107 protein-coding genes and 4 pseudogenes (1 of these 111 running past the window's edge) are annotated in these 111,731 nt (G+C 60.9%); 56 read left to right on the top strand and 55 right to left on the bottom strand.

Features of this window, described 5'->3' with window-relative positions; all coding sequences use genetic code 11:
- Positions 1–38, top strand: the 3' portion of a protein-coding gene (locus KGB07_RS03155) for an NUDIX domain-containing protein (RefSeq protein WP_046037885.1). Its footprint begins 568 nt before the window's first position; only the last 38 of its 606 coding nucleotides appear in the window; the start codon falls outside the window, past its left edge; its stop codon occupies positions 36–38.
- Here the strand turns inward: KGB07_RS03155 and KGB07_RS03150 are convergent.
- Positions 35–550 carry a methylated-DNA--[protein]-cysteine S-methyltransferase gene (locus KGB07_RS03150; RefSeq protein WP_046037887.1) on the bottom strand — a complete coding sequence of 172 codons (516 nt, stop codon included), beginning with the start codon at positions 548–550 and terminating at the stop codon, positions 35–37. The genes KGB07_RS03155 and KGB07_RS03150 overlap by 4 nt on opposite strands.
- Positions 551–709: 159 nt before the next feature.
- Here KGB07_RS03150 and KGB07_RS03145 point away from each other — a divergent pair.
- Positions 710–988 (top strand): annotated as a pseudogene (locus tag KGB07_RS03145) (gamma-glutamyltransferase); the annotation flags it as partial.
- A gap of 69 nt (positions 989–1,057) precedes the next feature.
- The gene (locus KGB07_RS03140; RefSeq protein ID WP_223464524.1) at positions 1,058–1,591 is read left to right on the top strand and encodes a cysteine hydrolase family protein; all 534 of its coding nucleotides are present in this window, start codon (positions 1,058–1,060) and stop codon (positions 1,589–1,591) included.
- A gap of 176 nt (positions 1,592–1,767) precedes the next feature.
- Here the strand turns inward: KGB07_RS03140 and KGB07_RS03135 are convergent, their stop codons facing one another.
- Entirely contained in the window at positions 1,768–2,670 is a 903-nt protein-coding gene (locus KGB07_RS03135; RefSeq protein WP_223464520.1) for a LysR family transcriptional regulator, read from the bottom strand.
- Between the two features lie 199 nt (positions 2,671–2,869).
- Between KGB07_RS03135 and KGB07_RS03130 the strand changes: the two genes are divergently transcribed.
- The 7 genes from KGB07_RS03130 (at position 2,870) to KGB07_RS03100 (ending at position 12,357) form a co-directional block, all read left to right on the top strand.
- A complete protein-coding gene (locus tag KGB07_RS03130) occupies positions 2,870–4,369 on the top strand; it encodes a purine-cytosine permease family protein (protein WP_046037893.1) in 1,500 nt (499 codons plus the stop codon).
- Positions 4,366–5,208, top strand: a complete 843-nt coding sequence (locus tag KGB07_RS03125) for a nitrilase family protein (protein WP_223464519.1) — start codon at positions 4,366–4,368, stop codon at positions 5,206–5,208. Before KGB07_RS03130 ends, KGB07_RS03125 begins: the two co-directional genes overlap by 4 nt.
- A gap of 87 nt (positions 5,209–5,295) precedes the next feature.
- Complete coding sequence (locus KGB07_RS03120; RefSeq protein ID WP_223464569.1) at positions 5,296–6,318, top strand: helix-turn-helix transcriptional regulator; 1,023 nt, start codon at positions 5,296–5,298, stop codon at positions 6,316–6,318.
- 201 nt (positions 6,319–6,519) lie between these two features.
- Entirely contained in the window at positions 6,520–8,316 is a 1,797-nt protein-coding gene (locus KGB07_RS03115; protein WP_223464568.1) for an amidohydrolase, read from the top strand.
- Between the two features lie 18 nt (positions 8,317–8,334).
- Positions 8,335–10,074: an amidohydrolase gene (locus tag KGB07_RS03110; RefSeq protein ID WP_046037900.1), complete on the top strand. Its 1,740-nt coding sequence runs from the start codon at positions 8,335–8,337 to the stop codon at positions 10,072–10,074.
- 108 nt (positions 10,075–10,182) lie between these two features.
- Positions 10,183–10,923 carry a TorF family putative porin gene (locus KGB07_RS03105; RefSeq protein ID WP_223464518.1) on the top strand — a complete coding sequence of 247 codons (741 nt, stop codon included), beginning with the start codon at positions 10,183–10,185 and terminating at the stop codon, positions 10,921–10,923.
- A 45-nt stretch (positions 10,924–10,968) separates the two neighbouring features.
- Entirely contained in the window at positions 10,969–12,357 is a 1,389-nt protein-coding gene (locus KGB07_RS03100) for a purine-cytosine permease family protein (protein WP_046037902.1), read from the top strand.
- A gap of 137 nt (positions 12,358–12,494) precedes the next feature.
- Here the strand turns inward: KGB07_RS03100 and KGB07_RS03095 are convergent, their stop codons facing one another.
- The 7 genes from KGB07_RS03095 to KGB07_RS03065 all read right to left on the bottom strand — a co-directional run bounded on the left by KGB07_RS03095 (position 12,495) and on the right by KGB07_RS03065 (position 19,690).
- The gene (locus KGB07_RS03095) at positions 12,495–13,211 is read right to left on the bottom strand and encodes a L,D-transpeptidase (protein WP_223464513.1); all 717 of its coding nucleotides are present in this window, start codon (positions 13,209–13,211) and stop codon (positions 12,495–12,497) included.
- The gene (locus KGB07_RS03090) at positions 13,208–13,966 is read right to left on the bottom strand and encodes a M15 family metallopeptidase (RefSeq protein WP_046037906.1); all 759 of its coding nucleotides are present in this window, start codon (positions 13,964–13,966) and stop codon (positions 13,208–13,210) included. Before KGB07_RS03090 ends, KGB07_RS03095 begins: the two co-directional genes overlap by 4 nt.
- Before the next feature lie 33 nt (positions 13,967–13,999).
- Complete coding sequence (gene lipA / locus KGB07_RS03085) at positions 14,000–14,989, bottom strand: lipoyl synthase (protein ID WP_223464512.1); 990 nt, start codon at positions 14,987–14,989, stop codon at positions 14,000–14,002.
- A 141-nt stretch (positions 14,990–15,130) separates the two neighbouring features.
- Positions 15,131–16,387 carry a serine hydroxymethyltransferase gene (gene glyA / locus KGB07_RS03080; protein ID WP_223464511.1) on the bottom strand — a complete coding sequence of 419 codons (1,257 nt, stop codon included), beginning with the start codon at positions 16,385–16,387 and terminating at the stop codon, positions 15,131–15,133.
- Between the two features lie 41 nt (positions 16,388–16,428).
- The gene (gene gcvH, locus KGB07_RS03075) at positions 16,429–16,812 is read right to left on the bottom strand and encodes a glycine cleavage system protein GcvH (RefSeq protein WP_046037912.1); all 384 of its coding nucleotides are present in this window, start codon (positions 16,810–16,812) and stop codon (positions 16,429–16,431) included.
- Between the two features lie 386 nt (positions 16,813–17,198).
- Positions 17,199–18,707 carry a sigma-54-dependent transcriptional regulator gene (locus KGB07_RS03070; RefSeq protein ID WP_223464510.1) on the bottom strand — a complete coding sequence of 503 codons (1,509 nt, stop codon included), beginning with the start codon at positions 18,705–18,707 and terminating at the stop codon, positions 17,199–17,201.
- 68 nt (positions 18,708–18,775) lie between these two features.
- A complete protein-coding gene (locus tag KGB07_RS03065) occupies positions 18,776–19,690 on the bottom strand; it encodes a LysR family transcriptional regulator (RefSeq protein WP_046037916.1) in 915 nt (304 codons plus the stop codon).
- Positions 19,691–19,841: 151 nt separating this feature from the next.
- On the opposite strand from KGB07_RS03065, the gene speB reads away from it, so the two are divergent.
- The 5 genes from speB to KGB07_RS03040 all read left to right on the top strand — a co-directional run bounded on the left by speB (position 19,842) and on the right by KGB07_RS03040 (position 26,532).
- On the top strand, positions 19,842–20,843 hold the full coding sequence (gene speB / locus KGB07_RS03060) for an agmatinase (protein ID WP_046037917.1): 1,002 nt from the start codon (positions 19,842–19,844) through the stop codon (positions 20,841–20,843).
- 53 nt (positions 20,844–20,896) lie between these two features.
- Positions 20,897–22,408 carry an aldehyde dehydrogenase family protein gene (locus KGB07_RS03055; RefSeq protein ID WP_223464508.1) on the top strand — a complete coding sequence of 504 codons (1,512 nt, stop codon included), beginning with the start codon at positions 20,897–20,899 and terminating at the stop codon, positions 22,406–22,408.
- A gap of 185 nt (positions 22,409–22,593) precedes the next feature.
- Positions 22,594–24,168 (top strand): purine-cytosine permease family protein, encoded by a 1,575-nt coding sequence (locus tag KGB07_RS03050; protein ID WP_046037919.1) that lies wholly within the window; start codon positions 22,594–22,596, stop codon positions 24,166–24,168.
- A 17-nt stretch (positions 24,169–24,185) separates the two neighbouring features.
- Entirely contained in the window at positions 24,186–25,874 is a 1,689-nt protein-coding gene (gene betA, locus KGB07_RS03045; protein WP_223464567.1) for a choline dehydrogenase, read from the top strand.
- Between the two features lie 199 nt (positions 25,875–26,073).
- Complete coding sequence (locus tag KGB07_RS03040; RefSeq protein WP_046037920.1) at positions 26,074–26,532, top strand: GNAT family N-acetyltransferase; 459 nt, start codon at positions 26,074–26,076, stop codon at positions 26,530–26,532.
- A 13-nt stretch (positions 26,533–26,545) separates the two neighbouring features.
- Here the strand turns inward: KGB07_RS03040 and KGB07_RS03035 are convergent, their stop codons facing one another.
- Positions 26,546–26,851, bottom strand: a complete 306-nt coding sequence (locus KGB07_RS03035) for an NIPSNAP family protein (RefSeq protein ID WP_046037921.1) — start codon at positions 26,849–26,851, stop codon at positions 26,546–26,548.
- A gap of 230 nt (positions 26,852–27,081) precedes the next feature.
- Here KGB07_RS03035 and KGB07_RS03030 point away from each other — a divergent pair, with 230 nt between their 5' ends.
- The 4 genes from KGB07_RS03030 to KGB07_RS03015 all read left to right on the top strand — a co-directional run bounded on the left by KGB07_RS03030 (position 27,082) and on the right by KGB07_RS03015 (position 29,301).
- A complete protein-coding gene (locus KGB07_RS03030) occupies positions 27,082–27,741 on the top strand; it encodes an ATPase (protein ID WP_223464506.1) in 660 nt (219 codons plus the stop codon).
- Positions 27,742–27,808: 67 nt separating this feature from the next.
- On the top strand, positions 27,809–28,147 hold the full coding sequence (locus tag KGB07_RS03025) for a hypothetical protein (protein WP_223464504.1): 339 nt from the start codon (positions 27,809–27,811) through the stop codon (positions 28,145–28,147).
- A 273-nt stretch (positions 28,148–28,420) separates the two neighbouring features.
- The gene (locus KGB07_RS03020) at positions 28,421–28,816 is read left to right on the top strand and encodes a DUF1801 domain-containing protein (RefSeq protein WP_223464502.1); all 396 of its coding nucleotides are present in this window, start codon (positions 28,421–28,423) and stop codon (positions 28,814–28,816) included.
- A 95-nt stretch (positions 28,817–28,911) separates the two neighbouring features.
- Entirely contained in the window at positions 28,912–29,301 is a 390-nt protein-coding gene (locus KGB07_RS03015) for a c-type cytochrome (RefSeq protein WP_223464500.1), read from the top strand.
- On the opposite strand, the gene KGB07_RS03010 is transcribed toward KGB07_RS03015, so the two are convergent.
- Positions 29,302–30,177: a LysR substrate-binding domain-containing protein gene (locus KGB07_RS03010; RefSeq protein WP_223464493.1), complete on the bottom strand. Its 876-nt coding sequence runs from the start codon at positions 30,175–30,177 to the stop codon at positions 29,302–29,304.
- A 134-nt stretch (positions 30,178–30,311) separates the two neighbouring features.
- Here KGB07_RS03010 and KGB07_RS03005 point away from each other — a divergent pair, with 134 nt between their 5' ends.
- Genes KGB07_RS03005 through KGB07_RS02990 form a run of 4 tightly spaced genes read left to right on the top strand, consistent with a single transcriptional unit; the run spans position 30,312 to position 34,552 of the window.
- Entirely contained in the window at positions 30,312–31,364 is a 1,053-nt protein-coding gene (locus KGB07_RS03005; RefSeq protein WP_046037932.1) for an agmatine/peptidylarginine deiminase, read from the top strand.
- Positions 31,365–31,368: 4 nt separating this feature from the next.
- Positions 31,369–32,277 carry an N-carbamoylputrescine amidase gene (gene aguB / locus KGB07_RS03000; protein ID WP_046037935.1) on the top strand — a complete coding sequence of 303 codons (909 nt, stop codon included), beginning with the start codon at positions 31,369–31,371 and terminating at the stop codon, positions 32,275–32,277.
- Position 32,278: 1 nt separating this feature from the next.
- On the top strand, positions 32,279–33,379 hold the full coding sequence (locus tag KGB07_RS02995; RefSeq protein ID WP_046037941.1) for an extracellular solute-binding protein: 1,101 nt from the start codon (positions 32,279–32,281) through the stop codon (positions 33,377–33,379).
- A gap of 48 nt (positions 33,380–33,427) precedes the next feature.
- A complete protein-coding gene (locus KGB07_RS02990) occupies positions 33,428–34,552 on the top strand; it encodes an agmatine/peptidylarginine deiminase (RefSeq protein ID WP_223464491.1) in 1,125 nt (374 codons plus the stop codon).
- A 148-nt stretch (positions 34,553–34,700) separates the two neighbouring features.
- Here the strand turns inward: KGB07_RS02990 and KGB07_RS02985 are convergent, their stop codons facing one another.
- From KGB07_RS02985 to KGB07_RS29490, 16 genes and pseudogenes are all read right to left on the bottom strand, one after another.
- A complete protein-coding gene (locus KGB07_RS02985; RefSeq protein WP_046037947.1) occupies positions 34,701–35,129 on the bottom strand; it encodes a nuclear transport factor 2 family protein in 429 nt (142 codons plus the stop codon).
- Positions 35,130–35,131: 2 nt separating this feature from the next.
- Positions 35,132–35,866: an SGNH/GDSL hydrolase family protein gene (locus tag KGB07_RS02980; protein WP_223464489.1), complete on the bottom strand. Its 735-nt coding sequence runs from the start codon at positions 35,864–35,866 to the stop codon at positions 35,132–35,134.
- 6 nt (positions 35,867–35,872) lie between these two features.
- Positions 35,873–36,445, bottom strand: a complete 573-nt coding sequence (locus KGB07_RS02975; RefSeq protein ID WP_046037950.1) for a chorismate mutase — start codon at positions 36,443–36,445, stop codon at positions 35,873–35,875.
- An 81-nt stretch (positions 36,446–36,526) separates the two neighbouring features.
- A complete protein-coding gene (locus KGB07_RS02970) occupies positions 36,527–36,817 on the bottom strand; it encodes a hypothetical protein (RefSeq protein ID WP_223464487.1) in 291 nt (96 codons plus the stop codon).
- 250 nt (positions 36,818–37,067) lie between these two features.
- Positions 37,068–38,621, bottom strand: coding sequence for an amino acid permease (locus KGB07_RS02965; RefSeq protein WP_223464486.1), 1,554 nt, complete (start codon positions 38,619–38,621; stop codon positions 37,068–37,070).
- 134 nt (positions 38,622–38,755) lie between these two features.
- The gene (locus KGB07_RS02960; RefSeq protein ID WP_046037953.1) at positions 38,756–39,916 is read right to left on the bottom strand and encodes an iron-containing alcohol dehydrogenase; all 1,161 of its coding nucleotides are present in this window, start codon (positions 39,914–39,916) and stop codon (positions 38,756–38,758) included.
- A 3-nt stretch (positions 39,917–39,919) separates the two neighbouring features.
- On the bottom strand, positions 39,920–41,311 hold the full coding sequence (locus KGB07_RS02955) for an aldehyde dehydrogenase family protein (protein WP_223464485.1): 1,392 nt from the start codon (positions 41,309–41,311) through the stop codon (positions 39,920–39,922).
- A gap of 7 nt (positions 41,312–41,318) precedes the next feature.
- Complete coding sequence (locus KGB07_RS02950) at positions 41,319–42,692, bottom strand: glutamine synthetase family protein (RefSeq protein ID WP_046037957.1); 1,374 nt, start codon at positions 42,690–42,692, stop codon at positions 41,319–41,321.
- Positions 42,693–42,865: 173 nt separating this feature from the next.
- A pseudogene (locus KGB07_RS02945) lies at positions 42,866–43,899 on the bottom strand (winged helix-turn-helix domain-containing protein).
- Between the two features lie 78 nt (positions 43,900–43,977).
- The gene (locus tag KGB07_RS02940; RefSeq protein WP_046037958.1) at positions 43,978–44,301 is read right to left on the bottom strand and encodes a hypothetical protein; all 324 of its coding nucleotides are present in this window, start codon (positions 44,299–44,301) and stop codon (positions 43,978–43,980) included.
- A 174-nt stretch (positions 44,302–44,475) separates the two neighbouring features.
- Entirely contained in the window at positions 44,476–45,168 is a 693-nt protein-coding gene (locus KGB07_RS02935) for an RES family NAD+ phosphorylase (RefSeq protein WP_046037959.1), read from the bottom strand.
- Positions 45,162–45,566: an antitoxin Xre-like helix-turn-helix domain-containing protein gene (locus KGB07_RS02930; RefSeq protein ID WP_223464484.1), complete on the bottom strand. Its 405-nt coding sequence runs from the start codon at positions 45,564–45,566 to the stop codon at positions 45,162–45,164. The genes KGB07_RS02935 and KGB07_RS02930 overlap by 7 nt, the downstream gene beginning before the upstream one ends.
- Positions 45,567–45,713: 147 nt before the next feature.
- The gene (locus KGB07_RS02925) at positions 45,714–47,303 is read right to left on the bottom strand and encodes an ArnT family glycosyltransferase (RefSeq protein WP_046037961.1); all 1,590 of its coding nucleotides are present in this window, start codon (positions 47,301–47,303) and stop codon (positions 45,714–45,716) included.
- A 265-nt stretch (positions 47,304–47,568) separates the two neighbouring features.
- On the bottom strand, positions 47,569–47,775 hold the full coding sequence (locus KGB07_RS02920) for a co-regulatory protein PtrA N-terminal domain-containing protein (protein WP_046037962.1): 207 nt from the start codon (positions 47,773–47,775) through the stop codon (positions 47,569–47,571).
- A 578-nt stretch (positions 47,776–48,353) separates the two neighbouring features.
- On the bottom strand, positions 48,354–49,850 hold the full coding sequence (locus KGB07_RS29555; protein WP_223464483.1) for a methyl-accepting chemotaxis protein: 1,497 nt from the start codon (positions 49,848–49,850) through the stop codon (positions 48,354–48,356).
- 384 nt (positions 49,851–50,234) lie between these two features.
- Positions 50,235–50,369 carry a hypothetical protein gene (locus tag KGB07_RS29490; RefSeq protein WP_008017234.1) on the bottom strand — a complete coding sequence of 45 codons (135 nt, stop codon included), beginning with the start codon at positions 50,367–50,369 and terminating at the stop codon, positions 50,235–50,237.
- A 474-nt stretch (positions 50,370–50,843) separates the two neighbouring features.
- Between KGB07_RS29490 and KGB07_RS02910 the strand changes: the two genes are divergently transcribed.
- Genes KGB07_RS02910 through KGB07_RS02895 form a run of 4 tightly spaced genes read left to right on the top strand, consistent with a single transcriptional unit; the run spans position 50,844 to position 53,898 of the window.
- Complete coding sequence (locus KGB07_RS02910; protein WP_223464482.1) at positions 50,844–51,626, top strand: transporter substrate-binding domain-containing protein; 783 nt, start codon at positions 50,844–50,846, stop codon at positions 51,624–51,626.
- 55 nt (positions 51,627–51,681) lie between these two features.
- Positions 51,682–52,410, top strand: a complete 729-nt coding sequence (locus KGB07_RS02905) for an ABC transporter permease (protein WP_046037968.1) — start codon at positions 51,682–51,684, stop codon at positions 52,408–52,410.
- On the top strand, positions 52,407–53,117 hold the full coding sequence (locus KGB07_RS02900; protein WP_223464481.1) for an ABC transporter permease: 711 nt from the start codon (positions 52,407–52,409) through the stop codon (positions 53,115–53,117). Before KGB07_RS02905 ends, KGB07_RS02900 begins: the two co-directional genes overlap by 4 nt.
- Positions 53,118–53,133: 16 nt before the next feature.
- Positions 53,134–53,898, top strand: a complete 765-nt coding sequence (locus tag KGB07_RS02895) for an ABC transporter ATP-binding protein (protein WP_046048975.1) — start codon at positions 53,134–53,136, stop codon at positions 53,896–53,898.
- Between the two features lie 60 nt (positions 53,899–53,958).
- Here the strand turns inward: KGB07_RS02895 and KGB07_RS02890 are convergent.
- Positions 53,959–54,108, bottom strand: a pseudogene (locus tag KGB07_RS02890) (efflux RND transporter periplasmic adaptor subunit); the annotation flags it as partial.
- A 42-nt stretch (positions 54,109–54,150) separates the two neighbouring features.
- On the bottom strand, positions 54,151–55,020 hold the full coding sequence (locus tag KGB07_RS02885) for a GyrI-like domain-containing protein (protein ID WP_223464480.1): 870 nt from the start codon (positions 55,018–55,020) through the stop codon (positions 54,151–54,153).
- 881 nt (positions 55,021–55,901) lie between these two features.
- Here KGB07_RS02885 and KGB07_RS02880 point away from each other — a divergent pair.
- Entirely contained in the window at positions 55,902–57,671 is a 1,770-nt protein-coding gene (locus tag KGB07_RS02880) for an S-type pyocin domain-containing protein (RefSeq protein ID WP_223464479.1), read from the top strand.
- Positions 57,671–57,943, top strand: coding sequence for a hypothetical protein (locus tag KGB07_RS02875; RefSeq protein ID WP_046037973.1), 273 nt, complete (start codon positions 57,671–57,673; stop codon positions 57,941–57,943). The genes KGB07_RS02880 and KGB07_RS02875 overlap by 1 nt, the downstream gene beginning before the upstream one ends.
- A gap of 565 nt (positions 57,944–58,508) precedes the next feature.
- Here KGB07_RS02875 and KGB07_RS02870 read toward each other — a convergent pair.
- Positions 58,509–61,829, bottom strand: a complete 3,321-nt coding sequence (locus tag KGB07_RS02870; protein WP_223464478.1) for an Ig-like domain-containing protein — start codon at positions 61,827–61,829, stop codon at positions 58,509–58,511.
- A gap of 569 nt (positions 61,830–62,398) precedes the next feature.
- Between KGB07_RS02870 and KGB07_RS02865 the strand changes: the two genes are divergently transcribed.
- A complete protein-coding gene (locus KGB07_RS02865) occupies positions 62,399–62,611 on the top strand; it encodes a DUF1059 domain-containing protein (protein WP_008001113.1) in 213 nt (70 codons plus the stop codon).
- Positions 62,612–62,882: 271 nt separating this feature from the next.
- Here KGB07_RS02865 and msrA read toward each other — a convergent pair whose 3' ends face one another.
- From msrA to KGB07_RS02850, 3 genes are all read right to left on the bottom strand, one after another.
- On the bottom strand, positions 62,883–63,389 hold the full coding sequence (gene msrA, locus KGB07_RS02860) for a peptide-methionine (S)-S-oxide reductase MsrA (protein WP_223464476.1): 507 nt from the start codon (positions 63,387–63,389) through the stop codon (positions 62,883–62,885).
- A 349-nt stretch (positions 63,390–63,738) separates the two neighbouring features.
- The gene (locus tag KGB07_RS02855; protein WP_223464474.1) at positions 63,739–64,074 is read right to left on the bottom strand and encodes a hypothetical protein; all 336 of its coding nucleotides are present in this window, start codon (positions 64,072–64,074) and stop codon (positions 63,739–63,741) included.
- 185 nt (positions 64,075–64,259) lie between these two features.
- Positions 64,260–64,532, bottom strand: a complete 273-nt coding sequence (locus KGB07_RS02850) for a hypothetical protein (protein ID WP_046044012.1) — start codon at positions 64,530–64,532, stop codon at positions 64,260–64,262.
- 440 nt (positions 64,533–64,972) lie between these two features.
- On the opposite strand from KGB07_RS02850, the gene KGB07_RS02845 reads away from it, so the two are divergent.
- The 3 genes from KGB07_RS02845 to KGB07_RS02835 all read left to right on the top strand — a co-directional run bounded on the left by KGB07_RS02845 (position 64,973) and on the right by KGB07_RS02835 (position 67,795).
- Positions 64,973–66,331, top strand: a complete 1,359-nt coding sequence (locus tag KGB07_RS02845; protein ID WP_046044010.1) for an MATE family efflux transporter — start codon at positions 64,973–64,975, stop codon at positions 66,329–66,331.
- Between the two features lie 85 nt (positions 66,332–66,416).
- The gene (locus tag KGB07_RS02840) at positions 66,417–67,088 is read left to right on the top strand and encodes a phosphoribosyltransferase (RefSeq protein ID WP_223464472.1); all 672 of its coding nucleotides are present in this window, start codon (positions 66,417–66,419) and stop codon (positions 67,086–67,088) included.
- Between the two features lie 137 nt (positions 67,089–67,225).
- The gene (locus tag KGB07_RS02835) at positions 67,226–67,795 is read left to right on the top strand and encodes a YceI family protein (protein ID WP_046044008.1); all 570 of its coding nucleotides are present in this window, start codon (positions 67,226–67,228) and stop codon (positions 67,793–67,795) included.
- Between the two features lie 121 nt (positions 67,796–67,916).
- Here the strand turns inward: KGB07_RS02835 and KGB07_RS02830 are convergent, their stop codons facing one another.
- The gene (locus KGB07_RS02830; protein WP_223464471.1) at positions 67,917–71,309 is read right to left on the bottom strand and encodes an Ig-like domain-containing protein; all 3,393 of its coding nucleotides are present in this window, start codon (positions 71,307–71,309) and stop codon (positions 67,917–67,919) included.
- A 266-nt stretch (positions 71,310–71,575) separates the two neighbouring features.
- Here KGB07_RS02830 and KGB07_RS02825 point away from each other — a divergent pair, with 266 nt between their 5' ends.
- Positions 71,576–72,298 (top strand): GNAT family N-acetyltransferase, encoded by a 723-nt coding sequence (locus KGB07_RS02825; protein ID WP_223464470.1) that lies wholly within the window; start codon positions 71,576–71,578, stop codon positions 72,296–72,298.
- A gap of 240 nt (positions 72,299–72,538) precedes the next feature.
- Here the strand turns inward: KGB07_RS02825 and KGB07_RS02820 are convergent, their stop codons facing one another.
- Both KGB07_RS02820 and KGB07_RS02815 read right to left on the bottom strand, forming a co-directional pair.
- Positions 72,539–73,669: a P1 family peptidase gene (locus KGB07_RS02820; protein WP_223464469.1), complete on the bottom strand. Its 1,131-nt coding sequence runs from the start codon at positions 73,667–73,669 to the stop codon at positions 72,539–72,541.
- Positions 73,670–73,847: 178 nt separating this feature from the next.
- Positions 73,848–74,951: an extracellular solute-binding protein gene (locus tag KGB07_RS02815; RefSeq protein ID WP_046043962.1), complete on the bottom strand. Its 1,104-nt coding sequence runs from the start codon at positions 74,949–74,951 to the stop codon at positions 73,848–73,850.
- A 110-nt stretch (positions 74,952–75,061) separates the two neighbouring features.
- Here KGB07_RS02815 and KGB07_RS02810 point away from each other — a divergent pair, with 110 nt between their 5' ends.
- Entirely contained in the window at positions 75,062–75,835 is a 774-nt protein-coding gene (locus KGB07_RS02810) for a helix-turn-helix transcriptional regulator (protein ID WP_223464468.1), read from the top strand.
- Positions 75,836–75,919: 84 nt separating this feature from the next.
- Here KGB07_RS02810 and KGB07_RS02805 read toward each other — a convergent pair whose 3' ends face one another.
- Entirely contained in the window at positions 75,920–76,861 is a 942-nt protein-coding gene (locus KGB07_RS02805; RefSeq protein ID WP_223464467.1) for a class I SAM-dependent methyltransferase, read from the bottom strand.
- A gap of 279 nt (positions 76,862–77,140) precedes the next feature.
- Between KGB07_RS02805 and KGB07_RS02800 the strand changes: the two genes are divergently transcribed.
- The 5 genes from KGB07_RS02800 to KGB07_RS02780 all read left to right on the top strand — a co-directional run bounded on the left by KGB07_RS02800 (position 77,141) and on the right by KGB07_RS02780 (position 80,272).
- Positions 77,141–77,758, top strand: coding sequence for a cytochrome b/b6 domain-containing protein (locus KGB07_RS02800; RefSeq protein ID WP_046043958.1), 618 nt, complete (start codon positions 77,141–77,143; stop codon positions 77,756–77,758).
- Positions 77,755–78,540: a molybdopterin-dependent oxidoreductase gene (locus tag KGB07_RS02795; protein WP_046043956.1), complete on the top strand. Its 786-nt coding sequence runs from the start codon at positions 77,755–77,757 to the stop codon at positions 78,538–78,540. Before KGB07_RS02800 ends, KGB07_RS02795 begins: the two co-directional genes overlap by 4 nt.
- 53 nt (positions 78,541–78,593) lie before the next feature.
- The gene (locus tag KGB07_RS02790; protein ID WP_223464466.1) at positions 78,594–78,878 is read left to right on the top strand and encodes a pentapeptide MXKDX repeat protein; all 285 of its coding nucleotides are present in this window, start codon (positions 78,594–78,596) and stop codon (positions 78,876–78,878) included.
- Positions 78,879–79,141: 263 nt separating this feature from the next.
- Positions 79,142–79,549 (top strand): response regulator, encoded by a 408-nt coding sequence (locus tag KGB07_RS02785; protein ID WP_046043612.1) that lies wholly within the window; start codon positions 79,142–79,144, stop codon positions 79,547–79,549.
- Positions 79,550–79,609: 60 nt separating this feature from the next.
- Positions 79,610–80,272 (top strand): HAD-IA family hydrolase, encoded by a 663-nt coding sequence (locus KGB07_RS02780; protein WP_080925404.1) that lies wholly within the window; start codon positions 79,610–79,612, stop codon positions 80,270–80,272.
- A gap of 19 nt (positions 80,273–80,291) precedes the next feature.
- Here the strand turns inward: KGB07_RS02780 and KGB07_RS02775 are convergent, their stop codons facing one another.
- Both KGB07_RS02775 and KGB07_RS02770 read right to left on the bottom strand, forming a co-directional pair.
- On the bottom strand, positions 80,292–80,951 hold the full coding sequence (locus KGB07_RS02775; protein WP_223464465.1) for a methyltransferase family protein: 660 nt from the start codon (positions 80,949–80,951) through the stop codon (positions 80,292–80,294).
- A gap of 72 nt (positions 80,952–81,023) precedes the next feature.
- Positions 81,024–81,968, bottom strand: coding sequence for a GlxA family transcriptional regulator (locus KGB07_RS02770; protein WP_223464464.1), 945 nt, complete (start codon positions 81,966–81,968; stop codon positions 81,024–81,026).
- A gap of 124 nt (positions 81,969–82,092) precedes the next feature.
- Between KGB07_RS02770 and KGB07_RS02765 the strand changes: the two genes are divergently transcribed.
- A complete protein-coding gene (locus tag KGB07_RS02765; RefSeq protein WP_223464462.1) occupies positions 82,093–82,884 on the top strand; it encodes an SDR family NAD(P)-dependent oxidoreductase in 792 nt (263 codons plus the stop codon).
- 104 nt (positions 82,885–82,988) lie between these two features.
- A complete protein-coding gene (locus tag KGB07_RS02760; protein WP_223464461.1) occupies positions 82,989–83,921 on the top strand; it encodes a pyridoxal-phosphate dependent enzyme in 933 nt (310 codons plus the stop codon).
- Positions 83,922–83,974: 53 nt separating this feature from the next.
- Here the strand turns inward: KGB07_RS02760 and KGB07_RS02755 are convergent, their stop codons facing one another.
- Entirely contained in the window at positions 83,975–84,295 is a 321-nt protein-coding gene (locus tag KGB07_RS02755; protein WP_046043617.1) for a DUF2388 domain-containing protein, read from the bottom strand.
- Positions 84,296–84,413: 118 nt separating this feature from the next.
- Here KGB07_RS02755 and KGB07_RS02750 point away from each other — a divergent pair.
- The 4 genes and pseudogenes from KGB07_RS02750 (at position 84,414) to KGB07_RS02735 (ending at position 87,724) form a co-directional block, all read left to right on the top strand.
- Positions 84,414–85,523, top strand: a pseudogene (locus KGB07_RS02750) (NAD(P)/FAD-dependent oxidoreductase).
- 72 nt (positions 85,524–85,595) lie between these two features.
- Positions 85,596–86,192: a DinB family protein gene (locus tag KGB07_RS02745; RefSeq protein WP_223464460.1), complete on the top strand. Its 597-nt coding sequence runs from the start codon at positions 85,596–85,598 to the stop codon at positions 86,190–86,192.
- Between the two features lie 294 nt (positions 86,193–86,486).
- A complete protein-coding gene (locus tag KGB07_RS02740; protein WP_046043620.1) occupies positions 86,487–87,284 on the top strand; it encodes an SDR family NAD(P)-dependent oxidoreductase in 798 nt (265 codons plus the stop codon).
- A 29-nt stretch (positions 87,285–87,313) separates the two neighbouring features.
- Complete coding sequence (locus KGB07_RS02735; RefSeq protein WP_223464459.1) at positions 87,314–87,724, top strand: SRPBCC family protein; 411 nt, start codon at positions 87,314–87,316, stop codon at positions 87,722–87,724.
- A gap of 124 nt (positions 87,725–87,848) precedes the next feature.
- Here the strand turns inward: KGB07_RS02735 and KGB07_RS02730 are convergent, their stop codons facing one another.
- Both KGB07_RS02730 and KGB07_RS02725 read right to left on the bottom strand, forming a co-directional pair.
- Positions 87,849–89,252 (bottom strand): sensor histidine kinase, encoded by a 1,404-nt coding sequence (locus KGB07_RS02730; protein ID WP_223464457.1) that lies wholly within the window; start codon positions 89,250–89,252, stop codon positions 87,849–87,851.
- Positions 89,230–89,913 carry a response regulator transcription factor gene (locus KGB07_RS02725; RefSeq protein ID WP_046043625.1) on the bottom strand — a complete coding sequence of 228 codons (684 nt, stop codon included), beginning with the start codon at positions 89,911–89,913 and terminating at the stop codon, positions 89,230–89,232. Before KGB07_RS02725 ends, KGB07_RS02730 begins: the two co-directional genes overlap by 23 nt.
- Positions 89,914–90,088: 175 nt before the next feature.
- Between KGB07_RS02725 and KGB07_RS02720 the strand changes: the two genes are divergently transcribed.
- Complete coding sequence (locus KGB07_RS02720) at positions 90,089–90,397, top strand: hypothetical protein (RefSeq protein ID WP_080925405.1); 309 nt, start codon at positions 90,089–90,091, stop codon at positions 90,395–90,397.
- A gap of 28 nt (positions 90,398–90,425) precedes the next feature.
- Here KGB07_RS02720 and KGB07_RS02715 read toward each other — a convergent pair whose 3' ends face one another.
- The gene (locus KGB07_RS02715; RefSeq protein ID WP_223464455.1) at positions 90,426–91,031 is read right to left on the bottom strand and encodes a glutathione S-transferase; all 606 of its coding nucleotides are present in this window, start codon (positions 91,029–91,031) and stop codon (positions 90,426–90,428) included.
- 370 nt (positions 91,032–91,401) lie between these two features.
- Between KGB07_RS02715 and KGB07_RS02710 the strand changes: the two genes are divergently transcribed.
- The 3 genes from KGB07_RS02710 (at position 91,402) to KGB07_RS02700 (ending at position 93,982) form a co-directional block, all read left to right on the top strand.
- Entirely contained in the window at positions 91,402–91,806 is a 405-nt protein-coding gene (locus KGB07_RS02710; RefSeq protein WP_007907888.1) for a TraR/DksA family transcriptional regulator, read from the top strand.
- A 235-nt stretch (positions 91,807–92,041) separates the two neighbouring features.
- A complete protein-coding gene (locus KGB07_RS02705; RefSeq protein WP_411741523.1) occupies positions 92,042–93,649 on the top strand; it encodes a methyl-accepting chemotaxis protein in 1,608 nt (535 codons plus the stop codon).
- A gap of 129 nt (positions 93,650–93,778) precedes the next feature.
- A complete protein-coding gene (locus KGB07_RS02700) occupies positions 93,779–93,982 on the top strand; it encodes a hypothetical protein (RefSeq protein ID WP_223464453.1) in 204 nt (67 codons plus the stop codon).
- Positions 93,983–93,987: 5 nt separating this feature from the next.
- Here the strand turns inward: KGB07_RS02700 and KGB07_RS02695 are convergent, their stop codons facing one another.
- The 3 genes from KGB07_RS02695 to KGB07_RS02685 form a co-directional block, all read right to left on the bottom strand.
- On the bottom strand, positions 93,988–94,224 hold the full coding sequence (locus KGB07_RS02695; RefSeq protein ID WP_015094504.1) for a DUF2789 domain-containing protein: 237 nt from the start codon (positions 94,222–94,224) through the stop codon (positions 93,988–93,990).
- A gap of 129 nt (positions 94,225–94,353) precedes the next feature.
- A complete protein-coding gene (locus KGB07_RS02690) occupies positions 94,354–94,584 on the bottom strand; it encodes a hypothetical protein (protein WP_008052572.1) in 231 nt (76 codons plus the stop codon).
- Between the two features lie 158 nt (positions 94,585–94,742).
- A complete protein-coding gene (locus KGB07_RS02685) occupies positions 94,743–94,991 on the bottom strand; it encodes a hypothetical protein (protein ID WP_080925406.1) in 249 nt (82 codons plus the stop codon).
- Between the two features lie 413 nt (positions 94,992–95,404).
- On the opposite strand from KGB07_RS02685, the gene KGB07_RS02680 reads away from it, so the two are divergent.
- The 4 genes from KGB07_RS02680 (at position 95,405) to KGB07_RS02665 (ending at position 97,749) form a co-directional block, all read left to right on the top strand.
- Positions 95,405–95,875 carry a hypothetical protein gene (locus KGB07_RS02680; RefSeq protein WP_007986246.1) on the top strand — a complete coding sequence of 157 codons (471 nt, stop codon included), beginning with the start codon at positions 95,405–95,407 and terminating at the stop codon, positions 95,873–95,875.
- Positions 95,875–96,078, top strand: coding sequence for a hypothetical protein (locus KGB07_RS02675; protein WP_223464451.1), 204 nt, complete (start codon positions 95,875–95,877; stop codon positions 96,076–96,078). The genes KGB07_RS02680 and KGB07_RS02675 overlap by 1 nt, the downstream gene beginning before the upstream one ends.
- A 118-nt stretch (positions 96,079–96,196) precedes the next feature.
- Positions 96,197–97,210, top strand: a complete 1,014-nt coding sequence (locus KGB07_RS02670) for an ABC transporter substrate-binding protein (protein ID WP_046043629.1) — start codon at positions 96,197–96,199, stop codon at positions 97,208–97,210.
- A 101-nt stretch (positions 97,211–97,311) separates the two neighbouring features.
- Positions 97,312–97,749: a DUF3995 domain-containing protein gene (locus tag KGB07_RS02665; protein ID WP_046043631.1), complete on the top strand. Its 438-nt coding sequence runs from the start codon at positions 97,312–97,314 to the stop codon at positions 97,747–97,749.
- Positions 97,750–97,782: 33 nt separating this feature from the next.
- On the opposite strand, the gene KGB07_RS02660 is transcribed toward KGB07_RS02665, so the two are convergent.
- The 7 genes from KGB07_RS02660 to KGB07_RS02630 all read right to left on the bottom strand — a co-directional run bounded on the left by KGB07_RS02660 (position 97,783) and on the right by KGB07_RS02630 (position 105,057).
- On the bottom strand, positions 97,783–98,145 hold the full coding sequence (locus KGB07_RS02660) for a Na+/H+ antiporter subunit G (RefSeq protein ID WP_046043633.1): 363 nt from the start codon (positions 98,143–98,145) through the stop codon (positions 97,783–97,785).
- Positions 98,142–98,420 carry a K+/H+ antiporter subunit F gene (locus KGB07_RS02655; RefSeq protein WP_007986253.1) on the bottom strand — a complete coding sequence of 93 codons (279 nt, stop codon included), beginning with the start codon at positions 98,418–98,420 and terminating at the stop codon, positions 98,142–98,144. The genes KGB07_RS02660 and KGB07_RS02655 overlap by 4 nt, the downstream gene beginning before the upstream one ends.
- On the bottom strand, positions 98,417–98,905 hold the full coding sequence (locus KGB07_RS02650) for a Na+/H+ antiporter subunit E (protein WP_046043634.1): 489 nt from the start codon (positions 98,903–98,905) through the stop codon (positions 98,417–98,419). Before KGB07_RS02650 ends, KGB07_RS02655 begins: the two co-directional genes overlap by 4 nt.
- The gene (locus KGB07_RS02645; RefSeq protein ID WP_223464449.1) at positions 98,902–100,587 is read right to left on the bottom strand and encodes a monovalent cation/H+ antiporter subunit D; all 1,686 of its coding nucleotides are present in this window, start codon (positions 100,585–100,587) and stop codon (positions 98,902–98,904) included. Before KGB07_RS02645 ends, KGB07_RS02650 begins: the two co-directional genes overlap by 4 nt.
- Positions 100,584–100,928: a Na+/H+ antiporter subunit C gene (locus KGB07_RS02640; protein WP_007986256.1), complete on the bottom strand. Its 345-nt coding sequence runs from the start codon at positions 100,926–100,928 to the stop codon at positions 100,584–100,586. The genes KGB07_RS02645 and KGB07_RS02640 overlap by 4 nt, the downstream gene beginning before the upstream one ends.
- Complete coding sequence (locus KGB07_RS02635) at positions 100,928–103,846, bottom strand: monovalent cation/H+ antiporter subunit A (RefSeq protein WP_223464448.1); 2,919 nt, start codon at positions 103,844–103,846, stop codon at positions 100,928–100,930. The genes KGB07_RS02640 and KGB07_RS02635 overlap by 1 nt, the downstream gene beginning before the upstream one ends.
- 272 nt (positions 103,847–104,118) lie before the next feature.
- Positions 104,119–105,057, bottom strand: coding sequence for a DMT family transporter (locus tag KGB07_RS02630; protein WP_223464447.1), 939 nt, complete (start codon positions 105,055–105,057; stop codon positions 104,119–104,121).
- A gap of 84 nt (positions 105,058–105,141) precedes the next feature.
- Here KGB07_RS02630 and KGB07_RS02625 point away from each other — a divergent pair, with 84 nt between their 5' ends.
- Both KGB07_RS02625 and KGB07_RS02620 read left to right on the top strand, forming a co-directional pair.
- Complete coding sequence (locus KGB07_RS02625; protein WP_046043640.1) at positions 105,142–105,705, top strand: helix-turn-helix domain-containing protein; 564 nt, start codon at positions 105,142–105,144, stop codon at positions 105,703–105,705.
- Positions 105,706–105,719: 14 nt separating this feature from the next.
- A complete protein-coding gene (locus tag KGB07_RS02620) occupies positions 105,720–107,126 on the top strand; it encodes an FAD/NAD(P)-binding protein (protein ID WP_223464446.1) in 1,407 nt (468 codons plus the stop codon).
- A gap of 777 nt (positions 107,127–107,903) precedes the next feature.
- Here KGB07_RS02620 and KGB07_RS02615 read toward each other — a convergent pair.
- Both KGB07_RS02615 and KGB07_RS02610 read right to left on the bottom strand, forming a co-directional pair.
- Entirely contained in the window at positions 107,904–110,153 is a 2,250-nt protein-coding gene (locus tag KGB07_RS02615) for an Ig-like domain-containing protein (RefSeq protein ID WP_223464445.1), read from the bottom strand.
- Positions 110,154–110,188: 35 nt separating this feature from the next.
- Complete coding sequence (locus KGB07_RS02610; RefSeq protein ID WP_046043645.1) at positions 110,189–111,535, bottom strand: hypothetical protein; 1,347 nt, start codon at positions 111,533–111,535, stop codon at positions 110,189–110,191.
- Between the last annotated feature and the right edge of the window lie 196 nt (positions 111,536–111,731).

Genomic DNA, 111,731 nt, shown 5'->3' with positions numbered 1-111,731 from the left:
TGAAAAACCTCTTCGCCACAAAAGCTGTGTTCCGTTAAAACAGGTTATCCATACGGCTCGCCCCTGACCACTCACCACCTTCAAGTGTGAGCAACAATTCCTTCGCCTCAAGCCCCCCGGCAAACCCGGTGAGCTTGCCCGACGCGCCAATCACCCGATGACACGGCGCCACGATCGAAATCGGGTTCTTGCCATTCGCCGCACCCACCGCCCTGACCGCCGCCGGGTTGCCGATCTGTTCGGCGATCTGGCTGTAGCTGCGGGTCTCGCCGAACGGGATGGTCAGCAGCGCCGCCCAGACCTTCCTCTGGAATTGCGTGCCGGCAAAATCCAGTTCCAGTTCGAAGCGATCGCGGGTGCCGGAAAAATACTCGCGCAACTGCGCAGCCGTGCGCACCAGAATCGGGTTGTCCGGCGCTTCGCTCATCGGCCCCAGGCGCACCCGGCCGGGTTTGTCGTTTTCCCAGAGGATGGCCGCCAGTCGTGAACCGTTCGCGACCAGCTTCAACTGGCCCACGGGTGAAGCCACGGTGGTGCAGGTATAGGTCATGCCAGGGCTCGCACAAAATTGCTGAACGGGCGTTAAGGATACTGCCTCGACGGGGAGGCGCAATACGTAATCCCGACCATACTTGGCTATGGCTTTTGAAGCGTTTTCCTACGAAATAACAAGAGGAGACTGACTCATGAAGTACGAACCTTTTGCCAAATCGACTACGGCATGAACATCCAGGAAACGGTGGATGCACCGCGTTTCCACCAGCAGTGGCTGCCGGAGGAAACCAACCTGGAAGCCTTCACCACCAGTCCGGACACGGTGAAAATCCTCGAAAGCTGGGGCCACACGTTCGCCGGTCCCCAGGATGCCAACCATCTGGCAGCGATCCTGGTCGGCGCGCCATCCCTGGGTGGCAAACCGGTAGGCAAGAACCGTTACTACGGGGCGAACGACCCACGGCGTAACACCGGGTTGTCGCTGGGTTATTGAGGGTTGTGTCCGGAGGGGGACGGGCTTATGTTCGTCCCCTGATCCCTCGACAATTCAAGGAAGGAAATCATGACCACTGCGTTGCTAATCATCGATGTCCAGCAGGCTTTGTGTTCCGGTGAGTACGAGTGCTTCGAGATTGGACGGGTCATCAACACCATCAATGACCTGTCTGCCCGGGCGCGCAAGGCGGGAGTGCCCGTGGTGCTGATCCAGCATGAAGAAGCGGGCAGCCCGCTGGCGCATGACGCTGCCGGCTGGCAACTGGCCGAAGGGCTGGAAACTTCGCCCAAGGACCACCGCGTGCGCAAGACCACCCCGGATTCGTTCTACCAGACCAATCTGCAAAAACTGTTGCCGAAGGAGGACTTCGAGCGGCTGGTCATCTGCGGCCTGCAGACCGACTATTGCGTCAACGCCACCGTGCGCCAGGCCCTGAAACTGGGCTACGACGTGGTGCTGGCAGGCGACGCGCATTCCACCGTCGACAACGGCAACCTGACCGCCGAAGACATCATCGCCGAGCACAACAAGGACCTGGCGCACCTGACCGGTTCCGTGGCGCGGATCGATGTGATACCGGCCAAGGACATCCACTTCTAATACCACCACATCCCCCCTGTAGGAGTGAGCCTGCTCGCGATGACGTCGTTACAGCCAACATTGATGTTGACTGACCCACCGCTATCGCGAGCAGGCTCACTCCCACAGTAATCCGGTTGCTGGCAGATTTTGCGTACACCCCCAACCTTGGGGGACCGAGCCTGCTCCCACAGAACCTACACCGCTCCGAAAATCTCGATCAGCTCATTGAGGAACGCACTCACCAGATCCCGCTGCCGCGCCGAATGCCGCACCGCCGCGTGAAAGCTGACCTCATAGCGCAACAGCTCCGGGTTCAGCGGGTGTAACTGCCCCAGCTGTTCATGGCGGGTCGCGTAGTGCTGTGGCAGAAACCCCAGGTGCTGGCCGGACAGGATCAGCAGGGCTGCGCCGTCCATGCTGTCGGTGAGCACGGTCAGGCGTTCGATGGACGTGGGGGCCGGCATTTCCGGCAGGGGATGGCTCGGCCAGACCCAGTCGAACCCGCTGACATCTTCCCGGGTCAGCGCGCCGACCTTGCCGAACAGCGGGTGCGAAGGCGCGCAGTAGGCAATCTGGGTTTCCGGGAACAACGGGAAATAATCGATGCTGGGCAAGCGATGCCAGAAGTAACCGATGGCCAGGTCGATATGGCCGTTGATGATTTTTTCTTCCAGCAGCGACGACGACAGTTCGGTGAAGTGGAAGTACAACCCCTCATGCCGCGCCCGCAATCGGGCAATGGCCTGGCCGATTTTCTTGTTCGCCACGGGATCGATTTGCCCCAGCAGGCCGATGTTGATGCTGCCCGAGACTTTGCGGTTGATGTGCTGCACCTCGACCCGAAAACCTTCGGCTGCAGCCAGCAAACGTCGGGCCGCATCGATGAACTGAGTGCCTTTGGGCGTTACCGAAAACCCGCCGCGTCCGCGTTCGCACAAGCGGAAACCGACCCGCGCTTCCAGCGTCGCCAACTGCGCGCTGATAGTGGGTTGCGTGGTGTTGAGGGCGGTTTGCGCCGCCGAGATGCCGCCCGCTTCGACGACGGTCAGAAATACCCGGATCAGGCGCAGATCCAGCTCCGTTACAGTTCCCAGCATGGGGGCTCCCGATTCTCGCTTACATAGATACTGATCTATGTGAACAGTGTGCCTGCGATATTTTATTGCCCGAACTCACGCCCTACATTGCCGTGAAACCAGCGTCATCGTCAGCTTTTTCTGGAGTTTCACCTGAACTGGACGTCGTAGCGAGCGCTGTACCCACAAAAACAACAAACAACAGCATAGGAACAATCGTATGTCAGGTTCCCCAGTGTCTGCGCACGCCGCCGAGGCGAGCGGCGGGTTGGCCATCGAAGGTCACTCCATCGACTACATCCCGGAAAACGAACGCCACGCCAAACTCAGCAGTCAGGGGCCATTCTGGTTCCTCGGCAATTTCCACTTCTTCACCATTTCCATCGGTTTTGTCGGCCCGAGCCTCGGCTTGTCGGCGCTGTGGACCATGCTGGCCGGTGCCCTGGGCATTATGTTCGGCACCATTTTCATGGCGTTCCACGGCTCCCAGGGCCCGGAAATGGGCCTGCCGCAGATGATCCAGTCCCGCGCCCAGTTCGGCTATCGCGGGGTGATCCTGGCGTTGATGGCGACGATGTTTGTATTCGTCGGTTTCAACGTGGTGAACATCTCGCTGATCATGAATGGCCTGGAGCATGTGTTCGGCATTAACCCGACCCTCGTCGCCGTGGCCGTGGTGCTGATTGGCGCGCTGTTGTCGATCTACGGCCACGACCTGATGCACAAGGCCTTCAAGTGGGCCTTGCTGGCGACCTTGCCGCTGTACGCACTGGTGACCATCGCCCTGATGTTTGGTGCGGGTCAGGAAGGCGTCACGCCGGCGACCGACCTGGGCTTCAACTGGGTGGCCTTCGCCACGCTGTTCGCCATCGGCGCGAGCTACAACATCTCCTATGCACCCTACGTGTCTGACTATTCCCGTTACCTGCCGAAAAACACCAGCCGGGCGAAACTGATCGCGGCGGTGTTCATCGGCGCCTCGTTGTCCGGCAGCTGGATGATCGGCCTCGGCGCCTGGCTGGCGCAGGAGCTGAAAGCGGCGGATGCGCTGGTGGCGTTGAATCAGGTCGGCTCCTCGATGGTGCCGGGGCTGGGCAATCTGCTGGTGATCGTCTCGGTGGCGGGCTTCCTACCGATCATCGCCCTCAACACGTACAGCGCCATGCTGACGCTGCTGACCGGCGTCGACTCGATCAGGAAAATCACCCCGACACCCCGTGCCCGAGTACTGTCGATCAGTGTGATCAGCGTCATTCTGTTGACCTGCGTGCTGTCGATCAAAGGTGACGGCATCGCGCTGCTGAACACCTTCCTGGTGTTGTTGCTGTACTTCCTCGTGCCGTGGACCGCCGTCAACCTGGTGGACTACTTCTTTGTGCGCAAGGGCCGCTACGCGATCCCGCATTTCTTCACGCCAAACGGCATCTACGGCGCCTGGCAATTTCGCGGCATCGTCTCGTACCTGATCGGCTTCGCCGCCATGGTGCCGTTCTTCTACATCTACGATGCCGCCGCCGGCAAAGAGGTCTTCGTCGGCCCGCTGGCGCGAGTGCTGGAAGGCGTGGACATCGCCTGGCTGGTGGGGCTGGTGGTGTCGGGCCTGACCTACTACCTGCTCAGCCGCTCGATTGATCTGGCCGCCGAACGCCGGGTGATCGACGCGCTGAGCGAGAGCGACATCGTCGCCATGACCCATTCATCTGCGGAGGCAGGGCGTTGAGCAGCGTAAAAAATACCGTGGTCGCCTGTTGCCAACTGGCACCGAAAATCGGCGATCTGGCGCACAACCGCACGCTCACCGAACGCGCGATTCGCCAGGCAGCCTTTCAAGGCGCGCAGGTCGTGGTGTTGCCGGAACTGGTGCAGAGCGGCTATCTGTTTGCCGACCGCTTTGAGGCGCTGTCGCTGGCGGAAACCGTTGACGGTCCGACCTTGCAACTGTGGCAGGCCCTGGCCCGTGAGCTGAATCTGGTGATCGTCGGCGGATTCTGCGAGCGCCTGCCCGGTGATGAACTGGCCAACAGCGCGGCGATGATCGACGCCAATGGCCTGCGCGCGGTGTACCGCAAGGCGCATCTGTGGGATGCCGAGAAGGACATCTTCACAGCCGGCGATGCGCCACCGCCGGTGGTCGAAACGGTGCATGGGCGGCTCGGCATGCTGATCTGCTACGACCTGGAATTCCCCGAGTGGGTGCGTCTTCCGGCGCTGGCCGGGGCCGATCTGCTGTGTGCACCGGTCAACTGGCCCGACGGCCCGCGGCCGCAAACCGAGCGCCCGGCTGAAGTGCTGCGGGTGCAGGCCAATGCCTCGGTTAATCGCATGTTCATTGCCGCCTGTGATCGCTATGGCCATGAGCGTGGGGTCGGCTGGGTCCAGGGTTCGGTCATAGTCGATGCCGATGGTTACCCGTTGGCCGGGCCGGCGGAGCAGGGCGGCGAGCAGATGTTGCTGGCCACCCTGAACCTCGCCGAGGCGCGCAACAAGCGCATCAGTGCGCGCAACGACCTGCATCAGGACCGCAGGCCGCAGTTGTACGGGCTGCACAGCACTTTGTAACCGTTGATGTCATTGCGTGCTGGACGCCCGTCACGGGCCTATGGCATCGTCGAAACCAAAGGCCATGCAGTGAACGGGATTGTAATGATGGGGGAGGGAAATAGAGTCGACGGTGACGCAGCGAAGGTCACGCTCAAGGCGTTCAATCATTGCGTATTGCACCTTGGCCGGCTGGCGCGGGAGAGCGGGGCGTCGCGATTCATCGCCGATGGCCTGCAGGCATTCGGTCAACTGGTGCCCTTCGCGTCTGCCTGGTGGGGCGAGATGTCGACACCAGGCCCTGATGTTCCCCCCCAGAGCTGGATGCACGGCAGCATCAATCTCCCCGAATCCTTTGCCGCCGAATGGCATCCGGTGGCGGCCAACGATCAGTTCTCCCACGCCACGCTCAATCGTCCCGGTGAGGTGGTGCGCGACAACGGTTTCAACGACCCGTGCGAGGCGGTCAACGATTTTGCCCGGCGCTACGATCTCTACCACTTGATGAGCATCACCTATGAGCTGCCCGAAAGCGGCTTGATGTTTTTCGTCTGCCTCTACCGTGGCCTGGATGAACAGGCGTTCGAGGAGAACGAAGCCGAGCTGTTTTCGGCATTCTGCGATCACCTGTTCCAGCTATGGCGGTTCCAGGTGCAGGACATGATTCGCTTCGATAGCGAAAACGGCGCGAGTGATTTTGGCGTCGCGCGCTTGGACGGCAGCCTGCTGTATGTGGGCGCCAGGTTGTGCGCCGCCATTCAACGGGAATTACCTGGCTGGAGCGGTTCAATGCTGCCGGGCGAGGTGATCGCGCAACTGTCGAAGGCACCCTGCGTGATCCGCCTGGGCCGTTGCGCCCTGACCCTGAGCCCCAACGCCGGACACGTCATCCTGTCCCTCGAAGCACCGTCGGGCGGGGACGGCCTGGCGCCACGGGAGCGCACGGCAGCGATGCTGTTCGCCGCCGGCCACTCCTACAAGGAAATCGCCAAGATGCTCGCCCTGAGCCCCGCGACCGTGCGTACCTACCTGCGCAATTGCTACTTGCAGCTGGGTGTGAAAAGCAAGGTGGAACTGGGTTCGGCCCTGCGTTCGCCGGGTGCGCTGGCGGAGTCCGTGCGCCGGGATTAATCCCAGCCGTTTCAATTATTTGCCTTACCCCTCCTCATTTGCAGAGGTCCATTCGAACGCTGTGCCCTATAGGGTAGGCCCTGTCTATCAGGGGCTGGCGCAGTCGCTTCGGGCCGCTTCAAAACAATAAGAACAGGGGTGAGGCATTTGAGACTTTCCAGGCTTTTTGTCGCCGTCGCGGCGACGACGGCATTTTCCGGCATGGCATTGGCGGCGACACCCGCCGACACGGTCATGCGCAATGGCTACGTCTACACCGTCGATGGCAAGAATTCCGTGCAGCAGGCCATTGCCATTTCGGGCGGCAAGATCGTCTATGTCGGCAGCGATGCCGGGGTCGACGGCTACATCGGCAAGCAAACACAACTGATCGACCTGGCCGGGCGCATGCTGATGCCGGGCTTCGTCGATGCGCACATGCACCCGGGGGATGGCGGTCGCGCCATGACCTTGTGCGACCTGAAATACCAGACCATGACCCGCGCGCAGTTTCAGGCGAGCATCCAGGCCTGCCTCGATGCCGACAAGGACAAGGGTCCGGACGTGTGGCTGGAAGTCGGTAGCTGGGACCGCATGGGCATGACCGGGCTCGACGGCGACGCCGACAAATCGACCCTGGACGCGCTCAAGACCAAGCGTCCGATCCAGGTGCGCTCCACCGACTTCCACACCGTGCTGACCAACTCTCGCGGCCTGGAACTGGCCGGCATCAACAAGAAAACCGCCGACCCTGAAGATGGCAAATACCGACGCGACAGCGCCGGCAACCCGAACGGCATCTGTGAAGACGGCGCCGCCGAATCGTTGGCCGCCGTGGTGCCGCCTGCCACCGACGCGGAAAAACTCAATCAGGTCCGTGCAGCCCTCGACGCCATGCGCCAGCAAGGCATCACCAGTTTCTTCGATGCGCTGTCCGGCCCGGAAAACGGCAAAGCCTTCACCAGCCTGCAGAAGTCCGGCGAACTGACCGCCCGGGCCTTGCTGGCGATCAAGCTGGACCCGGCCGCCGCTGCCGCCGACCCGGTGAAAACCATCGCCGAGGCCAAGGCCCTGGCCAGTACCTACGACCAGGGCGAAGTGCATGCCGCGCCGGGCGTGAACATGCGCCACGTCAAACTGTTCATGGACGGCATCATCAATGCCCCGGCGGACACCGGCGCCATGTTGACCCCGTACCTGCACAACAGCGGCACCGACAAGGCGCCGAAGTGGACGCCGGGCAAGAACCTGGGCGAACTGTACTTCCCGTCGCAAGTGCTCAATCCGTTGTTGCTGCAAGCGGTCAAGGCCGGTCTCGATCCGCACCTGCACGCCACCGGCGAGCGCGCGGTGCGCGATGCACTGGACAGCGTCGCCTACGTGCGCAAGGAACTGCCCGGTCAAGACTTCCGCCCGGCCATCGCGCACGCCGAGTCAGTCGACCCTGCCGACTATTCGCGCTTCAAGGCACTGGACGTCACGGCCACCATGTCGTTCCAGTGGGCGCAGCAGGCACCGTCCACGGTCGACGGCACCAGTGATCACCTTGGCGCCGCGCGATTTGCGCGCATGGAACCCTCGGGCAGCATCGCCCATGCCGGCGGTCGAGTGGCGTTTGGCAGCGATTGGCCGGTCGATCCGCTGGATGAGTTCCTCGCGCTGAAAGTCGGTGTCACCCGTTCCGGCGACCCCACCAATCCGCACAGCTATGGGCCGAAGTATGCCGGGCGACTCAATGCCGATCCGGCGCTGTCGCGAGCCGAAGTGCTGCGCAGCATCACCCTCAGTTCCGCCGAACAGCTGAAGCTGGACGCGGTGCTGGGCTCGGTCGAAGTCGGCAAGTTCGCTGACCTGATCGTGCTCGACAAGAACTTCATGCAGGTGCCCGAGGAGGAACTGGGCCGCAATGACGTGCTGCTGACGCTGGTCGGCGGCAAGGTCGTGTGGGCCAAGGCGCCGTTCCTCGGGCTTGCGCCACACGTGGTTTCCCAAGCGGTTACTTCCCGATCCGCCCCATAAAAACTAGAGAGCGTTCCGATGCGATTGATTCCAAACCTGTTGGCCGCCGCGCTGGCCTTGTCGTCGGTGCAGGCCATGGCCGCCGCCGACCTGGTGTTGTTCAACGGCAAGGTCTTTACCGCCGAACCCGGCCAGGCACTGGTGCAGGCTGTTGCGGTGCAAGACGGCAAGATTCTGAAAGTGGGCAGCGATGCCGAAATCAACGCTCTGGCCGATGCCAAGACCCAGCGCATCGACCTGGCGGGCAAAGTGTTGATGCCGGGCATGATCGACACCCACAGCCACCCGGTCACGGGCGCTTTCGACAGCATGAAGGCCAACCTGCTGGACGAGGTCAAACCCTTGCCGGAACTGGAGCAATGGTTGATCGAAGAAGACAAGGCCGGACGTGCCCGCTCCGGCGACGTGATCAGCGTGGCCGGGGTCAGTTCGGCCTACTGGGAGAAAAGCCGTGAACTGGGCAAGGTGTTCAATCAGGGACGCTGGGCGGATCAACCGATTGTCTTCAGCGGCATCGACGGCCACACCGGTTGGGCCAACAACGCGATGCTCAAGCGCTTGAACATCGACGCGGCACTGGTCAAAAGCCTGCCGGAAAAAGAGCGCGGCTACATCGGCCATGAAGCGGACTTCACGCCGAACGGCTACTTCGCCGAATCCCGCTGGGACGTGGTGCGCAACGGTATTCCGGCGCCCACCCCGGAGGCCATGCTCAAGGCCGCTCGCGAGGCGGTGAAGATCAACAATCAGTTCGGCGTCACCGCCTGGATGGACGCGGCGGCGAACGGCGGCAGTGAAGATTCGCTGTTCGATTTCCATGCCACCGCGGAAAGTGTCGGCGTGCTGCCGCTGTACAAGGAGCTGGCGCAGAACGGCGAGCTCAGTGCCCACGTCGCCGCGTTGATGGTCACCAATCCGAAGAGCAAACCCGCCGACCTGGAAGTGATCGCCACGGTGATGAAGCAGTTCGAGGGCGTGCCTAACCTGACGTTCCCCGGCATCAAGGTGTTTGTCGACGGCATTCTCGAATTCCCGGGGCAAACCGCAGCGGTCATCGTGCCGTTCAAGAACAGCCATAAAAATGGTCAGTTGCTGACCGACCCGGCGCACTTCGGCGAACTGGTGGTGGCGGCGGAAAAACGCGGCTGGATCGTGCACATGCACGCCGTCGGCGACCGCGCGGTGCGTGAAGCGCTCAATGGCGTGGCGTATGCGCGCAAGCTCAGCCCGACGCCGGTGCCCCACAGCATCGCGCACCTGCAACTGGTCAACCCCAAGGAGTTTCCACGCTTCAAAGAACTGGGCGTGATCGCTTCGATGCAACTGCTGTGGGCCACCGGCGAGTCCTACACCGTCGAACTGGTCAAGCCTTACATCAGCGCCTTTGCCTACGGTTACCAGTATCCCGCGCGGTCCCTGCATAACGCCGGCGCGACGATTGCCGGTGGCAGCGACTGGCCGGTGTCGAGCGCCAACCCGTTCAACGCCATTGCCCAGGCCAGCACGCGCAAAGGTCCGTTGGGCGTGCTCAATGCCAAGGAAAGCATCGACCGCCAGACCATGTTCTACGCCTACACCATCAACGCGGCGAAAACCCTGCGCCTGGAGCAGCAGATCGGTTCGCTGGCACCGGGCAAGCAGGCCGACCTGATCATCCTCGACCGTGATGTGTTCAAGGTCAGCGATGACGACCTGTTCGAAACCAAAGTCCTGAACACCTTCTTCGCCGGCAAGCAGGTCTACGCCCCCGCGTCCTGACCTGCGAACACCCAGCACCCGCAAAAAACTGCCAGCCCCTCGTAGCGCGAGGGGCCTGGCATCGCCATGCCTGAAATTCCCCGTACGCCATAACAACAAGAGAACTGTATGAACGCACTTTCAGCATTGACCCTCGCAGCACTCGCACTGGCCCCCCTGACCAGCCAGGCCCTGGCCCTCAACGATGATTTCAGCCTGGATATGACCCTGGGCGTCGTCAGCGACTACCGTTCCCGGGGCATCTCGCAAACCCTGGGCGATCCGGCGGTACAGGGCGGCGCAACGCTGCTGCACAGCAGCGGCCTGTACATCGGCGCCTGGACCTCCAACGTGGATTTCGGCGGCGGCTTCGACACCCGGCAGGAGCGTGAGTACTACGCCGGTTACTACTGGCAGGCGACGGACGCGATCAGCCTGGATCTGGGCTACATCAAGTACGACTACCCGAAAAATTCCGAATTCAACCTGAGCGAAATCTACGCCGTCCTCGACCTGTACGGCGTGAAGCTGGGTGCCAATTACTCCAAGGACACGCCGAACGTTTTCGGCGAAGACCAGGACACGCTCTACACTTACGTCGGCTACAAGTTCACGCTGCCGGCCGAAGTCGGCCTGGAGTTGCGCGTGGGACGCAACGACGTGAAAGACCCGGCTTTCTGGTCCTCCAACGGCGACAACCGCGAGGCCTACTACGAGTGGGAGGCCAAGTTGACCCGTGATTTTGTTGGCGTGACCTGGGGCCTGAGCTATGTCGACACCGACCTGACGAAGAGTGAATGCAGTGGCTGGTATGGCTATGACGACCTGTGCTCGGCCACGGTCGTTGCAAGTGCCACCAAGACCTTCTAGGTTCAACCTCGACGATAAAAACAGCTCCTCAAAGGAAACACCGTCATGAGTGCGCAACGCAGTCCCCTGGTCGAGACCCGCTCGATCGATTTCATTCCCGAGGCTGAGCGACATGGCAGTCTCTACAGCCAGTTCACCCTGTGGCTCGGCGCCAACCTGCAAATCACCGCCATCGTCACCGGCGCCCTGGCCGTGGTGCTGGGCGGCGATGTGTTCTGGTCGCTGATCGGCTTGCTGATCGGGCAAGTGCTCGGCGGTGCCGTGGTGGCGCTGCACGCGGCGCAAGGGCCGAAGCTCGGCTTGCCGCAGATGATCTCCAGTCGCGTGCAGTTCGGGGTGTATGGCGCGGCGATCCCGATTGTTTTGGTGTGCCTGATGTATCTGGGTTTCAGCGCCACCGGCGCGGTGCTGTCGGGGCAGGCGATCGCGCAGTTGATCAGTGTCAGCGACAGCACCGGCATCCTGATTTTCGCGGCGTGCATCGCGTTCCTGACGATCTTCGGGTATCGGGTGATTCACCTGGTCGGGCGGGTGGCCAGCGTGCTGGGCATCATCGCCTTCGCCTACCTGTTCACCCGGTTGATGACCCTCAACGACATCGGCCTGCTGCTCGACAATCGTCATTTTGCCTGGGGTACTTTCCTGCTGGCGGTTTCGCTCTCGGCATCCTGGCAGATCGCCTTCGGCCCCTACGTGGCGGACTACTCACGCTACCTGCCGAGCAAGACTTCATCGTGGAAAACCTTCACCGCCGTGGGCCTCGGCACAGTGCTGGGGGCTCAGACTTCGATGGTGCTGGGGGTGTTCGCCGCCGCACTGGCCGGGGCCAATTTCCGTGGGCACGAAGTGGCGACGATTGTCGGCCTGGGCAGTAGCGGTGTGATCGCGTCCTTGCTGTACCTGAGCATTGTGTTCGGCAAGGTCACGGTGTCCACCCTCAACGCCTACGGCAGTTTCATGTGCATCGCCACCATCATCAGTGGTTTTCGTCGTCGCCTGGAAATCACCGCCCGCCAGCGCATGCTGTTTGTGCTGCTGATCGTCGCGGCGTCCACCGCGCTGGCATTGCTGGGGCAGTACTCGTTCCTCAACTCGTTCAAGTACTTCATCCTGTTTTTGCTGACGTTCTTCACCCCGTGGAGCGCGATCAACCTGGTGGATTACTACTTCATCAACAAGGAGCGTTACGACATTCCTGCGTTGTCCGACCCGAACGGGCGCTATGGTCGCTGGAACGTGCTGGGAATCAGCGTCTATGTGATCGGCGTGTTGATCCAGTTGCCTTTTGTCGACACCCATTTCTACTCCGGGCCGATGGTTGCGCTACTGGGTGGCGTGGATATTTCCTGGATCGTCGGGCTGCTGGTGCCGGGTGTGATCTATTACGCGCTGGCCAAGCCGTCGATGAGTGGAGTGGTGGTTGAGCGGGGTTAATACCCGCACTTATGGCGAGGGAGCTTTTGTGGCGAGGGAGCTTGCTCCCGCTGGACTGCGCAGCAGGCCCATCTTTTAGGGCCGCTTCGCGCCCCAACGGGAGCAAGCTCCCTCGCCACAGGTTCAGCGTTTACCAGTTAGCGCTTCGGCAGTTTCCAACGCTCACGCAACCGTTCGTACTGCGCTTCAGGCAATTGCACCAGCACCGGGGATTTGCCCGGGTCCAGCCAATCGAACAACCGCGCGATATCCCCCGGGTCCATGGCCGTACAGCCACGGGTAGGTGCACTGGGGCCACGCCAGATGTGGAAGAAAATGCATGAACCGGCAGCAGGAGAGGCCGGAATGTTGTGCTGGATGACGATGCCTTGGCGGTACAGCTCATCCGAGCGGCGCATCCGTTCGGAGCTGTTCCAGTCCTTTTCGACGACCGCTCCGTCGACCAGTTCGTTGTAGCGAGTCGATTGGCTGTCATCCACGCATTCGATGGTCGGCGTCAACGGTAGATAAGGCAGGCGGGTTTCGGCCGCAGGCGCGTAGCCAAACGCCGTGCCCAGCTTGAACATTCCTGCCGGTGCCTTGCCATCGCCTTCCTGTTTGACCAGTCCTTCAGGTTGCCCGATATCGAGCAGCCCCTTGCCCCAACCCATGCCGTTCTTGCCGAGCACCACAGCAAAGGGCGCTTCGAATTTTTGGAAGGCCTGCCCGTGACGCTCATAACGCTGTGCAGTACCCTGAATGTCATCCCAGCTTTTACTGGTGACCACGATCAGTTGGTCGCTGCCGTCGAGTCCCTGGGCCATTGCGGCCAGCGGAAACAACGCCACCAACAGGGCCTTGAGCAGAATGTTCATGGTGCAAGCGGCGTGATGGGGAAGTCCATGACGTCCGGCTTCGGCGGATTCCCGCTGTACGTGAAGTGCCACCACTCAGCCGAATAACCCACAAAGCCTTCCTTGGCCATGGCACTGGTCAGGCGCTGGCGATTGGCTTTGGCCGTGGCGTTGATCAGCGTCGAGTCGGTGTGCGCCCGCTCATCGAAGCAGTCAAAGCCGGTACCCATGTCGAGGGCGCCGTCGTGCCAGCGCTTGCCATAAGGTGCCGTGCAATCCACTGGCGTGGCAGAAGGCGTCCAGGTGTCGGCAGGCAGGGCGTCGGGACCGGTCATCGTCAGGTCGACTGTGTTGCCCCGGGAATGATTGGACACCCGGGCCACATAACCCAGGCGCCAGAAGTCCTGCTTGTCGACCCGTGGATAGAACTCGGTCTTCAGCGGGTCGCCAGGTTCGGTGGCGAAGCGGCCCATGTCCGCCACCGCACGCTTGGGTCGATAGCAGTCGAATACTTTCAAGCCGTAGCCTTCGGCTTTCAGTGAGCGTTGCACTCGGGCTAACGCCTTCGCAGCGTCCTCCGACAGTAGACATTCCGCCGCCTGGTAGCCGTCGAGCGGGTGCCCGGTGAAGTTGTGCGCGCTGGCGTAGCGGATGTCCTGCTCTATGCCCGGGTCGACGCTGCGCACATACACCATGTGCCCGGGTTTCGACTCGTCGGCCATGCACGGCGTGGCAAGGCTCAGGCACAGCAACAACAGACAGGGTGAACGCGACATCGGAAAAGGCTCCATGCATGACCAGTCATTCCATCATGGCTTGAAACCGTCCGTACCTCCATGAAGTTGTTGATCGGCGTGATAGGACGAACGCACCAGCGGCCCGGACGCCACGTTCTTGAAGCCCATGCGCGTGCCTTCCTCGGCGAACCAGGCAAAGGTGTCCGGGTGCACGAAGCGCTGCACCGGCAAGTGACTGCGCGAGGGTTGCAGGTATTGGCCGAGGGTCAGCATGTCGATGTCGTGCTCGCGCATGCGCTGCATGACCTCGATGACTTCCTCGTCGGTTTCGCCAAGGCCCAGCATCAGGCCGGATTTGGTCGGCACATGGGGCACCGCTTGCTTGAACTTTTGCAGCAGGTCCAGCGACCACTCGAAGTCCGAACCCGGCCGTGCAGCCTTGTACAGGCGCGGCACGGTTTCCAGGTTGTGGTTGAACACATCCGGCGGCTCATTGGCGGTGATTGCCAGGGCCACGTCCATGCGTCCGCGATAATCCGGCACCAGGGTTTCCAGTTGAATGCCGGGGGACAGCTTGCGGATTTCCCGCAGGCAATCGACAAAGTGTTGGGCGCCGCCGTCGCGCAAATCGTCGCGGTCCACCGAGGTGATCACCACGTACTTCAAGCGCAGCTCGGCGATGGCCACGGCGAGGTTCATCGGCTCGTTGGCGTCCAGCGGTTTGGGCCGGCCATGGCCGACATCGCAGAACGGACAGCGACGGGTGCAGATGTCGCCCATGATCATGAAAGTCGCCGTGCCACCGGAAAAACACTCGCCGAGGTTCGGGCACGAAGCTTCTTCGCAGACGCTGTGCAGTTTGTGCTTGCGCAGCAGCTGCTTGATCCGGTCGACCTCGGGAGAGATCGGCATGCGCACGCGAATCCAGTCCGGTTTGCGCGGGAATTCATCCGTGGGAATGATCTTCACCGGAATCCGCGCGACCTTTTCCGCTCCGCGCAGTTTGGTGCCGATTTCTACTTTGGCCGGGCTCTTGCCGGTCGATTCGACAATGGCATTCATGATGCTTTCCTTGTGCAACAGGGCGCAGAACCTGTAGGAGTGAGCCTGCTCGCGATAGCGTCGTATCAGTCAATATGAATAGCGACTGATCCACCGCTATCGCGAGCAGGCTCGCTCCTACAGGGGTTTTGTGTTGTGTGCTCAGTCGCGGTAGACCGGGAAGTCGGCGCACAGGGCGGCCGCCTGCCGGGCGACATTGGCCTCGATATCGGCATCGCCCAAGTGATCGAGGATGTCGCAGATCCAGCCGGCCAGGGCAATGCTTTGCGCTTCCTTGAAGCCACGGCTGGTGATCGCCGGCGTACCGATGCGCAGGCCGGAGGTCACGAACGGCGATTGCGGATCGTTGGGCACGGCGTTCTTGTTCACGGTGATGCCGGCACGGCCGAGGGCGGCGTCAGCGTCTTTGCCGGTCAGGCCCTGGCGGATCAGGCTGACCAGGAACAAGTGGTTGTCGGTACCGCCGGACACCACGTCGTAACCGCGCTCGATAAACACTTGCGCCATGGCCTGGGCGTTGCGGATCACTTGTGCCTGATAAGTCTTGAAGCCTGGTTCCAGCGCTTCCTTGAAGCACACGGCCTTGGCGGCGATCACGTGCATCAGCGGGCCACCCTGACCGCCGGGGAATACCGCGGCGTTTAGCTTCTTCTCCAGCTCCGGGTTGGCCTTGGCCAGAATCAGACCGCCACGGGGGCCGCGCAGGGTCTTGTGGGTGGTGGTGGTGACCACGTCGGCGTAGGGCAGGGGATTGGGGTACAGACCGGTCGCCACCAAGCCGGCGACGTGGGCCATGTCGACGAAGAAATACGCGCCGACCTTGTCCGCGATCTGACGGAAGCGCGGGAAGTCCAGGGTCTTCGAATAGGCCGAGAACCCGGCGATGATCATCTTCGGCTTGTGCTCGACCGCCAGGCGCTCGACTTCGTCGTAGTCGATCAGGCCCGTGGTGGTGTCGATGCCGTACTGCACGGCGTTGTACAGCTTGCCGGAAAAACTCACCTTGGCCCCGTGGGTCAGGTGACCGCCGTGGGCCAGGCTCATGCCCAGCACGGTGTCGCCGGCTTGCAGCAGGGCCAGATAAACCGCGGCGTTGGCCTGGCTGCCGGAGTGCGGCTGGACGTTGGCGTAATCGGCGCCGAACAGCTGTTTGGCGCGATCGATGGCCAGTTGCTCGACCACATCGACGTGCTCGCAGCCGCCGTAGTAACGCTTGCCCGGATAGCCTTCGGCGTACTTGTTGGTCAGGCCGCTGCCTTGTGCCTCCATCACCCGCTGGCTGGTGTAGTTTTCCGAGGCAATCAGTTCGATATGGTGCTCCTGCCGCGCATCCTCGGCGTTCATCGCCGCCAGCAGTTCGTCGTCATAGCCTTTGATCTGGTCGTGCTTGCTGAACATGGTGTGGTCCTTTTGCGGATTCGGGAAATGCCCAGGGGGCTTCAAGCGTCGGCGTGTTCTGCGGTCAGGCGTTCATAGGCGTCTTGATCCAGTAGATCGCTCAACGCCAGGGCATCGACCGGTTTGAAGCGAAAGAACCAGCCTTCACCCAATGGGTCTTCGTTGACCAGTTCCGGGGTGCTCTCCAGCGTCGTGTTGATCTCGACCACTTCACCGTCCAGCGGCATGCCGATACTGCTGGCGGCCTTCACCGATTCCAGCACCGACACTTCAGCGCCTGCATCGAAGGCGCCCAGTTCAGGCACTTGAACGAACACCACATCCCCCAACGCCTGCTGGGCAAACGCGGTGATGCCGACGGTGACCAGGCCATTGCTCTCAAGGCGCAACCATTCGTGATCGACGGTAAAACGCAATTGGCTCATATCAACTCCTTATTGTTTTAAGGCTCGTGGCGGGACGACGAGCGGGGTTGCAGGAGTGATAGCAAGGGCGGTGCCAATGTTTTTTATTTGTTTTAAATCAATGGCTTGAAGTGATTTTATTAAGTGCGAAAGATTCCATTCGTATTGAAATCAATACAGACAAGCAGGGCAGTGGGCGCAGACGCCGTAATTGCGGGTGGGAAAGGTTTTGTCTTGATTTCGCTACGCTGTATCGATTTGCAGACGAAAAGTGCAGATGCAACACAGTCCACTGTAGGAGTGAGCCTGCTCGCGATGAGGGCGTGTCAGTCGAAATGTATGTTGACTGTCAGGCCGCTATCGCGAGCAGGCTCGCTCCTACAGGGGAATGTGTTCCGACAGATCACTCAGGGCTTGGCGGGAATCCCATACTTGCGCAATCGAATCGCGATGGCGCTATGGGACGTCTGCAACCGCGCCGCCAGCAACCGGCTGGACGGATAGCTGCGATAAAGCTGTTCCAGCAGGTTCTTCTCAAAGTCGCCAACCGCCTCTTCCAGGCTGCCGACTTCGCCGTCGTTCTGCCGCTCAACGGCGGTGCGGGCGATGTCCAGGTCGTCGATGTCCACCAGCGGGTTTTCGCAAATCGCCGCTGCGCGAAAGATCACGTTTTGCAGTTGCCGCACGTTGCCCGGCCAGCGGTTGCCGAGCAGGGCGCTGAAGGTGCTCGGTGCCAAACGACACGGCGGTCGCTGGATCTGCGCGCAGGCCTGTTGCATGAAGTGATTGGCCATCAGCAGGATGTCATGACCACGCTCGCGCAGCGGCGGCACTTGCAGGTTGAGCACGTTGAGACGGTAGAACAGGTCTTCGCGAAAACGCCCTTCGGCGACCATTTTTTCCAGGTCGCGGTGGGTCGCGCTGAGCACCCGCACATTGACCCGAACCTCTTTGTCGCCACCGACCCGACGGAAGCAGCCATCGCTCAAGAAACGCAACAACTTGGCCTGCAGATAGGGCGACATTTCCCCCACTTCATCGAGGAACACCGTGCCCTGGTCGGCCAGTTCCAGCAGGCCGAGCTTGCCGCCCCGTTGCGCGCCGGTGAAGGCACCGGGGGCGTAGCCGAACAGTTCGCTTTCGGCCAGGCTCTCCGGCAGCGCCGCGCAGTTCAGGGCCAGAAACGGCGCATCGTGCCGTGGGCTGATGGCATGGCAGGCGCGGGCCACCAGCTCCTTGCCGGTGCCGGTTTCACCCTGGATCAGCAACGGCGCATCGAGGGCCGCCACCCGTTGGGCGCGGGCCTTGAGCGCACGGATCGGCGGCGATTCGCCGAGCAGCGCATCGAAGCCTTCGGCATGGTCATGGTGCAGCGCCGACAGGCGTTCGCCAATGCGACTGGGTTGATACAGGGTGAGCAGCGCGCCGGCGTCGGTGATCGGCATCGCGTCGAGCAGCAGCGTCTGGCCGCCGAGACTGACCTCGTGCATCGGCAGGCGGAAATGCTGAGCGATCAAGGTGCGCTGCAAATCGGCATCGTCGAACAGCGCGGTCAGCGATTCACCAGCCGGTTCGCGGCCGCAGAGGGCGATCAGCGCCGGGTTGGCCAGCAGCACATGACCGCGGTCATCCACCGCCAGCACCGGGTCGGAACTGGCTGCCAGCAACGCGTCCAGTTGCAGGCGCCGGCGTTGCCCCGGAAGGATGTCGACCATGGTCACCGCTTGCACGCCGCGCACGTCGAAAAGTGCCTCGCGCAACTCTTCCAGCACCTCGGCGCCGAGGGTCGGCGCATCGATGTAGACGTTCGGCGGCACCATCTCCACGGCGTCCAGGTTGAAACTGCGACCACCGAGCAGGGCCAGCACTTCCTGGGTGATGCCGACGCGGTCGATGAAGGTGACGTGGATGCGCATGACGGGCCTGCAAGGTTGGCGAACCGAATCAGTATGCCCGGCAAAATTTGAATTTGGCGAGTGTCACATCACGGCTTGCCGGTTTTACGGGCGCTGGCGGCCAAGTCCTCGAGGAACGCCTGGAGGATCGGTGGCGGTGCCGCGCCGCGTCGGGTGATCACGTCGAATGGCGATTTCAAACGCAGACTCCCTGGGGCCAACTGGTGCATCTCGCCGCTCTTGACCCACTGGGCGGCGAAGTGCTCAGGCAGAAAACCCAGGTAGGCGCCGGAAATGATCAGGATCGCGGTGGCTTCGATGTTGTCCACGGTGGCGGCCGCCTTGCTCACGCCCAGGTGTTCGAGGTCGTATTGCTGCATGTAGCCGCGCACGACGATGCGCCCGGCAGCGACTTCTTCGAGCAGTTCCTCACCTTCGGCGTGGCTGCCGAACAAGGGGTGACGCCGGCCGCAATACAAACCCAGGGCTTCCTGGTACAGCGGTGATTGCAGCAACCCCGGCACATGGATCGGAAAGTGCCCGATGGCCAGGTGCAGGCGACCGTCGAGCACCCGTTCTTCGAGTTCCGCCGGGGTGCCGACGTACACGTTCAGATGCACGTCATGGCCCCGTGAAACGAAGCGCTGGGTGGTGCGCGGAATCGGTGAGTCGGGGTCGGTGATCGTGGTGTCGATGATCCCCAGGTTGAGCTTGCCGCTGATGTGCTGCTTGAGCACGTCGGCGTCCATGCAGAAGTTTTCCACCGCCGACAGCAGGCGCTGGGTGGCTTCATGAATGGCCACCCCTTGTTCGGTCAGGCGAAAGCCGCTGCGCCCGCGCTGGCAGAGTTTGACCCCGAGACGGGTTTCCAGGTGGGTCATCTGTTCGCTGATGGTCGACTGCCCGGCATTGAGCGCCGCCTGCGCAGCGGAAAAGCCGCCGCAGCGGACAATCGTGGCAAACACCCTGAGCAGTTTCAGGTCGACATCGTGCAGCTGGATCATCTTTGACCTCCGGCCTGTGGATGCATCGGCAATACCGATATGAGTATCTGATGTTTAGCATTTTTTCCACGAAAACCTGCGCCCATAGTCTTTCCAACGGCGGTCGCCTTGCAGTCCGCCAAGCCGATAACAAGAAGTGGAGAGGCTAGAAATGTCGAACAACGGTTATGAATCCGGTCGCCTGAACCTGCCATTCGTAGGTCATTGCACCTTTGGCAAATCCCCGGTGTGCACCGATTGGGATGCACTGGATGCCGACGTCGCGGTGCTCGGCGTGCCCAACGATATGGGCACCCAGTGGCGCTCCGGCGCACGCTTCGGACCACGCGGGATTCGCGAAGCATCGACGCTGTTTTCCTTCGGCCACGCTGGCGCCTACGATCACGAAGATGACGTGATGTACCTCACCGCATCGGACGTGCGCATGGTCGACGTCGGTGATGCCGACATCGTCCACACCGACATGGTCACCAGCAACAAGAACACCGAATACGCCGTGCGCAAGATCCTCGACGCCGGCGTGATGCCGGTGGTGCTCGGCGGCGACCACTCAGTGCACGCGCCAGTGATCAAGGCCTTCGAAGGCCGCGGCCCGATCCACATCATTCACTTCGATGCGCACCTGGATTTCGTCGACGAACGCCACGGTGTTCGCTACGGCCACGGCAACCCGCTGCGCCGCGCCTCGGAAATGAACCACATTGTCGGCATGACCCAGATGGGCATCCGCAACGTGTCGTCGTCCAACCGCGACGACTATGAAGCGGCCCATGAAGCCGGCTCGAAAATCCTCTCAGTGCGTGACGTGCGTCGCCTTGGCGTCGAGGGTGTGCTGGCGCTGATCCCGCAGGACATCAACTACTACATCACCATCGACATCGACGGTTTCGACCCGTCCATCGCCCCCGGCACCGGCACCCCGAGCCACGGCGGCTTCCTCTACTACGAAGTGCTGGAAATCATCCAGGCCCTGGCCAAGCGCAGCAAAGGCAACATCGTCGGCATGGACCTGGTGGAAGTGGCACCGGTCTACGACCCGACCGGCATGACCTCGATCCTGGCCGCGCAACTGTTGCTCAACAGCATCGGTTTCATCTTCCACGAGCGTGGCAAGGTGCGGGCAGCCGCCGAGAGCGAAGCCGCATCAGCCTGATCATCGAAACCAGTGACCCGGCAGGCTCTGACTGCCGGGCAGAGAGAACAAAAATGGACACGATCGTCAAAAGTTACCTGCAAAAATTCGGCGTCAGCGAAGCCACCCAGACCTTCCTCAGCAAGGTCCAGAAAATGTTCATCGGCGGCGCCTGGGTCGAAGCCAGCGACGGCCAGACTTCCGATGTGATCGAACCTTCGACCGAAGGCCTGATCACCCGCATTCCCATGGGCACCACCGATGACCTGGACCGCGCCGTGCAAGCCGCCCGCGCGCAGTTCGACGGCGGCGCCTGGCGCCAGGCCAAACCGGCCGAACGCGAGCGCATGATGCAGCGCCTGGCCGACCTGATCGAGCAGAACGCTGCTGAACTGGCGGAAATCGAATCCATCGACATGGGCAAATCGGTTGCCTTCGCCAAGGACGTGGACATCCAGGGCACCGTGGATACCCTGCGTTACTTCGCCGGCTGGGCTACCAAACTGCACGGGCGTACCGTCGAACCTTCGCTGCCGGGCAACTACCTGGCCTATACCCGCAAGGAAGCGGTGGGCGTAGTTGGCGCCATCGTGCCGTGGAACTTCCCGCTGCAAACCATGGCCTGGAAGCTCGGCGCGGCGCTGGCGACCGGTTGCACCGTGGTGGTCAAGCCTGCCGAACTGACTTCGTTGTCGGCCCTGCGTTTTGCTGAACTGGTGCAGGAAGCAGGTATTCCCGACGGCGTGATCAACATCGTCACCGGGCGCGGCAGCGTGGTCGGTGCGGCCATGGCCACCCACCCGGGCATCGACAAACTGACCTTCACCGGTTCGACCCCGGTCGGCCAGACTGTCGGCCGCGCAGCGCTGAATGACATGAAGCGCCTGACCCTGGAACTCGGTGGCAAATCACCGGTCATCGTCTGCGCCGACGCCGACATCCCGGCCGCCGCCCAAGCGGTCGCCAACGGCGTGTTTTTCAACTCCGGGCAGGTATGCGACGCCGGTACACGGGCCTATATTCATAGGAGTGTCTACGACGAGTTCCTGCGCGAACTGATTGCCTACACACGCACCCTGAAAATCGCCCCGGGCCTGGATCCTGATTGCTTCATCGGCCCGCTGGTTTCGGCCCTGCAAAAGCAGCGCGTGACCGAGTACATCGAAACCGGCAAGGCCGAAGGCGCCGAACTGGTCTACGGCGGCCAACCGGTCGATGGCCCAGGCTTCTTCGTCGAGCCGACCATCTTCGCCAATTGCCGCAACGACATGCGCATTGTCCAGGAAGAGATCTTCGGCCCGGTGCTGGTCACCGCACCGTTCGACGACGAGGAAGAAGCGCTGGCCCTGGCCAACGATTCGCCCTTCGGCCTGGCGGCGGCACTGTATTCCAACGACCTGGGCAAGGTGCACAGCCTGATTCCACGCTTGAAAGCAGGCTCGGTCTACGTCAACGCCCACGGCACCCTCGATCCGTCGATGCCGTTCGGTGGCTACAAGCAGTCCGGATTCGGCAAGGACCTGGGCGCCGAGCAGCTCGACTACCTGCTCGAAACCAAGGCGGTGTGGATCACGCTGCCGGGCTGACGCGCCCCCACAATCAAAAGGCATCTGCAACAACGCCAGGTAGGCACGGGCAACACTGAACCTGTGGCGAGGGAGCTTGCTCCCGCTGGACTGCGCAGCAGTCCCATTTTCAGGGCCACAGGGGAGTCGTTCACCCGAAAGAACGCGGTTATCTCGTCATGATCTTCCAACAATAAGAGTCCATCATGAACACTAACGCCAAGTCCGCCCCGAGCGTGTCCAGCCTCGACGAAAAATCCGTCGTCGAGGGGCATTCGATTGACTTCATCCCCGAGAACGAGCGCACTGACAAGCTGGCCAGTCAGGGCCCGTTCTGGTTCCTCGGCAATTTCACCTTCTTCACCATGACCATCGGCTTCGTTGGCCCAAGCGTCGGCCTGACCGCGCTCTGGACCACGCTGGCCGGCACGCTGGGCATCATGTTCGGCACACTGTTCATGGCGTTTCACGGCTCCCAGGGCCCGCACCTTGGCCTGCCGCAGATGATCCAGTCCCGTGCGCAGTTCGGTTATCGCGGGGTAATCCTGGTGTTGCTGGCGACGCTGTTCGTGTTCGCCGGCTTCAACATCGTCAACCTGGTACTGATGATGCAGGGGCTGCACACGCTGTTCGGGTTCAACCCCGCAGTGATCGCAGTGGCGGTGACCATACCGGCGGCGGTGCTGGCGATTCTCGGCCATGACTGGATGCACCGCAGCTTCAAATGGGCGCTGTACCTGTCGTTGCCGCTGTATGGCCTGGTGACCTTGGCGGTGGTGATGGGCTGGGTGCCGGATGCGGTGCTGCCGGCACTCGCGGAAGGCGAAGTGGCCCGTGAGCCGCTGGGTTTCAACTGGACCGGTTTCATCGCGCAGTTTGCGGCGGCGGCCAGTTACAACATCGCCTACGCCCCTTACGTGTCGGACTACTCGCGCTACCTGCCGAAAAATACCTCCAGCGGCAAGCTGATCGCCGTGGTGTTCCTCGGGGCTTCGTTGTCCGGTGCGTGGATGATTTCCGTGGGTGGCTGGCTGGCCGATCACCTGCACTCCACTGACGTGCTGGTGGCCCTCGGGCAAGTCGGCAACACCGTGTCGCCGCTGGTGGGCACGGCGGTGGTGGTGGTCACCATCCTGGCGTTCCTGCCGGTGATCGCGATGAACATCTACAGTGCCAAGCTGACCACGCTGACCTGCGTCGATTCGATCAAGCACATCGAACCAACCCGCAGGGCACGCATCCTGGCCATCGGCTTCGTGATCCTGCTGCAACTGGGCGTAGCCCTGAGCATCCAGAGTTCCGGCAAAGGCCTGTCGGTGCTGGGGATCTACCTGGTGGTGATGCTGTACTTCCTGGTGCCCTGGACCTCGGTCAACCTCACCGACTACTTCTTTGTGCGCAAGGGCCGCTACGCCATCCCGCACTTCTTCATGCCCCACGGCAACATCTACGGCAGCTGGGGCCTGCGCGGCATCGCCGCCTATGCCATCGGCTTTATCTCGATGATCCCGTTCTTCTACATCTACGACGGCGTTGAACAGCGCGAAGTGTATGTCGGCCCGCTCGCCAAGGCGCTGGGCAGCATCGACATCGCCTGGCTGGTCGGGCTGATCGTATCGGGCCTGGCGTACTACTGGCTGAGCCGCTCGATCGATCTGAAACGCGAGGAAGCAGTGATCCAGCAGATCGAGAAAAACTCCCCGCAATACACCACCGGCGACACGCTGACCCACAAACAGCAGCCACTGCCGGTTTTCACTGAATCGACGGTCGGGAGATAGTCATGACCACGCAAAAAATGGCTACACAAAAATACGACTACATCATCATTGGCGCAGGCTCGGCGGGTTGTGTGTTGGCCAACCGCCTGAGCGAAGACCCGGCCACCTCGGTGCTGGTCCTGGAATTCGGCGGCAGTGACAAGAGCGTAGTGATCCAGATGCCGAGCGCATTCTCGATCCCGATGAACACCAAGAAGTACAACTGGCGCTACGAGACCGAGCCGGAGACCCACCTCAACGGCCGACGCATTCACTGCCCACGGGGCAAGGTGCTGGGCGGCTCGTCGTCGATCAACGGCCTGGTGTACATCCGTGGCCACGCGCTGGACTTTGACGAGTGGGAATCCCTGGGTGCCGAAGGCTGGGGCTATCGCAACTGCCTGCCGTACTTCAAGCGCGCCGAGAGCTACGAGTCGGGCGGCGACGCCTATCGTGGGCAAACCGGGCCGCTGCACACCACCAACGGCAACCACATGAAAAACCCGCTGTACGGTGCGTGGGTCGAAGCCGGCGCGGAGGCGGGCTACATCAAGACCGAAGACTGCAACGGCTACATGCAGGAAGGTTTCGGTGCCATGCACATGACCGTGAAGAACGGCGTGCGCTGCTCCACCGCCAACGCCTATCTGCGCCCGGCCATGGGCCGTCCGAACCTGACGGTGGTCACCCATGCGATGACCCGTCAGATCATTCTCGAAGGCAAGCGTGCGGTGGGGGTCATGTATGACCACGGTGGTCAGACCCACCAGGTGTTTTGCAACCGCGAAGTGCTGATCTCGTCCGGGCCGATCGGCTCGCCGCACCTGTTGCAACGCTCGGGCATTGGCCCGGCGGACGTCCTGCGCAAGGCCGGGATCGGCGTACGCCACGACCTGCCGGGAGTAGGGGAGAACCTGCAGGATCACGCCGAGGTATACATCCAGTTCGGTTGCAAGGAACCGGTGACCCTCAACAACAAGATGGACCCGCTGAGCAAGCTGATGATCGGTCTGCGCTGGCTGCTGTTCAAGGACGGCCTGGGCGCCACCAACCACTTCGAGGCCGGTGGTTTCATCCGCTCCGAGAAGGGCCTGCGCTGGCCGGACATCCAGTTCCACTTCCTGCCGGCGGCGATGCGCTACGACGGCAACAAGCCGATCAAGGGCCACGGCTTCATGGTGCTGACCGGGCCGAACAAACCGAAAAGCCGCGGCTATGTGCGGGTTCGCTCGGCCGATCCGTACGAGCATCCGGAAATTCGCTTCAACTACCTGGAGCGGGAAGAGGACCGCGAAGGTTTCCGCCGCTGCATTCGCCTGACCCGCGAGATCATCGGCCAGAAAGCCATGGACCGCTTCCGTGACGGCGAAATCGCCCCGGGCGCGCAGGTGACCAGCGATGAAGACCTTGACGCCTTCGTGCGCGACAACCTGGAAAGCACCTACCATCCGTGCGGCTCGTGCCGCATGGGCGAGGACGACATGGCGGTGGTCGATTCCGAGTTGCGCGTGCGTGGCATCGCCGGTCTGCGGGTGATCGATTCGTCGGTGTTCCCGACCGAGCCGAACGGCAACCTCAATGCGCCGACCATCATGCTCGCCGAGCGCGCCTCCGATCTGGTGCGTGGCGCACAGATGTTGCCGTCAGCGGATGTGCCGGTTGGGTTGGTCGAAGGCTGGGAGAGCAGCCAGCGTACTTCGCTGCCGGGGCGTAACGTGCGCGTTTGACCGCAACCCGCGATCCAATGTAGGAGCGAGCCTGCTCGCGATAGCGGTCTGTCAGTCAACTTCACTGTTGAATCTGATGGCCTCATCGCGAGCAGGCTCGCTCCTACAGGGGACGGCGGTGCTTTCAGGAAAATAGTGCGTCGCTGTTCCGTGGCCATTGCTAGTCTGTAATTCCTTGAGACCGCAATGGAGCACCCTCATGGCTATTCAGGCCCTGCGCGCCGACGCATCGCACATCGACCAGATCGCCCCCTTGTTTGACGCCTACCGGATGTTCTACAAGCAGACGTCGAATCTTGCGCAATCGCGCGCCTTCATCGCCGAGCGACTCGCCCGGGGTGAATCGGTGATATTTCTTGCCCAGGACACCGACGGCGAAAACCTCGGCTTCGTCCAGCTGTTCCCGACCTTTTCCTCGATCGATGCCCATCGCACCTGGCTGCTCGGTGATCTGTTCACCACGCCTGCCGCCCGGGGCAAAGGCGTCGGCACACTGCTGATGAACACCGCCCGGGATTTTGCGAAGCTGGCCGGCGGCAAAGGCATGACCCTGGAAACCGCCACCGACAACCTCACCGCCCAACGCCTGTATGAATCCCTGGGCTGGGTGCGCGACCCCGGTTACTTCACCTATTGCCTGGATCTGAAAAAAGACTGACTCAGCGATCCAGTCAGCCAAGCACCGGCCGCATGAACGAACGCTCGTAGCTGAGGATGAATTTCTTCTCCTCGGCGTACTTGAACGCGGCGATGCACTCTGGATCGTTCATCGACTGCTGCCGGTAATGTTCGTACTCCGCCAGGCTGGGGAAGGTGAACAGCGCCAGAGCGATGTTGTTGGCGCCCTCCGATGGCAAAAAGTAGCCGTGGTGCTGGCCGCCGAATTTTTCCACCAGGGGAATCCACAACTTGCCGTAGTGCTCGAAAGCGTCGAGCTGATAGGGATCGAGCACGTATTTCAGGTAGCAGGTCACCATTGTTTCGTTCCTTGATCAGGTTTTGAGGGCAGTCGCCACTGTAATCAACCGTGGGCGCCCGGCACAGCCGCTTGTTCGACTTTGATCGGTAAGTTTGCGCCAGAGGCAGGCGCTGGCGCCGCCACACTATTGGTTCAGTCAATAGTCACCATCAAGAATCGCAAGTTCTGTTTTTTGCGCAAAGGCGGAAAATTGCCTGCATTGAACACGCTGCTCAAGGAACCTGCGCGATGAAAATCTTGACCCGACTGGCTGCGATTGCCCTGTTGCTGGGCAGCGTTGCATCCACCGCTCCGGCCTTTGCCGAAGATGCACGCTGCCATCTGCCGCCCATCACCGCTGGCCAGGTCGGGTTGCAATACGGGCAGACGCTCGGGGTGCTGTACAGCGAAAACACCGTGGAAAACCTGCAATACCTCAAGCAATACCACTCGGTGGCCGTCAACGGTGCGAAGAACGCACTGGATGCGCGGATTCGCCAGGCGTTCGTCAACAGCTCCGATCCGGACCTGGCCATCGACTGGCTGATGAGCTCGCTGCACCACACCTTTCTGTCGGTGACGGTCTACGACAACCTCGATGCGCTGGTACAGGCCCACCCGGACGTGGTGGTGATGCTCGATACCCACAACCAGTTGCTGACCCAGCGTAACGACCGGGTCGAGGCGCGATTCGCCGCGCGGTTCTACGACGCCAACCTGCAGTACATCGGCAAGGCCGAAGGCGCGGTGGAAAAACAACTGCCGTCGGTGTGGGTGCATGACAAGGCCGCACCCGAGATCGCCGCGCAAATCGAACAGCAACGCGACCTGCAACTGACCGCGCTGAAACAGTTCGATGCGTCGCTGAAGGCGCTGGTAACCGCCGGATTGACCGCAACAACAAATTAATCAGCCCAACGCCCATTGAGCGGCGGGCAAGCCGATCCATCGTAGATTTCTTTTCAGGACCTGATTCATGCGCACTGTTTTTGCCCCAAGCCTGGCCTTCGCCTCGCTGCTGCTGGCCGGTTGTGCCACGCCGAACAATCCGACCATGACCTTGCACACCAGCAAGTCGCCGGAGGAGTACACCCATTGCGTGGTGCCGAAGTTGCAGCACGATGCGCTCAACCCAACGGTGTCGCAGACCCAGCGCAGCTACCGCATCGTCATCCCGAGCAAAGTGTCGGCGGACAATGTGCTGGAAACCTATAAAGCCTCGAACGGCGGCAAGGTGTTCCTGTACGAGCGCAAACTGCTGGCGTCGACCTTCGTGCCATCGACGTTCGAGCGTGCGGCGCAGGAGTGTTTGTAAGGGTAATTCCAGGCAAAAAAAAGCTGCCGGGAGGGGCAGCAGAAAGTTAAAGCACGCATTGGATGGCCTGAGTATGACTCCCGGTTCATGACGATTCGATGACAACTTGATGGACATTCATCAGGATGCCAAAAATCCTGCTGCGAGTGATTAACTGTGGCGCGGGAGCAAGCGCCCTGTGCCCCAGGCGCCGTCAGTCAGCGATTCCTGAAAACCTTCGAACACCGTCTACCCTCATCGGTCACAACCATCATGATGAGGGTCGAAACGGTGATGAAAACGGACAAGGTTGAAACAAACGAAGCCTCGGCGCTGATCGACGAACGAATCCGGGAACTGGCCGACTGGCGCGGCGAAACCCTGGCCCACGTCCGCAAGGTCATCCACCAGGCCAACCCCGAAGTGATCGAAGAGTGGAAGTGGCGGGGCGTGCCGGTGTGGTCCCATTCCGGCATCATTTGCACCGGCGAGACCTACAAGCAAGTGGTGAAGTTGACCTTCGCCAAGGGCGCTTCGCTGGACGATCCGTCGAAGCTGTTCAACGCAAGCCTTGAAGGCAATACCCGGCGTGCCATCGATCTCCGCGAGGGTGAGCAGATCGATGAAGCGGCGCTGACGGCGTTGATTCAGGCGGCCATTGAGCTCAATACCTCGCGCAGCAAGAAGTAAGCTCGCTACCGCAGGGGACGGTGCCCACCTGACCGTTTTGGATATCCTCAGCCGTCATGTTCCAATAGCGAGCACTCGCAGACAGGAAACGGAACATGAAAAAAATCGCCGCACTGACCTTCGCTTCGCTACTCACCGCAGGCCTGTTCAGCGCGCCTGCCTTTGCGGCGGGCGATGTCCAGGCCGGGGAGAAAGTGTACAAGCGCCTCTGCAGCGGCTGCCATCAGATCGGCGAGTCGGCCCGCGCATCCTTCGGCCCGCAACTCAATGGCGTGATCGGTCGCCACTCCGCCGTCACCACGGACTACGTGTATTCCGAAGCGATGAAATCCGCCAACCTGGTCTGGGACCGCGAAACCCTGATCGCCTACCTCGAAGCGCCGAAGAAAGTCGTCCCCGGCACCCGCATGATTTTCTGGGGCCTCAGTGATCCGGAAAAAATCGAAGACCTGCTGGCCTACCTGCAAACCTTTCCGGCGCAATGATCAGGCCGTGGGCTGCTGCTCGGCCGCCAGATTGTCGACCAGCCACTGGGTGAAGGCCCGCGCCATCGCAATGTTCTCGCTGTCACGGTGGGTCAGCAGCGCCCAGTTCGGGCCGCGGATGGTTTGCTCCACCATTGGCTGCAACAGCCCGGTGGCCCGCGCCTGCCGACTCAGCAACTGGCTCACCAGCGCAATGCCCAGCCCGGTGCAGGCCGCGTCCAGCAGCAAACCCGGATCGGAAAAATTCAGCCCCTGATCCATCTGCCCCACATCAATGCCCGATTCCACCGCCCAGTGGCTCCAGTCCATTTCCCGTTCGCCATGCAGGGTGGTGCGCTGCTCCACCGGCACGGCCAGCAGGCTCGGGTGGCAGGCCGGGTAGAGGCGGTCGGCGTGCAGTACCTTGAAACTGCATTCTGCCTGGGAAGCGATGTCGTCGCGCACCGCCAGGTCGATGGTCTGGCTGGTCATGTCCGGCACTTCATCGGTGCTGAAAATCCACAGGTCGACCTGCGGATGCTGGCGACGGAAATCCCCCAGGCGCGGCAACAACCAGTGCCGGGCAAACGCCGGGGTGGTGTTGAGCACCAGTTGATTGGGTTTCTGATATTGCCCCAACCGGCGAATGCCCACCGCCAATTGCTGTAACAACGCCTGGGTGGTGCTCAGCAGATCGTGCCCGGCATCGGTCAGGCTGACGCTGCGCCCGCTGCGATGGAACAGCGGTTGTTCCAGGTAGGCCTCAAGGCTGCGGATCTGCTGGCTGATCGCCGATTGGGTGAGGTGCAACTCATCGGCGGCCTTGTGAAAACTGCCCAGCCGGGCGGCGGCTTCAAAGCCGCGCAGGGTGCTCAGGGGCGGCCAGTGTTTGAGCATATCGATAAGTTCCTCTAATCAGTTGTCGGCAAAATCCATCGTTTGTTTGCCCGTTTTACCAGCCGTAGCATGCATGCAAAGACCGCCAAGGCCGTTTTCATTGAACACAATGACTTAACTCAGAGGTGCTTGTCATGCAGCAGAACGTAATTCAAAACAGCGGATGGACGATGCCGGCCGAGTGGGTCAACCACGCCGCCACCTGGATGGTCTGGCCGCACAACAAGACCCTGTGGGAGTCAGGCTGGCGGGTGACACTGCCACAGGTTCAAGAAGACTTCGCCCGGGTGGCCAACGCCATCGCCCGCTTCGAGCCGGTGAAACTGGTGGTCGATCCTTCCGCCGTCGCCAGCGCCAAGGCCTTGTGCGGGCCGAACATCGAGTTGATCGAACTGGCGGTCAACGACAGCTGGTGCCGCGACTCCGGTCCGAGCTTCGTCTGCCACCCGCAGCAAGGTCTGGCCGGTGTTAGCTGGCGCTTCAATGCGTGGGGCGGCAAGTCGGCCCACGATCTGGACGAAAGCCTGGCCCGCCGTGCGCTCAACCATCTGGGGCTGGAGTGTTTCGGCACGGCACTGAGCAACGAGGGCGGCGCGATTCACGTGGACGGCGAGGGCACGCTGATCACCACTGAATCGGTATTGCTCAACCCCAACCGCAACCCGGGCGTGAGCAAGGCCGAGATCGAAGAGATTTTCACCCGCCTTCTGGGCGTGAAGAAAACCATCTGGCTGCCGGGCGATCCGGACTACGTGACCGGCGATATGACCGACGGCCACGTCGACGGCGTGTGCGCCTTTGCCCGTCCCGGCGTGTTGCTGGTGGACGCCACCCATGACCAAAGCTCTGTGTACGCCGCAGTCGCACGGGAAAACCGTCGCGCTCTCGAACTGGCCACCGATGTCCAGGGCCGCAAGTTCGAACTGATCGAACTCTATGAAGCTTCCGATGCAGTGGACACCGAGGCCGAAGTGTTTTGCGCCTCCTACACCAACTTCTACATCGCCAACGGCGCGATCATCATGCCGGCCTACGGCATCGATGCCGACAAGGTCGCTGCCCAAGTGCTGGCGCAGGCATTCCCCGGACGCGAAGTGGTGCCGGTGCGGATCAACCATCTGGCCCATGGCGGCGGCGGTGTGCATTGCATCACCCAGCAACAGCCGGCCTGGCCGGTGCGGGGTTGATGCCATGACACTGCTGACCATCGCTACCACCCAGATGCCCTGCACCTGGGACCTGAAACACAACCTAGACCAGGCCGAGCAACTGGTTCGCGAAGCTGCGGCCAAGGGCGCGCAAGTGATCCTGTTGCAGGAGCTGTTCGCCACGCCGTACTTCTGCATCGAGCAACACCACAAACACCTGGCGCTGGCCGAGGAGTATCGCGACAGCCACGTGCTCCAGCGCTTCGCCGCATTGGCGAAAGAGTTGGGCGTGGTGCTGCCGCTGAGCTGGTACGAGAAGGCCGGCAACGCCTACTTCAATTCACTGAGCGTGGCCGACGCCGACGGGCGCCTGCTGGGGGTGTACCGCAAGACCCACATCCCCAACGCCATCGGCTATCAGGAGAAGGAATACTTCAGCCCCGGCGACAGTGGGTTCCGGGTCTGGGACACCGCGTTCGGGCGCATCGGCCTGGGCATTTGCTGGGACCAGTGGTTCCCGGAAACCGCCCGCTGCCTGGCCTTGATGGGCGCCGAAGTGCTGCTGTTCCCGACCGCCATCGGCTCCGAACCGGGCTGCGCCACTCTCGATTCCCGGGATCACTGGCAGATGACCATGCGCGGTCACGCTGCCGCCAACCTGCTGCCGGTGGTGGCGGCCAACCGTGTCGGCCGGGAAGCGGCGACCACCGACCCGACCCTGCAAATGAACTTCTACGGCTCGTCGTTCATCTGCAACCACAAGGGCAAATTGTTCGCCGAAGCCGACCGTGACACTACCGGCGTGCTGGTCCACAGCCTGGACCTGGCGGCCATGCGCGAAGACCGCCTGACTTGGGGCATCTACCGCGATCGCCGTCCGGACATGTACGGCGCCTTGTTGACCCAGGACGGTCGTCAGATTCACTCACGCTGGGCAACCCAAGGGGTGTGACATGAACACGATCAACAAGCTGTGCCTGGCCATGGGGCTGGCGCTGGGCTGTGCGGTGCCTGCGCTGCACGCCGAGGAGAAAACCCTGCGGCTGTACAACTGGGCCGATTATTTCGCCGAGGACACCCTGAGCAAGTTCACCGCCGAAACCGGGATCAAGGTGATCTACGACGTCATGGACGGCAGTGAAACCCTGGAGGCGAAAATGCTCGCCGGTGGCAGCGGCTACGACCTGATCTTCCCCGGCGACACCGTGGCCGAACGCCTGATGCGCGCCGGCAGCCTGCAACCGCTGGATCAGTCCAGAATCACCGCCCTGAGCGACGTCGAGCCGGGGTTGCAGAAATTGCGCTCGCACTATGAGCATTCGAGCCAGGCCACGGTCCCGTACACCTGGGGCACCATCGGCCTGACCTACAACGCCGAGCAGATCGCCCAGCGTGCGCCGGACGCGCCGGTCAATAGCCTGGACATGCTGTTCAAGCCGGAACTGGCGGCGAAGTTCGCCGACTGCGGCATCTCGATGATCGACTCGCCGGACGAAGTGCTGGCGGTGGTGCTCAACTACCTCGGCCGCGACCCGCGCAGCGCCAAACCGGCGGACCTGGCGGCGGCCAGTGACTTGCTGATGAAGCTGCGGCCGTACATTCGCAAGTTCCAGTCGCAACCGGTGACCGACCTGGTCAACGGCAACCTGTGCGTGTCCCTGGGCTACAGCGGCGACATGACCCAGGCGCAGCGCGCGTCGGACAGCGCCGGCAAGAAAACCACCTTCCACTACCGCATTCCCCTCGAAGGCACCACGGTGTGGATGGACACCATGGCCATTCCCGTCGACGCCCGGCACCCGGAGTACGCCTACGCATTCATCAATTTCGTGATGCGCCCGCAGAACATGGCGGCCATCAGCAACTTCACCGGCTACCCGACCTCCAACGCCAAGGCTCGCCCGGATGTCGATGCCGCGATGCGCAACAATCCGGACATCTATCTTGATGAAGCCACCTACGCACGGCTGATTCCCGGCAAGGACATTCCCCAGGCCGACATGCGGGCACGCATGCGCACCTGGACCAAGTTCAAGACCGCTACAGTCAAATGATTACCGGCCGGCCCGAGGGCCGGCCAAACCTCGATTTCAGGAAAACACATGCCGACACGTCGAACATTCATCAAGCAGGTATCGGTCGCCGCCGGGCTGGGCGCGGTGGTGTCCATGGGATTGGGCTTTGCCGGCCTGCCGGTGCGAGCGGCCGGCAAGGGCAAGTGGTACATGCCCGATGAAGGAGACAAACACCAACGGGCTTTCATCGCCTTCGGCGCACAGGCCGCGATCTGGGAGGACTTCACGCCCCACGTGCAAGACGCCCTTGGCCGGATCGCCCGCAGCATTGCCGAATTCGAGCCGGTCACCGTGTTCTGTCGCCAGAGCGAACGGCGCCTGGCCGAAGTCAAATGCGGCAGCCACAACACCACCTTCGTGATCACCGAACTGGACGACATCTGGATGCGCGACATCGGCGCCAATTTTGTCGTCGACGGCAATGGCAACCTCGGCGCCGTGGACTTCAACTTCAACGGCTGGGGCAACAAACAGCAGCATGAGGACGATGCGCAACTGGCCGCCCTGGTCGCCGAAAACGCCAAGGCCGATTACCTGCGCAGCGAGCTGGTGGGCGAGGGCGGTGGCATCGAAGTGGATGGCCACGGCACCGGGATCATGACCGAAAGCAGCTGGATCAACCGCAATCGCAATCCCGACTGGAGCAAGGCCGACGTCGAGGCAGAACTGAAAGAACGCCTGGGTCTGCGCAAAATCATCTGGCTGCCGGGCATCAAGGGCAAGGACATCACCGACGCCCACGTCGACTTCTATGCGCGCTTCGTCAAGCCCAGCGTGGTCATCGCCAACCTCGACAACGACCCCGAGTCCTATGACTACAAGGTCACTCGCGCCCACCTGGACATCCTGGAAAACGCCACGGATGCCGATGGCCGCAAGTTGCAGGTGCATACCGTGTCGCCGCCGCTCAACCCGCGCAGCAGCCAGTTCAGCAAAGACAATCAGGACTTCGCCGCCGGCTACATCAACTACTTCGTGATCAATGGCGCGATCATCGCTGCGCAATTCGGCGACGAAGAAGCCGATGCCAAAGCCTTCGACCTGCTGTCCGAGCTCTACCCGCAGCGCAAGGTGGTGCAACTCGACATCGACGCGATCTCCGCTGGTGGTGGAGGGATTCACTGCGTGACCAGTCACCAGCCGATGGTCTAACGTTTTACCCCTGATTTCAGGCTAAACACAAAACCTGTAGGAGCGAGCCTGCTCGCGATGGCGGTATGTCAGTGAACAACATATTGACTGACACTCCGCCATCGCGAGCAAGCTCGCTCCCACAGGGATTTTTGGTGAGTCGGATAAGTCAGGCCTTGCTGGCCTTCAGATAAGCCCCCAACCGCCGCCCCATTTCCTCACCCAACGCCTGCAAGCCACTCAGCGGCCGCACCATCACTTCAAACTCGACAATCTTGCCCTGTTCATTGAAGCGGATCATGTCGATGCCCTTCAGCTCTTTCCCGCCGACCCTGGCGCTGAATTCGAGAATCACGTTCAAGCCATCCGCCGTCGCCAACTCGCGGTGATAGGCCAAATCCTCGAACACGTTCATGACCGTGTTGAGGATCATCGACACCACCGGCGCCCCCGGATACGGCGTGTGCGCCATCGGCGAACGGAACACCGCCTGCGGATCGAGCAGTTCGGGCAAGCCGCTCAAGTCGCGGTTGCCGATCATCCCGTGCCACTGCTTCAGGGCCGCTGCGACGTTGTGGTTCAGGTTCAGCTCGGACATCTTCAACTCCTGTTTTTTATTGTTGTGGTGCGACAGCGTTGGTCGATAACCCTGGCGGCATCGTCGGCCCACTGGCGGTAGAGCATCGGCCCCGGATGAAAACCATCGCTGGCCATCAAGCCCGGTTCGGGCGCCAGTGGGGTAGTCAGCATCGTACATTGATCCAGGCGTGCGGCCAGATCCGCCAGATGTGCGTTGAAACGCCGCGCCCTGAAACCCAGGAACCAGCGCAAGGGTTGCGGCAGCGCGGGGAACAAATGCATCGGCGGAAGCGGCGACACCACGATCTGTCTCACCGCAAACTTGTCGCACAACAGCGCCATCAAACGCTGTTGCCGAGCGAGCCACTGATCCAGGGTGAGTGAACTGGTGACATCGTTGACGCCAATCGACAACAGCGCCACATCGAACGGCTCGGGGGCGTGCTGTTCGAGCAGCTCCAGCAACCCTTGGGAATCCAGACCCGTGCGCGCCCAGAGTTTCCACGACACCTGGTAATCATCGGCCAAGCGCTCCACCAGCCGACCGCTGAGGGCTTCACCTTGAGTCGCCGCACCCACGCCTGCAGCGGCGCTGTCGCCGACAATCAACAAGCGCAGAACGTCGCCGCTGCCGGCATCGCCCTGACGTTCGCCTTCGGCCTCCGGCAACTTGGGCGTCAAGCGCCGTGTGTACAGTCCCTGTGCCAGCAACACCGGGCCGAGCAGGATTTTGGCGAGGGTTTCAGTGTGGCTCATTTGACGTTATCGCCCCGCAATACACAGCTCCCCGGTTGCACGAATCATCGCCTGGCCATGCAGGTAATCCTTGATCAGCGCGGAGCGTTCGGTGGCCAGCCATTGCGGGCAGTTCGGGTCATTACGGTAGGGCAGGAACGCGGCGTACTGCGTGAGCAGCTGGTTTTGCAGGGTGTCGAGCTTGGGCCGGATGTCTTTGTTGAGGTCTGGCCGTGGCGTGTCCGGTGCCTTGTGCGCCGCTTGCCATTGTGCGATTCGGCCGTATTGCACCAGTTTACTGGCTTCGATCTGGGCGGCGATCAGGTCGGCGACATCGTCGGGGTCTATCTGGTGCTGGGCCGCCTGCTTCCTCGCGTTGGCGATGACTTGCGCTTCCCGGGCGTTGTCCTGGACCGGTTTGCCGCTGTCCCATTTGGTCAGCGCCACCAGCTCGCTGATGTACAACCGCTCATTCATCGTCGCCAGCAAGGGTTGCAAGGCATCGGGCGCTGGGGGCGACGTGTCCGCTTGCACGCCGCCAGCGAACAAGCCGAGCAGGGTGCAGGCCAACCAGTGCGGCAGGCGAGGGGAACGGGGCATGGGCGGAACCTCCTTGGGCGCAGAAATCACTCCGGCTTGTGTATCACAAGTGCAGCCAGGGAACGACAGGTTGCGAAGGATTCAGGCCAGCAATCGTTCAACCTGCGCCAGCTCCCAGGTGCTGAGTAGACTCACCGGGTCGGTGCCGAAGCGTTGCCCGTTGTCGAACAGATATTCACGGCCATCGGGGCTTTGGCCGTGCAGGCAGTGGCGCAAGTGGCCGGCATCGACTTCCAGCATCAGTCGCCAGCCGTCGATGTCGACCCGTACATGGCCAGACTCGCAGGCGTCGTCGACTCGCTGGAAAGTGCAAATGCCCTGGGCGGCATCGCGCAACGGCTGGTAAACCTCGCGGGCGGTGAGGGCGGGCACAGGTGTCTCCGGGGTGAAATCGGAGGCACAGGATAAATCATCACCATAAAAAAAAGCCCGGCGAACCGAGCCCCATTTTGTTCCCTTGGCACTGCACGGTACTTGTGGCGAGGGAGCTTGCTCCCGCTGGGCTGCGTAGCGGCCCCAAAAATGTCCGCAACAACGCCGATTTTTGTGAGTGCTGCGCACTCAAGCGGGACGGTGCGGCGATCCGACAAGCTCCCTCGCCACAGGTTACTCATTGCTCGCTCTATTTGCGGTTCAACGCCTCCTCCGCCGCAGCAATTTCAGCCTGGCGCTTGACGATCATGTCGCCCACCGGCGGCCCTTGGAAGCGCCGGGCTTCAAAGCCGAACCAGACGATGGCCGTCAGCACCAGGAAGCCGATGGTGATGTACAGCGCCCAATCGTTCGGTGGCTGGATGCCGATGACGAAAATGATGATCATCGACAGGACCGAGAGAATGGCGAACACCGAGTACCAGAAGCGGCCCATGTTCCACGGCCCCATGGTCGGCCACTTCGACGTCCCGAAGGTAAACAGGCCGAGCACGATGGGAATGGCGAAGGAGAAAAACAGGAAGATCACCGTGCAGGACACCACGATCGTATAGACCGGCGTTGCCCCGATCGAGATCACCGACGATCCCCAGTCGAACAACACCGCGAGGGTGGCACCGGTCCAGATCGCCGCGACCGGGCTGCGATGGGTCGATGAGACCGAGGACAACGCTTTTGAGCAAGGCAGGCCACCGTCCCGGGAGAAGGCGAAGATCATCCGTGAAACCGAGGTGACGGTGGCCAGTCCGCAGAGTATCTGCGAGATGAAAATCGCCACGTAGAGCACCAGCTTCAAGGTCGGGTTGACCTGGGTGTTCATGGCCCAGAAAAACACGTTCCAGCCTTGCTTGGCCGCCTCGTCCATGTTCGGCAGCATCAGCACGAACGCGCTGAGCATCAGCCAGCCGAACAGCAACGACCAGACCACCGACATGACCATGCCGCGCGGCACCGAGATGGCCGCATTGCGGGTTTCCTCGGAGGTATGCGCAGAGGCGTCATAGCCGGTGATGGTGTAGATCGGCAACAGCAGGCCGAGCATGAACACCCAGCCGTTGGAGACCTGTGGCCAGACGCTGCCGCCCACCTCGCCGGAATAGTTGCTGAAGGTCCACAGCCGCGCGAATTCGTAGCTGGGTGCCGACATCAGGCAGACGATGGTCAGTGCCAGCGCCGTGGCGAAGATCAGGTAGCCGGAGAAGTCAGTGAGCTTGGCGGTCAGGCCGATGCCCAAGTGGTTACACAAGGCCTGCAGGCCGGTGAGGATCGCCAGGAAAATCACCCGGACCGTGGTCGTGTCCTCCATGCCCAGCGCCGGTCCGAAGGCACCGAAAAAGAAGTAATAGGTGCCGACGTTGATCGCGCCCAGCACCGTGACCAGCCCCAGCAGGTTGAACCACGCGGTCAGCCAGCCAGTGAAGCGGTTACCGAGGATCGAGCCCCAGTGATACAGGCCGCCGGCGGTGGGGTAGGCCGAGGAAATCTGCGCCATGGCCATGGCGAATACCCCGGAGATCAGGCAGCCGATCGGCCAGCCGATGCCGATGGATATCCCACCCGCACCCGAGGTGCCCTGGGCCAGGGAGTTGATGCCACCCGAGAGGATGCAGATGATCGAAAAGGAAATGGCGAAGTTGGAGAAAACCCCCATTCGTCGTGAGAGTTGCTGGGCATAGCCCATGCTGTGCAGCACCTTGACGTCATCGTCGTGCGTTTCGGTGCCCGGCTGGCTTGCTGGGTTCATGATGTGTGCCCCTTCAGGTGTTCATACGCAACCATCCGGCTGGCCGGATGGGCTGGCTTTCAACCCCTTGTCGTACTGCTCCTGTCGCTATCGGATCACACCTGTCCATGCGCAGTGCCGGCCAGGCGACTGCTCTACAGACGGCCGTGAAACGCCGCGTCGAAAATCTTTGCCACGCCGTCCCGGGTCAATGGCAGCGGGTTGCCGCCGGCAGAGGGGTCGACAATCGCCATGTCGGCGATCAGGTCGGCCTGCCGGTCATCCACGCCCAGTTCAAACAGGGTATGGGGCACACCGATGTCCTTGCGTAGCTTGAGGACGAAGGCCAGGAAACTGTCGAACCCCGGGGAGGGCAGGCGCAGGTACGCCGCCAGGCGGGTGATGCGCTCCTCGATGGCCGAGCGATTGAACTGCAGGACATAGGGCATGAAGGTGGCATTGGTCATGCCGTGATGGGTGTCGTACAGCGCACCCACCGGATGGGAGAGCGCATGCATCCCGCCCAGGCCTTTCTGGAATGCCGTGGCGCCCATCGCCGCTGCCGCGAGCATTTGCGCGCGGGCCTCGAGGTCCGATGGCGTGTGTACCGCCTTCACCAGTGAGTTGGCCACCAGGCGCATGCCTTCCACGGCAATGCCATCGGCCAGGGGGTGGAAACCGGGGGCGCAGTACGCTTCCAGGCAATGGGACAACGCGTCCATGCCGGTGCCGGCGGTGATTTTCGCCGGCATGCCGACGGTGAGGGCCGGGTCGCTGATCACCACGCGCGGCATCATTTTCGGGTGGAAAATGATGCGTTTGGTGTGGGTGCGCTCGTCGATGATCACCGCCGCACGGCCGACTTCGGAACCGGTTCCCGCCGTGGTCGGCACGGCAATGACCGGGGCGATGCGGCTTTCGTCTGCGCGGGTCCAGTAGTCGCCGATGTCTTCGAAGTCCCAGACCGGGCGGGTCTGGCCGCTCATGAAGGCAATCAGCTTGCCCATGTCCAGGCCACTGCCGCCGCCGAAAGCGATCACGCCATCGTGCTGGCCGGCACGCCAGGCGTCGAGCCCGCCGGCCAGGTTGGCCTCCACCGGATTGGGCTTGAGGTCACAAAACAGCGCCACGCCAAGACCGGCGGCGCGCAATGCGTCGAGTGCCGCCGTGGTGATCGGCGCGCGCGCCAGGCCGCTGTCGGTCACCAGCAAGGGTCGCTGGATACCCTGGCTGCGACAGACCTCGGCCAGTTCGGCGATGCGCCCGACACCGAAACGAACGCTCGTGGGGTAGTTCCAGTTTCCTGTCAGGTTCATGGTCTACACCTTGTGACGCAGATGAAAGGATTTGGCCCGGGTCAGGTGCTCGTAGCCCAGTGGCGACAGGGTGATGCCGCGCCCGCTGTTCTTCACGCCGGTCCAGGCCAGTGCCGGGTCCAGGTAATCGCAGCGGTTCATGAACACGGTGCCGGTGGCGATCTCGTTGCCCAGGCGTTCGGCCGCTGCGAGGTCCTGGGTCCAGATGGACGCGCTGAGCCCGAACTCACTGTCGTTCATCAAGGCGATGGCTTCTTCATCGCTGGTCACCGGCATGATGCCGACCACCGGGCCAAAGCTTTCGTCGCGCATGACCGACATTTGATGGGTCACGTCCACCAGCACCTGCGGCGCGAGGTAGGCACTGCCCGGCACGTCGGCGGGAAATGCCTGCGGATCGATCAGCGCCGTCGCACCCTGGGCCAACGCTTCGGCGATCTGGCCACGAACGAAGAATGCGGCGCCCGGTGTCACCAGCGGACCGAGGGTGGTGGCTTCGTCCAGCGGGTTGCCCAGCACATACTGGCGGGTCAGTTCGGCGAAGCGCTCGACAAACACCGGGTAGATTTTCTGGTCGACGTAGATGCGTTCCACGGCGCAGCAACTCTGCCCGGAATTGAAGAAACTGCCGTCCACCAGATTTTCCACCGCGTGTTCAAGGTTGGCGTCTGCCCGGACATAGGCCGGGTCTTTTCCGCCGAGCTCCAGGCCCATGCCGAGAAATTGTCCGCTGGCGGCGTTTTCCATGACTTTGCCAGCCTCCACGGAACCGGTGAAGTTCACCTGCTGCACGCGCCCGCAAGCAATGATCGCCCCAGTCGACACATGGTTGAGCAGCAGATTCTGGAACAGCCCCTCGGGCAGTTTTGCACGACGCATGGCCTCGGCAAAACGCTCGCCCACCAGCAGGGTTTGCGACGCGTGCTTGAGGATCACGCTGTTGCCGGCCATCAGCGCCGGGATGATCGTGTTCACCGCCGTCAGATAGGGGTAATTCCACGGAGCGACCACCAGCACCGTGCCCAGCGGCTCGCGTTTGATAAAACGCCGAAAACCCGCCTTGGGCTCCGGCTCTATAGCGGCCAGGGCCTGCGGTGCGATAGCGATCATGTGCCGGGCGCGTTCGGCAAAGCCGCGCAGTTCGCCGGCGCCGTAACGCACCGGGCGGCCCATCTGCCAGGCCAGTTCCGGCACGATGTCGGCCTGCATCGACAGCATCGCGTCCACTGCGGCGCTGCAATAAGCCGCGCGTTCGCTCAGTGATCGGCGTTGCCATGACGCCTGTGCGCTGGCAGCCGCCGTCAGCGCCTGCTCGACCTGCGCCGCATCGGCAAGATCGCGTTCGACGTACACCCGGCCATCGACCGGGGAGATCAGTTGCACCTTCTCAGTCATGATGTTCTCAGTAGCGCTCGAAGCCGCGCTGCAATTCCCAGTCGGTGATTCGCCGGTCGTACTCTTTCTGCTCCCACTCGGCGGTGTGCACGTAATGGTCGACAACCTCGTCGCCAAAAGCCTCGCGCAACATGCTTGAGCTCTTGAGAGCGGCGCTTGCCTCGCGCAGAGTCTTGGACACTTCCGGCAAATGCTCATCGAGGTAGGCGTCGCCTTCGAACGGCGGCGCAAGAACGAGCTTCTCGTCGATACCCTTCAATCCTGCTGCGATCAGCGCGGCGAAGGCCAGATAGGGGTTGAGATCGGCACCGCCGATGCGGCATTCGATGCGGATGGCCTTGCTGCCTTCGGCACACAGGCGAAAGCCGGCGGTGCGATTGTCGCGGCTCCAGACCGCCCGCGTCGGCGCAAAAGTGCCAGCCTGGAAACGCTTGTAGGAGTTGATGTAGGGCGCGAGAAAACAGGTGATGTCGTTGGCGTACTTGAGCTGCCCGGCGACCCAGGCGCGCATCAGTTTCGACATGCCGAACTCGGCTTTCGCGTCGAAGAACAGCGGCTTCTTGGCGTTCTTGTCCCACAGCGAATTATGGATGTGACTGCTGGAACCGGCGGCGTCGTAGCGCCACTTGGCCATGAAGGTGATCGCCTTGCCCTGCAACTGCGCGATCTCTTTGCAGGCATGCTTGATGATGACGTGGTGGTCGGCCATGGTCATGGCGTCGGCGTAGCGGATGTTGATCTCTTCCTGCCCTGGGCCCCATTCACCCTTGGAGTTTTCCACTGGAATGCCCGAGGCCTGCAAGTGCTTGCGGATCGCCCGCAGCACCGGCTCTTCGCGGGTGGTCTGGAGGATGTTGTAGTCCTCGATGTAATGGCCGGCGGTTTTCGGTTTGTGATAGTTGCGCTTGTGGATCGCCTCGTAGCTCTCATCGAACAGATAGAACTCGAGTTCCGAGGCAAACATGCCGGTATAGCCGCGCTCACGCAGGCGTTCGACCTGTTTTTTCAGAATCGCCCGTGGGCTGTGGGGCAGGTCCTGGCGATGGTGATGATCGAGCACGTCGCACAGCACCAGCGCCGTACATTCAAGCCAGGGCACGCGCCGCAGGGTGGACATGTCGGGCTTGAGCACGAAATCGCCATAACCCTTGCTCCAACTGGCCGCGGCGTAACCCGGCACTGGCTCCATGTCGATGTCATCGGCCAGCAGGTAGTTGCAGCAGTGGGTTTCTTCATGGCCGCTGTCGATGAAAAACTCGACCTGGAAGCGCTTGCCGACCAGGCGTCCCTGCATGTCGACCATGCAGACCAGAACGGTATCGATTTCGCCGGCAGACGCGGCGTGCTTGAGTGCATCAAAGCTGAGGAGGGGCTCTGTCATCACGGCAATCCTGCGTGAAAGGTTTGGGCCAGTCTGGGATAGCTGTTGCAGACGCTCTCCAGAAAAACCCAAAACCTGCAGAACCGAGCATCGTGAGCAACGAGTTGATCAAAGCTTAGCCTACCCTTGCAAAGTGCAAGTTTTGCCAGGTGAAAGTCGTGTTCAGCGCCCCATCACTCCGGCAACCCCGCCAACCGCAGTCCATCGACGAACCGCGCGAAATCCTCAGGCCGTTGAATGGGCAGCCAGTCCTTGAGGGTGCACAGGCGCAAAGAGGGATCCAGCTCTCGCAGGCGTTGCATCGCCAAATCCGCTTTATCCACTCGACCGCCGAGCGCATGACTGGCCGCCACCAGCGCCGCCGCGATCAGCAGACTGGGCAGGTTTCCCAGTGCCTTTTCCGCCCAGCCCGCAGCGGCATCGAAGTGCCCGGCGAAGAAATGCGCGAGCGCCATCCCGACCTGCATCCTGAACATTTCCGGATCCAGCGGACTCAAGCGAACGGCATGGTTCAAATTCTCGATGGCGGCGTCTGTTTCGCCGTGCAGCGCCCTCAGGATACCGCCCAGATGTGCGTCCCGCTCGTCGCATCGATCAGTTGCCCGGTAATGCGTAGCCTGTTCCCGCACTTGCGCACGCTGCCTTCGAGCACGTAGCGCACGCCCAGCGCCTGGCCGACGCCTTGGGCGTCCACGGCCTGGCCCTTGTAGGTGAAGCTCGAGTTGCGCGCGATGACGAACAGCCAGCGGATACGCGACAGGGCGGCGATGATGTCCTCCACCACGCCATCGGCGAAATACTCCTGCTCCGGATCGCCGCTCAGGTTCTGGAAGGGCAGGACGGTGATCGAGGGTTTTTCCGGCAGGACGAGCGCAGGGGAGGGGATTGGTATCGGGGCAGCGCTCGGGCGTTCATCGCTATCGGGCTGTCGCGCTTCCTCGGCCATGTTGCCGTTGATCCGGCCAACGAAGCGGTAGCCTTTGCGGGCGACGGTGCGTACGAGGCGCTGCTCCTCACCGGTATCGCCGATGGCCTTGCGCACGGCATTGATGTGGCTGGTGATCGTCGATTCCGAAACGATCCGGTCGCCCCACACCGCCTTGAGCAATTCGTCCTTGCTGACGACGCGATCGGGATTGTTGACGAACAGCAGCAACATGTCGAAGACCTGCGGTCCGACGGACACGACTTGTCCGCGCAGGGTCAGTTATCAAACCGTGAACCACGAAAAAGCCCGGCTGTTGAGGCCGGGCTTTTCGTTGAGTCCTGCGGTCAAGCACTGCATTCAGACAGCGCGGCTTTCGATCAGACGGTCGGAGCCACCTTCGGCGACGCGGTTTTGCAGCAGTTTGTCGGAACCGCCTTCGGCGACGCGATTTTCCAGGAGCTTGTCCGAACCGCCTTCGGCAACACGTTTTTCCAGCAGGCGATCCGAGCCGCCTTCGGCCACGCGATTCTCGATCAGGCGATCGGAGCCACCCTCGGCCACACGGCTTTCAATCAGACGATCCGAGCCGCCTTCAGCGACCACAGGTTGAGCAGACGTTGCGGCGAAAGCGTTAACTGCGAAAACCGAGAAAGCGATGCTGAGGAGGGTCTGGCGTTTCATGATGGTGTGCTCCGGGGTGCTTATGGGTTGGTATGGAGCAGATGTTACGCCGGGGATTTTTTAAGAGAACTTCATTGAAATGATGGTGACTATCGATGCGGTCAATGGATCGAACACCACACGTGCAAACACCGCTTTTTGTGGCGAGGGGTTTCATTCGCCGATCAATGAGGTTCAGGCTTCGCTGATCTGGCTGACACTGGTGATCTGCCCATTCCAGACCATCTCGTAATGCGCCGTCTGCACAATCGACGAAACCGGCCTCGGCGTCATCAGCGCCCAGCAATGACTGCCCGGCATCCGCACCGAGTGATAACGCAAACCGGGACAACCGGCGTCCCGCACCGCCCGTCCCAGCACTCGGGAATGGCTGTAGTCGTCCGGCGCATACACCGGATCGCTCATCGGCAGGGCGGTGGCGTCCTTCATCCCGGCATCGCCAAAAGCACAAGCCAACCCCCGGAACACAAAGCGCTCATAGTTCAGGCTCGGCACCCTCGACCAATACAGCGCCTGGTGATGGCGCACCTCGGCCAGCGCCGCTTCCATCGAATCCGCCAGGTACAACACGCCAAAACGGCCGTCGCTGAAACGCGAACCCGCCGGATTAACGTGGGTAAAGGGCGCAATGGCGTAGGAGCAACCCGCAATGCCAAACGGGATCTCGCTGCGCGCAATCAACTCCAGCTGACCCACCTCATTCTTCAACCGAGGATTGGTCAGCGCCTGAATCTCGAACAACACCTCGAACTCATCTGCGTCCGCCACATCATCAAACAACGCAATGGGCGGAAACTTCGAATTGACCAGGCGATAAGCCTGCAACGACTGACCGGCAAACACCGCCAGCTCGCTCGCCATCACCATTGCGCACCCCGCAGCATGTCGATGCGGCGGAAGGTTTCATACAGCGAAATCATGTCGCCCTGGGCCATGATCTCCAGCGGCGAACGCCCGTTGAAGAACTCGTTGTCGTTGGCCATCGAAGCAAAGCCGTACACGTTGTTCGGGTTATCGAACACCAGTCGCAACGTCGCGTGAATGTTCAGCACGAAGCTGATGCGCTGCATCTGGTCCGCATCCAGCGCCACCGCCCAATCCGGGTCACGCTGCCGGGCGCGGGTGTAGGTGCTGCGGGAAATACGCAGGATGCGACAGGCCTGGTCGCTGGTGGCTTTCCACTTTTCCAGAATGCTCACGGCGGCGCGCAGGCCGGTGACGCATTGGTTTTTTGTGAAGGATTGGGCTTGGATGGGGACGGCCATTTTCGTGTGCTCTATCTGAGTCTGTAGATTCAAATGTAGTTTTATTGAATCTATAGAGCAATATTGCCGCGACCAGTGGGCTTGCGCATATAAACAAAACGGGCGCCCCGCAGACGCCCGTTTTTATTGATAGCTCACTTCAATACATCATTGATCCAAAGCCTGCGTTACCGCTTGCCTGGTCACCGCCGTTTTCCCATCGGGAACAAACGCCGCACTGCCATTCTCATGCGCATGAAACAGCCGTGCGCCGTTGTTGGGCTTGGTGGTGATCAATTGATGGTCGGCCGACAGATAATCCAGCGGCAGTCGTTTGATGTCCTTGTACTGCTCCACGATGATCGTGCGCTGTGGATTCCAGGTCTCGCCACTTTGCTTTTCCAGCCATGCCATCAATGCGGCGCTGTCGCCGGTTTGTGGAATGTCCGAATCCGGGAGCACGTAGTAGAACGGGGCGCCCTGGTTTTGCAGGTACATCGGCAGCTTGTTGTCGACATCCACCAGCACCATGCGCCATTCGCTCCACGGTGCCGTCTTGATGGCTTCGGCGCGCACCTCCTGGGTGAACTGCATGACGCCGCCCGCACCGCCGTTGGTCCAGGGATAGACAACACCAAGGACCAAGAACAGGAACCCGGCCGCCCCGGCAATACCCTTGGTCCAACCGGGCCCGCCGGATTTACCGGCAGCCTGACGCGCCGCCATGCGCCGGGTGACCCACCAGGCCGCCAGCAATTGCGCGAACGGCACCAGCGGCAAGACGTAGTAGCTGCGCCGGCTGCCACTGGCGGTGAAGAACAGGAACAGCAACCCCAGGCCCAAAATCAGCCAGCGAACGTTGGGTTCGGTGTGCTTCCAGCCGCGCACGGCCACCCACAGGCCGAGCATCCAGCAGGGTGCCCAGGGCAGGGTGTAGAGCGGCAGATACAGCAGGTAGGTATAGATCGGGCCGATGTTGTCGAACGGCTTGAAAAACCGAACCACGTTCTCCTGAAACACCAGGCCCAGCCCGCTCGGCCCAAAAGTCGGCGTGCCATAACGGTGCGACAACATGAACGGCAGCATGTAGACCACGCCACCCACCAGCATCGCCAGAAACAGGCGTGGATTGAGATGGTTTTTCCAGCGTCCTTCACTGAGCAGATGCGGCAACAGCATCAGCCCCGGCAGGATGAACCCAATCAAGCCCTTGAGCAGTGAGGTCAGCGCCAGCATCAGGAAAAACACGCAGTACCGACTCAGGCGCGTGTCGTCCGGGCCGCGCCAATACCACCAGACTGCCGCCAACACACCGCAAACCGTCAGCACGTCCGCCGTGGCGACCCGGGCCCAGAACACGAAAAAGAACGTCGTCGCCAGAAACCACCCGGCAATCAGGCCGGTGCCTTTGCTATAGAGCCGTTCACCGATCAGATAGACCAGCCAGACACTCAGCCAGGCCGCCAGAACCGAAGGCAAGCGCAGCGACCAGTGCCCGAGACCGCCCATCAAATGGGCAGTGGCCGTGATCAGCCAATAGGACGGCAGCGGCTTGTCGTAATAGGGCATGCCCTTGAGGTAAGGGTCGAAATAATCGCCGGTTTGCAGCATCTGCAACGCAATGTTCGCCCAGCGCGTTTCCGCGCCCCAAAGCTCCCTTGCGCCCAACCCGAACAGCAATAGAAACGCCGATACGCCAAGCAGAAGGATCAGCGCACCCTGGTCACTTTTCAGAAAACGAACTAAAGAATTTTTCATCACTGTTTCGCATGTTGCGCTCGCCGTGGCGACGCTGGAGTAGCAAGGCTATCGGGCGAAATGTGATGGGATTGTCAGTAGATTGCGAATAAACCGTTGCTTCGGATTGAAGCGTGGTTGCTGCATCAAGTGAAGTAAGGCCGTGATCTGCATGATGAAAAATTGTTCATGCAAACCACGGCCCCATTATCGATCAAACGTACGCCCCAACCCATCCAGTTGCGTGGCAACAGGCGCTGGTCGACGACTGCTCAATACCAGTTGATCAGCCTTTGACGCGATCGGCGGCCTTGGCTTTGCTTTCAGCTACAGCGGGTTCAGCCTGCTGTTTTTGTGCAACCTGGAAGGCTTCCATCGAGACTTTCCGGGCCGACTCCATGCGTGCGAAGGTCTTATCACCGCCACCTGTGGCCATCGCCAGAGAAGAGGCGGTCAGAGCGGCAACTACGAAGAGAACTTTCATGGATTTCATTTGGGTATCCTCAAGTGATATTTAATTAAAAGCTGACAGTGGAATCTATTTGCTAAAGCCGATATTCCGCGGCTGACTAAGAAGGCACACCAGGTTTCACGGTGCTTCTTTGTTCAAAGAGTCAATCAACATGACGCCCAGTGCGACTTGATTGAAGTTTGCTGTTGCTGGCTGTCATCAAGGTCCAGCCATTTACATTAATTAACCCGCGGCATTACACAGCCAGGATAAAAGCAAGCTAATCGAATGAACTTCCAATCATTCGATTAGCTAAATTTGCAGGTAACAAAAAACCTCATTCGCACTGAGTGCCTATGAGGTTTAGCTTCCACTTCTGGGGGCAGGTGGGGAACAGAGCCCGCGTCACCTGTTGCGTATTCTGAACGGGGAAACCCGTTTTCGTTCATTTTTTGATCAAATTCGCTGACCAACGGCAGTCTCTTGGCCAGTCATTTTTTGCCCGTCTGGATAGCGCAGCCAGCACCATGACTGGCTTTGCGGCGAGTCGGAAGGCAGATGAAACGCCCGCGGATTTTTTCGTCTTTTTTTAAAAAACCTCGAGGAAAATCCGGGCTGCATCATTGGTGAAACGTCCGCCCCAACGCATCCAGCCGAGTCGCAATCGGCGGCAAACGCCGACTGCTCAGTGCCAGCGTCTCCACATCATCCGCCGTGTTCTGCGCAATGCTCTGCACCGACTGCAAGCGCCCGACAATCTCGAAACTCGCCGAGGACTGTTCGCGGGTCGTCGTGACAATCCGCCCATTGAGCTCATCGATGTGCAAGATGTCGCTGCCGACGGCCTGCAACATCGCCACCGCCAACTGACTGTCCTCGACACAGCGCTCCACACCTTCGCGACTGTCCTGCATGGCCTCCACGGCTTTGCGGCTGCCTTGCTGCAAGGCCTCGATGATGGTCCGGATTTCCTTGGTGGACACCGCCGTGCGTTGCGCCAGGCTGCGCACTTCATCGGCCACCACCGCAAAGCCCCGGCCTTGCTCGCCGGCACGCGCCGCTTCAATCGCCGCGTTGAGCGCCAGCAAGTTGGTCTGGTCGGCAATGCTGCTGATCACCTCCAGCACCGTACTGATCTGCTGCGCCTGCCCCGCGAGCACCTGCACAGTCTGGTTGGTGCCCTCCAGGCGCGAGGCCAGTTGAGTGATTTCCTGCCGCGCACGGTTCACGCTTTCCTGCCCACGGGTGATCTGCACACTGGCTTGGCCGGCATGTTCAACGGCATGCTCGACATGCACCACGATGTGCTCCATCGCATCGCCCATGCGCTGCATCGACCCGGTCATCTGCGCGATTTCCGTCAACTGATGCTTCGCGCCTTTCTCCAGCGTGTTACTGGCCTTGGCCAACTCCTGGCCCAACTGCCCCAAGCCCTGAGAGTCACGTACCACACCGTCCACCAAGTCAGTGATCTGCCCCAGGAACTGATCGAAGCGCTGCGCCAGCGACACATGTACCCGCGCCTTGTCACCCTGGCCGGTACCGACGGTGAACTGCGACGTGGTGGCGAGCATCTTGTCCAGCATGTCCTGGCTCTCCACCGCATCGGCCTGGCTGTGCACCGCCAGATAGAGCAGCGCGACCGTCTCCATCACCACATAAAAGGCGTGAACGAACACCATCGTCCAACCCCCGTGATGGGCCATCACAAACACCGGAAAACCCTGATGCTGCAGCGCATGAAACACCACGTGATGCAGCGCAATCGTCACCGCCGCCACCAGAATCGGCAGCCAGTCCCGATAAAACGTCAACACCGCCAACAACGCAAAAATCCCGAAGTGCGACTCAATGACCCCCTCGGCCTGATTGATATGCAACGCCGCCATCACCATCAAACCCACGCCCAGCAAACAACGCATCAACCGCGACCCGCCGATGGCGCGATACAACAGCGTCAATAACACGCTGGTGCCACCGCCCACCAGCAGCGCCTGCTTGAAGGTGTCGTGCCAGAACGCCAGGCCGATAGCGAAAGCGAACATCAGCCAGATCAGGCCCAGCATGATGCGGTCGGCTTTGCGGTAGTGGTCGAGGAAACGAGGGGGGAAGGGCATGTACGCTTACTCCATGTATTCGAACCGGGAAGAAGCTGGGGTAGGACTAATACCAAAAGACAAGCCTGACACTGACACTGTGGCGAGGGAGCTTGCTCCCGCTGGGCTGCGAAGCGGCCCCAAAAAAATGGGACTGCTGTGCAGTCCAACGGGAGCAAGCTCCCTCGCCACAGGTCCTTTATCGCTTGAGCCATTGAGGCAAATCGATTGCCGCCATGGTCGAGGTGTATTTGAGAAGCCGTGGGGAGCGTAGCCCTTGGCCATCATTCTTGACCGGTACGACGTCGCTTGCGCAAAACAATGTCCGATATAGAGGCAAGTAATGCCGAAGTGACGGGGAGTACGACAGACTCCGTTGCAAAGCCTGTCGTACTCCCGAGGTCATTACGACTTCTTCGACGGATAGTTACCGCGCAAGCCACCGGACTTGTTGCCGGTTTTGCTCGGCAGGTTCGGCACTAGCGGACGGGATCTGGGCTGGGGGTTGGAGCGGCTTTGGGGTTGAGGTTGCTTGCTCATTGTTCACCTCCTGACTTACAGGATTTCGCGAGGTGGTTTACTCATGAAGTTTAGCTAATCGACTGTGGTCAGGGGGGGCACTTGGGGAAGGTGTTGTGAGCGATTGGCTTTTCTTTTTCGGCCCCGTTGATAGACCCCCTTACGCGATTCTCGGATGTTGCCTACAACTTCGGCAGGATTGAGCCAGGAAAGTCGGCGCCCTTAATTTCACACTTTGTTACCGCATACCCCAGCCGGGCGTAAAAACCTGCTTTGGTAACAGCCTGTTCGGCTGCCTCCCTCCTTGCGCTCACTTGCCTGCCAAGCCCATCCCAGAGCGCTGTACGCGCCTTTTCAAACGCCCAATCCGCGAATTGGCCGGGTGATTGCATATGCTTGTCTGTACAAGTATCTGCGTGTGCATAAGACATTCCGCCACGCAGTACACGTGCTCTTGCGTCACAAGCGCTTTCGATGGTCCTTGGGAATAAAATAATGAAAAAAGCATTTCTCACCCTTTCTGCATTGGCTTTGTGCATAGCTGCCGGTTCTGTGCTGGCCAAGGAGTACAAGGAGTTGCGCTTTGGCGTCGACCCCTCTTATGCGCCGTTCGAATCCAAGGCCGCTGATGGCAGCCTGGTGGGCTTCGATATCGATCTGGGTAACGCAATCTGCGCTGAGCTGAAGGTCAAGTGCAAATGGGTCGAAAGTGACTTCGACGGCATGATTCCCGGCCTCAAGGCCAACAAGTTCGACGGCGTGATCTCTTCCATGACCGCCACGCCAGCGCGTGAGAAAGTTATCGATTTCTCAAACGAGCTGTTCTCTGGCCCGACCGCGCTGGTATTCAAGAAAGGCGTGGCCATCGGCACCGATCCGGCCTCCCTCAAGGGCAAGAAAGTCGGCTACGAGCAAGGCACCATCCAGGAAGCCTACGCCAAGGCCGTGCTGGACAAGGCAGGGGTAGAGACCCAGGCCTACGCCAACCAGGACCAGGTGTACGCTGACCTGATCTCCGGACGCCTCGATGCCTCGATCCAGGACATGCTGCAAGCCGAACTGGGCTTCCTGAAGTCGCCACCAGGCGCCGACTTCCAAGTCAGCGAGCCGGTCGAAAGCCCCCTGCTGCCAGCCAAAACCGCCGTGGGTCTGACCAAAGGCAACGCCGAGCTCCAGGCCTTGCTGAACAAAGGTATCCAGGCACTGCACGACAATGGCACCTTTGCGGCCGTCCAGCAGAAGCACTTTGGCGATCTGAATCTCTACAGCGGCAAATAATGACCCTGCGCCCATTTGCGGATGGGCACTTTTTTGATTGACGTAGGGCTGCTCAATGCTAGAAAACCTATTGCAGATTCTTGGGCTGTCAGGCTTTAGCCTTAAGGGTTTCGGCCCGCTGTTGCTGCAAGGCTCCTGGATGACTGTCAAATTATCCTTTCTGTGCTTGCTGGTGAGCGTCGGCCTGGGCCTGATCGGCGCCAGCGCCAAGCTTTCGAAATCGGCACTGCTGCGTGTACCTGCGCAGGCCTACACCACGCTGATCCGTGGGGTGCCGGACCTGGTGCTGATGCTGTTGATCTTCTACAGCCTGCAAACCTGGCTGACCTCGTTTACCGATTTCATGGAATGGGAATACATCGAAATCAACCCCTTTAGCGCCGGGGTCATTACCCTGGGCTTCATCTACGGGGCTTATTTCACCGAAACCTTCCGTGGCGCCATCCTTGCCGTACCGCGAGGGCAGATGGAAGCGGCTACCGCCTACGGCCTGACCCGCGCTCAGCGCTTTCGCTTGGTGGTGTTCCCGCAAATGATGCGTTTTGCCCTGCCGGGCATCGGTAATAACTGGATGGTGATCCTCAAGGCCACCGCGCTGGTATCGATCATTGGCCTGGCCGATCTGGTCAAGGTGGCCCAGGACGCGGGCAAGAGCTCCTATCAGCTGTTCTTCTTTCTGATTCTGGCCGCCTTGATCTATCTGGTGATCACCACCGTTTCGAACTACGTCTTGCGCCGGATGGAAATCTTCTACGCCGCAGGCACCCGGGAGGCCGTGCGATGATCGAGCTACTGCAGGAATACTGGAAACCTTTCCTGTTCCAGGACGGCAATCACATCACCGGGCTGGCCATGACCCTCTGGCTGCTCAGTGCCTCGATCTTCTTCGGCTTCGTGATGTCGATCCCGCTGTCGATTGCCCGGGTCTCGACCAATGTCTGGGTGCGCTGGCCGGTGCAGTTCTACACCTATCTGTTTCGGGGTACGCCTCTCTATATTCAGCTGCTGATCTGTTACACCGGCATTTACAGCCTGGCCGCGGTGCGTGCTCAGCCAGTACTGGATGCGTTCTTTCGCGATGCGATGAACTGCACCATCCTGGCCTTCGCCCTGAACACCTGCGCCTACACCACGGAGATCTTCGCCGGGGCCATTCGCAGCATGAACCACGGTGAAGTCGAAGCGGCCAAAGCCTACGGACTGACCGGCTGGAAGCTGTACACCTACGTGATCATGCCGTCCGCCCTGCGTCGCTCGCTGCCGTACTACAGCAACGAAGTGATTCTGATGCTGCACTCGACCACCGTGGCCTTCACCGCGACCATCCCGGACATCCTGAAAGTCGCACGGGACGCCAACTCGGCGACCTTCCTGACCTTCCAGTCGTTCGGCATCGCCGCGCTGATCTACCTGACCGTCACTTTCTCCCTGGTCGGCCTGTTCCGCCTGGCTGAACGCCGCTGGCTGTCTTTCCTCGGCCCGGCTCACTAATTCAGGAAGCTTGTTCATGTACAAACTGACCGTTGAAAACCTGCACAAAAGTTATGGCAATCATGAAGTCCTCAAGGGCGTTTCGCTAAACGCCAAGACCGGCGATGTGATCAGCCTGATTGGCGCCAGTGGTTCGGGCAAGAGCACCTTTCTGCGTTGCATCAACTTTCTGGAAACGCCCAACGACGGCGCCATGAGTCTGGACAACCAGCCGATTCAAATGGTCCATGACCACCACGGCATGCGCGTGGCCGACGCCAATGAACTGCAACGCATCCGTACTCGCCTGGCGATGGTGTTCCAGCACTTCAACCTGTGGAGCCACATGACCGTGCTCGACAACATCACCATGGCCCCACGCCGGGTGCTGGGCGTCAGCAAGAAGGACGCAGAGGATCGCGCCCGGCGCTACCTGGACAAGGTCGGATTGCCGGCGCGGGTTGCAGATCAATACCCGGCGTTTCTCTCGGGTGGTCAGCAGCAACGGGTCGCCATTGCCCGTGCCCTGAGCATGGAACCGGAGATCATGCTGTTCGACGAGCCGACTTCGGCCCTGGACCCGGAGTTGGTGGGAGAAGTGCTCAAGGTGATCCAGGGACTGGCCGAAGAAGGCCGCACCATGATCATGGTGACCCACGAAATGAGCTTTGCGCGAAAAGTGTCGAACCAGGTGCTGTTCCTGCACCAGGGGCGGGTCGAAGAGCAGGGCGCGCCCGAGGACGTATTGGGCAACCCAAAAAGTGAGCGCCTGCAGCAGTTCCTCAGCGGCAACCTGAAGTAACAAGAGCGCCTTTGAGCGACCTCAGGGTCGCTCGAAGACGCTGGCTCAACCCTCAAAACGCCCACGTTCAACCTGAGCAATCAGTGTTGCCGGCACCTCTGTGATGCCGTAGCCGCTGACGAGCCGCGGCCAACAGATCGGTCTGCTTCGCTTCAAAACAAGGAACGCTGTCTGAGCAGACACCCACTCTGGAACCAGGATATCTACCATGAACTCAACGACGATCATTTCAAACCAGCAGCGACCTGTCCGCTATTGCAAAGGCACATAAATATCGGTCTGCCATTGATCCTGCGGTGTCTCGGGGGAAATGCTTAGATAATCGAAGAACAGCGGCTGGTCTCGAAGCTCCTCGCCGCTGGTAGGGAGCCAGTCGCGATAGATCGGATAGATCGATTCGCCGATGTGATCCGTCGAGCCCACGTGACGCACCACAACGTAGCGCCCGCCAGGGATAAGCCTCTCGGTTACACCGAACTCATTCGCTGCTACTGCCTCGTGAATCTCGCCGCAGATTGCAAACCGGAACTCTTCGGCCGGGGTCGTATCGGGGTTGCCGAAAGGAATACCAAAGCTGCGACTTGATGCCACCGGCGACTGGCCGCTCTGCATGCGCCACTCGATAAATTTACGCACGCTCTCATTAACGAGCCCGGGCGCTCCGCAATGCTCTAATGCTGCAACCCTGACTTCGCGAAACTCCACAAATCGTATCTGCATGATGATGCTCCTGGAAAAATGAGGGATGGTGAACACCGCACTCCAGACCTGCCAATTCGGTTGCTTCCTGAATGCACTCGGCGTCATACCGAACGCCCGCCTGAACGCCCTGGAAAATGATTCGGGGCTTTCGAAACCCGCACCGAAAGCGGCGTCCAGCACCGAGTAATCCGCGAGGGAAGATAAGCAATGCGCCGCGCGCCGTAGTCGCATCAGTTGTACATAACGTGAAACAGGCACGCCCACGAACGCGGTGAATTGTCGATGGAAGTGAAACGCCGAAAAGTTCGCGACTTGGCTCAACGTCTTCACGGACAAGTCACCTTCGAGATTGGCGTCGATGTAGGCTAGTACCAGGTCGAACCGTTTTGTGTAGGCGGCGTTGCTCAGCAAGTCAGACACTGGATGGAGGCTCCGGGAAATACGGTAGGCAATAGAGTCGACTATATCGGCGTGCCCGCGCCTAGCCGTGTTTGCTCAGGTCGCGATTGAGTTGCCTGTTCGACGTGGGGCCGCCTTGGATGCACCGTGCTTGAAGGCTACCGGGCAGTTCATCTGAGGCTGCGATTGTAAATCCTGTACGACCGAAAACTTCACGCCCTGAGGAAGTCAGTCAACCTAAATCGAGGTTCTTCGGGAGCGGTGAACCGCGCTTCCTCAATGCATTCAAATAGGTGGTTTCATCGTAGAGCGTCTCTGAGCTTCCTCCCGCCAGCATGTATTTAGCCTCCATTTCTTGAGCTGGAACCCCGTCAATAAGCCAGTTATTGAAATTGCAACTAGCGAATTGAGGCGTGTCGGCTAGAGGGGATAGCATCGTAAAGTAGCTAAACGGTCACCTTTGATGCCCGTTTTCATTTACTCCGCAGCCTGCGCCCGCAACCGCCGTCCAATCACATCTATCAAGTCACAACCATCGTGCAACGGAATGGCCAGCAGTTTGGAAAAAACCGACAACACACCGTGCCGCAACCGATCCCGGATCGGTAGGCAATGCTCTCCAGCACCTGCGCAACCGCCCGAACACGACATTCGCCATTGATTAAAGAGTATCGTAAAAATAAATCAGTTCCTTTGTTTTAGTAGTCCGTATATAGAAGATTGAATTCGGCGCTTTTGCTGTGAGGATTTTGCTGGAAGCCGCAGAGGTTGTTTGGGTCTAATATCATCTTTCACGCGCGACGTATGCAGTAAATATTGAAGTATTGAAATTGCTACGTTGTTGTGGCATAACTTTTGTGCTGTCTGCTATATGGAATTCATATTGTTGCATGGAGCGCTATATGCAAGAGCCAATTACACATTATTCACCTTTAATATCGCCTGAGTCTCGGCAAGTTAAAACTAAGGAAAACCCGGTTTTTCCTTCAAGCTTCGATAGTATTTTGTTTTGGGATGGGACTGTCCCGACGGTTACTACGCCCCATAGTATTGAGGGTGTCAAAGACACCAGCGACGCATACCAAAAGTTGGTGGCGATAGGGCTTTCGGTGCACGATCAGATAAAGAGTAGTTTTTCGGGGGGTGCACCGAATGTTCGAGATTATCTAGAAAAACGCATAGTCGCAGCCATTGATGGGCAGGAACTCAATGCGTTGGAAGCTGCCTTAAAAAAGAAAGCGATCATCGTAGAGCTTCTGCAAAGGGCCAGAATCCATAGGAGTTGGCACGAGGCAATACTATATAATGGTTTAGACGCATTGTCGCTAGACAGAAAAATGAGTGCCGCGGTATTTGCAACGGATGTGGATGTCGAAGAAGATATGGCAGTGCGACTAAGCATTTATGAAGAGTTCCTATTATCGCTAACTGCCGCCTACGTTAAACGAATCCTGGTCGAAGCCATCCCCATTCTGGAGGACGCTTCTGCAACTGCAGACGCTGAAATCCATCACGCCTTGGCAAGGGGCGAAGTTGCTTACACCTACAGGTTACCCATTGGTAATGGCGCAGAAGCAGGGACTGTGGCGGGTGCCATTGCCATCCATGTCGCCGACGGTTGGACCTTCAGGGCAGTGATCCATGAAGGCATTCAGCTGTTGGCAGGGTTGGGAGAAGCACTTCTCAGTCGGGCCACTGCTGTTGGGATCGGGGCCTTGTTCTATTCACCTGCTCTTGCTAACGGCGAACGCTTTCCTCAAACAGTTCTCACACTGCCCGGTAGCACTTTTTTGCCGAAGCTGCCGTCAAACCTGAATGAAATCGCTGCTACCGAAGGAACCATTGACCTTCCTTATCGGATTGTTGGCGACCTTAACCAATACACACTTGTTGCAACCCCGGCTGGAGGGAGTGTCTCGGAAAAAGTGCCAGTGCGAGCATTGGCATTCGATCCAACGACCAGCAGCTACAGTTTCACGTCAAACGATACACCGCCCAATATCCTCAGTTTTCCCATTATTCACTTGGGAAACGGCTCGACAACTTCGCCCGCCCGACCTGCGCAAGTACCGACTTACACTGGCGTTACGCTGTCGCCATTGCTTGTGCAGCCTGAAACCTTACCCGCGTTCGAATTGCCTGATTTCAGGGATTGCATTTACTGCTTTCCGATTGAAAGCGGTCTGCCGCCAATCTACGTTGTTTTTAATAGTCCTTATGAAGGAGCAACCACAAGGGGAAAACACAGCGGTCGATTTTTCAATCCCGCCAAAGCCGGAGGCCCAATCCTCGATCTCGATTGGACAAGTGCTACCGTGACCCAAGCGGGTATTGATCTAGTCAAATTACATACGGGACGTTTCAGGTCTTCGGATGCCAATGCCATCATGATTGATCGCTTGAAAAAAATTCTGCTGGGTGAATTGGTAATCACAGAGGTAGACAAACGCTTCTATACTCATGAAATCAGAGAACTCGAACGTTTCAGAGCATTAGGTGTAGCTGACGGTGTAAACTCGGATGACGGTGTTATTTGGAATAACACTCACGCCGCGACGCTGGAGGACTACAAAGTCAAGGATGCTTTTGAATTGCTCTATACACCTGATGCTTTAGAAGCGGATGAAAAGCAAAGGGAACGAGAGTATAAGGAACTTGGAGGAATAAAATAATGAGTGTCATTGCAGCCATCGTACTTAACGAGAAACCTGAAGAGGTAATTCTATTTGTAACCAAAAATCAATTAGGTATCTCCTTTCCTCAACTTGATGGCCTTTATAATCGGGCTAACTGGGCGCATGTGGAGAACAACATAGGGTTATTGAACCTTGTCCATAAAATGTGTGATGCCGGTTTTATCAAATATAGTGGGGGCGGAGTTGTGAGAGGGCCCAACTGGAGAGAGCCGGCATTCATGCTAGAAGGCAAATATACCTTTGACTGACAGCACCAAGTGCCTGAACGCAGGTGCCAGAGAACGGTGACAGTAGCCATTATTTCGTAGTCGTCCGGTTCCCTTGTCCAGTCGTTTAAATCATCGAAGGTTTCCCAGGTTGAGCCGCTGTCGCAGCGGCTCTTCTCTTTGTTACGGGTATATTGAGTATCTTCGCCTGATTGGTTTTTCGTGGCCTCGAATCATCCGGTGGCGACCTTCGGGAGCGAGGCGATGAGCGCGAAAGTCGCGCTCATCGCCTGCATGCGGGTCTTACTGATTAGGCTGAATGCCATGTTGGGGGACGGCACCGAATGGCGGTGACGAGTGGTATGGTAAAGACAGTTGCTCCCACAAGGATCTTCAGCGAGCAAATAATTTATGCTCGACACAGATCCCCTGTGGGAGCGGGCTTTCCCGCGATGGCGGGGTAACAGTCAATGCAAAGGCAGGGATCAATCAGGTACTTTGCGAACAGAACCGACAGTCAACAACCCCTACCTCGGTCCCACCGCACGCCGTACAAAAGAAAAACGCCCGACCCACATTGCATGGACCGGGCGTCGATCAAACCGCTCTAGTTCACCACTATTGGCACCGTCACGGTTTTGCCGAAGGCTGATTTGATGGTCGCCGTCGGGCTGGGCGACGGGCCGCTGCCGACGGTTGTCACCGCTATATTCCAGAGTGCGCCTGTAGCCGTAGGCGTCAGGGTGGCGGTGCCAAGGTTCACCGTACCGGTTGTAACCGTGGCAGTCGCCGTGATGGTATTGCCCGTGCCACGGGAGGTGGTGCCGGACAGGACCCAATACCAGCGGCTGTTGATGCGGGCGGTGACGGTAGCGCTGGTGACGATCAGGCTTTCGACGGCCGCTGTCGAGACCGCTACGGACACCGTCGCCGGTGGCGACTCCGCACCCTTGGCATCGGCGGCCTTATAGGTAAAGGTCGCGGTGAACGGCGCGGGGACCGTGGCCGGTGGTGTGTAGGTCACGCGCAGACCATCGGTGCTGACCGTGCCCTTGCCGGAGTCCGGTTGCGCCAGACCCACCACTTTAAGTGGCACGTTACCGTCAGGGTCGCTGTCGTTAGCCAGCACGTTGATGATAAGCGGTTGGCCGTTGTTGCTGATGGCGCTGTCGGGGTTGGCGATCGGGTTTTTGTTATCGCCATCGTTGACACGGGTATCGCCAGTGCGGAAGGTCGGCAGCGCGGCGGAGTTGACGTAGGTCACGCCGTCCCAGCCGGGCAGGGGCGTTGGCATCAACTGGAACTGACCGGGGTGCTCGATATCCCAGCGCAACAACATGGACGTGTCCTCGTGCTGGGTGTTGTGGCAGTGCTCCATGTAGGTCCCGGCGAATTCACGGAAGTGGATCGCCATTTCCACATCCACTGAGCTGTCGATGCCCTCGCCGATGCGATAGACGTCCTTGCGTGCCCATTTTTCCCATTCCGGTGGGGCCTTGCCGTCGCGGTGGAGGATGATCCCCTCTTCGAAATGCACGTGCACTGGGTGGGTCCAGCCGGTGCCGCCGGTCTTGATTTTCCACACCTCAAGAGTGCCGTCGCCGGAGAACCCGGCAGGGGTCGGGCCATTGGCCAGTTGCGGAGCGGCGCTGATCCGGCGTGGGTCCATGCGGTAGCCGAAACCGCCGTCGGTCTTGATGGTCCAGGGTTCTTCATCGGTGCCGTCGGAGCGGCCGAAGATGAACTCGCGATGCCGCGCCACTTTGAGCTTGGCCTGCACCACCGGATCGTCGCGGTTGAGGGTCAACGGGATCATGGTCTTGCCGGCCGGTTTACCCGGTTTGGCGGGTTCGTAGTCGGCAGGGTTCATGCTCACGTCCTGGCCGGCATAAGGCTTGACCACCAGTTGCAGGAACTTGCCCACTGCCGGGTCGCCGTTGTCCCATTGCAGACCGTTGCTGCCCGACTTGAGCACCGCTTTGTACTTGCCGGACAGGACATCGGCCAGGCTCAGCGGTGTAATCTCCGGTCCCTTGCCGGTTTGGTGCTCCATCAGGTTGACGAAGTACAGCTTGTCGCCGGTGCTGATCCCGTTTTTCGCGAAGTTGACGATGATGTCGTAACGCTCTGCGATACCCATGGTCGGCAGGATGGCGTTGTGGTTTTGCAGGTCGCCGTCACCGTCCAGGTCCATGCTGCCGTCGAACGGCACGGTGTGTTCCATGAGGTTGCCGTCGTTGGCGATCAAGTGGAACGGTACGCGGGTATAAGACAGGCCGGAACCTGTCGGGCCGGGGAATTCGCCGCCGGTGCCGACGACTTCACGCACCAGCGCGATCCTCAAGTAGCGCGACACCGAGCCATTGAGGATGCGGAAGCGATAGCTGCGCGCCCGTACATTCAGGCGCGGCTGGTATTGCCAGTTGACCAGGATCTGATCGCCCAGGAAGCCACCGCTGTTGAACGGGTTGAACCACAGTTGGCCGTTCTGATCCCAGGCCTTGTCGGCCACCAGCAGGTTCACATCGTAGTCGCGGTTACCCCAAGGCAACGCCGAACCGCTGGGCAGGCGCAGGTTGACGCCGTCTTCGAAGGCTTCGTTACCGCGGTCCATAGCGCTGTAGTAATTCATCATCACCGCGTTGCCCTTGTAGACGTTCTGCGCGGTGAAATCGAACATGTGGTCATGGAACCAGTGGGTGCTCATGGTTTCGTGCCAGTCGCCACGGATCTTGATGCTGCCGTTGTTGCACGTCTTGAGGCCCGGAGTGGCATCGTTGACATACAGGGTTTCGCCCGGGGCGCAGGGGAACGCCGCGCGCGGATCCTGGGCGTTGGTGTTGATGGTGTCGTATCCGGCCAGTTGCATCGGCCAGCGATAGTCGTAGTACTGCCCCGGAAAGAAAAACGCGTTGGCATAGCCGTCGCTTTCGGCCGGAGAGTGCCCGTTGTGTTCGTGGGTTGTAATGGTGTGCAGGCCAAAACCCATGTTGGCCGACGGATCGATCGGCAGGGCGTTGTAGTGACGCATCAGCACCGGTTGGCCGTAACGCACCATCAGCAGTTTTACTGGAAAGGTGCCGTCGAAGGTCCACAGCGCCTTGTGATTCTGGATCGGCATGTTGGGGTGAAAACGGGTGTCGATGCCTTTGGTGGTGCCGGTCGTGGTCGGGATGTCCGAGGTCTGGTAGTACAGCCCACCAGGCCCGAACTCACCGACAGCATAGTTGTGCATTTGCCGGCGGTCGCGCATGCCGCCATTGAGCTTGGCGCCCGCTTGCACGGTTTTGAAGGCGACCTGTGGGTAGAACTCGTTCCAGCGCTGGTGCGACCAGCCTTTTCCAGGCGGACGACCTTCGGCCGGCGAGCCGACCGGGTGACGGTTGAGGAAGGCTTCGATCTGCGCTTTCCACGGGTTACGGTCCAGCACGTTGGAGTACTGCGACGGAAACGGGTACAGCCCCGGCTGGCGCATGAAGGCTTCCAGCGCCGCGGCGGAAGGACCGCTGCGGGCGATGTTGTTCGGGTCCTGCGTGGGCGCCGGGCCGACGATCGGAACCGGGAAGGTCAGGGGCGGTGCCGGCAGTGTCGGGTCGAGTTTCTCCGTGCCGAATTCTTCGAACAGCAGCAATTGCTGCGTGTACGGCTGGGCCCCGAACAACGGGCTGGGCTTGCCATTGGTGGGGATTTTGAATGATGTCTGCAGGGCTGGCGGCAGCACGTTGTCGGTCGTTGGCGTGGTGCGGGTGCCGTACACACCATTGGGCAGGGCGATGGCGCCCTGGTTGGCGGGTGGCATGGTCAGTATGGAATCCAGTGCAGCCTTGGGGTCGGGCGCAGGATTGGTATACGCCGAGGGGTCCGTCGGTGGTGGCGGGCCGAAATCATCCAGTGGTACGGCGTTGGCGGTAGTCACGGTAAGGAGCATCGCACAGGGCAGGCATGACCTGCGCAGCAAGGCGATGGAGCTGCATGGTAGTGTCGCGCGTATCATTTTTCACCCCTCGCGTCATGCCGAATCTGGCAAGCCCCGCCGTCTTCATGATGTCCGGGACGACAGCTGTTGCGGGTACTTGGGGTGTGCAACTAATGAGCCATTACCCTGGGGCGAAGAAAAAGTTCAATTTAATTAGCGAATTGTTTCTTGATGTTTCAAATTGGGGCAGGGGGGGAGTGGGGAACATTCCTCAAGTTAGGTGGTAAACGCCCGGATGGGTGGGTGTAGTGCCCCGTTTGCGGGGATGGTAGCGGCCCCATAAAAAGCATAAAAAGGGACAGACCACGATTTCAGGTAAATACCGAGCCGTCGTGATCTGTTCCCTGTTTCCGCGCGGCCGTTTTCTATGTCAGGCACAACTTCCCTGACATCGGTGGGCCTATACTTTAACGATCGGCACACTCGATGTGGCATGCAGTCGTGTTTGATGTATGGGGGACGCGTCGAGCGATCGTTCACGCAGGCCACGGCCTGCCTTCGTCGTAGGGAGGAAAACATTCATGGCGCGTAAATACATCGACTGCCGCGAGTTTCCGAGCGATTCCCACTGCTCAATCGCACTGTCCGCAGACTCTGAAAACGAACTGCTCGAGGCCGCCGCGCAGCATGCGGTCAGTGTTCACAAACACACCGACTCACCAGAACTGCGAGCTCAACTGAAGACGATGTTTCACGACGGAACCCCGCCTGTTGAAGCACCGCGTCCTGCTTAGCACCCAGGGGTTTCAGAGGAGTGATTGTCATCGATAAGCACCTACGAGGCTCATTTCGATGAGTTCCGCAGGCCTGAAGGTGGTTTTTTATGCCTGGCACAATTTGAATGACGAAGTAGATCCCCGAGGAGCTGCCGATGGCTGCTCCTTGGGGGGGGCTTTGGAGGGCTTGTTTAATGTGGCTGCGTGTTCATTCAAGCTAAGCTCAAGCTGATTCGACAGACTGCTATCGATCAGAAGCGCTCACCTCTGCGTCTCACACACTCGACTTTCAGGCGCGCTTGGGGAGCTTCCAGTTCGGGCGAATGAAGTGGCATGTGTAGCCATTCGGTATACGTTCGAGGTAATCCTGGTGCTCTGGTTCCGCTTCCCAAAAAGGCCCCGCCGGTTCGATTTCGGTGACTACTCGGCCTGGCCACAGGTGTGAAGCATCGACATCGGCAGCGGTGTCCTCGGCAATGTCGCGTTGCTGTTCGTTGAGGTAGTAGATCGCCGAACGATAGCTGGGGCCCAGGTCATTACCCTGACGGTTGGGCGTGCAGGGGTCGTGTATCTGGAAGAAGAACTCAAGGATCTGCCGGTAGCTGATCACGGCAGGGTCGAAGACGATCTCGATGGCTTCGGCGTGGTTGCCATGGTTGCGATAGGTGGCATTCGGCACATCGCCGCCGGTATAACCGACCCGCGTGTGCAGCACACCGGGATAGCGCCGCAGAAGATCCTGCATGCCCCAGAAGCAGCCGCCGGCGAGAATGGCAGTTTCGGTTTGTCTGGTCATGGTCTGTCCTTCCTCACGGGAACGTTGTGTATAGCCACTGTTATGAGGGCGTGTTGGCCGATTCCAAGGTTTCGCGCAAACAGAACTGGAATGACCGCTCCTGGCCGATTGCTGCCTGATGCCAAGGGCAAAAAAAGCCCGCTCGATGGCGCAATACCGTTCATTTAAGAGATAGAGCGAGCAATAAGTAACCTGTGGCGAGGGAGCTTGCTCCCGCTGGACTGCGCAGCAGTCCCATTTTAGGGCCGCTTCGCGCCCCAGCGGGAGCCAGCTCCCTCGCCACAGATACAGTGTTCGTCCTTAAGTGAACAGCATTACGCTCAATGGCGGGCTTCGTATTCGGCTTTTCCTATGGCAGGTGGCCCAAATTCTTGCGGAATTCGACCTCCAGCTTTCGACAAACGTCTGCGATAACGTTTTTCCCGACTGCCGGGCCGGAGTAGCTGTTTACTTCCTCGTGGCATCGTTCGGCGGCCTCACGGGCCTGCGTTCTTTCCTTGTCTTCCGATGTGTTGCTGACATAAAAGCCGAAAGCCAGGTACAAGGTGATGGCGATAATGATTCCGACGACGATCTTGCTGTTCAGGCCCATTCTCTTTTCTGACGGTAGTGGCCACCCAGGTGGGATTCGTTTTTTTTGCCTGAGGTCAGATTGGCAGTGTTTGCATAAGATGGCTTCAGCCATGATGACTTCCGCGCAATAGGGGCAACTCTTTTTTCCAGCCTCCACAGATGAAACTCCTTTTTCAAAACAGGATTCTATCATTGGGTCTGAGGGTCGTTTGGCACTTGGGGAATGTGTTGTGAGTGACTAAACCGGCTGCATGCAACGCAAACAAAGCGGGCGCCTGATTAGGCACCCGTTTTTGTTTATTTCGCTGCTTGTGCTCGCAAGCGTCGGCCGATCACATCCATCAAATCGCAGCCATCGCGCAACGGAATGACCAGCAACTTGGAAAAGTCCTCCAGCACTACCGTGTCGCAACCGAGTTCGGAGCGATAGGCGATGTTTTCCAGCACCTGCGTGACTGTCCGGATACGGTAGTCGGCCATGGCTTGCAAGACGTCGAGTGGGGCTTGGGTGTCGATGAGCAGGGAAGCCGGTTTCAGGTCGATTCCGGTAAGAGGCATGTATCTTTCCATAGATGAAACTCCGATCAGTGCAAAGGTTGACTGTCCCTCACTCGTCGCCAAACGAATGGGTGACAGCTGTACGCAGGTTGGCGAACCGGGATCGGAAAACCGGCAGACCCGAAGGTCTCCCACGCACAGCTGCCATAAAGACAGCTTTGCGAAGGTGCAACAGCATCTGCAAAAAAGCACAGTGCTTTTGCATCCGATCGAACAGGTCGCCAAACCTGGTCGCCATTTGGGCGACGGGGCGGACTATAAGCTTCATCAAGGTCATGGGCAAGGTGAGGAATTCCGAGGCTGACGTAAGATCCGTGATGATGAAACTTCAGACCTTTCACCTCAGGCCGCTGGAAATATAAACACAGACCTGAGATGTTCACGGCCCCTTGGATTCAGCCACCCACGCTATCCTTGCTCATCGCTCACGCCGTCGAGATGGACCTTCCCGAATGCAAACACCGAATCCCCAACGCCCCCTCTGGAAAACCTACCTGTTTTTCCTCGCTCCGATGGTCCTGTCGAATTTCCTGCAATCCATGTCCGGCACGGTCAACAGCATCTACATCGGCCAGATGCTCGGCACCCAGGCGCTGGCGGCGGTGTCGGGGATGTTCCCCATTGTGTTTTTCTTCATCGCCCTGGTGATCGGCCTTGGTGCAGGCGCGGGGGTGTTGATCGGGCAGGCTTGGGGGGCGCGGGAGACGCATCTGGTGAAGGCGATTGCCGGAGCGACGTTATTGTTGGGGGTGTTGATCGGGTTGGTGGCGGCGGTGGTGGGGAGTGTGTTTGCGCGGTCGGCGTTGATGGGGTTGGGGACGCCTGCGGATGTGCTGGACGATGCGGTGGCGTATGCCCATGTGATGTTGTGGATCATGCCGTCGCTGTTGGTGTTTGTGTTGTTCACGCAGTTGCTGCGCGGAGTCAGCGATACCTTGTCGCCGTTGTTGGCGCTGGTGGTGTCGACCTGTGTCGGGCTGGCGCTGACGCCGGCGTTGATTCGCGGGTGGTTGGGTTTTGCGCCGATGGGGATTCAGAGTGCGGCGATAGCCGGGCTGGTGGGCAACCTGGTGGCGATGGGGTTGCTGGCGTGGCGGTTGATTGGCAAGGGCCATCCGCTGGCGCCGGACCGTGAGTTCTTTGCGGCGATGAAGCTGGACATGGCGATCCTCGGCAAGGTGCTGCGCATCGGTTTGCCCACCGGGTTGCAGATGGTGGTGTTGTCGTTGTCGGAGCTGGTGATTCTGGCGCTGGTGAACCAGCACGGTTCCCAGGCGACGGCGGCGTATGGCGCGGTGACGCAGATCGTCAATTACGTGCAGTTCCCGGCGTTGTCGATTGCGATTACTGCGTCGATCCTTGGGGCGCAGGCGATCGGGGCGGGGCGCATCGAGCGTATCGGGCCGATCCTGAGGACCGGGCTGATGATCAACGTGTGTTTGACCGGTGGCCTGGTGGTGCTCGGGTACTTGTTGTCGAGCTGGTTGCTGGCGTCGTTCCTCACTGAAGAGGCGACGCTTAACATGGCCCAGCACTTGTTGCACATCATGCTCTGGAGCCTGTTGGTGTTTGGCTTCCAGGCGATCATCGGCGGCATCATGCGCGCCAGCGGCACGGTGATGGTGCCGGTGGCGATTTCCATAGTGTGCGTGGTGGGGATTCAGTTGCCGGCGGCGTATCTGCTGGATGCGAAGTTCGGGCTGCAAGGGGTGTGGATGGCGTTTCCGGTGGCGTATCTGGGGATGCTGGTGTTGCAGACGCTGTATTACAAGCTGGTGTGGCAGCATCAGAAGATTGAGCGGTTGGTGTAGGCCATTGCGCTTGATGTCGGCCTGCATGAGGTCGACAATTTGGGGGCTGTGAGCCGACAGGCGCCATCGCCTGGGGAGGTTTCAAATGAGCCCCTTGTCCCATTCCATCCTGCAAGACCGGCCGGCAGCCGGGCGGCGTTTGATCGAGCCGTTGCTGCCTTACGCCAATCGCCCCGATGTCATCGTTCTGGCCTTGCCCCGTGGCGGTGTGCCGGTGGCTTATGAGGTGGCCACGGCGCTGAAGGTTCGCCTGGACCTGATTCTGGTGCGCAAGCTCGGCGTGCCGTCCCACCCGGAGTACGCCATGGGCGCGATTGCCAGCGGTGGTATCCAGATTCGTAATGAAGAGGCGCTGCGGGTGCATCCGATTGCCAAGGCAGCATTCGACGCCGTGGTCGAACAGGAAAGCCGCGAGCTGCTGCGCCGCGAGAAGGTCTACCGCGGCACGCGGCCGGCGGCGCAGCTCAAGGATCAGGTGGTGATCCTGATCGACGACGGCCTTGCCACCGGCGCATCGATGAGGGCGGCGATTCAGGCGCTACGGGTGCAGGCGCCATCGCGCATCGTGGTGGCGGTGCCGGTGGCGCCGATTGAAACGGTGGAGGCGCTGCGCAGTGAGGTGGATGAGTTGATCTGCCCGCTGATGCCCGAGTGGTTCACCTCGATTGGCCATTGGTACATGGACTTTTCCCAGACCTCGGATGCCGAGGTGATCGAGCTGTTGCAGCGGGCGTGGCAACGCGGGGAGTGCGGGTAGCGCTGGCGGCCAGCGGCAGGTGGTCGCAAATCAACGCGCGAGGTGGAATTAACGCCGGTTGTTTGCTTAAGTCCATCTGGTGCCACCCGACTTGAGCGGCACGCCAACTCAAGACGGGAGCCCTCCCGGAGAGTGCCATGAACCTTCGATCCGCGCGTTGCGTCGCTCTGGCTGGCACGTTGGTGTTCGGCCTGGTGCCGTTCGCGCAAGCCGTGGAATACAAGGAAGTGAACGCCAGGGCCAGCACCTTGAGTTTCACCTATGAGCAGATGGGGTCGAGAGCCTACGGCACTTTTGGCAAGTTCAAGGCCAGGCTCGACTTCGACACCGATAACCCTGGTGCCGCCCATGCCGCGCTGACCATCGACCTGATCAGCATCGACGCCGGCAGCAGCGATGCCAATACCGAGCTGCAAAAACCGGCCTGGTTCGACACCGCGACTTATCCGGTGGCGACCTTCGAATCGACGTCCATCAAGGCCTTGGGCAATAACCGCTACACCATCACCGGCAAGCTTTCCCTGCGCGGGCTTACTCGGGAGGTGAGTGTGCCGGTGCTGCTCAAATCGGAGAGCGCCATCGGCATCTTCGATGGCGAGCTGGTGCTCAAGCGTGACGACTTCAAGATCGGCGAGGGCGAGTGGGCGGACAGTGTGGTGTCCAACGAGATCAATATCCGCTTCCGGATGGTGGCGCCGCAGCGGTGACTGCCAGGCACTTTGCCGATAGAACCGACAGTCAACTAACCCAACCTCGGTCCCGCCGCACGCCGCACAAAAGAAAAACGCCCGATCCACATTGCATGGACCGAGCGTCGATCAATCCGCTCTAGTTCGCTTTTATCGGCACTGTCACGGTTTTGCCGAAGGCTGATTTGATGGTCGCCGTCGGGCTAGGCGACGGGCCACTGCCGACGGTCGTCACCGCTATATTCCAGCGTGCGCCTGTAGCCGTAGTCGTCAGGGTGGCGGTGCCAAGGTTCACCGTACCGGTGGTGGTCGTGGCAGTCGCCGTTATGGTATTGCCCGTGCCACGGGAGGTGGTGCCGGACAGGACCCAATACCAGCGGCTGTTGCTGCGGGCGGTGACGGTAGCGCTGGTGACGATCAGGCTTTCGACGGCCGCTGTCGAGACCGCTACGGACACCGTCGCCGGTTCCGACTCCGCGTCCTTGGCATCGCTGGCCTTATAGGTAAAGGTCGCGGTGAACGGCGCGGGGACCGTGGCCGGTGGTGTGTAGGTCACGCGCACACCATCGGTGCTGACCGTGCCCTTGCCGGAGTCCGGTTGCTCCAGCCCCACCACTTTAAGTGGCACGTTACCGTCAGGGTCGGTGTCGTTGGCCAGGACGTTGATGATCACCGGTTGGCCAGTATTGCTGATGGCGCTGTCGGGGTTGGCGATCGGTTTTTGGTTATCGCCGTCGTTATTGTTACGGGTATCGCCAGTGCGGAAGGTTGGCAGCGCGGCGGAGTTGACGTAGTTGACGCCGTCCCAGCCGGGCAGGGGCGTTGGCATCAACTGGAACTGACCAGGGTTCTCGACATCCCAGCGCAGCAGCATGGACGTGTCCTCATGCTGGGTGTTGTGGCAGTGCTCCATGTAGGTCCCGGCGAACTCGCGGAAGCGGATCGCCATTTCCACATCCACTGAGCTGTCGATGCCCGCGCCGATGCGATAGACGTCCTTGCGTGCCCATTTTTCCCATTCCGGTGGGGCCTTGCCGTCGCGGTGGAGGATGATCCCCTCTTCGAAGTGCACGTGCACCGGGTGGTTCCAGCCGTTGCCGCCGTTCTTGATTTTCCATACTTCCAGGGTGCCGTCGCCGGAGAACCCGGCAGGGGTCGGGCCATTGGCCAGTTGTGGAGCGGCACTGATGACTCGAGGGTCCATCTGGAAGCCTAAACCGCCGTCGGTCTTGATCGTCCAGGGTGCTTCGTCGGTGCCGTCGGAGCGGCCAAAGATGAACTCGCGATGGCGCGCCAGTTTCAGTCTGGCCTGCACTGTCGGGTCGTCACGGTCGAGGGTCAGCGGAAGCATGGTTTTACCCATCGCCTTGCCCGGCTTGGCGGGTTCGTAGTCGGCGGGGTTCATGCTCACGTCCTGGCCGGCGTAAGGCTGGACCACCATCTGCAGGAACTTGCCCACCACCGGGTCGCCAGCGTCCCATTGCAGCCCGTTGCTACCGAGCTTGAGCACCGCCTTGTACTTGCCGGACAGAACATCGGCCAGGCTCAGCGGTGCAGACTCCGGCCCCTTGCCGGTCTGGTGCTCCATCAGGTTGACGAAGTACAGCTTGTCGCCGGTGCTGATCCCGTTTTTCGCGAAGTTGACGATGATGTCGTAACGCTCGGCGATGCCCATGGTGGGCAGGATGGCGTTGTGGTTCTGGAGGTCGCCGTCGGCATCCAGGTCCATGCTGCCGTCGAACGGCACGGCGTGTTCCATGAGGTTGCCGTCGTTGGCGATCAAGTGGAACGGCACGCGGGTATAGGACAGGCCGGAACCTGCCGGGCCAGGGTATTCACCACCGGTGCCGACGACTTCACGCACCAGTGCGATCCTGAAGTAGCGCGACACCGAGCCATTGAGAATGCGGAAGCGATAGCTGCGTGCCCGCACGTTCAGGCGCGGCTGGTACTGCCAGTTGACCAGCAGCTGATCGCCGAGAAAGCCATCGGTGTTGAACGGGTTGAACCACAACTGGCCATTGGCGTCCCAGGCCTTGTCGGCCAGCATCAGGTTGACGTCATAGTCGCGGTTGCCCCAGGGCAACGCCGAACCGCTGGGCAGGCGCAGGTTGACGCCGTCTTCCAGCGCTTCGTTGCCACGATCCAGGGCGCTGTAGTAGTTCATCATCACCGCGTTGCCCTTGTAGACGTTCTGCGCGGTGAAATCGAGCATGTGGTCGTGGAACCAGTGGGTGCTCATGGTTTCGCGCCAGTCGCCACGGATCTTGATGCTGCCGTTGTTGCACGTCTTGAGACCCGGCGTGGCATCGTTGACGAACAGGGTTTCGCCCGGGGCGCAAGGGAACGCTGCACGCGGATCCTGAGCGCTGGTGTTGATGGTGTCGTAACCGGCCAACTGGATCGGCCAGCGATAGTCGTAGTACTGCCCCGGAAAGAAAAACGCATTGGAAAAGCCGTCGCTTTCGGCCGGGGAGTGGCCGTTGTGTTCGTGGGTGCTGAGGGTGTGCAGGCCAAAACCCATGTTGGCCGACGGATCGATCGGCAGGGCGTTGTAGTGGCGCATCAGCACGGGTTGGCCGTACCGCACCATCAGCAGTTTTGGCGGAAAGGTGCCGTCGAAGGTCCACAGCGCCTTGTGGTTCTGGATTGGAAAGTTGGGATGGAAACGGGTGTCGATGCCTTTGGTGGTGCCCGCAATGACTGGAGCGTCCGAGGTCTGGTTGTAGAGACCGCCTGGTCCGAACTCACCGACGGCGTAGTTGTGCATTTGCCGGCGGTCGCGCATGCCGCCGTTGAGCTTGGCACCCGCTTGAGTGGTCTTGAAGGCGACCTGCGGGTAGAACTCGTTCCAGCGCTGGTGCGACCAGCCTTTTCCTGGTGGACGCCCCTCGGCCGGCGAGCCGACCGGATGGCGGTTGAGGAAGGCTTCGATCTGCGCTTTCCACGGGTTGCGGTCCAGCACGTTGGAATACTGCGACGGAAACGGGTACAGCCCCGGCTGGCGCATGAAGGCTTCCAGCGCCGCGGCCGAAGGACCACTGCGGGCGATGTTGTTCGGGTCCTGCGTGGGCGCCGGGCCGACGATCGGAACCGGGAAGGTCAGGGGGGGCGGCGGCAGTGTCGGGTCGAGTTTCTCCGTGCCGAATTCTTCGAACAGCAGCAATTGCTGAGTGTACGGCTGGGCCCCGAACAACGGGCTGGGCTTGCCATTGGTAGGGATTTTGAAGGATGTCTGCAGGCTGGGCGGCAGCACGTTGTCGGTCGTTGGCGTGGTGCGGGTGCCAAACACGCCATTGGGCAAAGCGACGGAGCCCTGGTTGGCGGGCGGCATGGCCTTTACGGCATCCAGCGCGGCCTTGAAGTCGGTCGGCGGGTTGCTATACGCCGAAGGATCTGTTGGCGGCGGCGGGCTGACATCGTCAAGCGGTGCAGCGTTGACGGTGCCGAGGCTGACGTTGATCAGCATCACAGCGGCGATGCCCGGTTTGCTGAAAAAACCGTGCGATTTGAGGTCTGGCATTTTTTTCATGTTGTTCCCCTCGGGGCGCGCCGGCGTGGCTGACGTTCGTCATTCGCTCGGTGCAAGAGGTGCGCCAATCGAGGAGGGGGCGAAAACTTGTTTGATATCAATAGGCTGGCTAATTGGACTTTAGTCGTAGTGGCACAGTGGGTGGGAATCCTCAGAGTTGGGGGCCTTCACCCACCCATTCCCCCCCACTCACACCACGGACCGCTGTGATAATTGCCAGGCGCGCTATGATAGGCGGCCCTTGCCTCCCGGAGCCTGTCACCGCAATGCCCCTGATCAGCCACTTCAAGAACCCGTGCCCCGAGCACATCAATAGCCAGATCCTGCAGATGGTGGTCGACAACCTGACCGACATCAGCATGGTCGCGATCCCGCCCAGCAACCTGCTGTACAACCTCTATCAATACGCGATCGGCTATGAGGTGCACCTGTATCTGGAGGCGCTGAACGGTGAAAAAGGCATTGCCGTGGAGTTGATTGTCGCCACGGACGAAGACGACCCGCAAAAGGTGACTGGCTTTGTGCTGTACCTGCCGGTGCAGGACGACCCCGAGGCGTGCGGCGTGGCGTACATGGCGGTGCAGGCCGAGTATCGGCGCCAGGGCGTGGCCCGGCGGATGCTGCGGGAAGTGGTCGGCCGCTATCCCCATGCCGAACTGACCTGCGCGGTGGCCAAGGTGCCGTATTTCGAGGCGATGGGCTTTCAGGTGCTGGGTGTGCGCGCGACCCAGGTGTTGATGAACACCCGTGACCACGCCACCGATGGCTTGATGGCGCTGCTGGATGTGGCGTCGATCTACAGCTCGCTGGAAGTGCGGCAGATTCATACCTACCTGCTGCAAAAGCATGGCAAGCGGGCCATGACCGACGCGGAAAAACAGCGCGACCGGCATCTGGACCAGTTGACGCGCAAGGCTCAGGAGTTTGTGCGGGGGCGGTTGGGTGACGATGCGGTGCCAGCCGCCGGCCCTCGGTTGCGCCTGGTCTGATCGCACTCTCCTAAACATCACAACTCCCACATTGGAGATGTATTGATAGGTAGATGGTTTTCGGAGGTAAAAAAAAGAGCCTCAAAGCTCTTGATGGGGAGGAAGTGGAGCCGTGAGGCTCAAGATGCGCGTGAAACAAGCGGTGAGCTTGGTAGTGGTTCAGTTCACTCACCACCTACGCGGCGGCTTGCACAAACAAGCGGCTGCGTAAGTTCATCCTAAAAAGACCTAGTGTTTTACTCAAGTACCGCTAGTCGTATCCCCCGGCCAGCCGGCGCGGCGCAACGCCTTGAGCAGGGTTTCGGCATCCAGCCCCTGCACCCCATGCCCGTTGCCTTCGGCCGTTTCGGCGGCAAGCAGGGCATTGATGATGGCTTCTTCCACGGCTTCGGTGGCGGCCAGGAACAGCTCGCTGATGTGGTCGTTGTTGACCATGCTCAGGTTGTCGGTGGTCGGCGCTTTCTTGCTCTCGTAGGCAGCCGGTGGCACGTGATCGTTACCGGTGGCGAAGGCGATGAAGATGTCGCCGCTGTGGTCTTCATTGCCGCCGCCGGTGCGGGCCAGGCCGAGGCTGGCGCGCTGGGCCAGGCGGGTGCACTGGTGTGGCAGTAGCGGCGCATCGGTGGCCAGGCAGACCACGATCGAACCCATGCCAGGATGGGGTAACGAGGCCTTGAGGAACGGCGAATCGACCTGTTCCATGTAGCGCCCGACCGGGTAGCCATCGACGCGCAATTCATTGCGAATGCCGTGGTTGGCCTGGACGATCGCCCCCACCGTCCAGCCACCCTGGACACTGCTCAAACGGCGCGACGCAGTGCCGATGCCGCCCTTGAATTCGTGGCAGATCATGCCGCTGCCACCGCCGATATTGCCTTCGGCCACCGGACCACCCGTCGCCGAACGCACGGCCTGGGCCACGTGTTCAGGCTTCACGTGAAAGCCGTTGATGTCGTTGAGCAAGCCGTCGAAGGTTTCCAGCACCACCGGCATGTTCCAGTAGAGGCGCCCGTCATCCGGCTGCTGCTCGCGGTCGAGCACGATCAGCGCGTCGCGCACCACGCCCAGGCTGTGGGTGTTGGTGAAGGCGATGGGGCTGGTCAGCAAGCCGGCCTCGCGAATCCACTCCAGCCCCGTGGCATCGCCGTTGCCGTTGAGCACATGCACGCCGGCAAAGCAGGGTTGCTGGCTGGTGGAACCGGCGCGCGGTTCGATGACGGTGACGCCGGTGAGGATGTCGCGGCCATTGGCGGTGCGGCCTCGCACATCGCTGTGGCCGACCCGTACGCCGGGGACGTCGGTGATGGCATTGAGCGGGCCGGGTTGCAGTTGGCCAATCGGGATGTTCAGGTCACGGGCGCGTGGTTTCATGGGTTTTCTCATCGTTAATTCATTCCAGAAAATTTGCAGGCCAACTCGATCTTGTGGCGAGGGAGCTTGCTCCCGCTGGGCTGCGCAGCAGCCCCAAGATCTCGGTTAACACGTCGATTTTGTGAGTGCTGCGCACTCAAGCGGGAGCAAGCTCCCTCGCCACAGAACAGAGCTGGATTCATTGACCGTTCTTGACCTTGCTCCAGATTCGCGTGCGCACGCGTTCGGTGGCAGGCGGCAAAGGCTGGAGGGTGAACAAGGTCGCCATGGCTTCAGCCGGCGGATAGACGGCCGGGTTGTTGCGGGTCGCTTCGGCCACCAGCGTGGTCGCGCTGCGGTTGCCGTTGGGGTAGTTGAGGTGGTCGCTGACCGGGGCGATGACTTCGGCGCGCATCAGGTAGTCGATGAAGGCCATGCCTTGTTCCGGGTGTGGGGCATCCTTGAGCAGCACCAGCGTGTCGAACCACACCGGCGCGCCTTCCTTGGGCAAGCTGTAGGCGATCTTCACGCCGTTGCCGGCCTGCTCGGCGGTGCTCTTGGCTTCAAGCATCGCGCCGGACCAGCCCACCGCCACGCAGATGTTGCCGTTGGACAGGTCGCTGATGAACTTCGACGAGTTGAAGTAGGCGATGTGCGGGCGCAGTTTGAGCAGCAGCGCTTCGGCCTTCTTGTAGTCCTCGGGGTTGGTGCTGTTGGGTGGCAGGCCGAGGTAGTGCAGGGCAACCGGCAGCATCTCTGACGGCGAGTCGAGCATGGCCACGCCGCATTGGCCGAGTTTGGCCAGGTTCTCTTCTTTGAACACCAGGTCCCAGGAATCCACCGGCGCCTTGTCACCCAGCGCTGCGCGGACTTTGTCGATGTTGTAGCCGATGCCGTTGGTGCCCCACAGGTAGGGCACGGCGTACTGGTTGCCGGGATCGTTGTTGGCGAGTTTCGCCAGCAGATCAGTGTCCATGTTCTTGAAGTCAGGCATCTGCGCACGGGGCAAGGGGGCGAGGGCGCCGGCCTTGATCAGCGTGGGCAGACTGAAGTTGCTGGCCACCACCACGTCGTAGCCGCTGCGGCTGGTAAGCAACTTGCCTTCCAGCACTTCGGCGCTGTCGAAGGTGTCGTAGACCGGCGCAATCCCGGTGTCACGCTTGAAGTCCTGCAAGGTGGTGGGGCCGATGTAGTCGTACCAGTTGTACACGTGCACCGTCGGGGCTTCGACCGCAAAAGCCGACAGCGAAACCGCCAGACAGGCGCCAAACCCCAGATTGAAATACAAGCGGTGACGACTCATGATGCGGCACTCCTGGCCTGTTGCGGCCGGTGGTAATCAGGAGTTTGCAGCGTATCGACCGGGGTGGCCTTCACCCATTCCCATCATGGGTTACTCAAAAGGGGTAGTGCGTGGACGCGTTGTTGAAAGAGTTGCCGGTGCACCAGGGGCTGGCGCGGGTCTTCACGGCGGTGGGGCAGGACGGTTTCTGGCGTGCGCTGGTCGATACCTTGCGCTTGCTGGTGCCGCTGGACAACGCGCTGGTGGCGCTGATGCGCCCGGGCCATGTGCCGCGCCTGCTGATTGACTTCGATGCCAAGGGCAACAGTGATGAACAGGAAGAACTTGCGGACTACCGCGCCGGCATGTACCTGCTCGATCCGTTCTACCAGGCCGCCTGCGCGGGCATTGCCGATGGTTTGCACAGCCTCGAATCGGTGGCCCCCGACCAGTTCCAGCACAGCGAGTACTACTTGAGTTACTTCAGCACCGTGGTCGGTGGGGATGAGTTGCAGTTCATGGTCAACGTCGATGGCGCCGTGCTCGGCCTGTCCCTGGGGCGTGCGACTCGCTTCAGCCTCGAGGAGCAGGGCCGCCTGCTGTGCGTGCGTGACTGGGTGCTGGCGGCGATGCGCCGACACCTGGATTTGCTGCCACCGGAAGGGCCGGTCGCCGAGGCTGTGGCGAGTGACCTGGCAACCTTGCTCGATCGCTTCGACGCACGCCTGACCCTGCGGGAAATCGAAACCGCGCGCCTGATTCTCCAGGGCTTCTCCAGCAAGGCCATCGCCCAGCAAATGGGCATCTCCCCGGAGACGGTGAAAGTGCATCGGCGCAATCTCTATCACAAGCTCAACGTCAACGGGCATGGCGAGTTGTTTGCGCTGGTGTTGCGGCCGCGTTGAGATCCAAGTCAAAAAATCGCAAGCTTCGCCAGCTCCTACAGGCGTATGCACAGGTCCGTAGGAGCTGGCGCAGGCTGCGATCTTTCAGCTCTGCAGCTTGAACACCAACGCCTTCAACCCACATTCCACATCCGCATCCGGGAACTCCGGCGGATTTTCCAGCCGCTGTTCGAACCGCAGGCTTGGCGCCTCGCGGGTCACACCATCGATCAAGAAGTCGGCACCAAAGGCTGGATCGTTCATGCACGCCAGCACGGTACCTTGAGGGCTGAGCAATTCCGGTAACCGGCGCAGCACGCGCTGGTAGTCCTTGGTCAGCAGGAAGCTGCCTTTCTGGAACGAAGGCGGGTCGATGATCACCAGGTCGTACGGGCCCTTGCCGATCACCTTGCCCCAGGATTTGAACAGGTCGTGGCCGAGGAAACCGACCTTGCTCATGTCGTGGCCGTTGAGCCGGTGGTTGTCGCGACCACGGTTCAAGGCAGGGCTCGACATGTCGAGGTTGACCACGTGGCTCGCACCGCCTTCGATGGCCGCCACCGAGAAGCCGCAGGTGTAGGCGAACAGGTTCAGCACCCGTTTGCCCTCTGCATTGGCCCGCACCCAATCGCGGCCGTAGCGCATGTCGAGGAATAGCCCGGTGTTCTGCTTGCGGCCCAGGTCCACCCGGTACTTCAACCCGCCTTCGGTGATGGTCATTTCCTCGATGACGTCCCCGAGCAGCCACTCTGTGGTGCTTTGCAGCAGGTAGCGGTGTTGCAGCAACAGGGTATGGGCGCCGGACTGGGCCCATTGCTCAGACTGGGTGATCGCCATCAGCACCTGCTTCAGGTCTTCCAGTTGCGCCGCTTCCGGCTCCTTGAACAGCGCCACCAGCACTACGCCTTGCAACCAGTCCACGGTCACTTGCTCCAGCCCCGGCCAGCAACGGCCACGGCCGTGGAACAGGCGGCGGGTTTCGGCGGGGGCGACCGCCAGGGCGGTCAGCAGGTGGTCGTGAAGGGTGGAGAGGGCATCTGCGTTCATTGGTCTGGGTCGGCAATTTGCGGGGGGCGGCATTTAACCATAATTGCACAACCGGCGGACCACCACAGAACCCTGTAGGAGCGAGCCTGCTCGCGATAGCGGTCTGTCATTCAACATTGATGTCGACTGATGGCCCGTCATCGCGAGCAGGCTCACTCCTACAGGGTTTTGGTCGGCAGTGAATGAGCAGTTATCACGTTTAATTTAACTTTACGTGAGGATTTGGCGATCTTCCGGCTCCCATAATCGGCTCCAACGAACAACAACCGGGAGCCGGACATGTCGCAGAACACTGCTTCACCCAAGTCCAGTCATCCACGCTGGCTACGCCTGACCCATTGGCTCAACGCCCTGGCGGTGCTGGTGATGGTCACCAGCGGCTGGCGCATCTACAACGCCTCGCCGATCTACGATTTCAGGTTTCCCAAGTCGATCACCCTCGGCGGCTGGCTGGGTGGCGCGCTGCAATGGCATTTCGCGGCGATGTGGTTCCTGGCGATCAACGGCCTGATCTACCTGGCCTTCAACCTGTTCAGCGGACGCCTGAAGCGGCGTTTCTTCCCGGTGTCGCCCAAAGGCGTGCTGCATGACCTGTGGGACGCACTACGCGGAAAGCTCGGACACGCCGACCTCAGTCATTACAACCAGGTGCAACGGGTGGCGTACCTGTTCGTGATGGTCGACATCACGCTGCTGGTGCTCTCCGGGCTGGTGTTGTGGAAGTCGGTGCAGTTCCCGCTGCTGCGTGAGTTGCTGTTCGGCTACGAGGGCGCACGCCGCGTGCACTTCTTCGCCATGGCGCTGCTGGTGGCCTTCGTGGCGGTGCATCTGGTGATGGTCGCACTGGTTCCGAAAACGCTGTTGGCCATGATCGTCGGCCGCAAGGAGCAGGTATGAAAAAGCGCATTCAGGTACCCGGGCTGGACGAGGCGTCGATCCTGACCGACGCCCGCAAGATCCTCGCCCCGCAGATCGAAGACCGCTCGCGCCGCTCGTTCCTGCTGCGTGGCCTGACCCTCGGCGGCGTGGCGATGTTGTCCGGTTGCAACATCACCGACAACGAAAGCGTCGACACCGCACTGTCGTCCATGTCGCGCTTCAACGACCGGGTGCAGGGCTGGCTGTTCAACCCCAATGCGATGGCGCCGACCTATCCCGAATCGATGATCACCCGGCCGTTTCCCTTCAATGCCTTCTACGGCATCGACGAGGCACCGACGGTGGAGGAGGAGGGCTATCGCCTGGAAGTCACCGGGCTGGTCGCCGACAAACGCAGCTGGCGTCTTGAAGAGCTGCGCGCCATGGCCCAGACCGAGCAGATCACCCGGCACATTTGCGTAGAAGGCTGGAGCGCGATCGGGCGTTGGGGCGGCGTGCGCTTCAGCGATTTCCTCAAGCGCATCGGCGCCGACACCGATGCCAAGTACGTCGGGTTCAAATGCGCCGACGACTACTACACCAGCATCGACATGGCCACCGCGCTGCATGCGCAGACCCTGCTGACGCTGACGTATGACGGCGCGGTGCTGCCGCGCGAATACGGCTTCCCGATGAAGCTGCGCATGCCCACCAAGCTTGGCTACAAGAACCCCAAACACATTCAGGCGATGTTCGTCACCAACACCTATCCGGGCGGCTACTGGGAAGACCAGGGCTACAACTGGTTCGGTGGCAGCTGATGAACGGCCGAGACATTCACCGTCCGCAAACCCATGCTCCAAGGAGATTCATCATGAAAAAGTTGACCACCGTTGTTCTGTCCATGTGCCTGGCCGTTGGTGCTGCCAGTGTTTTTGCCGCCGACACTATGAGCAACGACAGCATGAGCAAGGATTCGATGTCCAAAGATGCCATGTCCAAGGATGCGATGAAGAAAGACGCGATGAAGAAGACCGATTCGATGTCCAAGGACGCCATGTCCAAGGATGCAATGTCCAAGGACTCCATGAGCAAGGACGGCATGAAAAAAGACGCCATGTCCAAGGATGCGATGAAGAAAAGCGAAATGTCGCAGTAAGTCCAACCGCCGCAATCCCCTGTGGGAGCGAGCCTGTGTGGCGAGGGGGCAAGCCCCCTCGCCACACAGGCTCGCTCCCACAGGTTTTTTCCGCAGGGCTTCAGGGATAACGTGCCGCCAGATGCGCAAGATTGATCAGGACGCTTGAGACCGGTCGCCTGACTGCATCAAAAATGAATTTCCGCCGAGTCCGCTGCTCATACCTTTTAGGTGGCGGATCAGAACCCGCGAAATCATTGAGGCAATCAGGGAGCGGCACGGTCATGAGTCGAGTACCGACGGCGGGTGGAGATCTCCCTGGCGGGTTGATTCTGGTGGTTGAGGACGACCCGATGATCCTGGAGTTTCTCTGTGAGATTCTTCAGGAGGAAGGTTTTGTCGTCGAGCCGCAAATCAGTGCGGACGCGGCAGCGATCTATCTGGAACAGCATGCGCCGCAGGTGCACATGCTGCTGACAGATATCACCATGCCCGGCATGCTCAACGGCGCGGACCTGGCCAACCAGTTCGGCGATCGCTGGCCGGACAAGCCGATCATGATCATGTCCGGTTTCGAAACCCCTGAAAGCGCAGGCGTGCGGCACGCGGTCTCCTTCATCAAGAAACCCTGGATGATTGGCGGGCTGCTCGATTGCGTGGGCCAGACGTTCAAGTCCAAACGACTCAACTGAACTGCGCGCAGATGCTACATTGCCGGGCAAATCCGTCCGGTACCCGCGAGGTTCTTTTCCTTGTCCGATCACTCTGTATTCAACTCGACCTACCGTGCCTTTCTGTTCGACATGGACGGCACCGTCCTGACGTCCATTGCTGCCGCCGAGCGGGTCTGGACCACCTGGGCCGTGCGCCATGGCGTCGATGTCGAGACCTTCCTGCCGACCATTCACGGTGCCCGCGCCATCGACACCATCAGGCGTCTGGGCTTGCCCGGGGTGGATGCCGAGGCCGAAGCCGCGTGGATTACCGAAGCGGAAATCGTCGATGTCGATGGGGTATTGGAAGTGGCTGGCGCGTCGAAATTCTTGCGGTCTTTGCCAGCCCGTCAGTGGGCCATCGTCACTTCCGCCCCGCGGGAACTGGCATTGCGGCGGATGGCGGCAGCGGGGATTCCCGAACCTGCCATCATGATCACCGCAGAGGATGTGACTGCCGGCAAACCGGACCCCGCGGGTTACCGCCTCGCGGCCCGGCGCCTGGGTGTCGAGCCTGGGCAGTGCCTGGTTTTTGAAGACGCCACGGTGGGGATTCTGGCGGCCGAGGCGGCGGGGGCGGACTTGATGATTGTCACGGCGACTCATGAGCAGCCTGTTGAGACGCCGCATGCGACGTTGGCAAGTTATGAATCGGTGCAAGTTCTGGTGGATGCCGAAGGTCTGCGCCTGCACGCCGTCTAATGTTGGATCAGTGTTTCTGTCAGTAAAGTCCTGGGATCAGCCGCCAGCTGCGGGCGCAATAGGCCTCGTATTCGCTGCCGAACTGCGCCCTCAGCAAGGCTTCTTCCGAGTGAATGCGCGCGATCAGCGGGATCAGCGTCAGCGCTACCAATATCAGCCCGACACCAGAACGAAAAGCCAGTGCCCAACCCATGCCGATGACCATCATCCCCAGATAACTGGGGTTGCGCAGGTTGCGGTAGATCCCATCAGTGACCAGTCGATGCCCCGGCTGAATGGCCACCAGCCCACTGAAGCGCTTGCCCAGCACAAACACCGGCCACAACCGCAGCGCGCCGCCGACGATGAACAACAGCGCGCCGAACCAGCGCACGCCCTCACCGCCAAAAGTCCAGAAATCGATGCGGTCGGTATAGGCCGGCAGAAACCCGCTCAGCAACCCGATCACGCCGAAGGCCGGGATGACCCAGCGGTTGGCCCGGTCTTCGCGTTCCCCCGAACTCAGGTTGACCTCGGTGAACAGAGAAACGACAGCCATGATCAGGGTGGCCAGGGCAACGACGACCAGTGAACCGTGGCTGAAATAGGCTGCGAAACCACCCAGCCCCCAGATCGCCAGGGCCAGGTAGGCGAGGGTGCTGACGACGGCGAAAAACGCCAGTTTGGCCGAGATTTTCATGGTGCCTCCAAAAGTAACCTCCGTCAGGTTCAGTGTAGATACCGAGGGTTCCCAAGTCGGGCGAGGGCGCGATCAAGCTACCTCTGCTCTTGCATTGCGCCGAATCACCTGCGGCGGTTGCCCGAACACCCGCAGGAAGGTTTCGCGCATGCGTCGGCGGTCAGTGAACCCGGTTTCCAGGGCGATCTGGTCGAGGGTCAGGCGCCCGCGTTCGAGCATCTGTCGCGCCGCTTCCAGGCGCAGATTTTCGATGGCCTTGGCCGGCGATTGCCCGGTTTCGGCGCGAAACGCCCGGCTGAATTGCCGGGGGCTGAGGTTGGCCACCTGTGCCAGTTGCTCCACCGAAAGGGGCTGGGCCAGGTGTTCCCGGGCGTAGCCGAGCACGGTTTGAATACGATCGGATTTCGGCTCCAGCTCCAGCAACGCCGAGTGCTGCGACTGGCCGCCGGCGCGGCGGTGGTACATCACCAGTTTCTGCGCCACGGCCCGTGCCAACTCGGCGCCGTGGTCCTTTTCCACCATGGCCAGGGCGAGGTCGATACCCGCCGTCATGCCGGCGGAAGTCCAGATCGAGCCATCGATCACATAGATGCGATCGGCCTCGACCTTGATCGCCGGAAACCGCGCCTGCAGTTCCCGGGCGTAGGCCCAGTGGGTGGTGGCCCGCCGTCCGTCGAGCAAGCCGGCCTGGGCCATGACGAACGCCCCGGAACAGATCGACGCCGTACGGCGAGCAGTGTTGATGCTGGCCCGCAGGTAATCCAGTACGACCTCGGGGGCCTGTTCGACGATGGAATCGCCACCGACCACGATCACCGTGTCGAACACGCGAGCGTCGAATGCCTCGGTGCCGACGCTCAAACCGCCGGAGGCCCGCAGGTTGTGACCGTTTTCGGACAGCACGCGCACGTCATACAGCGCCTCGGCGGCACTGAAATTGGCGTACTCGAATACCGGCATGGCGGCCAGCGCCATGGACTGGAAACCCTCGAAAACCACGAACGCCACGTTGATCATCGGCCTGTCCTCAAACGGTTATGTCCGAAAAACGTACTTTAAACGTCATTTGAGACATTCGTAAGTCCCTTTATAACGGTCAGCACCCGGCGAATCTCTCGCCTCACCGTAGAGGAATTGCACCATGGCGCTTTCATCCAAAGGCACTGCACTGATCACCGGCGCTTCTTCGGGCATCGGCGCGGTGTATGCCGACCGCCTGGCCCGACAGGGTTACGACCTGATTCTGGTGGCCCGCAGCCAGGGCAAGCTCAATGCCCTGGCCAACCGTTTGAGCGACGAAACCGGGCGCACCGTGGAGGTGGTGGCCGCCGACCTGACGATCAAGGCGGATTCGCTGCGGGTCGAACAGATCCTGCATAACGACGCCAGCATCACCCTGTTGGTCAACAACGCCGGGGTCGGTGCCGTCATGCCGCTGCTCGCCAGTCCCGTGGATGACATGGCAGCGATGATCAACCTCAACGTGACGGCGTTGATGCGCCTGGCCTATGCCGCCGTACCGGGCTTCGTCGCCCGGGGTACCGGCACCGTGATCAACATCGCCTCCATCGTCGCCATCGCTCCGCAAATCCTCAACGGCGTGTACGGTGGGACCAAGGCGTTCGTCTTGAGCCTGAGCCAGTCGATGCAGCATGAACTGGCAGACAAAGGCCTACGCATCCAGGCGGTGTTGCCGGGGGCGACCGCCACCGATTTCTGGAGCGAGGCCGGCAACCCGGTGGAAAACCTGCCGAAGGAAATCGTGATGTCCGCCGAAGACATGGTCGATGCCGCACTCGTTGGCCTGGCGGCTGGCGAAGTGGTGACCATTCCAGGGCTGCACGATGGCAGTCAGTGGGACCGTTACGAAGCCCAGCGCAAGACGTTGTCCGGGTTGTTTGGCAATTGCGTGGCGGCGCCGCGTTATCGCTGAGACGGTCGCCCCGAGGCCGGGTGAACTAAACTTGCATGAGAGGACCGTTCACCGCTGGCTCGTTGACCTGTTCGGCGAGCCGGTGGCGTGTAACAGGAACCGACATGCTTCACATCCGAACGCCTTTGATCCTGCACCCTGGCCTCTCGACCCCGACCCGCCGAATCTGGCTGAAACTGGAAAACCTGCAACCCAGCGGCTCGTTCAAGTTGCGCGGCATGGGTTTGCTGTGCAGCCGGGCGGCGCAGCAGGGCAAGCGCAAGGTGGTCTGCCCCTCTGCCGGGAACGCGGGACTGGCCACGGCCATGGCCGCTGCGTGCCTGGGGCTCAAGGCATGCATCGTGGTGCCGCACACCACCCCGCAAAGTACCCGGGCGCGGATCAGCAATACCGGAGCCGAGGTGATCGTGCACGGCAAGGTCTGGGACGAAGCCAATCAATGGGCACGGGAACTCGCCCAGGACCCACGCAGTGAATTTGTGCCGGCCTTCGACCACCCGCTGTTGTGGGAAGGGCACAGCACCATGGTCGATGAAATCCTTGACGACTGCCCGCCAGTGGATGTGCTGGTGGCATCGGTGGGCGGCGGTGGCTTGCTGGCGGGGCTACTCACCGGGCTGATCCGTCATCGGCGCACCGATTGCCGCATCGTAGCCTGCGAAACCGAAGGCGCGGCGTCGTTCGCCGCGGCGGTGGCGGCCGGGCACCCGGTCAAGTTGGCGAAAATCGACACCGTCGCCACGTCCCTGGGCGCCGCGCAAGTGGCCGCCTGGCCGGTCAAGCACATCGGCGATTTCCCCCATGAGTGCGTGGTGCTCAGTGATGATGAGGCGATCATGGGCGTAGTGCGTTACGCCAATGACTTGCGTCAGCTGGTCGAGCCAGCATGCGGTGTTTCATTGGCGGTTGCCTACCTGGACCACCCGGCGATTGCCGACGCCCATGACGTGGTGATCGTGGTGTGCGGCGGGGTGAGCATCAACGCGCAACTTGTGGCCGGATGGTCACGTTTGTCCACCGGCACGCACGCCAGATAGGGCTGGAAACGCTATCCCGGTGTCACAAGCCCCACTGCTGGCGATTACGATCTTCAGTGATCGGCGGCAACGCCTTCCTGGACGAGAATGGCGCGGGCCAGGTCTTCGTCGCTTGCGTTGTTGAGGGCGGGATTGTCCTGACGGATCTTTTTCAACACCGCCTCCAGATAAGCACCACGAATCGCACCGCCACTGGCGACGAAGCTGGATGCGTCATCCCGGGCGGGAATCATGAGTTTGTGGTCTTTGAACGTTGAGTACAGCGAGGCGGAAACCCCGGCTGAGGTGGCGACATCTTCGGCATCCACTTTGGCAAAGGCCGAGCCGAAGGGCAAACAAAGTACCAAGGAAGAAATGATAAATATGCGGCGCATGACGGTGTCCTCCGACAGCATGAAGCATAAGGGAAGTACCACATAGTTTAGGATGCGTGGCGGTCACCGAGAGTTCCCTGGCATTAGCGAGGAGCGGGGTGAGAGGGAGGCAAGGTCGTTGAACGTCGATATTCAAAGCGTGGTGATCGGGGCTGGCGTGGTCGGGCTGGCGGTGGCCAGGGCCCTGGCCATGAGCGGGCGGGAAGTGCTGGTGGTCGAGGCCGGCGGGGGCATCGGCACGGGCATCAGTTCGCGTAACTCGGAAGTGATTCACGCCGGCATCTATTACCCGGACGGCAGCCTCAAGGCGCGGTTGTGCGTGGACGGCAAGCAGCGTCTCTACGCTTACTGCGATGAGCACGGTGTCGACTACCGGCGTGTGGGCAAGCTGATCGTGGCCACCGATGAGCAGCAGTGCTCGGCTTTGCAGCGCCTGTTGCAGCAGGGGCGTGTCAATGGTGTCGATGACCTGCAATGGCTGGATGGCCCGCAGGCCCGGGAGCTAGAACCGGCGTTGTCCTGCGTCGCGGCGCTGTGGTCGCCGTCTACCGGCATTGTCGACTCCCACGGGTTGATGCTGGCGCTTCAGGGTGATGCCCAAAGGTTTGGCGCGACGCTGGCCTTGCACACGCCGCTGCTATCGGCCCGTTGCATCGAGCAGGGTTTCGAGCTGCACATGGGCGGCAGTCAACCCATGACATTGTGCTGCCGCGAATTGATCAATTGCGCTGGGTTGTCCGCTCCCGAGGTGGCGAGCAGCATCGTCGGACTGCCGGGGCAATTCATTCCCCGGGCGTATCTGTGCAAGGGCAGTTACTTCAGTCTCAGCGGCCGGGCGCCGTTTCGCCACTTGGTGTATCCAGCCCCGGAGAGCGCGGGGCTGGGTGTGCACATGACGCTGGACCTGGGCGGGCAGGCGCGCTTCGGGCCGGATGTCGAATGGGTCGAGCACATCGATTACCGCGTCTAGCCCCACCGGGCCGAGGGGTTCTATCAGGCGATCCGCCGTTATTGGCCGGGTTTGCCGGACAACAGCCTGCAACCGGCCTACAGTGGCATTCGTCCGAAAATCAGCGGGCCGACTGAACCGGCTGCCGACTTTCTCATCAGCGGTCGCGCCGAACATGGGGGGGCGGGGCTGGTCAATCTGTTCGGCATCGAGTCACCGGGATTGACCAGTTGCCTGGCCCTCGCCGAACTCGTGGTGCAACGCCTGGACGACCGATGATCAGGGCTGGCGCTGCTGTGCGGCCATCGGGTCTATGCTAGGGGGTGCGCTTACCGCCATCGGAGAACTCTGATGATCACCGTACGCACTGCCTGCCTGCTGGCCGATTACAAACGCTGGGCCAATCAGCGCCTCTTTGACAGCCTCGCGGCGCTCCCTCCGGGCGAAGTCAAAAAAGAACGGGTGTCGGTGTTCAAAAACATGATCGGCACCCTCAATCACGTCTATGTGGTCGATTGCATCTGGCAAGCGCACCTTGAAGGCCGGGGGCATGGCTTCAAGACCTCACACGACCTGCTGCACGCCGACCTGTCCGAACTGCGCATGGCGCAAAAAGCCATCGATCGCTGGTACTGCGACTGGAGTGCCCGGCAAACCGACGCCTCCCTGGACAAGCCCCTGGAATTCTCCTTTGTCTCAGGCGAAAGCGGCACCATGAGCGCCGGTGCGATGCTGATGCACGTGGTCAACCACGCCAGCTATCACCGTGGCTGGGTGGTGCAGATGTACTTCGAGATTCCGGCCATGCCACCGGTGACCGACATGCCGGTATATTTGCGCGAGTCCGAGCCGGTGTTCCTGCAGTCGATCAATGCCCCGATAGTGGCGCCGCCCTGTGCGGTGCAGTTTTCCAGTGCGACGAGTGTTTTGCCGAATCGATATCGTTGAACTCCGGTTCAGGCTATCGACGGGGCCAACAGCACTGTATCGAAAGGTGGAACGCCTGATCGCACCCTGTATCTCGAGAGCTGACAGGTAGGCCACACTTGGATACATCTGGCGAGGGCGCAAGTTCCTCTCCGCAGTAAGGTCTGCAGCTTTCATGAAGTAACACTGGCATCCGCTGAACAATCCCTTCAAAACGAGTGAGCAGCCCCTTGGCCCGGGCTGCCGCTACACTCTTCCCGATCCTTTTGCGCGGCGTCCGAGCGCACTCCGTTATCCCCTCATTGGAGCTTGAGCATGAAAATCGATTTGAGCGGAAAACTCGCAATTGTCAGCGGCAGCACCGCCGGCATCGGCTTGGGCATCAGCAAGGCACTGGCCGAGGCAGGCGCCACGGTGGTGGTGATCGGCCGCGACACGGCCAAGGTCGAGCAGGCAATGGCGAGCATTCGTCAAAGCGTGCCCGGTGCGCAGTTGCGCGGCGTGACCGCAGACCTTGGCACCGTTGAGGGCGCCGAAAAACTGTTCGCCGCCGAACCACGGGCAGACATCCTGGTGAACAACCTGGGGATCTTCAACACGGTGGATTTCTTCGACGCCCCGGACAGTGAGTGGACACGCTTCTACGAGGTCAACGTGATCTCCGGCGTGCGCCTGTCCCGGCATTACACGCCGGACATGGTCAAGCAGGGTTGGGGGCGGGTGATCTTCCTGTCTTCGGAGTCCGGCGTGGCGACCCCGGCGGACATGATCAACTATGGCGTGACCAAAAGCGCCAACCTGGCCGTGTCCCATGGCCTGGCCAAACGCCTGGCCGGCACCGGCGTGACGGTCAATGCGATCCTGCCCGGCCCGACCTTTACCGATGGCCTGGAAGACATGCTCAAGGACGCCACGGCCGAATCCGGACGCAGCGCCCGGGACGAAGCCGATGCGTTCGTGCGCAAGGCCCGGCCAACGTCGATCATCCAGCGCGTGGCGGATGTCGAGGAAGTCGCCAATCTGGTGGCCTACATCGCTTCGCCGTTATCCTCGGCCACTACCGGAGCTGCCTTGCGGGTCGACGGCGGTGTCGTCGACAGCCTGGCCATCTGAACCCAAAAAATTTTGAGAGAGCACCCGATATGGCAACTGCATCAGCAACGATCGAAGTCCCGGCCTCGGCCGATCAGGTCTGGCAATTGATTGGCGGATTCAACTCGCTGCCGGACTGGATTCCGTTCATTCCCAAAAGTGAACTGAGCGAAGGCGGGCGGGTACGCCGGCTGGAAACCAGCGATGGCACGGTGGTGGTCGAGCGTTTGCAAGTGTTCGACAACGCGGCGAAAACCTACAGTTACTCGTTTGTGCATTCGCCATTTCCGGTGACTGATTATTTGGCGACGATCAAGGTTGAAGCGCTTGGCGAGCGTGCGCGGGTGACCTGGTCGGGCCGGTTTGAACCGGTTGGCGTGAGTGATGGGGAAGTGGAAGCGTTGTTTGCGGGTGTGTATCAGGGGGGAATTGAAGCGCTGCGGGCCAAATACCCGGCCTGACCGTCAAAACACAAATCCCCTGTAGGAGCGAGCTTGCTCGCGAGGCGGCGTGTCAGCCAACCTGTTTGTTGAATGAGAAACCGCCTTCGCTGGCAAGCCAGCTCCTACAGAGGGACTACGGTGTTCAGGCTTGAGGAATCAGGCTCTCCTGGCAGTCCAGCACCAGCCGCGCGCCACCCAGTTCGCTGCTGGCCACTTCCAGGGTAAAACCGTGCAGGCTGACAATCGCCGCGACGATGGACAGCCCCAGCCCGAAGCCGCTTTTATGATTGCCCGCCTCGGCGCGATAGAAGCGCTGGAACACCGCTTCACGTTCCGCCTCGGGAATGCCCGGGCCGGAATCGAGCACTTCGATACGCGTGTGCCCGCCATCATTGACCCCGCGCAAGATCACCGCGCCGCCGGGCGGGGTGAATTTGATCGAGTTGCTGAGCAGGTTCGCCACCGCTTCGAACATCAACGCACGGTCGCCATTGAGGGACGGCAATGACGCGGGCAGGTGCAGCTGGAACACCAAGCCGTCGTCTTCTGCCAGTGGCAGGTAGAACTCATGCAACTCTTGCAGCAACGCCACCGGGTCGACTTGCACGAAGCCGGAGCGACGCTGGCGGTCTTCCAGTTCGGAGATCCGCAGCAAGCCACGGAAACGCGCCATCAGCGTATCGGCCTCGGCCAGCACCAAGTCCAGTTGCATGGCCTGCGGCGAGCCTTCGCCGGCTTGCTGTTGCATGCGGTATAGCTGCGCGCGCAGGCGGGTCAGGGGCGTGCGAAGGTCATGGGCGATGTTGTCGCACACACCCTTGACCTCGTTCATCAAGCGCTCGATGCGTTCGAGCATGGCGTTGACGATGGCGGCGAGCATGTCCAGTTCGTCACGCCGATTGGACAGTGGCAAGCGCCGGCTCAGGTCGCCGGCGACGATGGCTTCGGCACTGGCCTGAATCCCGCGAATGCGCCGCAACGGGCGGCGGCGCAGCAAATACCAGCCGACTATGCCCGGCACGATGGTCAGGGTCACCCCCCAGAACAAGGCGTGAAGAATGATTCGGGTCACGGCGAACAATGATCCGTTGTCGCGCACCAGCACCAGCCAGCGGCCGTCGAGGGTGCGGGTCGCCACGGCGTCGCAGCTGTCGGCGGGCAGCGTCTGCTCGTCGCTGTCGTCGGAGGCGTCGCAATCGCGCAGCATGTAGATTTTGCCATCGAGCGGCAAACCGTCCGGAATGTAGCGCAGGGCGCCGCTGAGGTAACGGTGTTGGGCATCGAACAGGCCGTAGGCGTCGATGCCGCGGATGTCGAAGGTCATGCTGACGGCGAGGGCGTCCACCAGTTGCTCGCCAAAGAAGCGCGAAAACAGGTGCTGGCGTTGCATCAGCGAATGCTTGGCCAGGTTGTCCAGGTAAGCGGAAACCTCGTAGTACATGACTCCCATGAGGATCCCGCTCCAGATCACGAACAGCGAACTGTAGAGCGCCAGCAGACGGCTGCTGGAAGAGCGCCAGCCTTTAGACGGGTTCGGCAATGACATAACCCGAGCCTCGCACGGTCCGAATCAGTGGGGCATTGCCAGGTGGGTCGATCTTCTTGCGCAGACGGCCGATGTGTACGTCGATCAGGTTGGTGCCGGGGTCGAAGTGGTAACCCCAGACTTCCTCGAAAATCATCATCCGCGAGAGGATTTGCCCGGTATTGCGCATCAGGAATTCCAGCAGTTTGTATTCGGTGGGCAACAGCGTCAGCAGTTGACCGTCGCGGCTGGCTTCGTGGCTGATCAGGTTCAGCTCCAGATCCGCCACCCGCAGCGTGGTGGCCTGGGCGGTCACGGTGTTCTGCCGGCGCAGCAGGACTTCGACCCGGGCGGCCATTTCATCGGTGGCGAAGGGTTTGGTCAGGTAGTCGTCGCCGCCGGCACGCAGGCCGCGCACGCGCTCATCGACGTCGGACAGGGCGCTGATCATCAGGATCGGCGTGGCCACGCCCATGGTCCGCAGGGTGGTGACGATCGCCAGGCCATCGAGTTCGGGCAACATGCGGTCGAGGGTGATCAGGTCATAGTTGCCGTTGACCGCCCGCTCCAGCCCTTCGCGGCCATTGTCGACCCAGTCGACGTCGAGGCCGTGGCTACTCAGTTCGGCGACAATCTCCCGGGCGGTCACGGCGTCGTCTTCGATGGTCAAGATGCGGGTCATAGGGCTGGCCTGATAAGCAGTTCATTACGAAGTTGCGAGCATTTTGCCAAGAATTGCCCGCGACTTAATAAATTAACTTTCATCTAGCCGGGGTCGTAGTTCGCAACATTGATATCATTGGGCCACAACTTCAATAGGGTGCTGCATCGTGCGTAACTCGATCCGCTGTGGCTGGATGCCGATTTGTCTGTTGCTGTTCAGTGTTTTCAGTTCGCCTGCCTGGGCTGGCAATACACCCTGTTCCGGGAAGAAAGGTGGAATCGATCGATGCGACGGCGATCTGTTCCTGTGTAATGACGGCTCCATCAGTGGCTCGAAGAAAAGTTGCTCGGCAATGTTTGGCGGTAAAAGCCAGGCGCGACCGCAAACGTTGTTCCAGGACACGCAGGGTTGTTCCTGTGGCACCGGTTCGTTTTGTACCGGGCCCAGAGGCGGCGTTTATTGCCTGACCCCCAGTGGCAATAAAAGCTATAAACGCAAATAAACAATGCAGATCAGGCGAAATGACTCTGTCAGTCAATCGGCGTACTGGCAAACACCTCAAGCCCCTCGGCATACTTCGTGAACGCTGCGATTCGCGGAAACTGCGCCGCACTCACCTGGTCCGGCACCACCAGGTTGGTGAAGCTCCAGGCCACTGCCAACGTGATGCCGTCCTGATCAATCGAACCCTCAGTCTTCAGCGGCTGTTTTTCCAGCTCCCGCTCCAGCGCCGAATAGGCTGCCGTCAGTTGTCCTTCGACCCGCTGCACCCAAGGCTCGAATTGAATCTCCTCGGGCCGCAGGTTGCGCTCGTAGTAAAGCTGCACGGATTTTTCGCTGGCGGCCAGGGCCAGGCCGATCAGGCGCAACGCGCGCAGGCGCTGACTCGGCTCGACGGGCATCAGGCTGTTGCCGGCCAGGGTTTCCAGGTAGTCGATGATCAGTGTCGAGTCCATCAACACCTCACCGTCGTCGAGCACCAGGGTGGGCGCCTTGACCACCGGGTTGATCTGCTGGAATTGTTCAATGTGGCGAAACACCGAGACCGATCGATGTTCCAGCGCGATTCCCAGGCATTTGGCAGAAATGGCGGTGCGCCTGACATAGGGCGAGTCCAACATACCGATCAGCTTCATGGTCCTTTCCTTTATATGGCCATTTCGGGAGGGACAACCTTAGCTGAGGTTCGCGGCCCTGCAAATGACCGTGAATAGTGCCCGATGCCAGCCGTTTGTCTTCTATATACAGCCGCTCGATTGAATTTCTTGCTATAAACGCACTCCGATTACCGCCTCAAAGCCTGCCTTAGAGCATTTTCAGGGCTTTGTCGGACAAATTCGCAGTCTTTTCAGTTGCTGAGGCCTCAAGTCGGCCGTAGACTGCCGCCCCTCGTAAATTGAGTGCCGGGTGGCGCTTGGAACAAACGGCGCCTTTCCGATGGCCTGACCAGGTCTGCCGGAACGCTCCCTTATTCGCCTTAATGCACGTTTTTTTATAGAGATATCAATGACCAAGGACAAGTTGCTGGCCATGCCGGCGGATGACTACATGAATGCCGAGCAACACGCTTTTTTCTCCGAGCTGTTGCAGAACATGAAAGTCGAAACCCATGAGCGCATCGAACAGAACCGCATTGCCATCGAAAGCCTGGACACCCCGGCCGATCCGGCAGACGCGGCTTCGGTCGAAGAAGAGCGCACCTGGCTGGTGAACGCGATCGATCGCGACCAGCGCATGCTGCCTCAGTTGGAACAAGCGCTGGAACGCATCAAGGAAGACAGCTTCGGCTGGTGCGACGACAGCGGCGAGGCGATTGGCCTCAAGCGCCTGCTGATCAGCCCGACCACCAAGTACTGCATCGAAGCTCAGGAACGTCACGAGCAAATCGACAAGCACCAGCGTCAGGCCTGATTCTGCGAGGCAGTCCATCAATATGGGCTGTCTTTGAAAAGATCGCAGCCTGCGCCAGCTCCTACGCAATTGAAGTAGGGTGCTGGCGCAGGCTGCGATCTTTGTTTTCTGCCGTCTTCGATTTCCCGGTTCTTCTATTGATCTGCTGCAACGTTCGCGACTAAAGGCTCATGGATAATGGCTTTATGGTGGCGTTTAATGCGAAGACAACAATTAGAAGCTTTACGGGGTGACGATGATGACGAGAGACGGGTCTCTGGTTGCGGCAGTGCCCGCACCCATGCTGTTGCCGAAAAACCGCTGGCTGACGCCAACGCTGCAAAGCATCGCCCTGATGCTGTTGTTAAGTGGCATGACGCTGGGCAAGTGGCCGCTCTACCTTGGCCTGCCCCTGGCCGTATTGATTGTCTGGCTGCCTCGCCTGCGCTCGCGCGCGTCCCCTGAGGCTGCTGCCCCCGCCAACCCCGATGCCATCGGCGAGTTGACTCGCGATCTTTCCTGCACCACCAGCCATAACGCACTGTCAGCCGCCGGTGTGGCGTTTTCGGTTCGGCAACTGGCGGACAAACTGCAATCGCAGCTCAAGGCGGCGGCACAGATCGTCAGCAATGCCGAGGTCATGATCGCCACGGAACAGGCCACCTCGACGCTCAGTCGCCAGGCGCTCAGTGCCGCCAGCGAGGCCCATCAAAGCGGAGTGGTCGGGCGTACGGAATTGATCGAGTCCATTGCGCGCATGCATCAGCTCAGCCAGCGCGCCAGCAACAGCCGTGAACTGATCGAAGCCTTGAGCCTGCGCAGCGATGATATCCAGCGGGTAACCCTGGTGATTCAATCCATCGCCAGCCAGACCAATTTGTTGGCGTTGAACGCAGCGATAGAAGCGGCGCGGGCGGGGGAGCACGGTCGCGGGTTTGCCGTGGTGGCCGACGAGGTTCGCGGGCTCGCCGCACGCACGGCGACCGCTACGGGGGAGGTGGGCGAAATGGTGGCCGACATCCAGCATCGCACGGCGCAGGTGGTGGAGCAGATCCGCCAACTGTCCAGCGACCTGGACTCCGGTGTCGACCAGGTAGAACGCACGGGGCAGCACCTGGAGAACATTGCCCGACTGGCGGCTAGCGTCGAGTCCCAGGTCGGAGAAATCGCCCAAGGGGCAGACATCAACCGTGAGCAACTCGACAGCCTGTTTCACGCCATCGAACAGATGCGCAGCGATCTGGTGGTCAGCGACCAGCAGACTCAGCGCCTGGCCCAGGCGGCGGCGCAAATGGAAGGGCAAGCCGAAACCATCAGCGAGCGTCTTGCCGAAGTGGGGCTGGATGACTATCACCAGCGCATCTATGACCTGGCCCGGGACGCCGCGAGCCAGATTGCAGCGCGTTTCGAAGCGGATATCGATGCCGGTCGAGTCAGTCTCGACGATCTGTTCGACCGCAATTATCAGGTCATCCCCAATACCAGCCCCGCCAAGTACCAGACGCGTTTCGATCGCTACACCGATCAGGTTTTGCCAGCGATTCAAGAGCCGTTGTTACCGCGTCACGAAGGATTGGTGTTCGCCATCGCCTGCACCCAACAGGGTTATGTGCCGACCCATAACAAGGTGTTCAGCCAGCCTTTGACGGGAGATGCGCAGGTCGATGCCTTGCAGAACCGGACAAAACGCAAGTTCGCTGACCGCACCGGGATCCGCTGCGGCAGCCATCAGAAGGCCGTGCTGCTGCAAACCTATACCCGTGATACCGGCGAGTTGATGCACGATCTTTCGGTGCCGATCATGCTCAAGGGCCGGCATTGGGGTGGTTTGCGCCTGGGCTACAAACCGGAAAAGCCGCGCTAGAAACGCCGTGCTACCAGGTGATTGTTGCAAATTCTGCAATTAACCTGTGCAGGGTATTGCTGTTTCCTCGCCGGAAAACTAATTAACATACCTACTAATTAGGTTGCTAATGAAGTTCGGGAGGTCAGCATGCAAGGCAAAGTTGATGTCGCGGTCATGATCGGCAGCAGGGTACCTGCCAATCTTCGCTCCATGGGACGCAAGGTTTGCTGGGTCGTGCTGCTCAATGGCGAACGCCGGGGCACGGCGTTCTCCAGTCGCGACGAAGCGCAAGAGTGCAAGGCCGCCTGGCTGGCGCAATTGAGCGCCGAAACGCCCGGCAGCCTGCATTGAGGTTGTCAGTGGGTCTGGTGCATGCGCAGGTTCAGGTCGTCGACCACCCGCGCCCAGTCGGCGTCTTCGCGAAGTTGTTCCTTGAGGAAGCCGGCCTGTTGCGGTGACCAGAACTCGGCGTCGATGAGTTTCTTGTCGTCAGGCAGGAAATGGCCGGCAATGAAGTCGTCGATCGCTTTCTGGCTGGAGTCCAGGCCGAGTTGGTCGAACAGGCCTTTCAAGTCGTGGGTCGGTGATTCCATCTTCATCTCCTTGCAGGTCATCAGTCGGGTCGAGGGACGAGGCGCACCCTGGATTCGAGGGCGCCGCACCGGTAGGGTTCGATCACGATGTTCAAGTGCAACAATGAGCATAGACCGCCAACCCGACCATCAGGCGTTCAATGCACCCGCATCGACCGCGGCCTTCAGTTCCCGGGCCGATTCCTGGGCCGCAATGGCGGCGACATCCGGGGTTTTGAACCAGCGATCCTTTTCGACCTGGTGATAGGTCACGGTCTTGAGCGGTGGTTTGGCGCGCATGACAATCACGGCCTGGAATTCACCCTCGACTTCTCTGGCTTCACCCCGGATAAAAAACTCGCCGATATCAAATTCCGTCACGTTGCAGACTTCCCTTGGAAATACATTGTTGTCAACGCAACCCGATTTTTTTGCGGATCCGTTTTATTGGGCGGGCAGTATGGCAGCAGTTGCCCGTCGACGGCTGAGATAAGTCGGCGGGCAGACGAAACGTCGATAGAAGCGAGCGCGGTGGGATGTCAACCGTGTGATTCAAGAAACCGGGCGAGGGCACAGGCTTCGTTATGATTAGCTCGGAAACCTCTTACACAGCCTGTAGAAATATCCTTGATGTGAAAGAAGGCGATCCCCGCCATTACCACCTGAAATCGCGGGCGGGGCGGGGCATCGGGAGCCGGTTCATGAAGGCAGAACCGTGTCGGGTGCGGGGTCGGTGCTGGTTTCGAGTCAGGCACCAGGGGATAGGCAAAGTGTGTCAGCGTGCACATATGAAGTCCTTTTCATTGTTTTACCGACGTATGTACGTCGTTTTGGCTAGTCGCCAAGAGCATCGCTGCTCTAGAATCACCCTCACTGGTGGGTGAATGATGTTTATCTAAAGCAATTTTTTGCGGACGATATGTAGGAAAAGTTTTTTTCTTGATGAGATTTTTCCCCGAAGTTGATAGTCCATAATTTTCTGGCAGCAGGAAGGGTGTTTTCCTTCAGCCTGTGACGAACACCAGTCAGGACGACGCGAGTGACGTTCCAGTAGTCTTCTCAATCTTCGTGATGAATGAGTGCACTGCTCATTCAGGGCTTCAACCCGGGTTCTTTGGCTACACCTTCGGCATTGCCGCTTTTTTGGCTGTGCGTTCATTTTTCGCGCACGGCACCATTATTCAGATGTGGGGATGTTTCCTTGGCAGTAAGTAATCTCGATATGCATGCTTTGTTTGTGCTGGGTGATTTGCGCGCAAAGCTGGTCAAGCAGTTTCAGTCACGTTTCGTTTACATCACCGAACAGAACGCTGAAGGCATTTATATTGCCGAAATCGACACCGAATCAGCCCTGGTGGTGGACGATAAGCCCGGACTCAAGCTCAAGGTCGGCGACCATTTCAGCGCGTCCGTGCTGCCCAGTCGCGAAGGCGGCAAGCTGGACATCAAGTTCCGCGACATCAAGCTGACGGTTTACGGAATTGGCGACTACGCCTTCGTGACCACGGCCGACGGCCAGGGGATCGTGTTCAAGGAAGGTCACAGCGTGGTGATGGTGTTCGCTGCCCATCAACAGTTGCAGGAAGGCCTGACCAAGACCCTCAAGGCCGTGACTGCCAAGGCGGCCAAGTGGCGCAAGGGCGAGCTGGTGACCTTCAAGGCCAGCGAGTGATGTCCCTGACCCGCGCCGACTTCCACGAACAGAACCTGGCCAGCGCTCAAGACGAAGCGCGGCGGCTGTTCGGGCAGAAGACCATTCTGCAGGGAACCTGGCTGAACTGGGTGGCGTCACAGCTTTACCAACTGCAACCGGCGCCATACGCCAGCATGGTCAGACGAGAGCTGATACGTTTGCAGGAAACTTGCGAAAACTGATCCACGCACCTCGAAAGCAGCAACCTCTACTACAGTCAGTGGACTGAGTATTCAGAGGCTTTGCGGTCTACTGCCAGGCCATCCTGCTATTGCTGAGAACAGCACGAGGTGCAAAAGCATGAACGGATTTCGACGGTTGCTGGCCGCTGTCCTGGCCACTTTCGGTGTGCTGGCGACACCTGTCCCGGTGTCTGCCGCCCAGGCGCCGATCCACTTCGCCGACCTGAACTGGGAAAGCGGTAGCCTGATTACCGATGTCCTGCGCATCATTGTCGAGAAGGGCTACGGGCTGTCGACCGACACCTTGCCGGGCACCACCATCACCCTGGAAACCGCGCTGGCCAACAATGACATCCAGGTCATCGGCGAAGAGTGGGCCGGTCGCAGCCCGGTGTGGGTCAAGGCGGAAGCCGAAGGCAAGGTCGTCAGCCTCGGCGACACGGTCAAGGGTGCTACCGAAGGTTGGTGGGTGCCGGAGTATGTGATCAAGGGCGATCCGGCCAAGGGCATCAAGCCGCTGGCGCCGGACCTGCGCAGTGTCAGCGACCTGCCGAAATACAAAGACGTGTTCAAGGATCCGGAAGCCCCGACCAAGGGACGTTTCCTCAACAGCCCTATCGGCTGGACCTCGGAAGTGGTCAACAAGCAGAAGCTCAAGGCATATGGGCTGGACGACAGCTACGTGAACTTCCGCAGCGGTTCGGGCGCGGCACTGGATGCCGAGATCAGTTCGTCAATTCATCGTGGCAAGCCGGTGCTGTTTTACTACTGGTCGCCCACGCCGTTGCTCGGCCGCTTCAAGCTGATTCAACTCGAAGAGCCACCGTTCGACGCCGAAGCCTGGAAGACCTTGACCGACGCCGACAACCCCGATCCACGGCCGACCCGTTCCCTGGCCTCCAAGTTGTCGATCGGTGTGTCCACTCCCTTCCAGAAGCAATATCCGCAGATAGCCGAGTTCTTTGCCAAGGTCGAGTTTCCGATCGATCCGCTAAACAAGGCGCTGGCCGAGATGAGCGAGAAACATACACCGCCGCGCCAGGCGGCCGAGGCGTTCATGAAGGCCCATCCGGACGTCTGGCGGGCCTGGCTGTCCAAGGACGTGGCGGATAAAGTCTCCGCCGGAATGTGAGCTGGCGCCGGTATGAGTAATTGGTCTTGCACTCGGCCGCGCACTTCAGGAAAAGCCGACTAGCCTGTTCTGTTCATATCCCTTTCAAGGATCTCTGAACCATGACCCTGTTGTTGGCTCAGTCGCTGGTGACGATCTTCGCCGTGATCAGTCTGGTGCATGTGTATTGGGCGTTGGGTGGCGAGTGGGCGGCGGTGGCGGCGGTCCCGCAGGTACCACAGGAGGGTACTGCGCAACTGAGGCCGGCGTTCAAGCCAAGAGGCTGGATCACGCTGGTGGTGGCCGGGCTATTGCTGTTGATTGCCGTGCTGGTGTGCTTGCGGGTGGGTTGGTGCCTGCCACCCTTGCATCACTGGTCGTTGCAGTGGGTGATCAGCGCGATTGCGATTTTGCTGTTTGCCCGGGCCATTGGCGATTCGGACCTGGTGGGTTTTTTCAAAGAGGTCAAAGGCTCGAAGTTCGCCCGGCTCGACACCTGGGTTTACTCGCCGTTGTGTGTGGTGCTGGGGGCAGGGTTGTTGGCGGTGGCCTGGGTCTGAGACAGGCCGGTCCAGTCAATACTAATCCTTGGTCTAACTACCGCTCTCCGTCCGCCGGCTGCTCACTTCGGCCGGCACATCATCCCCGGCCATGCGTTTGCGAAACAGGGCCGCCCGGGCCAGCAGCAAGGTCGTCACCGGCACGGTAATCGCCAGCAGGATCGGAATCAGCCAGGCGTGCAATACCGGCGCGGACTTGAGCGTCGAAAAGTAGATGATCGAAGCCAGCGCCACGCACCAGGTCCCGAGCGTCGAGGCCAGGGCCGGTGGGTGCATGCGCTGGAAGTAGTCCTTCATGCGCAGCAGGCCCGTGGCGCCGATCAATGCAAACAGGCTGCCGAGCACCAGCAGGATCGCCACCGGGATCTCCACCCACAACGACAATGGCGTATTCATTCGATCACCTCACCACGCAGCAGGAATTTCGCCAGGGCGAAGGAGCCGACGAAACCGAACAGGGCGATCAGCAGCGCCGCCTCGAAGTAGGTGTCACTGGCATAGCGAATACCCAACGCCAGCATCATCAGCATCGCGACGATGTACAGGTAGTCCAGCGCCAGAACCCGGTCCTGGGCCGATGGCCCCTTGAACAGGCGGATCAGGGTCAGGATCATCGCCAGGGAAAAGAAGAACAGGCTCAGCAGGATCGCGTTCGACAGCAACGGGCTCATTCGAAGATCTCCATCAACGGACGTTCGTAGGTCGTCTTGAAGTGCTGGATGAACAGCGCCTCGTCGTCCAGGTCGAAGACGTGCAACAGCAGAATGCTGCGGTCCAGCGCCAGCTCCGACCAGACCGTACCGGGCACCACCGTGGTGATCATCGACAGCGCAGCCAGGCCGTTGGCGTCACGCAAGTCCAGCGGCACCTTGATGAATTGCGAGCGGGGCGGGCGGCGACCGGCATTGAGCACGCTCCAGGCCACGGCGAGGTTGGACACCAGCACATCGCGCCCGACCAGCAGGACCAGGCGCAGGATTACCCAGGGACGACGGATGCGCACCGGCAACGGACGCAGTCTGCGCATCATCAATGGCGCACAGAACCCCAGCGCAGCACCCAGCAGCAGGTTGCCGGGACTGATAGACAGGTTCAGCAGGAGCCACAGCAGCCACAGGGCCAGCGACAGCAGCGGTGCCGGAAACAGGCGCGTCATGGTTGCACCTCCTGCGGGGCCGCTACGGCCGATGGGTTCGGTACGACGCGCGTGTCGAGCACTGCCATCACGTATTGCTGCGGGTTGTACAAGGCATCGGCGGCGGCCTGGGTGTAGCGCAGCAGCGGATCGGCCTTGAAGGTCAGCGCAATGCTCAAGCCCAGAAGGGCGAAGATCGGTACGCATTCCAAGCGTCGCAGCAGGGGCGATGGCCGTTCCGCTGGCGTCCAGAAGCGCTGGATACCCAGGCGCGAGAACGCGATCAGCGATGCCAGCCCGGACACGATCAACAGCACTAGCAGGCCCCACGCGGCGTTGGAAATCGGTGCTTCGCCGCTGTTGCCCAAGCCCAAGGGATTGAGCAGGGCACCGATCAAACCGAGTTTTCCGATAAAGCCCGAGAGCGGCGGCATGCCGATGATCAACAAGGCGCAGGCGATGAAGCTCAGGCCGAGAAACGCCATGGTCCAGGGAATCACCTGGCCGACCACGGCTTTCTGGTCGTCGTCGAGGTTGGTGCCTTTGGGTGGGTGCAGGGATTCCAGTGGCCGGGGCAGCAGTTCGGCTTCATCTTCGAGCAGGATTTCGTTGGCCGAGCGCGAGCGCTCGATCAGTTCGGCCAGCAGGAACAGGGCGCTCAACGCCAGGGTGGAACTGAACAGATAGAACAGCGCCGCGCCGACCAGGTTCGGCTGGGAGAAACCGATGGTCGACAACAGGATGCCCGCTGACACCAGGATGCTCAGGCTGGCCATGCGCTCCAGGCGTTGTGCGGCGAGGGTCGCAATGGCGGCGCAGACGATGGTCGCCATGCCGCCGTAGATCAGCCAGTCGCCGCCAAAGAAAGCCGAAGTCCCGGCCTTGGCGGAGAACAGCAGCGTCCACAGGCGCAGCAAGGTGTAGACGCCGACCTTGGTCATGATCGCGAACATCGCCGCCACCGGGGCGCTGGCCGAGGAATAGGCCGGCACCAGCCAGAAGTTCAGCGGCCACATGCCGGCCTTGGCCAGGAACGCGATGGCCAGGATCCCCGCGCCGGCGTGAAGCAAGCCGCGATCAGCTTCGGACACCAGCGGGATTTTCACCGCCAGGTCGGCCATGTTCAGCGTGCCGGTGACCCCATAGATCAGCGCCGCGCCAATCAGGAACAGCGACGAGGCCAGCAGGTTGATCGAGATGTAATGCAGCCCCGACGACACCCGCGCCCGGCCCGAGCCGTGGAGCATCAACCCGTAGGACGCGGCCAGCAACACCTCGAAGAACACGAACAGGTTGAACAGGTCAGCGGTGAGGAACGCGCCGTAAAGGCCCATCAACTGGATCTGGAACAGCGCGTGAAAACTCGAGCCTGCGCTGTCCCAGCGTGCCATGGCAAACAGCAGGGCACTGACGCCGATGATGCCGGTCAGCACCAGCATCAGCGCCGACAGGCGATCGACCACCAGCACCAGGCCGAACGGCACTTGCCAGTTGCTCGGCAGGTACACACCGATGGAACCGGGCACGCCGGTGGTCTGTGTCCATTGCAACAATGCCAGGGCAATGCCCAGCCCGAGCAGGCTGGAGAACAGATTGATCTTCGCCTTGAGCGGCCGGTGCTTCTCGCCGAGCATCAGCATGATCGCGGCGGTCAGCAGCGGCAGCAGAATGGGTGCGACGATCAGGTGAGTCATCGCCATCATTCCTTGGGCTCCCGGCCATCCACATGGTCAGTGCCGGTCAGGCCCCGGGAGGCCAGCAGCACCACCAGGAACAACGCGGTCATGGCGAAGCTGATGACGATCGCCGTGAGTACCAGTGCCTGCGGCAGCGGGTCGGTGTAGTGCAACAGATCCTGCGGCACGCCGTCTTTGATGATCGGTTCCTTGCCGATGAACAGGCTGCCCATGCTGAAGATGAACAGATTGACGCCGTAGGACAGCAGGCACAGGCCCATGACCACCTGGAACGTCCGTGGGCGCAGGATCAGCCAGACGCCGGACGCGGCCAGTACGCCGATGGCGATTGCGATGACTTCTTCCATCAGATGGCTCCTTTGGCGGCAACGGATCTGGGCTGGGCGGCGGTTTTGTGGCCGCGCACCGATTGGTGGGCGAGGGCGGTGAGGATCAACAGGGTCGAGCCGACCACCACGCCGTACACGCCGATGTCGAAGAACAGCGCGCTGGCCAGGTGAATGTCACCCAGCAGCGGCAACGAGAAATGCCAAGTGTGGGTGGTCAGGAACGGATAGCCGACCAGCATCGCCCCCAGCCCGGTGGCCGTGGCAATCATCAGTCCCGTACCCATCCAGCGCAGTGGCCGCAGGCTCATTTGCGCCTCGACCCACTGCGTGCCGGCGACCATGTATTGCAGGATGAACGCCACCGACATCACCAGCCCGGCGACAAAGCCGCCGCCCGGTTGATTGTGCCCGCGCATGAACAGGTAGAACGACACCACCAGCGCCACCGGCAACAGCAGGCGCACCAGCACCGCCGGCACCATCATGAAGCCGAGGGCGGTGTCGCTGGCGTGGCGCGGGTTGACCAGGTCGGTGACCACGTCCGGGGCGAGCAGGCGTTGCTGGGCCGGTAGTTGAAGGCTTTCTTTCGGTGGGCGGAAACGGCGTAGCAGGGCATACACGGTCAGGGCCACGGCCACCAGCACGGTGATTTCACCGAGGGTGTCGAAACCACGGAAATCCACCAGCATCACGTTGACCACGTTGCTGCCACCGCCTTCGGGCAAGGCGCGACTCAGGTAGAACGAGGAAATGTCGTTGGGGGTCTGGCGCGTCAGCATGGCGTAGGCCAGCAGCGCCATGCCGACACCGACCGAGGTCGACAGCAGCAAGTCGCGGATACGCCGCACCCGCGCTCGACGCAGACTGCCCGGTAACGGCGAGACTTCTTCGATCCGCCGTGGCAGCCAGCGCAGGCCAAGCAGGATCAGCACCGTGGTCACCACTTCGACCGCCAGTTGGGTCAGGGCCAGGTCCGGCGCGGAAAACCAGACGAAGGTGACGCAGGTCATCAGGCCGCAGACGCTGACCATGGTCAGGGCCGCGAGCCGGTGGTACTTGGCCTGATAGGCCGCGCCGAGGGCGCAGGCGATGGCCAGCAACCACAAGGTGACGAACACGATCGACCCGGGAATTTTCGGCCGGTCACCCCAGTGAAGGCTGCTGTGCAGCATGGGGATCAACCCGGCCAGTACGGCGGCGAACACCACCAGGAACAACTGCATTTGCAGGCGCCGGGTGCCAATCCTGGGCTCCAGGCGACGGGCCAGGCGGATGATGGCGACCAGCGCGTATTCGAACAGGTGCTTGCCGTCCAGGCGACCGATGACGGGCAGACGGTCGAAGCGCCCGCGCTTGAATTGATTGCGCAGCAGCAGATAAAGCACGGAGCCGCAGGACAAGGCGATCAGGCTCATGATCATCGGCGCGTTCAGGCCGTGCCAGATGGCCAGGCTGTACTCGGGCAGCGTGCCGCCAACCACCGGTTGCGCCGCCGCCGCGAGCAGCGGGCCGACTATCTGGGCCGGGAAGATCCCCACCAGCAGGCAAGTGAATACCAGCAATTCCACCGGTGCGCGCATCCAGCGCGGTGGCTCGTGGGGCGTGTGGGGCAGGTCGGTCGCGGGCGGACCGAAGAACACATCCACGGTGAAACGCAGGGAGTAGGCGACGCTGAAGGTACCGGCAATGGTTGCCACGATCGGCAAGCTCAGTTCGACCCAGCGCGTGGCATTGATGAACACGGTTTCGGCGAAGAACATCTCTTTGGACAGGAAACCGTTGAGCAACGGCACGCCGGCCATCGAGGCGCTGGCGACCATGGCCAGGGTGGCGGTAAACGGCATCAACTTGTATAGGCCGCTGAGTTTGCGGATATCGCGGGTGCCGCTTTCGTGGTCGATGATGCCGGCGGCCATGAACAACGAGGCCTTGAACGTCGCGTGGTTGAGGATGTGGAACACTGCGGCGACGGCGGCCAGGGGGCTGTTCAAGCCGAGCAACAGGGTGATCAGGCCCAGGTGGCTGATGGTCGAGTAGGCCAGCAATCCCTTGAGGTCGTTCTGGAACATCGCGCAATACGCCCCGAGCAACAGGGTGCAGGCGCCGGCGCCGCTGACGATGTAGAACCACTCTTCACTGCCCGACAGCGACGGCCATAGCCGCGCGAGCAGGAAGACCCCGGCCTTGACCATGGTCGCCGAGTGCAAATACGCCGACACGGGCGTCGGCGCGGCCATGGCGTGGGGCAGCCAGAAGTGAAAGGGAAACTGCGCACTTTTGCTCAGGGCGCCGATCAGGATCAGGGGCAACAGGATCGGGTAGAGGGCATGGGCGCGAATCAGGTTGCCGGCGGCCAGGACCTTGTCCAGGTCATAGCTGCCGACCACATGGCCGAGCAGCATGACCCCCGCCAGCAGGCACAAACCGCCTGCACCGGTCACCATCAGCGCCATGTAGGCACCGCGCCGGGCATCGGCGCGATGGTGCCAGTAGCCGATCAACAGGAACGAGAAGAGGCTGGTCAGCTCCCAGAAAAACACGATCTGGATCAGGTTGCCGGAAATCACCAGCCCGAGCATGGCGCCCATGAAGGCCAGGAAAAACGCGAAGAATCGCGGCACCGGATCGTTCGGCGACATGTAGTAGCGGGCGTACAGCGAAACCAGGGTGCCGATGCCCAGCACCAGCATGGAGAACAGCCAGGCGAAACCGTCCATGCGCAGGACGAAGTTCAGGCCCAGGCTGGGCAGCCATGAAAACTCTTCGCGAATGACGCCGCCATCGGCGATCTGCGGGTACAGGAAGGCGACCTGAAGAGTACCAATCAGGGCGATCAGGCCAGCCAGCAGGGATTCGGCGTTACGTGCATTGTGCGGCAACACGGCCGCCAAACAGCTGCCTATGAAAGGCAGAAGCAGTAGAACTATCAGGGACATAGGCTTCTAATCTGCGGAAGTTTGTGAAGCATTATACGTGCCAGCTCCCGGATCAACAAACGCCAAGCTGTCGCAGAATCCTACACGGTAGACGGAAATGCCCTGATTCACATTGTTTCTGGTTGAGGGGTTCGCCTGTGCCGACGCTTTCGCGAGCAAGCCCGCTCCCACAGTGTCCGCGTCGTTCACAAATTATGTGAACAACTCTGAACCTGTGGGAGCGGGCTTGCTCGCGATGGCGGTCTATCTGGCAATGCAGAGTTTGCGGTTTATCACTGTGTTTCCTGCTCCTGCTCCTGCTCCAGTTCCTGCTCAGCCGCCTTACCCTTGGTCTTCAATTCACTGACAATCACTGCCACTACAATCAACCCGGCCCCGACCAGGGCAATGGCCGGCAAGCGTTCCCCGGCAATGCGCCCGACAATCCCGGCCCATACCGGCTCGCCGGCATAGATCAGCGTGGCGCGGGTCGGTGACACGCTTTTCTGTGCCCAGTTCATTGCCACCTGAATCGCCGCACTTGCTGCCCCAAGTCCCAGCGCGCTGCACAGCAGCAACCAGGAGAAGTCCGGAATCGCCTCGTTGGTCGGCACCACCATCAGGAACGACAGCGCTGAAGTGACCGCCAATTGCACCACCGTCACCCGGCGCACATCGACTTGGCCGGCATAGGTGCTGATCAGGATGATCTCCGCCGCAATGGCCACGGCGCTGATCAAGGTGGCGATTTCACCGGGGCTGAAATTGAACGACGCACCGGACGGCCCGGACAGCAGCATCAACCCGGTAAAAGCCAGCATGATGCCGATGCTCGGCATCAACCCCGGACGCCGCCCCAGCACCAGCCATTGCAGCAACGGCACAAACGGGACGTACAGCGCGGTAATGAATGCCGATTGGCTGCTGGGAATGCTCTGCAACCCGACCGTCTGCAAGCCGTAGCCGAGCATGATCGCCACGCCGATAAACGTCCCGGCCTTGAGTTCGAACAGGGTCAGGTCGCGCAGGTGACGCCAGGAAAACAGGGCGACGATGCTCGCGGCGGCGGCAAAGCGCAGGCCGACGAAAAACATCGGGCCGCTGACAGTCATCGCATGCTGTACCAGCAGGAAGGTACCGCCCCAGACCATCGTGATCAGCACCAGCACGCATTCGGCCTTGCTGAACCTTGTAAAACGGGAGGAAGCCTTTGGGGAGTTCGCCGACGTCATGACCTTGCACGCTACTGGAGGGGGACGCACAATGCGTCGTATGTTGCGCAGTATACTGCCCAACCCCACTCAGTGAGCAATATAGTGCACAAAGATTCTACCCAACGGGCATCGGTCCTCCAGCACGTCAGTCAAAATGTCCGTCGTTTGCGCCATGCCGCCGACCTGAGCCAGACGGCGCTGGCGGAAAAGTCCGGTGTCAGCCGTCGCATGCTGGTGGCGATCGAGGCGGGGGAAAAGAACGTCAGCCTGACCACCCTCGATCGCGTCGCCGAAGCCCTCGACGTCGCCTTCAGTGATTTGATCCAGGCCCCCGACGCCCGGGATCCCAGCCGTATCAATGAGCTGGCCTGGACCGGCACCATCCCCGGCAGCAGGGCGGTGTTGCTCTCCAAGGCCCACGCCAGCCGCGAAGTCGAGCAGTGGGAATGGTGCCTGCAACCGGGCGAGGTGTATCCGTCGGAGCCGGATGCCGATGGCTGGAGCGAGCAGATTTATGTCTTCGAAGGTTGCCTGACCGTTATGCTCGGCGACCAGGCGCAGAATATCGCGGCGGGTGAATTCTTCATGTTCGCCAGTAACCAGCCGCATTGTTATCGCAACGACGGGGCGGTGGCGGCGAAGTTTGTGCGTAATGTGGTGATCTGAACAGGGAGTGCACGATGGGCCAGAGCTTGATCAATGACGCCGACATCCTGATTGTCGGCGGCGGCCTCAGTGGCGCGATGCTGGCGGCGCAGTTGATGCGTTTGCCGGGCCGGCGCCGGGTGCTGGTGATCGAGCCCCGGGCCGAGTTGGGCCGGGGCGAAGCCTACAGCGCGGTGGAACTGGGCCATACCCTTAACGGCAATGCGGCGCGGATGAGTGTCGACCCGGACAACGCCGACGACCTGACCCAATGGTTGACCGAGTACATCGAGGCGGGCGGCTGGCCGGAGTCGGATCAGCAACACGTGCCGATCAGCGAGCTGTTTCCGCCACGGGGGATTTTCGGCCTGTACGCCCGGCAGCGCCTGGCACAAGCGCAGGCGGTGGGCGCCTTGAACGGTTCGACGGTCGAGCATGTGCAGGCCGAAGTGGTCGATTTGCAAGCCGATGCCGACGCCGTGCGGTTGACCTTGAGCGACAGCCGATGCGTGCAGGGCGCTTTTGCAGTACTGGCCACCGGGATGTTTCCCGCCGCGCGCACGCCACAAACCCGGTCCAGCGGCTTGAATGCGGCGGCCCTCGATCCGTGGGACGTGGCGGCCATGCAACGGCTCGATCCGCAATCGACAGTCATGATCATCGGCTCGGGCCTGACCATGGTCGACGCCGTGGTGTCCCTGGAACAGGCCGGGCATCGTGGCCCGATCGAAGTGTTTTCCCGTCATGGCCTGCTGCCCCATGTGCGTCGCCAGCCACCGGCCTGGGTGGACTTTCTCGCCGAGGATCAGAGCATCCGCACACCCCGCCAGTTAATGCGCGAACTGCGTCGGCACTGCCGGGACGCCATCGCCCAGGGCATCGACTGGCAGGCGCCACTGGACACGGTGCGGGCACACATCGGCCGCTTGTGGCATCAGGCGACGGATGTGCAGCGCCGGCAGTTCGTGCGGCATGTGCGGCCGTGGTGGGAAAGCCATCACCACCGCTCGCCACCCTTGAGCGCCGAACTGGTGGAGCGCTTGTATAAAGAAGGGCGGTTGCGTATTCACGCAGCCTCTTACCAGGGCCTTGAGCCATCGCTGAATGGCGAGGTGAGTATTCGCCTTCGACGGCGCGGCGAGGCGCAGACCTGCGTGGTCAGTGGTGCAGCCCTGATCAACTCCAGCGGTATCGAATACGACTGGCGCCGGGTCGCGCGGCCGTTGCCCCGGCAACTGCTCGCCCGTGGCCTGGTCCGACCGGGGCCGTTGGCTCTGGGCATCGCCGCAGAGGTCGATGGCGCGGTCCTGAACGCCGAGGGCCAGCCCGCCAGTCGCCTGTTTGCCATGGGCCCACCGTTGCGCGGCATGTGGTGGGAAAGTACCGCCGTCACCGATGTGGCGAGCCAGGCCAAGGCGTTGGCCGGGCGGCTGGTGGGCTAGTCGTCCCTTTAACACACCGCGCAGTCAGCGCCTCTTGCCAGTGTGCCACTGACGGGACTCGTCGATCAGGTTGTGGGTCTGAGTGCATATCCGTTTCCTTAGTAACGGCTTCTTATGGTTTCGCCCTTACGGCGAGTCCCTTTTGGCAGACGCCCCAAAAGGAACCAAAAGGTCTCGCCCCGAACGTACGGCCCCTCGCTTGGGCTCGGGGTTCCTTCGCTCCGGCATTCATCCGGGGGCATCGCCTCCGGTCGGCTTCGCTCGACCTCCTCTCGATGTGTTCGGCTTCGCCGAACGGCGCTGCGCGCCTACCCCCGGATGAACGCCTCCACTCAGCCTTCCGAGGGGGCGGGTGGATCAAGATCAAAAGCTGCAGGCGAGCTAACGCTCGGCCTGATGAGTGGTGAAGAGCATTGGTGTACGCCGCTCTGCCTTTGCTTTTCTGTAGGCGCGACGGTGCGGCGATCCGACCTGCTCGCGATGGGGGCCTGCCAGCCGATCGAAATCTTTCAAGTGTACTGAGTACCTGTGGGAGCGAGCTTGGTCCGGGCGGCGTTCCGACGATGGCGGCTTACGAGCCAACCATTCACTTGCAGTTGTCCCAGCCCATTGGATTGAGCTTGGTTGGGCACTGCTCCAGTGATGGTAGCCAGACCACCGCTGGGTTGCTTCCATCAATGCACTCGGTAAAAAAAACCGCGGCCCCCACCCGAGGCCGCAGTTATCCATAGGGTTCAAGCCTGCCCCATCAACCAACGTGGCTAATGGGGCGCAGGCTTAGTTGGCGATCACCGGCACCGTCCGCACGGAGCCTTGGGACGAGGTGATCGTGGCGGTCGGGTTCGCCGACGGAACGACCGTGGTGGTGTTGTTCACCGTCAACCGCCAGCGACCGTTCACCGGTACGGTGGTGGTGCCCAGGGTGACCAGCCCGGTCGGCGTGGTGACCTTGATGGTGATGGTGTTGCCGGTGGTCACCGATGAGGTGCCGGCAAAGTTCCAGGTGAAGCGGTTATTGGAGCGGGCGCTCACCGTTGCGGTGGTCACTGCGAAGGTTTCCGCAGCAGGGCGTGGCGAGACCTGCACCGTGACCGTGGCCGGCGACGTCGACTGGGCGCCGAAACTGTCCCGGGCGATGTAGGTGAAGGTTGTGGTGAAGGCCGTGGTGAAGGTGGCCGGTGGGGTATAGGTGAGCACCGTGCCGTTACTGCTGACGGTGCCGCGATTTGCCGGTGGCTGAGTGAAGCTGGCGACCGAGAGTGGCACATTGCCTTCTGGGTCGGTGTCGTTGGCCAGCACGTTGATTGGAATCGCCACACCCAGTGTCGTGACGGCATCGGCGACTGCCACCGGAGGCCGGTTAGGCGCCACGGTAATGGTCACGGTTGCCGCTGTCGTCGAGGCCAGGCCTTTGACGTCCTGGGCCTTGTAGGTGAAGGTCGTGGTCAGTGGCGCGTTGACGACAGCGGGAGGGGTGTAGACCACCGCCGTAGTGCCGCTCAATGCCACGGAGCCCTGGTCGGTGGCCGGTTGGGTCAGCGCGGTAATGCTTAGCGGCGTATTGCCGTCCGGGTCCCTGTCGTTGGCCAGCAGGTTGAGGGTGATCGGCACGCCGAAGCTGGTGCCGCCGGTATCGGCGACGGAGATCGGTGCCTGGTTCGCACCGGTGTCCGGCGCCGTGCCCACGACGACAACGGGCTCGGTGTCACTGCCGCCGGCGGCGGATTTGACCGTAACGGTTGCAGGGGGTTGGGTCAGGTCAGCCACCGTCAGGCGTTGCAGGATTCCGGTTTTCGACAGCCGCCCGTAACCTTGGGCGACCATGTCCGGTACCACCACTTCGTCCGTGGAGGTGGCCTCGATCAGCAGGCTGTGGTTGCTCCAGCTGTAACGGGCGGTCTGGATTTTCACCACGTCCGAGAGCTTGCTCGACACCGCGGTCGGGCGGGTGGTCCCGGCGGGGTTGGTGGCGGTGACTACCACGACCGGCGGCACCGTTCCGTTGGCCAGCAGATGCTGGGCGAAGAACACGCCGTTGTTGTCGCTCACCATGTTGGTCTGGCAAGGCGACACAGGCGGGCCGGGGACCAGGGCAATGCTTTCGCGAAAGCACAGGGTCGAACCGTTGGCGGCTTTGGCAAACACTTCGACCCGGGTGTTGTTGCCGCCGGTGCCGGCTATGCGGCGGTAGGTGGCACGGGTCATGTCCACCGCGGTTTGCGCGCGGTTGTCGAGCACCTTGCCGGACAGGGTGAAGAGGTTGGTCTGGAGGGTCCCGGCCGGACCCTGGATGCGCACGAAGTTGGTGTTGTTGGGGCTGCCGGTCACGGCTTCGGTGAGGTTGGGGTCGCCGACGAAGGTTTCGACAGCGCCGGTGTCCGGGTTCACCTCGGTGTAGGGGCCGTTGACGCTGCGCAGGAACGGCCCGATCGCACCGTTGACCGCACCGCTGAAAACCCCCAGCGCACCGATGCCGACGTCCCTGGTGATGTTGATCGCCCGGCGGCCGGGGGTGGTGACGTTGACCGTTTCCACGCCATAGGGATGGGTAATGGTGTAGGTCCCGGCAATGGGAATGTTCACCCGCAGACGAATCCGCGCGAAGCTGATCTGGTCGCCATCGAGCGGGTTGCCGCCGGCAAATGCAGCCTCGATCCCGGCGACATAGGCGTCCATACCGTAGCCGGCGGTGTTGTTGGGGATGCTGGTCTCGGCAAGGAACCAGAAGGCTTCGTCTGGCCAGTTATCCGGGAACACCATCGGCAGGGTGTCGTCGAAAATGCCCGGCGTCGGCAGCAGGGTGCACATGTAGGCCGGTGGCACGCTGGCTCCCACCCGCGAACTGGCGGCGCGTGACTGGCACAGCTCCATCGACAGCAGATTCTTGTCCTGGTACCAGATCGGGAATTTCCCGGTGGCAAAGGTGTAAGGGCCGGGATCGACGGCGGCGAGTTGCGCGAAAGCACTGCCGGTGAGCGATAGAGTCAGTCCCAGGGCGTTGAGCGCCAGGCGTGGCCGTTTGTTCATGATGCCTCCTGATGAGGATCTGGGCATGTGGGCGTTCATTGCACGATGACCACTTCTTCGGTATCGCTGCCGCCATTGGAGGACGACACACGAACCTGGGCTGGCGGAATCGGCGAGATGCCGGTGGCCAGGCTTTTCACTGCGCCGTCACCACTCAGGGCGCCGATGGCGATGCCGGTGCCGGAGGTAGCGGTGAGCACCGGTGGCGACGTTTCATCACTGGTGGAGGCCACGATGGTGATTTGCCCGGTGCTCAGGCTGTACTCGGCGCGTGAGATCGTCACCAGGTCGGTCAGCGGCATGGGCAGGGTTGTCGGCGTACTGCTGGCGATGGCCAGGTGGTTGTCGGCGGTCACCTGCAAGGTGCTCGGCAGCGTCGGATTGTTCGGCGACTGCGCATACCAGTGGCCGGTGGTGTTCGCTTCGGTGAAGTTCAACACCGGATTGTTGCTGTCCAGGGTCACGGTGGCCGGTGGCGGCGGGGCCATCACGAACACGTCCTGTTGGGCCACCGGGGCGCTGGTGCCAGCTTGTCGCGAGTAGGTGCTGCGCTCGGCGATTACCGGGGTCGGCCGGACTACCTTCGACAACTTGCCCGATACGGCGAAGAGGTTGGTGCGCAAGTCCAGGCCATTGGGGCCTTCGATGCGCACGTAGTTGGTGTTGAACGGGCTGCCGGTGACGGCTTCGGTGAGGTTCGGATCGCCAACGAACTGTTCGGCCTGGCCAGTGCTCGGGTTGGTCTCGGCGTAGGGGCCATTGACGCTGCGCAGGAACGGCCCGACGTCGCCCTTGAGCGCGCCATTGTAGGTTTTTGGCGCACCGATACCGATGTCCCGGGTCATGTTGATCGCCCGCCGGCCGGGAGTGTCGACGTTGAACACTTCGACGCCGTAGGGGTGGGTGATGACGTAAGTGCCGGCGGTGGGCACGTCGATGCGAACACGAATACGGGCGAAGCTGATCTGGTCACCGTCCAGTGGATCCCCACCACTGAAGGCTGCTTCGAGCGCCGAGACATAAGTCAGGTCAATGCCTCGGGCGGCATCGACAATGGTCGTTTCGCCAGTGGCCCAGAACGCTTCGTCGGGGAAATTGGTCGGGAAGACCAACGGTTGGGTGTCATCGAAAATGCCGGGATTAGGGATCAGCGAGCACATGTAAGTCGGGGCGCCTGGTGCGCTGGAAACCCTGGAACTGACAGCCTTTGATAAACACAGGTCAAGGGTTCGGCCATGGCTGTCTTGATACCAGGAGGCGAAGTTGCCATTGGCTGGCAGGTAGGGTCCGGGATCTACGGCAAACAGCGCTGCCTGGGCAATGCCTTGGGCTAGAGCGGTGATAACCAGGGCAGTCGCGGTTTTGCACAGTAACGGGTGCATGAGTATTCCCTCTGTCGAAGTACCTGCCCCTTGGGGTGGGCCAGTTGGCATGGGTGTTTGGCAACTTCCATACCAATCGGCGAAAACGCCCGTAAGAAGCCCGCAGTAAAGGCCTTGGCGCAATCGTTGGCGGCAAATCCGGACGTTATGGCGCGGGCAACTTTCCCCGACTATGGGGGGGCGGTGCCGCGGGGCG

This window comes from Pseudomonas sp. GL-RE-26 (genome assembly GCF_019956275.1).
Classification (GTDB): Bacteria; Pseudomonadota; Gammaproteobacteria; order Pseudomonadales; family Pseudomonadaceae; genus Aquipseudomonas; species Aquipseudomonas grandcourensis.
This window is presented reverse-complemented; position numbering and strand designations above follow the sequence as displayed.

Bases quoted from the DNA above. Each gene is read 5' to 3' on its own strand.
- KGB07_RS03120 (WP_223464569.1), top strand. From the start codon at position 5,296: ATGGGGGAGGGAAATAGAGTCGACGGTGACGCAGCGAAGGTCACGCTC.
- KGB07_RS02740 (WP_046043620.1), top strand. From the start codon at position 86,487: ATGAAAATCGATTTGAGCGGAAAACTCGCAATTGTCAGCGGCAGCACC.
- KGB07_RS02670 (WP_046043629.1), top strand. From the start codon at position 96,197: ATGAACGGATTTCGACGGTTGCTGGCCGCTGTCCTGGCCACTTTCGGT.
- KGB07_RS02635 (WP_223464448.1), bottom strand. From the start codon at position 103,846: ATGTCCCTGATAGTTCTACTGCTTCTGCCTTTCATAGGCAGCTGTTTG.
- KGB07_RS02995 (WP_046037941.1), top strand. From the start codon at position 32,279: ATGAACACGATCAACAAGCTGTGCCTGGCCATGGGGCTGGCGCTGGGC.
- KGB07_RS02700 (WP_223464453.1), top strand. From the start codon at position 93,779: ATGCAAGGCAAAGTTGATGTCGCGGTCATGATCGGCAGCAGGGTACCT.
- KGB07_RS02815 (WP_046043962.1), bottom strand. From the start codon at position 74,951: ATGAGTCGTCACCGCTTGTATTTCAATCTGGGGTTTGGCGCCTGTCTG.
- KGB07_RS02940 (WP_046037958.1), bottom strand. From the start codon at position 44,301: ATGAAACGCCAGACCCTCCTCAGCATCGCTTTCTCGGTTTTCGCAGTT.
- KGB07_RS02710 (WP_007907888.1), top strand. From the start codon at position 91,402: ATGACCAAGGACAAGTTGCTGGCCATGCCGGCGGATGACTACATGAAT.
- KGB07_RS03100 (WP_046037902.1), top strand. From the start codon at position 10,969: ATGAGTGCGCAACGCAGTCCCCTGGTCGAGACCCGCTCGATCGATTTC.
- KGB07_RS02820 (WP_223464469.1), bottom strand. From the start codon at position 73,669: ATGAAACCACGCGCCCGTGACCTGAACATCCCGATTGGCCAACTGCAA.
- glyA (WP_223464511.1), bottom strand. From the start codon at position 16,387: ATGTTCAGCAAGCACGACCAGATCAAAGGCTATGACGACGAACTGCTG.
- KGB07_RS02955 (WP_223464485.1), bottom strand. From the start codon at position 41,311: ATGACTGAGAAGGTGCAACTGATCTCCCCGGTCGATGGCCGGGTGTAC.
- KGB07_RS02640 (WP_007986256.1), bottom strand. From the start codon at position 100,928: ATGGAAGAAGTCATCGCAATCGCCATCGGCGTACTGGCCGCGTCCGGC.
- KGB07_RS02840 (WP_223464472.1), top strand. From the start codon at position 66,417: ATGAGCCCCTTGTCCCATTCCATCCTGCAAGACCGGCCGGCAGCCGGG.
- KGB07_RS02990 (WP_223464491.1), top strand. From the start codon at position 33,428: ATGCCGACACGTCGAACATTCATCAAGCAGGTATCGGTCGCCGCCGGG.
- KGB07_RS02665 (WP_046043631.1), top strand. From the start codon at position 97,312: ATGACCCTGTTGTTGGCTCAGTCGCTGGTGACGATCTTCGCCGTGATC.
- KGB07_RS02895 (WP_046048975.1), top strand. From the start codon at position 53,134: ATGTACAAACTGACCGTTGAAAACCTGCACAAAAGTTATGGCAATCAT.
- KGB07_RS03135 (WP_223464520.1), bottom strand. From the start codon at position 2,670: ATGCTGGGAACTGTAACGGAGCTGGATCTGCGCCTGATCCGGGTATTT.
- KGB07_RS02905 (WP_046037968.1), top strand. From the start codon at position 51,682: ATGCTAGAAAACCTATTGCAGATTCTTGGGCTGTCAGGCTTTAGCCTT.
- KGB07_RS02910 (WP_223464482.1), top strand. From the start codon at position 50,844: ATGAAAAAAGCATTTCTCACCCTTTCTGCATTGGCTTTGTGCATAGCT.
- KGB07_RS03010 (WP_223464493.1), bottom strand. From the start codon at position 30,177: ATGCTCAAACACTGGCCGCCCCTGAGCACCCTGCGCGGCTTTGAAGCC.
- KGB07_RS02610 (WP_046043645.1), bottom strand. From the start codon at position 111,535: ATGCACCCGTTACTGTGCAAAACCGCGACTGCCCTGGTTATCACCGCT.
- KGB07_RS02760 (WP_223464461.1), top strand. From the start codon at position 82,989: ATGCTTCACATCCGAACGCCTTTGATCCTGCACCCTGGCCTCTCGACC.
- KGB07_RS02935 (WP_046037959.1), bottom strand. From the start codon at position 45,168: ATGGTGATGGCGAGCGAGCTGGCGGTGTTTGCCGGTCAGTCGTTGCAG.
- KGB07_RS02630 (WP_223464447.1), bottom strand. From the start codon at position 105,057: ATGACGTCGGCGAACTCCCCAAAGGCTTCCTCCCGTTTTACAAGGTTC.
- KGB07_RS02650 (WP_046043634.1), bottom strand. From the start codon at position 98,905: ATGACGCGCCTGTTTCCGGCACCGCTGCTGTCGCTGGCCCTGTGGCTG.
- KGB07_RS02950 (WP_046037957.1), bottom strand. From the start codon at position 42,692: ATGACAGAGCCCCTCCTCAGCTTTGATGCACTCAAGCACGCCGCGTCT.
- KGB07_RS03110 (WP_046037900.1), top strand. From the start codon at position 8,335: ATGCGATTGATTCCAAACCTGTTGGCCGCCGCGCTGGCCTTGTCGTCG.
- KGB07_RS02830 (WP_223464471.1), bottom strand. From the start codon at position 71,309: ATGAAAAAAATGCCAGACCTCAAATCGCACGGTTTTTTCAGCAAACCG.
- KGB07_RS02645 (WP_223464449.1), bottom strand. From the start codon at position 100,587: ATGATGGCGATGACTCACCTGATCGTCGCACCCATTCTGCTGCCGCTG.
- KGB07_RS02615 (WP_223464445.1), bottom strand. From the start codon at position 110,153: ATGAACAAACGGCCACGCCTGGCGCTCAACGCCCTGGGACTGACTCTA.
- KGB07_RS03050 (WP_046037919.1), top strand. From the start codon at position 22,594: ATGAACACTAACGCCAAGTCCGCCCCGAGCGTGTCCAGCCTCGACGAA.
- KGB07_RS02720 (WP_080925405.1), top strand. From the start codon at position 90,089: ATGCCGATTTGTCTGTTGCTGTTCAGTGTTTTCAGTTCGCCTGCCTGG.
- KGB07_RS02785 (WP_046043612.1), top strand. From the start codon at position 79,142: ATGAGTCGAGTACCGACGGCGGGTGGAGATCTCCCTGGCGGGTTGATT.
- gcvH (WP_046037912.1), bottom strand. From the start codon at position 16,812: ATGAGCCAATTGCGTTTTACCGTCGATCACGAATGGTTGCGCCTTGAG.
- KGB07_RS03065 (WP_046037916.1), bottom strand. From the start codon at position 19,690: ATGATCCAGCTGCACGATGTCGACCTGAAACTGCTCAGGGTGTTTGCC.
- KGB07_RS03005 (WP_046037932.1), top strand. From the start codon at position 30,312: ATGCAGCAGAACGTAATTCAAAACAGCGGATGGACGATGCCGGCCGAG.
- KGB07_RS02775 (WP_223464465.1), bottom strand. From the start codon at position 80,951: ATGAAAATCTCGGCCAAACTGGCGTTTTTCGCCGTCGTCAGCACCCTC.
- KGB07_RS02835 (WP_046044008.1), top strand. From the start codon at position 67,226: ATGAACCTTCGATCCGCGCGTTGCGTCGCTCTGGCTGGCACGTTGGTG.
- KGB07_RS02845 (WP_046044010.1), top strand. From the start codon at position 64,973: ATGCAAACACCGAATCCCCAACGCCCCCTCTGGAAAACCTACCTGTTT.
- KGB07_RS29555 (WP_223464483.1), bottom strand. From the start codon at position 49,850: ATGCCCTTCCCCCCTCGTTTCCTCGACCACTACCGCAAAGCCGACCGC.
- aguB (WP_046037935.1), top strand. From the start codon at position 31,369: ATGACACTGCTGACCATCGCTACCACCCAGATGCCCTGCACCTGGGAC.
- KGB07_RS02725 (WP_046043625.1), bottom strand. From the start codon at position 89,913: ATGACCCGCATCTTGACCATCGAAGACGACGCCGTGACCGCCCGGGAG.
- KGB07_RS02745 (WP_223464460.1), top strand. From the start codon at position 85,596: ATGATCACCGTACGCACTGCCTGCCTGCTGGCCGATTACAAACGCTGG.
- KGB07_RS02865 (WP_008001113.1), top strand. From the start codon at position 62,399: ATGGCGCGTAAATACATCGACTGCCGCGAGTTTCCGAGCGATTCCCAC.
- KGB07_RS02660 (WP_046043633.1), bottom strand. From the start codon at position 98,145: ATGAATACGCCATTGTCGTTGTGGGTGGAGATCCCGGTGGCGATCCTG.
- KGB07_RS02735 (WP_223464459.1), top strand. From the start codon at position 87,314: ATGGCAACTGCATCAGCAACGATCGAAGTCCCGGCCTCGGCCGATCAG.
- KGB07_RS02800 (WP_046043958.1), top strand. From the start codon at position 77,141: ATGTCGCAGAACACTGCTTCACCCAAGTCCAGTCATCCACGCTGGCTA.
- KGB07_RS02730 (WP_223464457.1), bottom strand. From the start codon at position 89,252: ATGTCATTGCCGAACCCGTCTAAAGGCTGGCGCTCTTCCAGCAGCCGT.
- speB (WP_046037917.1), top strand. From the start codon at position 19,842: ATGTCGAACAACGGTTATGAATCCGGTCGCCTGAACCTGCCATTCGTA.
- lipA (WP_223464512.1), bottom strand. From the start codon at position 14,989: ATGAATGCCATTGTCGAATCGACCGGCAAGAGCCCGGCCAAAGTAGAA.
- KGB07_RS02655 (WP_007986253.1), bottom strand. From the start codon at position 98,420: ATGAGCCCGTTGCTGTCGAACGCGATCCTGCTGAGCCTGTTCTTCTTT.
- KGB07_RS03015 (WP_223464500.1), top strand. From the start codon at position 28,912: ATGAAAAAAATCGCCGCACTGACCTTCGCTTCGCTACTCACCGCAGGC.
- KGB07_RS02925 (WP_046037961.1), bottom strand. From the start codon at position 47,303: ATGAAAAATTCTTTAGTTCGTTTTCTGAAAAGTGACCAGGGTGCGCTG.
- KGB07_RS02855 (WP_223464474.1), bottom strand. From the start codon at position 64,074: ATGGCTGAAGCCATCTTATGCAAACACTGCCAATCTGACCTCAGGCAA.
- KGB07_RS02930 (WP_223464484.1), bottom strand. From the start codon at position 45,566: ATGGCCGTCCCCATCCAAGCCCAATCCTTCACAAAAAACCAATGCGTC.
- KGB07_RS02685 (WP_080925406.1), bottom strand. From the start codon at position 94,991: ATGTGCACGCTGACACACTTTGCCTATCCCCTGGTGCCTGACTCGAAA.
- KGB07_RS02965 (WP_223464486.1), bottom strand. From the start codon at position 38,621: ATGAACCCAGCAAGCCAGCCGGGCACCGAAACGCACGACGATGACGTC.
- KGB07_RS03030 (WP_223464506.1), top strand. From the start codon at position 27,082: ATGAAAATCTTGACCCGACTGGCTGCGATTGCCCTGTTGCTGGGCAGC.
- KGB07_RS02960 (WP_046037953.1), bottom strand. From the start codon at position 39,916: ATGAACCTGACAGGAAACTGGAACTACCCCACGAGCGTTCGTTTCGGT.
- KGB07_RS02715 (WP_223464455.1), bottom strand. From the start codon at position 91,031: ATGAAGCTGATCGGTATGTTGGACTCGCCCTATGTCAGGCGCACCGCC.
- KGB07_RS02795 (WP_046043956.1), top strand. From the start codon at position 77,755: ATGAAAAAGCGCATTCAGGTACCCGGGCTGGACGAGGCGTCGATCCTG.
- KGB07_RS02980 (WP_223464489.1), bottom strand. From the start codon at position 35,866: ATGAGCCACACTGAAACCCTCGCCAAAATCCTGCTCGGCCCGGTGTTG.
- KGB07_RS02975 (WP_046037950.1), bottom strand. From the start codon at position 36,445: ATGCCCCGTTCCCCTCGCCTGCCGCACTGGTTGGCCTGCACCCTGCTC.
- KGB07_RS02875 (WP_046037973.1), top strand. From the start codon at position 57,671: ATGAGTGTCATTGCAGCCATCGTACTTAACGAGAAACCTGAAGAGGTA.
- KGB07_RS03095 (WP_223464513.1), bottom strand. From the start codon at position 13,211: ATGAACATTCTGCTCAAGGCCCTGTTGGTGGCGTTGTTTCCGCTGGCC.
- KGB07_RS02805 (WP_223464467.1), bottom strand. From the start codon at position 76,861: ATGAACGCAGATGCCCTCTCCACCCTTCACGACCACCTGCTGACCGCC.
- KGB07_RS02770 (WP_223464464.1), bottom strand. From the start codon at position 81,968: ATGATCAACGTGGCGTTCGTGGTTTTCGAGGGTTTCCAGTCCATGGCG.
- KGB07_RS02755 (WP_046043617.1), bottom strand. From the start codon at position 84,295: ATGCGCCGCATATTTATCATTTCTTCCTTGGTACTTTGTTTGCCCTTC.
- KGB07_RS02870 (WP_223464478.1), bottom strand. From the start codon at position 61,829: ATGCTCCTTACCGTGACTACCGCCAACGCCGTACCACTGGATGATTTC.
- KGB07_RS03070 (WP_223464510.1), bottom strand. From the start codon at position 18,707: ATGCGCATCCACGTCACCTTCATCGACCGCGTCGGCATCACCCAGGAA.
- KGB07_RS03055 (WP_223464508.1), top strand. From the start codon at position 20,897: ATGGACACGATCGTCAAAAGTTACCTGCAAAAATTCGGCGTCAGCGAA.
- KGB07_RS03090 (WP_046037906.1), bottom strand. From the start codon at position 13,966: ATGTCGCGTTCACCCTGTCTGTTGTTGCTGTGCCTGAGCCTTGCCACG.
- KGB07_RS03035 (WP_046037921.1), bottom strand. From the start codon at position 26,851: ATGGTGACCTGCTACCTGAAATACGTGCTCGATCCCTATCAGCTCGAC.
- KGB07_RS02985 (WP_046037947.1), bottom strand. From the start codon at position 35,129: ATGTCCGAGCTGAACCTGAACCACAACGTCGCAGCGGCCCTGAAGCAG.
- KGB07_RS03020 (WP_223464502.1), top strand. From the start codon at position 28,421: ATGAAAACGGACAAGGTTGAAACAAACGAAGCCTCGGCGCTGATCGAC.
- KGB07_RS02695 (WP_015094504.1), bottom strand. From the start codon at position 94,224: ATGGAATCACCGACCCACGACTTGAAAGGCCTGTTCGACCAACTCGGC.
- KGB07_RS02900 (WP_223464481.1), top strand. From the start codon at position 52,407: ATGATCGAGCTACTGCAGGAATACTGGAAACCTTTCCTGTTCCAGGAC.
- KGB07_RS02705 (WP_411741523.1), top strand. From the start codon at position 92,042: ATGATGACGAGAGACGGGTCTCTGGTTGCGGCAGTGCCCGCACCCATG.
- KGB07_RS29490 (WP_008017234.1), bottom strand. From the start codon at position 50,369: ATGAGCAAGCAACCTCAACCCCAAAGCCGCTCCAACCCCCAGCCCAGA.
- KGB07_RS03115 (WP_223464568.1), top strand. From the start codon at position 6,520: ATGGCATTGGCGGCGACACCCGCCGACACGGTCATGCGCAATGGCTAC.
- KGB07_RS02850 (WP_046044012.1), bottom strand. From the start codon at position 64,532: ATGGAAAGATACATGCCTCTTACCGGAATCGACCTGAAACCGGCTTCC.
- KGB07_RS02790 (WP_223464466.1), top strand. From the start codon at position 78,594: ATGAAAAAGTTGACCACCGTTGTTCTGTCCATGTGCCTGGCCGTTGGT.
- KGB07_RS02825 (WP_223464470.1), top strand. From the start codon at position 71,576: ATGCCCCTGATCAGCCACTTCAAGAACCCGTGCCCCGAGCACATCAAT.
- KGB07_RS03105 (WP_223464518.1), top strand. From the start codon at position 10,183: ATGAACGCACTTTCAGCATTGACCCTCGCAGCACTCGCACTGGCCCCC.
- KGB07_RS03140 (WP_223464524.1), top strand. From the start codon at position 1,058: ATGACCACTGCGTTGCTAATCATCGATGTCCAGCAGGCTTTGTGTTCC.
- KGB07_RS03025 (WP_223464504.1), top strand. From the start codon at position 27,809: ATGCGCACTGTTTTTGCCCCAAGCCTGGCCTTCGCCTCGCTGCTGCTG.
- KGB07_RS02765 (WP_223464462.1), top strand. From the start codon at position 82,093: ATGGCGCTTTCATCCAAAGGCACTGCACTGATCACCGGCGCTTCTTCG.
- KGB07_RS03040 (WP_046037920.1), top strand. From the start codon at position 26,074: ATGGCTATTCAGGCCCTGCGCGCCGACGCATCGCACATCGACCAGATC.
- KGB07_RS03150 (WP_046037887.1), bottom strand. From the start codon at position 550: ATGACCTATACCTGCACCACCGTGGCTTCACCCGTGGGCCAGTTGAAG.
- KGB07_RS02620 (WP_223464446.1), top strand. From the start codon at position 105,720: ATGGGCCAGAGCTTGATCAATGACGCCGACATCCTGATTGTCGGCGGC.
- msrA (WP_223464476.1), bottom strand. From the start codon at position 63,389: ATGACCAGACAAACCGAAACTGCCATTCTCGCCGGCGGCTGCTTCTGG.
- KGB07_RS02880 (WP_223464479.1), top strand. From the start codon at position 55,902: ATGCAAGAGCCAATTACACATTATTCACCTTTAATATCGCCTGAGTCT.
- betA (WP_223464567.1), top strand. From the start codon at position 24,186: ATGGCTACACAAAAATACGACTACATCATCATTGGCGCAGGCTCGGCG.
- KGB07_RS03130 (WP_046037893.1), top strand. From the start codon at position 2,870: ATGTCAGGTTCCCCAGTGTCTGCGCACGCCGCCGAGGCGAGCGGCGGG.
- KGB07_RS02675 (WP_223464451.1), top strand. From the start codon at position 95,875: ATGTCCCTGACCCGCGCCGACTTCCACGAACAGAACCTGGCCAGCGCT.
- KGB07_RS02920 (WP_046037962.1), bottom strand. From the start codon at position 47,775: ATGAAATCCATGAAAGTTCTCTTCGTAGTTGCCGCTCTGACCGCCTCT.